Source organism: Agrobacterium sp. RC10-4-1 (assembly GCF_014138475.1).
In the GTDB taxonomy this organism is placed as follows: domain Bacteria; phylum Pseudomonadota; class Alphaproteobacteria; order Rhizobiales; family Rhizobiaceae; genus Agrobacterium; species Agrobacterium pusense.
The window spans coordinates 114805-226046 of sequence record NZ_JACJIT010000008.1 but is presented as its reverse complement, the minus strand read 5'-3'; the positions used below and the strand labels follow the sequence as shown (position 1 = coordinate 226046).

The following is a 111242-nucleotide window of genomic DNA, read 5'->3' as shown; positions in this document are numbered from 1 at the left end:
TGCACGGTTCGAGCGCCGTACGTCAGGATACGATCGACCAGATTCTCAAGGCGGCGCAGGAGATCGGGTTTTATGGTCTGGGCACCATCAAGGACCGAAGGCGCGAGGCCTTGCCACATTACAGGCTGGGCTTCCTGCTGCAGCAATCCCACCGGCCGCTTTACCGCCTTTGGGGAGAAGGGATCGTCACTGCCGCACATCAGAGGCTGGAAAGCGTCATCGAGCCGGACGTGGTTTTTGAGGACGATCTTTCACCGGAGGCCGTTTCCGCCAATCTCCTGAAGATGGGGCAGTCCTGCAACGCAATTGCGGTTGTGACTGCCGATCACCCGCTGGTGAGCCAGGCCATTGATGAGTTGCGGAGCAAAGGTGTTCCCGTGGTGACCTATGTGTCCGATCTGTCAGCGGCGAGCCGGGCGGGTTTTGTCGGAACCGACAGCTGGAAACGCGGCCGGACGGCCGCTTGGTTCCTCAGTCAGACCGTGAAAGGCGAGGGAGTGGTCGTGCCCCTGATCGGCAGCAACCGTTATCAGTGCCAGGATGTTTCAGATGCCAGTTTTCGCTCCTACATGCGCGAGAACACGCCGGAACTACAGGTAGCGGAAACACTGCTGACCCATGAAGAGCCGGAAAATGCCTATGCCGTCATTCGGGACATCATTGCTGCCGAACCAGGGCTCAGGGGGATATATGTCAATGGCGGCGGCATATCGGGCGTCTTGCGGGCGCTCAGGGAGCTGCCTGCGGAGAAACAGCGCGGCATAAAGATCGTCTGCAACGATATCGGCCCGGAAACGCGCAAGGGCTTGAATGAGGGGCTGATTACCGCTTCGCTGCCACTGCCCCTCGACAGGATGCCACAACAATTGATTGACGTGATGTTGCGACGCATCGAGAACGCGGATTCGTCTTCCGTCGAACAGCGGATCGTGCCTTTTGAAATCCTGACGCCCGAAAGCATCTGGACATGATCGCAGGGTAGTGGGAATTCAAAATTCTCTAACTGCGTGAAATTACCGATTGGGAAAAGCCAATCCACACCAAGGCCGGTGGTGCGCGCGCCTGTTACGATACGTGGTGAAGAATGGCAGCGGTCGGTGGCACGGTGCGAGAACGCGGACGCTTTTCGTAGTCGGCTTTTTATGGGCAACCATGCTTACCGCAGAACCGAAGAGAGAAACTCGCGGGTCCGCTCTTCTTTCGGCTCTCCAAAAATTTCCTCCGGCTTTCCCTGTTCGCAGATGCGCCCCTTGTCGAAGAAGCAGACCCTGTCCGATACCTCACGGGCAAAGCGCATTTCGTGGGTGACAAGCAGCATCGTCAGATCGTGCTCATGCGCGAGATCGCGGATGACGGAGAGCACTTCGCCCACCAGCTGCGGGTCCAGCGCCGAGGTCGGCTCATCGAAAAGCAATACACGCGGGCGCATGGCGAGCGAGCGGGCGATGGCGACACGCTGCTGTTGTCCGCCGGAAAGCTGAACCGGATAATGATCTTTCTTGTCCGCAAGCCCCACCATTTTCAATAGTTCGATCGCACGCGCCTCAGCCTCTCCACGGGCGATACCCAGAACACGCACCGGCGCCTCCACGATGTTGCGCAGCACAGTCATATGCGGAAAGAGATTGAAGCTCTGGAAAACCATGCCGACGTGGTTGCGGATCTGGCGCAGGTGTTTTTCCGAGGCCATGAAGGGGCCCTTGCCTCCCGGCTCATGGTAAGACATGTCAGCCAGCGTCAGTTTTCCCTCCTGGAAGGGTTCGAGTGTCATGAGAATGCGCAGGACCGTCGACTTGCCGGAGCCGGAAGGGCCGATGAGGGTGACTTTTTCACCCTTCGCCACGCTGAAATTGAACTGGTCGAGCACCGTCAGAATGCCGAAGCGTTTCGTGACATCCGAAAATTCGATCAGTGGCTGATTGGTGGTGTTGGTCATCGCAAGGGTATTCCTGCTTTTGGGAGCGCCCTTTGCAGGCGGCTGAGGCCTGCCGAGCAGATTATGGTCAGAAGGAGGAAGATCAGGCCGACAAGCGTCAGCGGCACCAGATATTCGAAGGTGCGTTCGCCGATCATGTTGGCAAGCCCCATCATCTCAAGAACCGTGACGACCGATAGCACCGGCGTTTCCTTGATCATGGCAACGAGATAGTTGCCCATGGCTGGAACGATGCGCGGAATGGCCTGGGGAATGATGATATCACGATAGGTTTGCATGCGCGTCAGGTTAAGCGCGGTCGCCGCTTCCCATTGGCCATGATGTATCGCCTCTATGCCGCCGCGATAGACCTCGGAAGTATAGGCCGCATATTGCAGGCCGAGCGCCAGCGCGCCGGTCAGAAACGCGGGCAAGACAATGCCGAAATCCGGAAGCACGTAATAAAGAAAGAACAGCTGCACCAGAAGCGGCGTATCGCGCAGGAATTCGACCACCAGCGCAGTCGGCCAGGAAATCATCTTTACCCGGCTGCGGCGCAGCAGCGCAAAGACAAGTCCCAGAACCAGCGCAATGGCAAAACCGGCGGCGGCTGCCTTCAGCGTCACGGTCAGGCCGATCAGAATGATGGGCAGGATGGAGGTCGTGTAGGTGAGCCAGGTGGTCGTGTCCCATTCGTAACCATACATCATGAGAAGATATCCTTACGAATGGCGCGTGCGCGGGAAGACATTGCCGCGCCGCACGAAGCGTTCGATCACCCGGATGACGACCATCAGGATCAGCGACATCGCGAAATAACAAAGCAGCGTGACCGAATAGATGCTGGCGCTGTCCAGCGTCAGGTTGCGGATCGACTGCGCAGCGAAGGTGAGATCGGCAATCGAGATCAACGAGACAAGCGAGGAAAGCTTCAGCGTCTCGATGGCCAGATTCCCGAAAGCCGGCATCATTTCGACGATCGCCTGTGGCAAGGAAATGCGAAAAAGCGTCTGCATGCGTGTGAAGTTCAGCGCGCGTGCGGCTTCCAGCTGTTGCACCGAGACGGAGGACAGCGCGCCGCGAACGATTTCCGCGCCGTAGCCGCCAGCATGGGCGGCAAGCACCAGCACCCCCGTCGTGATCGGATCGAAGCTCAACCCGACCAGCGGCAGCGCATAATAGAACCAGAATAGCTGCACCAGCAGCGAGGTGCCGCGAAACACTTCCGTATAACAGAGCGCGATTGCCGACAGGATCGGTCCGCCCTCGACGCGCAGAATGCCGAAGAAAAAAGCGAGTACCGTACCGACAACAAGCGCTGCGAGCGTAATTGTCATCGTGACGACGGCGCCTTGCCACAACATCGGCAGATAGGCAGTCATGTCCATCTGGAGATTTCCCGAATTCCCGAGGAACGGCGCCCGGTTATGCCCGGGCGCCGGCTGGCATTATTTGCCGGCGCAGAGATCGGCGACCTTCTTTTCGGCCGCTGCCGCGATACTCTGTTCGGAGAGACCGTATTTGGCGAGGATTTTCTTGTAGTCGTCGGTCTTGCGGAATTCGACCAGGGCAGCGTTGAAGGCGTCACGCAACTCCTTGTCTTCCGGGCGGAAAGCGAAACCGCCGTAGTTGCGCACCGGCGCATCCTTCACGACCGGATCGGTGAAAGGCTTTACCTGCTCGACGTTCGCCTGACCTTTGGCGAGTTCCGAAACCGTCAACTCCGTGGCCGCATAGGCGTCGGCGCGGCTCTGCACGGTTGGGATGGCATCGGCATTGGCTGGGATGAAGACGATCTGTTCTTCCTTGACGCCAACGGCGCGCAGGAAGTCGACATTGTTCGCGCCCGACACGACGGCCACCTTCAATGAAGGGTCCTTTGCGATATCGGCATAGGTGGTCAGCTTTTTCGGATTACCTTTCTTCACCAGCAGGCCTTCGCCATAGGATGAGTTCGGCTCGGTGAAGGCCACCTGTTTGCAGCGCTCGGGCGAGATATTCTGTTCTGCGGCCGCAAAATCGAAGCGACGGGCCTTGAGGCCGGGGATCAGCGTGCCAAAGGGCGTCACCGTCCAGTTGACCTCTTCGATGCCCATCGATTTCAGAACCGCATTGGCCACATCCGGGCCGATGCCAGCGGAGGTGCCATCCGGCTGCATGTAGGAATAGGGCACTTCATTAGCCGTGGCGGCGCGAATGTAGCCCTGGCTTTTGACTTCTTCGACGGTGAGCGCGCTGGCTGACGTCACGCCGATGGTAAGGGCGAGGGCGGAAAGGCCGGCGAAGTTGGTGATCTTCATGTTCTAACTCCTCTGGTTGGGTTGCGTGGCCCGTTTTCGGATCTCACGGTGTTCTGGTGGCTAGGTATTCTCCGTGACCGTGGCGATGACGGAAAGGCAGTCTCCAGCCTTGATGAGGCCGGGTACGTGGCGCGCGGCAAGCAGCCCTGACATGGAGGCGCGGTAATCGACCGGTGCGAGGCCGGTTTTCCCGATGGGATAAACCCGTGCGATTGTCTCACCAACCGTGACCGCGTCTCCCAGATCGCGGACAAAGGCGACGAGACCGTCATCTTCAGCAAAGGTGAAGCAGTCGCTGGAGGGCATATCCAGCCAACGGCTTGGCGCGGCAACGGGCGAACCGGCCAATATGCCTGCATGTCGCAGCAGATTGATGGTGCCCCTGCGGGCGATATCGATCGATTTCGCGCTCGCCGTGCCGGCGCCGCCGAGTTCGGTGGTGACAAAGACCTTGCCCATTTCCTCGACGGTCGTGTCCAGCATGCCGACGGCGTCGATTTCCAGCATCTTCATCGAATAGGGGGCAGCAAAAGCGGCCACGGCATCAAAGCAACGGCTTTCCTGAGTTTTGTCGGGCAATTCGTGCGCCGCTGCATAGGGCAGGAAATCAAGCGTCCTGCCGCCGGAATGAAAATCGAGAACGATATCCGCGAGCGGTATCAGATGACGGGTGACGTAGTCGGCAATCTTCTCCGTCACGGTACCATCAGGGCGACCGGGAAAGCTGCGGTTGAGGTTTCCCCGGTCGATGGGTGAGGTGCGTGTACCTGCGCGAAAGGCCGGGTAGTTGAGCGCTGGGACAATGATGATGCGGCCTTTCACTTCCGCCGGCTCGAGCGTCTGGGCGAGTTCGAAAAGCGCCGCCGGCCCCTCATACTCATCGCCGTGATTAGCGCCGGTCAAAAGGGCGGTCGGCCCCTCACCATTGGCGATAACGCAGATCGGGATCATCACCGAGCCCCAGGCACTGTCATCGCGGCTGTAGGGCAGCCGCAGATGACCGTGTTGCACGCCCCTCGCGTCAAAATCGACGGAGGGCGTGATCGGGGAGGGGCGAAGCGCGGTCTTCAACATCGTCTCAGCCCTTCACGAAGAGTTGCCGCGGTACATTGGAAAGGCATTCGACACCGGTGTCGGTAATCGCGATGCTCTCGGTGATTTCGAGCCCCATGTCTTCCAGCCACAGGCCGGTCATGAAATGGAACGTCATGCCGGGTTTCAGCTCCGTGCGGTCGCCGGGGCGAAGGCTCATGGTGCGCTCGCCCCAATCAGGCGGATAAGAAAGTCCGATCGGATAGCCGGTGCGGTTGTCCTTGATGATCCCGTATTTCTTCAGCACGGCAAAAAAGGCATTGGCGATGTCTTCGCAGGTATTGCCGGGCTTGGCTGCGGAAAGACCGGCCTCCATGCCCTCGAGCGTTGCTTTCTCTGCGTCAAGGAATGCCTGTGTCGGTTTGCCGAGAAAGACCGTGCGTGACAGCGGGCAATGATAACGACGGTACGCGCCGGCGATTTCGAAGAAGGTGCCTTCGCCTGAGCGCATTGGCTTGTCGTCCCACGTCAGGTGCGGGGCGGAAGCGTCGGCACCGGAAGGAAGTAGCGGCACAATGGCGGGGTAATCGCCGCCGAATTCTGCGGTGCCACGAATGCCGGCATCGTATATCTCTGCCACGAGATCGCACTTGCGCATGCCCGGTTCAACGACGTCAACGATACGCTTATGCATCAGTTCGACGATCTTGCCCGCCTTGCGCATATAGTCGAGTTCGGTCGGGCTTTTGACAGCACGCTGCCAGTTCACGAGGCCGGCGGCATCCTTGAAACGTGCGTTTGGCAGATGTTTGTTCAGTGATGCGAAAGCTGCTGCCGAGAAGTAATAATTGTCCATTTCGACACCGACCGTCAGGCCTGACCAGCCCCGTTCCTCGATGATCTGCGACAACAGGTCCATCGGGTGCCGTTCGGTCGATTGAACATAGTGATCGGGATAGCCGATGATATTGTCATGGGCGAGGTACGCCGTGCGCCTGGCGCCATTGGCATCCTGTTTGCGACCGTACCAGATCGGCTCACCATCAGGTGGAACGAGCACAGATTGGTGGACGTAGAAGGACCAGCCGTCATAACCTGTCAGCCAATGCATGTTGGACGGGTCGGTGACGACAAGCAGGTCGATACCGGCACTTTCCATGGCTTTCCGGGTTTTAGCCAGGCGCGCGGCATATTCCTCGCGCGTAAAGTTCAGCGTTACACTCACGCTGCGTCTCCCATTTTTACGCTGTTTTCGATGATTTGGCCGCTGCCTGCGTCTTTGGCGCGGGCAAAGGCGAGATTGGCGATGGCTGTGTCCTGCACGCCGGTGCCGGTCAGATCGGCAAAGGTGATGTCTTCGTTCGAGAGGCGGCCCTGTGACTTGCCGGCGATCACCTCTCCAAGCTCGGCGAATGGCTGATCCCGCTCGACGTAACCCGCGGCAATCGCGTGATGCAATTCGCCGAGAATGCGGGTCTGCGTAAGCCTGTCCGCGACATAGCGCACTCTGGCGAATACGGCCGGATCGATCTCGTTCTTGTGTTCGGCATCCGATCCCATCGCGGTCAGATGCTGTCCTTGTTCCAGCCAGTCGGCGCGCAGGATTGGCTTTTCGGCCGGTGTCGTGGTGACGATGATGTCAGCGTTTCGCACCGCTGCCTGTGGATCAGCCACGGCGGAAACTTCGATGCCGTGCTCCCTGGCAAAATCGCTAGCGAGCTTTTCAGCCTTGTCATGGTTTCGTGCCCAGATTCGCGCAGTTTTAATCGACCGCACCAGCGTCAAAGCCTCGAGCTGCAGACGCGCCTGCATGCCCGCCCCGAAAATCGTTGCGACGGACGCGTCCTTTCGTGCCATGTGCCGCGCCGCAACTGCACCGGCCGCAGCGGTGCGCACATCGGTGAGATAACCGTTGTCGAGAAGCAGGGCCTCCACCAGCCCGGTCCTCGCGCTGAAGAGGATCATCAGGCCATTGAGGCTCGGTAGCCCAAGCGTCGGATTGTCGAAGAAGCCGGGGCTGACCTTGATGGCAAAGCCGTCGAAACCCGGCACATAGGCAGTCTTAACATCCACTTCGCCGCGAAATTCGGGAATATCGAGCCGGAGGATCGGCGGCATGGCGACAGCTTTGGTGGCAAGGGCGCCCAAGGCCTGCTCCACGCAGTTGACCGCGGAAAGGTCGAGCTTAACGATGGCGCGCAGGTCTTTTTCGGTCAGGATGGTGATGCGGCTCATGCGGTTCCCCTGTCGATGATGGTCTTGTGGAGCGCCGGATCGATGTTTTCGCCCGATACGATGATCGCGGTCGGGCCGCTGATGTTGACCTTGCCCGACAGGACGGCGGCGAAGCCAACGGCGCCCGCGCCTTCCACTGTCAGTCCTTCCTCGTGCGCCGCATGGCGGATGCCTGCTGCGATCTCGTCTTCGGAAACCAGCGCGATGTCATCAAGCAATGCCTGGCAAAGCGCAAAGGTCACAAGGTTCGCCAGTCCAATCCCGCCGCCGAGCGAATCCGCCAGCGTTTCTTCCTCCTGGACCGAGACGGGGCGACCGGCTTTAACCGACGCATGCATGGCCGCACCCCGCTCCATGGAAATACCGATGACCCGCGCCCTCGGCTTCAACGCTTTCACCGCAACGGCGATACCGCCCGCAAGGCCTCCGCCTGATAGCGGAACGAGAATTGTCGCCAGTTCAGGCATGTCCTCGACAACCTCGAGACCAATCGTGCCTTGGCCCGCCACGACGTCGCTATGATCGAACGGAGGTATAGCGGTCAGGCCATGGCTTCTGGTCAGGCGCTCCACTTCCTCCTGCGCGTCATCCTGTGATCTGCCGACGATCCGGATGTCGGCGCCAAGCGCGCGGATTGCCTCCACCTTGTTTGTCGGCACTAGCGCCGACATGCAGATGGTGGCGGGAATGCCGAGTTTGGCTGCAGCGTAGGCCACGGCCCGGCCATGATTGCCTGTCGAGGCGGTGACGAGGCCACGTTTGCGCGCCTCATCGTCAAGCGAGAATATGGCATTCATCGCGCCGCGCAGTTTGAAGGCGCCGATAGGCTGAAGGGTTTCAAGCTTCAGATGAACGGGATGGCCACAGCGTTCGGACAGATTGTCCGAGCGGACCAGCGGGGTTCGCTCCACCTGTCCGGCAAGCCGCGCGGCCGCCTGCTCTATCGCGGCCAGCGAGACCGGAAGCGGGCTTTTTTCGGCGGATATGGACGGGTTTTCGCTCTTCATGATTGTCATGTTGTGAGCGAAGTAAAACCATGTCAATTATTATATTGTAATGATTCAATGATTTTCGATCGACAGCCTCAGCCGATCGAGCCGATATCGTAGACGGGCGGCAGTTGTTCGAAGGTCTGCCGCACCGTGGTCAGAGCTTTGATAAGGGTTGCATGATTGAGGCGGCCGCCGAGGCATATGCGGATGCCGCCGCCATGGCCGGGTCCGGCAATGAATGGTTCTGATGGGGTTACCGCGACATTCTGGTTCGTCAGCGCACGTACAAGGCCGTCCTCAGTCCAGCGTGGCGGAACCTTCAGCCAGGCACAAAAGGACAGGGAGTGGGTCGAGGCGATATGGTGGCTCAATATGTCCGCGGCAATTTTCTGCCGCATGCGTGCTTCGGCGCGCTGGACGTCAAGCAGCCGCCTTGCGGTGCCGTTTTCCACCCAGCGCGTGGCGATTTCTGCCATGAGATAGGTTCCGCTCCAGCTCGATACACGCAGGATGGAGGCGGCGCGGATGGAATAGGCGGGTGGCACGACGAGATAACCAACGCGCAGCCCGGTCAGCACCGTCTTGGTGAAGCTGGTGACGAAAAAGCCCAGATCGGGCAGCATTTCGGTGATGGATGGCAAATCATCCTCGATGATCGGGCGATAAACTTCGTCTTCGATGACAAAGACGCCGTAGCGTTCGGCAATTGTCGCAATCTCCCGTCTGCGCTCCGCGCCCGATACATGCCCCGTGGGATTGTTGAGGGTGGGAATAAGCACCAGCGCCCTGACGCCGCCTGATGCACACGCGGCCTCCAGCGCGTCCGGTAAAACGCCCTCTTCATCGGTCGGCAGGCCCTTGAGACTGAAGCCGAGGATGTTCGACAGGCCGATAATGCCGTGGTCCGTGAGGTTCTCGCAGAGAACCACGTCGTTCGATCGAATGATGCAGCTCAGGGCAAGGAAAATGCCGTGGGCTGCGCCGTTAGTAACGAGGATACGTTCCGCACCGGCGGTCACGCCCATCATGGTGAGCCAGGTTCGGGCGGTTTCCCGGTGGCTGTCGAGGCCGGCCACCGGCCGGCAGGGGCGCATGAAACCCGAATTGTCACCATCGGCCAATTCACGAAGGATGGCGCGTGAGGCGTTTTCATGCTCGTCGAGATAGACGCCGCGGATAATGGAGAGATCGAGGACCTCAGTCGGGCTGTGGTCGAGCATCATGCGGCCCGCCCGGTCCGTCACCCGTGTCTTCACGAAGGTGCCTCGGCCGATTTCGCCGCTGAGATAGCCCAGCCGCTCGGCCTCCTTATAGGAGAGGCTAACGGTCTGGACGGAAAGGCCGAGTTCACGCGCGAGGTCGCGATGGGTCGGCATGCGATCCATCGGCTTCAGAACGCCGGCGTCGATATCGGCGATGATGCGTTCGGTCAGTGCCGAATGTTTCGTTTCGCCCTTCTGCTTGGCGAGAACTGGCCGCCATGCCACCGGTTTCGTTGCGGGAACCGGATCGAGGCTGAGCGGATTGGCTTGACGGCGCATGAAATTGTCTCGTTTTAGACGAAGATGATTTCATGACATTATGCACGGTTCGGTGAAAAGATGAAGCCTTATGCAGCGTAGATGACAATTGCATCCAAAACAGGCGCAATCGTCATCTCCCTGCTGTCCAGACGAGCAGTTCCCGGTCCGGTAAAAGCCTCGCTGGTGATCAGATTTTTTCGCCAGCCTGGACCAGATCATCCATGACGCTGCGGACGGCGGCTTCGGCGATGGCGATGATCTCGTCCACCTCCGCCTTCGTCGTCACGAGCGGCGGTGCAAAGCCCAGAATATCGCCATGCGGCATGGCCCGCGCAATAAGGCCGCCATTGCGTGCTGCCTTCGAAACGCGTGCACCAACCGCAAGCCCCGGTGCAAAACGTGTCTTCTTTTCCCGGTCCGCCACGAATTCGATGGCGCCCATCAGGCCCACGCCACGCACCTCGCCGACGATTGGAAGCTGTGCGAACCTTGCCTTCAACTGCTCCTGAAAATAGTTGCCGACGGCCCGTGCATTGCCCGGCAGGTCTTCCTTTTCCACGATATCAAGCACGGCGTTTGCCGCAGCCGCACCGATGGGATGTCCGGAATAGGTGTAGCCGTGCGAGAAGGCGCCGACGCGATCAGCGCCGTCCTCCATCACCTTGTAGACTTTCTCTCCTACGATCGCGCCGGAGAGCGGGAAATAGGCTGATGTCAGCCCTTTGGCGACGGTGATCAGATCCGGCTCGATGCCGTAATGTTGTGAGCCGAACATGGAGCCTGTACGCCCGAAGCCGGTAATCACCTCATCGGCGATCAACAGGACATCGTATTTTCTGAGAACATCCTGTATCGCCGACCAGTAGCCTTCCGGCGGCGGCGTGATACCCCCCGTGCCAAGCACCGGTTCAGCAATAAAGGCACCGATTGTGTCGGGGCCTTCGCGCAGAATGAGCTCTTCCAGTTCGTCGGCGCGCCGTTTTGAAAATTCCTGTTCGGTTTCACCGGCTTCAGCGCCCCAATAATGGTGGGGGACGCCGGTATGCAGCACGCCAGCGCGCGGCAGGTCCATGTGGTCATGATAAAAGCTCATGCCGGTCATGGAACCGGAAACGACGCTGCAGCCGTGATATCCCCGCTCGCGGGAAATGATCTTCTTCTTCTCCGGCTTGCCGCGCAGATTGTTGTAATACCAGACGAGCTTGGCCTGGGTCTCGTTGGCGTCCGAGCCGGACATGCCGTAAAACACCTTGCTCATCTTGCCGGGAGCCATCTTCACCAGCCGGTCGGACAGGATCGCCAGTTCGTCCGTCGTGTGGGCGGCGTAGGAATGATAATAGGCGAGCCGATAGGCCTGACGGGAAATGGCTTCCGCCACCTCGGTGCGACCGTAACCGACATTGACGCAATAAAGACCGGCAAAGCCATCGATCAACTGCTTGCCGTGGGCGTCCTGAATGCGGATGCCCTTGCCGGTTTCAACGATGGTCGGTTCCCCGAGCTTGCCGCTGGCGAAGTCCTTCAGCTGCGTGAAGGGGTGCAGAACCGCATTTCGATCCATTTCCGCGATATTGTTGATGTCGATGGTCATAGGCGGGTTCCTTTCAGGCAGCCAGATTGCCGAAGCAGACATATTTGGGTTCAAGATATTCCATCAGGCCGTGGCGCGAGCCTTCGCGGCCGAGGCCGGATTGTTTCCAGCCGCCGAAGGGAATTGGCGCACCGGTGAATTTCGGCGTATTGACGGCAACCATGCCGTATTCCAGCTGGTCGGTCAGGCGCATCGCCCGGCCCAGATCGTTGGTGTAGACATAGGCCGCAAGCCCCATCTCGGTAGCATTGGCGCGGCGGACGACCTCATTCTCGTCATCGAAGGGAAGGATGGCGGCCACAGGCCCGAAGGTTTCCTCACGTGCGATCAGCATGTCGTCAGTCACATCAGCCAGCACGGTTGGCGTTACGAAATTGCCGCCGAGGGGACTGTCTTGCCCGCCGCAGACGAGGCGCGCGCCAGCGGAGAGCGCCTGTGCGATCTGCTGACGGCACTTTTCGGCGACCGATGGCCGTGTCATCGGCCCAATGTCGATGCCCGGTTCAAGGCCGTGGCCAACGGTCAGTCTGGAAGTTGCGTCGGCAAACCGATCGATGAAGCGGTCATAGAGCGCTCGCTGAACATAGATGCGATTTGCCGCCAGGCAGTCCTGGCCAGATGTAGCGAATTTGGCGCTGATGCACCCCGCCACCGCTTGAGAAAGATCAGAATCCCCAAATACGATGAAGGGTGCATGACCACCCAGCTCCAGCGACGCTTTCTTGACGGTTGCCGCCGACTGGGTAAGGAGCAGCCGCCCGACCTCCGTCGAGCCAGTGAAGGAGAACGCCCGCACATCGGTATGCTCCAGAAGACGACGCGCCAGAGGCGCGGCTTCACCGGGCAGTACCTGCAATACGCCGGCCGGCATGCCTGCCTCCTCCGCAAGTTTTACCAGAGCCAGCGCCGAGAGCGGAGTTTCGGGTGCCGGCTTGACGATCATGGTGCAACCGGCGGCAAGGGCCGCTCCTGCCTTGCGGGCTATCATGGCTGACGGGAAGTTCCATGGCGTGATCGCTGCCGTTACGCCGATCGGCTGCATCCGTACGGAGAGATTGCCACCTTTCAGGTGGCTCGGTATTGTCTCGCCATAGGATCGCTCGCCTTCGCTCGCGAACCAGTCGAGAAAATTGGCCGCGTAGGAAATTTCCCCCAGCGATTCTTCCAGCGGCTTGCCCTGCTCGGCGCTTATGATAGTGGCGAGATCGCGCGCATTGTCGCGCATCAGTCTGCCCCAGCTCCGCAGGATGTCGCCGCGTTCTACCGGCAGCGTCTCACGCCAGTGAAGGAAAGCTGCGCTGGCGGCCTCTATGGCGGAATCGACATCATCGAGAGAGCAGGCGGTCACATCCACGAGATGGCCGCCGCCTGCTGGGTCGATAACGCTCAGCCTCTCGCTGCGCTCCACCCATACCCCGCCCAAAAAGGCGCGATGTTCAATCAGATCGGGCCGGCGAAGGTTCTTCAACGCGGCGCTGGCAATACCTTTCATGAATATGCTCCATTTTCATTTGCGTGGAGCTTAGCGTCGCTGCATGATCGATCTCCGGCATTTATTTCCTGCTTGACGCAGAAATAATGCTAATTTTACCCGAGTACGCAGGAATTCTGCATGACCAATATTGATCGAGCCGACAGGGCGCTGCTTGACGCCGTGCAAAAGAACAACCGTCTGACGTCGGAGGAGCTGGCGCGGATCGTCAATCTCTCGCCGACGGCCTGCCAGAGGCGGCTCAAGCGATTACGGGAGGAGGGAGTGATCGAGGCGGATGTGGCGATCGTCTCGCCCAAAGCCGTGGGACGGGGCATCACCATGATCGTCCTCGTGTCGCTGGAACGGGAGCGCGCGGACATCGTCGATCGCTTCAAGGCGGCGATCCGTGCGACGCGCGAAGTCATGATCGGCTATTATGTTACCGGTGATGCCGATTTCATTCTGGTAATCACGGCAAAGGACATGGAGGACTACGAGGCCTTCACCCGCCGCTTCTTTTATGAAAACCACGACATTAAAGGGTTCAAGACAATGGTCGTCATGGACCGCGTGAAGGCCGGATTCGCCTTTCCTATCGAAGACTGACCGGCCAGAGGCCTGCCAACATGTCTGTGTCGGGACTTCCGCCTTTTGTACGGTCGTTCTAGTTCTGGACGGGCTGCAAGACCCTGCCCAAGCAGCGGGGAAAGGAAGGAGGCCCGGATATCCGTGCGATGACAGATCCGGAGCCTCCGGGAGCTGGTAGTTCATGTAAGCCCTGCGCAGGCAGATCATGCGCTCGCAATTTGGAACATTGTCGAGCGCTATTGCGTGATTTCGGGTTCCACGAGTTTGGCAAGCTTGCGCAGTGACTCCTGCCAGCCGAGATAACACGCATCAGCCGGAATGATATCCGGCACGCCCTCCTGTTCGATATTCACTTCGGTGCCGGATGCGACTGCCTTCATGCTCACCGTGACTTTCATTTCGCCAGGCAGGTTGGGATCGTCGAAGCGGTCCGTGTAGACAAGGCGCTCTCCGGGCACGAGTTCAACATAGGTCCCGCCAAAGGAATGACTGTCGCCCGTCGTGAAATTTCGGAAAGACATCCGGTGATTGCCGCCGACCTTCGCATTCAGTTCATGAACGGTACAGGTGAACCCGAATGGCGGGAGCCAGCTTGAAATCGCATCCGGTTCGATGAAAGCGCGATAAAGCTTTTCGGGTTTCGTTGCGAAGACGCGATGTAGACGAATGACGCTTGGCATGGTTTCCTCCTGTTGATGCGTTGTCATTCAACGTGGTCGATCATTGTCGGGCTGAACAGCAGCCGGATATAGCGGTGAAGATGGTCGAGGCTTTCGACGGCTTGCTGCGGATTCCCGCTCGCTTTTGCCAGAATGAAGGCGCCCTGGATGACGGCTTGAATGTGCAGGGCAAGACTTTCCGCCGTAAATGTCTCTGTTATCCTGTATTGATCCAGGGCTGCTTCGATATCGCTGACAAGTGTTTCGGCGTGGCCTGAAATGCTGGTCCAGCACGCTTGCCGGATCGCCTCGCTGGTCTCGTAAACCTCCTGCGCCATGGTGCCGACAAAGCAGGTAAAATCCGGCAAGTCGCCCTGTATCAACTGCTTGCGGAAGGCGACGTAGTTCAGCAGTCGCTCCAGTGGATCAGCGGCATCATGATAGGACGCGGTTTCGAACACGGCACCGGTTACCTCCGACCAGTGCTGGGCAGCCGCGACCGCCATTTCCTCCTTGCTGGAGAAATGGTGAAAGAATGCACCTTTGGACAGCTCGGCCTTGGCGCAGACGTCGTCAACTGTCGTCGCGGCGTAACCTTTCGTCCGGATGACGGTAAATGCCGCCTCCAGCAGGCCCGGCCTGGTCAATGGGTTCTGTTTCCTTGCCACATCAAATCTCCCTTGCTTGATAAAATACAGACTAGTCGGTATTTAATCAAGCGGAATTTTACTGGTGTGTTGTCCGGTGACTTCCCGGTCCAAAATCGTTGGGCAGGATGGCGCATAACAGAAGGCGCGCGCTCGATCCCGCGAGGGAGCGCGCCGCTCCCGCGCCGTCATTAAAATGCGCAGATCCGGGCAGCTCTACTCCAGCGCCACCATGTAGGCTGGTAACTGTTCTTCGAAAAATTTCGAGAAAGTTGCGATGCGGGGCGGCAGGGCCTGATAGGGCGGATAATAGAGCGTCAGCCAGAGTTCCGGCGGCGACCAGCCGGGCAGGACATGGACGAGGCGGCCGCTGTGGATATGCTGTGCGATGTTGAAGCCCGGCAGCAAGGCGACCCCTGCGCCATCCGCAGCCATATCGGCCAGAACCTCGCCGCTATTGGCGCTGAAGGCACGACCTGCCGCTATCGTGATACTTGACCCGCCATCTGACAGAACCCAATTCTCCCGACGGCTCTCGCCGCTGTAGGCAAGGCAATCGTCAGGCGTCAGTTCAGCGGGGTGTTTCATCTGCGCGAACCGGCTGCCCGGAGCCGCCACCAATATGCGCGGTACAGCCCTGATCTTGCGCCATATGGTGAATTTGTCCGATGGGGCGGACGAGATACGGATCGCCAGATCGTAGTCATCATCCACGATATTGACCAGGCCATCCGATAACGAAATCTCGAAGCACATTTTCGGATAGAGTTCCCGGAAGCCCGACAGGATCGGCGGCAGCACCGTTTTGCCGAGCCATGTCGGCGCGCTGATCCTCAGGCGTCCCTCGTCGGCCTTGTGGGCGTTGCGAACATCGCGCCGGGCGTTCTCCAAAGCCTCGACCGCCGGCTGAATCTGTGCGGCGAAGACGGCCCCGTCCGTCGTGAGCGATACCTGACGGGTGGTCCGGACGAATAATTGCACGCCGAGATCATCTTCAAGTGCTGCAATCGCACGGGTGACGGCCGCTGCCGTCATGCCGAGTTCACGGGCCACCTGCGCGAAGTTGCGCTTTTCGGCCGCCATCAGGAAGGTTTTGAGAGCTTTGTGATCGTTCATCTCTATTATTTCAAAAATCGCAATTCATTCGAGAAAAATATTGCAATTCCGCGATGCAATCAAGCGGGTTACATCTTTCTCCATCGAAACGGGCATACCAACAGCGAAAGGCGCCGACGATGATCAAGGATATCAAGGGCCTGCACCACGTTACCTCGATGGCGTCGGATGCGCGGCAGAACAACAGCTTCTTCACCGATACGCTCGGCCTGCGCCGGGTCAAGAAAACCGTTAACTTCGACGAGCCAAGCGTCTATCACCTTTATTACGGTGACGAAAAGGGAACCCCGGGCACCGTCATGACGTATTTTCCCTTCGCCAACATGATGGCCGGCCGTCCGGGCGTCGGCGAAGTGGGCGAGACACAGTTTTCCGTCCCCAAGGGTTCGCTCGGCTTCTGGAAAGATCGTCTCATTACGAAAGGTGCCGCCGGCCTTCAGGCCGATACGGTCTTCGGTGCACAGCGCCTGCGTTTTACCGGTCCGGATGGCGATGGACTCGCGATGATCGAAACGGATAACGATGCTCGCGCTCCATGGCTTGCCGAGGGCATCTCCGAAGACAACGCCATACGCGGCTTCACCGGTGCGCGCTTCAATCTGAATGATACGGCCGCGACCGAGGAACTGCTTCGCTTCATGGGATATGAGCGCGCCGATGCAGAAGGCGATGTAACCCGCTTCGTCATTCCCGGCGGCAACGGCGCCGATACGATTGATCTCGCCACACTGCCAAAGACGCCCTTTGCCCGTCCGGGAGCCGGTTCGGTTCATCACATCGCTTTCGCGGTTGAAAACCGTCAAAAGCAGCTGGACGTGCGCAAGGCGCTGATGGACACCGGCTATCAGGTCACCCCTGTCATCGACCGCGATTACTTTTGGGCGATCTATTTCCGCACGCCGGGCGGCATCCTGTTCGAAATCGCCACCAACGAACCCGGTTTCGATCGCGACGAGGATACCGCGCATCTGGGCGAAGCGCTCAAGCTGCCAAGCCGTTATGAGCCTTTCCGCAATCAGATCGAGGCGAACCTGGCTCCCCTTGCGGCATAAATCGGGTCGTTGATCCGCATCCACTGAAGAAATCATATCCACGCTTTCAAGGCGGCTGCCCCTGCCGGGCAGCTGACCGGCGAAGCCTTGTCAATTTCACCGCCGTCGATCGGCAATCACCACCTGAACGGAGAACCACCATGTCGAAGCTTGAAGTCCTTACTCCCGCCAACAGCCAGATCATCTTCATCGACCAGCAGCCGCAGATGGCTTTCGGTGTGCAGTCGATCGATCGCCAGACCCTGAAGAATAATGTCGTCGGCCTCGCCAAGGCTGCAAAGATTTTCAACATTCCGACGACAATCACCACGGTTGAAACGGAAAGCTTCTCCGGCAACACCTTCCCGGAACTGCTGGCAGTATTCCCGGAAAACGACATTCTCGAGCGTACCTCGATGAATTCCTGGGATGACCAGAATGTCCGCGATGCCCTGGCGAAGAATGCCGCCAACGGTCGCAAGAAGATTGTTGTTTCCGGCCTCTGGACGGAAGTGTGCAACACCACCTTCGCTCTTTCGGCGTTGCATGATGTCGCCGATTACGAAATCTACATGGTGGCGGATGCATCTGGCGGCACCTCTGTCGATGCGCATAAATATGCCATGGACCGCATGGTGCAGGCGGGCGTCATCCCCGTCACCTGGCAGCAGGTGCTGCTGGAATGGCAGCGCGACTGGGCGCGCAAGGAAACCTATGACGCCGTCACCTCGCTGGTGAAGGAACATTCAGGCGCTTACGGCATGGGCATCGATTATGCGGTCACGCATGTTCATGGCGGCGCAGAGCGCGTCAAGCACGGCAAGCGCATCGGCCCCAACCCCGCGAAATAAGCTTTCAACCCTGACGCGCCGGCGGGATCAATATCCCGGCCGGCGCGGCTTCATCCATCCAAAGGAGGTTTCCATGAAAGTCTATCTTCTGTCGCTTGGCGCCGGCCTGCTCGTCGGCATCGTTTACAGCCTGCTCAATGTGCGTTCGCCCGCGCCGCCCGTCATTGCCTTGGTCGGTCTGCTGGGCATCCTGGTCGGAGAACAGATCATCCCTTTCGCAAGAACGATCATCGACAGGGAACCGGCCGCCGTTTCGTGGTTCAACCAGATCAAGCCGCACATGTTCGGCCATATGCCCAGGGGTGGTGTCGAAACGGTAGATATTGCCAAGGGCAACGCACCCATCGAGAGGGAGAGAAGCTGATGCCGACACGACGCACTTTCCTCGGCGCGGCATCCAGTCTCGCCTTTCCGAATCTGTTTTCACCGGCTAAGGCCGCTGATCCCATCAAGAGCGGAGCTTCGTCCATGCATCCAGATACCATCCTTCACAATGGCCGCGTCACGACACTTGATCGTGGCAATCCGAATGCAACGGCAGTCGCCATCAAGGATGGTCTGTTTCTCGAGGTGGGAAGCGATACCGAGGTCATGGCCCTTGCCGGGCCGGAAACGAAGATCATCGACCTCAGGGGCAAGCGGGTTCTGCCGGGCCTGATCGACAACCACACCCACGTCGTGCGTGGGGGCCTGAACTTCAATATGGAACTGCGCTGGGACGGCGTGCGCTCGCTTGCCGATGCCATGGACATGCTGAAACGCCAGGTCGCGATAACGCCAGCCCCGCAATGGGTGCGCGTCGTCGGTGGTTTCACAGAGCACCAATTCGTCGAAAAGCGCCTGCCGACCATCGAGGAGATCAATGCGGTCGCGCCGGATACGCCGGTCTTCCTTCTGCATCTTTACGACAGGGCGCTGCTTAACGGCGCCGCGCTGCGTGCCGTCGGTTATACCAAGGACACGCCGAACCCGCCCGGTGGCGAAATCACCCGTGATGCCAACGGCAATCCCACCGGCCTGCTGCTCGCCAAGCCGAATGCCGGCATTCTCTATTCGACGCTTGCCAAAGGGCCGAAACTGCCGCTCGACTATCAGGTCAATTCCACCCGCCATTTCATGCGCGAGCTGAACCGGCTGGGTGTAACCGGCGTCATCGATGCCGGCGGCGGCTTCCAGAATTATCCGGATGATTACGAGGTGATCCAGAAGCTGTCGGATGAGAACCAGATGACCGTTCGGCTGGCCTACAACCTCTTCACGCAGAAGCCGAAACAGGAAAAGGAAGACTTCCTCAACTGGACGCAATCGGTCAAATACAAGCAGGGCAACGATTATTTCCGGCACAATGGTGCGGGTGAAATGCTGGTCTTTTCCGCGGCCGATTTCGAGGATTTCCGTCAGCCGCGGCCCGATATGCCGCCGGAGATGGAAGGCGAACTTGAAGATGTTGTCCGGATTCTCGCGGAAAACCGCTGGCCCTGGCGTCTGCATGCAACCTATGACGAGACCATTTCGCGGGCGCTGGATGTCTTCGAAAAGGTCAATCGTGATATCCCGCTCGAAGGGCTTAACTGGTTCTTCGACCATGCAGAAACCATTTCTGACCGCTCCATCGACCGTATCGCCGCGCTTGGCGGTGGCATCGCCACCCAGCACCGCATGGCCTATCAGGGCGAATATTTCGTCGAGCGTTATGGCCAGGGCGTGGCCGAAGCCACACCACCGATCCGGCGCATGCTCGATAAGGGTGTGAACGTTTCGGCTGGGACGGACGCAACGCGCGTCGCCTCCTACAATCCGTGGGTGTCGCTCTTCTGGATGGTGACCGGCAAGACCGTTGGCGGCATGCAGCTTTACCCGCGCGCCAATTGCCTAGACCGCGAAACGGCGCTGCGCATGTGGACGGAAAAAGTCACCTGGTTCTCGAATGAAGAAGGCAAGAAGGGCCGCATCGAGAAAGGCCAGTTCGCCGATCTCGTGGTGCCGGACAAGGACTTCTTCTCCTGTGCGGAGGATGAAATCTCCTTCCTTACCTCGGAACTGACGATGGTGGGTGGCAAGGTCGTCTATGGCGCCGGTGACTTCAAGGCACTGGACGAGAGCAATATTCCGCCGGCCATGCCAGACTGGTCGCCAGTGCGCAAGTTCGGCGGCTACGCCGCCTGGGGTGAACCGGATGGCGCCGGCGCCCGCTCGCTGCGCCGCACGGCCATCTCCACCTGCGGCTGCGCCAGCGATTGCGGTGTGCATGGTCACGACCATGCCGGTGCCTGGACATCGAAGCTGCCGATTGCCGATCTCAAAGGCTTCTTCGGTGCCCTGGGCTGCTCCTGCTGGGCGGTATAAGCTTCATCGGCAAAAGAAGCCCACTCACGGGCGGCGCATGTGCCGCCCGTGGGATACGACCAATAACCGATAAAAGAATATTACAAATTACGCAATTATATCGAAACTATTGATGCAATTGTTGGCGGTAATCCTTTGCGCCAATATCGCTCCATCAGATGAACGCCAGCGCCGCTCGAACCGAACGGCCAGTAGGAGCACATTATGACTGAGCCGTCTTCAACCCTTCGCCCTCGGGGCTTCCTTGCGGATATCGTTGCCGCACCCGCCACAAAAACCCTTGCGCTTCTGGCGCTTTGCTCGGCCTATATTCAGGGACCGCTGACGAAGATTTTCGACTTTCCAGGGGCGATTGCCGAGATGAACCATTTTGGCCTTCAGCCGGCGGCCGCATTCGCCGTCGTCGTCATCCTGTTCGAACTCACCGCCTCCGCTCTGGTCATGTCGGGCTTCCTGCGCTGGGCCGGAGCTCTGGCACTGGCGGGCTTCACTCTTGTCGCCACCTTCATCGCTCTCCGCTTCTGGGAAATGGCGCCGGGCATGGACCGCATGATGGCCACCAATGCCTTCTTTGAACATCTAGGTCTCGCTGGCGCATTTGTTGTCGTCGCTGCAATCGATCTCACGAAAGGAACGGGCAAATGAGCGCCGCAAAATCCTCCGCAAGCAGTTTTGCTCCGCTTGCACAACCGGTCTTCGCCGTCCTCTGGGCCGCGACGGTGCTGGGCAATACCGGCAGCTTCATGCGTGATGTCGCGAGTTCATGGTTGATGACCGATCTTTCGGCCTCTCCGGCGGCTGTGGCCATGGTGCAGGCCGCTGGAACCCTGCCGATCTTTCTTCTGGCGATCCCGGCCGGCGTGCTGACCGATATTCTCGACCGCCGCAAGTTCCTGATCGCAGTTCAGCTGTTGCTGGCCTCTGTCAGCGTCACACTCATGGTTCTTGCGCACACCGGCCTTTTGTCCGTCAGCGCCCTGATCGGTCTCACCTTCCTCGGCGGTATCGGTGCGGCGCTGATGGGACCGACCTGGCAGGCCATCGTGCCGGAGCTGGTGAAGCGCGAGGATATCAAGAGCGCCGTGGCTCTGAACTCGCTCGGCATCAATATCGCCCGTTCCATCGGTCCGGCTGCTGGCGGCATCCTGCTTGCGGCCTTCGGCGCGGCCTTTACCTATGGCGCCGATGTCGCCAGTTACTTCGTCGTCATCGCCGCCCTTTTGTGGTGGCCACGGGTAAAGAACGCTGATGATGCGCTGGCCGAAGGTTTCCTCGGCGCTTTCCGGGCGGGCCTTCGTTACACCCGTGCCAGCAAGCCGCTTCATGTCGTGCTGCTGCGGGCCGCGATCTTCTTCGCTTTCGCCAGCGCCGTCTGGGCGCTGCTGCCCCTGGTTGCCCGGCAATTGCTCGGCGGAGACGCCAGCTTCTACGGTATCCTGCTCGGTGCTGTCGGCGCTGGCGCCATCGGCGGCGCGCTGGTCATGCCGAAGCTGCGCGAACGTTTCGATGCAGATGCCCTGCTTCTCGGTGCCGCCGTCATTACCGCACTCGTCATGGCCGCGCTTTCGCTCGCACCGCCGAAGTGGCTTGCCATCATCGTCCTGCTGTTCCTCGGCGGCGCATGGATCACGGCTCTAACGACGCTGAACGGGGCCGCCCAGGCAGTTCTGCCAAACTGGGTGCGTGGCCGTGGCCTTGCTGTCTATCTCACCGTCTTCAACGGCGCGATGACAGCCGGCAGCCTTGGCTGGGGTGCTGTTGGTGAAGCCACAGGTGTGCCGGGTGCATTGCTGATCGGTGCTGCGGGACTGCTGGTTGCGGGCCTTGTCATGCACCGCCTGAAACTGCCTGCGGGTGATGCGGATATGGTGCCATCAAACCATTGGCCGGAACCGCTCGTTGCCGAGCCGGTGGCCCATGATCGCGGCCCGGTTCTGATCCTGATCGAATATAACGTCGAAAAGCATCACCGCTCCGCTTTCCTGCATGCACTCGACGAGCTTTCCCAGGAGCGTCGCCGCGATGGAGCCTATGGCTGGGGTGTCACGGAAGACTCCGCCGATCCGCAGAAGATCGTCGAATGGTTCATGGTGGAATCCTGGGCGGAACATCTTCGCCAGCACAAGCGGGTTTCCAATGCCGATGCAGATCTGCAGGGCAAGGTGCTGGCTTATCATTCCGGGCTGGAAAAGCCTGTCGTGCGCCACTTCCTGACGATCAACCGTCCGGGCAAGGCATAAACAGAAGGGGCCGAAAGGCCCCTTTTTGTTCCTACCGTTGCACCGGCTGCTATCGCGCAATCCGCTCGAGCACGCGGCTCAATGCATCTTTCAAGGCCTTTGAACCGCCTTTGCCATCGAAGTCTTTGAGCACCTGTTCGTTGAGGCCGCCTTTGGTGGCGAATTCACGGCTGATATCGTTAAAATCCGCCTTGCTTCCGGCCAACACCGCCACCTCGGAGAGGCCGCCAAAGAGGGGCGCAAGATAGGCACGCGCCTTTTCTTCCGGCAGTCCGTTTTCGGCCAACCATTCCGTAGCTGTCTGCATGATGCCGAAATAAGTAGCCATCAGAGCGCTTCCGGCGGCCAGAAGGTCGTATTCGGCCTTGGTCTCGCATTCCACCGCATTGCCGAGCACGTTGAAGATTGCTGCCGTATCCCTATCCGCGGGATAAATGGCGGTGACGCCTTTGCGGCGGGCGACGAAGGGCAGCGGGATCGCCTGGGTGAGATGTACATCCGCATCGATCCAGTCGAGAAGGGTTTCCCGGCTGGTCGCAGCCACGACGCTGATGACTTTCTGTTCGTCCCTGAACCGTAGCGGCCGGATGACCTCCTCGGCGATCTGGGGACGGATTGCCAGCATGACGGTATCGCAGCCATCGACGATCGCCTGATTGTCGCTTGAGACGATCACCTGCGAAAAATCGGCAGCCAGTTCAGCCGAAACATCCGCGCTGCGCTGGGACACCATGACATGTGGTACGGCGGCGGGTCTGGCAAGCAGGCCGCGTACCATCGCGTCGGTGATGGCGCCTGTTCCGATAAAACCGATTTTTTGGGGCAGGGACATGAATACTCCACTGTGGCGGCTGGATCGAGAGATGGTCGGTCCTTCCAGTTTGGCGCGATGCTAGATTTTCCACCGGTAAATGTCGACAGGCGGTCGGGCCATCTGTGACGCCACGGCACTTAGGTCGGCCGATGCTCGCGAAAAGCGGCAGCGAGCGTTCGCAACGCCTCACGCGATCTGCTGTCCGTCAGGGTCGAGAACATGATGATTTCGGTGGAAGGCAGGGAAGGCAGCCCAAAACGCTGGCTCACCTCCACGGTGCCGGGTGGGGCAAGACGGGAGGAGAAGGCGGAAATCGCAAGTCCCGCCGAAACGGCCGCGGTTACCATGGACGATGTGCCGCCGAGGAAGACCTCCGTCCAGGCTATGCCAGCCCCGTCCAGGGCGCGGGTGGCTATATCACGCACGCCACAGGCGGGAGACAGTGCCGCAAGCCGCAACGGTTCACCCTGACGATGTTCGAATTGCGGGGCTGCATACCAGCCGAAATGCTCCGGTCCGAGAACCTCGCCGTCGCGCCGGTCGTCCTCGCGTCTGATGATGGCCGCATCGATTTCCCCACGGTCGAACGCGTCGAGCAGGGAGCGCGAATGGTCCATCCGCACTTCAATCGTCAGGCCCGGATCATGGTCGTTGAGGCGGGCCAGAAGGGTTGGCACCTCCGGTCCTGCCACGTGGGCGGCAATGCCGAGGCCAAAACGACGGCGCGGTGAGGAAAGGCCTGCCAATGCGCGATCGTGTGCGGCGAGAAACTCGCGGGCGGGCGCCAAAAACACTGCACCCTGCGCGGATAGCCGCACCGAACGCGGTGTGCGTTCGAGCAGCCGCTGGCCTAGCCTGTCTTCCAGTCGCTTGAGCTTGACGCTGATCGCGCCCTGGGTGGTGCCGAGCGCTTCGGCCGCGCGGGTGAAGCTCTGCATATCGGCGATGGTAACGAAGGCTTCGACGGCCTCCACATCCAGCGTGCTCATGTCGACTATTCCAATTCGTTGTCTCTGAAATAGCCAATCATCCAATTCAGTTATGGTCAAGCTTTGTCTAGCCTGTCGCCTCCGTAGATCGGTTTCACAGTTGCGAGCCGAGCCAAGAAAGGCTGAAGAATGACCCTTGTTATTACCGAACAAACGGGTAGCAGAAGCGCCATGGCGCTCGCTGCCGTTTGTCTCTCCGCTCTTATGTTCGGACTGGAAATCTCCAGCGTTCCGGCGATCCTGCCGACACTGGAACAGGTACTGCACGCGGATTTCCGGCAACTCCAGTGGATCATGAACGCCTATACCATCGGCGTGACCATGGTGCTGATGGCAACCGGTGCGCTGGCCGACCGCTTCGGCCGCAAACGTGTCTTTATTGCCAGTATTGCTGCCTTTGCCCTGTCTTCCCTTGCCTGCGGAATGACGCAGAATGTTCCGGTGCTGATCGGCGCGCGCTTCTTTCAGGGCTTGAGCGGCGGAGCGATGCTGGTGTGCCAGATCGCCATTCTGTCGCACCAGTTCCGTACGGCGCGGGAGCGCGGCATGGCCTTCGGCTGGTGGGGCATCATCTCGGGCGTTGGGCTCGGTTTCGGCCCGATCATCGGTGGTGCCATTGTTGCGCTGTGGAGCTGGGAATGGGTTTTCCTCGTTCACGTAGCGCTCGCCATCGTGACGTGGCTGCTTGCTTCGGGCGGTGTGAGAGAATCGCGTGACCCCGAGGCGGCACGTCTGGATATCGCCGGCATGGCCACGCTTTCGCTGTCCGTTTTTTGCCTTGCCTTTTTCATCACACAGGGACCCGAGCTTGGTTTTGCGAGCCCGGCGGCGCTTCTGATCCTTGGCGCCTCGGCTGCGAGCTTCATCGCCTTCCTGATTGCCGAAAAGCTTAGTTCAAGACCGATGTTCGACTTCTCAGTGTTCCGCATCCGGCCTTTTTCCGGGGCGATCATCGGTTCGGCCGCGATGAATATCAGCTTCTGGCCGTTCATGATCTATCTGCCGATCTGGTTTCAGGCTGGCCTCGGTTATGACAGCGTCACCGCCGGGCTCGGCCTGCTTGCCTATACGCTGCCAGCCTTGGTGGTCCCGCCTCTGGCGGAACGCCTGTCGCTGCGCTACCAACCCCGCCTCGTCATTCCGGCAGGACTGTTCACTATCGGCCTCGGCTTCATGCTGATGAAGCTGGGGAGCGGTATCGAAGAGGCGAACTGGCTTACAATGCTGCCCGGCTGCATCCTCGCCGGAATGGGGCTCGGACTTACCAATACCCCCGTTACCAACACGACCACGGGCGCGGTTTCGCCCGCCCGTTCGGGCATGGCTTCGGGCATCGACATGAGCGCACGCATGATCTCGCTTGCCATCAACATTCCGATCATGGGCTTTATTCTGGTCGAGGGCGTGGGGGCGTCGCTTCGGGCGAACCTGCCGATCGGGGCGGATGTGTCTCATGTGCAGTCGCTGGCGGAAAAGATCGCCGCGGGAACTGCTGGCGCCTCGGCGCAGGGCGTTTCGGAAGAGCTTGTCCACCGGGCGCTTGCGGATGGGTTCGGCCTGGTCATGCTTTATGCCGGCATCAGTGTATGGCTACTCGCCGCCATCAGCTTCATGATCTTCGGGCCGGCGCGAAAGCCTGCCCATGACTAGGGTGGAGTTCAGGATGCCTCCCGGAAAATGACGGTCACGATCGTTCCGCCCTCCGGACGCGCCTTTATCTGCAGATCGCTGTCATGCGCCTGTGCGATTGCGCGGGCAATGGACAGGCCGAGACCTGTCCCGCCGGTCTTGCGCGCGCGTGACGGTTCCATCCGCCAGAAGAGTTCGATGCCGTGCGCCTCGACGCCGGCGGGGAAGCCCGGCCCTTTATCCTCGATCGAGACGAAGGCGCGCCCGTCCTGAAGCCCGGTCGAACAACGCATAAACCCGCCGCTCGCCGCGTAGCGGCGCACATTGTCCATCAGGATAAGCAGCAGCTGCCGAAGGCGTTGACGGTCGCCGCAAACTGATGCTGCCTCCAGCGACATCTCGAGATCAATGCCTGCTTCGTTCATGAGCGGCCGCGCCGCCTCCGCCACGGCCGCGCATTCGGCGGCAAGATCAAGTGGCTCGGTATCTTTGACGAGGCTGTTGGTTTCGGCCAGAGAAAGCGTGCGCAAATCATCCACGAGACGTGCCAGCCCCTCCACATGGACGATGAGGTGGCGAATGGCTTCCTTGTCGAGGGGAAAGAGATCATCGGCAATGCCGTGCAAACGGCCCTGCAGGATCGTGAGCGGGGTGCGCAGTTCATGGGCTACCGCCATCGTGTTGAACTTCAACCGGTGCTCCATCATCTGAAGTTCCCGGATCAAGCTCTCGAAACTGTCGACGAGAAATGCGACCTCTGCGATGTGGCTCCCCCTGATCTCTGCTCCTCCGCTGAAGTTGCCGGTCGCCATGCGCCGCGCTGCATCGGCAAGTTCGCCGAGAGGTGCCGCAATGCGCCGAGAGATGAAGTAACCAAGCAAGCTGCAGAGAAAGACACCGAGCAATCCGAAAATGAACACGGATTTGATAAGCTCGTTATCGGCCTCGTCCTCGAGGCCCGGCAAAACTCTGACAAGGGCCTCAAGCTGACGCTGGTCCGGCATCACACCCCGGTCTATATCCGAGAAGGCCTTGGAGGCATCCGGCGATAGCTGGGCGATCATGCGCTCCTGAATATTGTCCGCATACCAGGAAACGCCGAAATAGACCAACGCAACCGCAAAGATAAGCATTGTAGTGATCGTGATCGCCGTCATCGTCCGCAGGCGGAGCCGCCAAGGCTTCATGGTTTTTGCTCCCCTGCCAGCCGATAACCGATGCTGCGCACCGAGACGAGATAACCGCAGGCGCCATGGTCCGTCAGTTTTTTGCGCAGATTGGCGATGTGTGTGTCGATGGTGCGCGCCAGCGCATCGCTTTCCGGCAGGCAGGCGTCAAGAATATCGGCACGCTGAAAGGCGTGGGTGGGACGACGCGCCATATGGGCGAGGATCCTGAACTCGCTCAGCGTGAGCGGCAGAACGGCCCGCTGACCGTCGTTGCAGACGGCTGCGACATAGGCTTCGGTGTCCACCTCAATGGGCCCGAAACGTAAAACTCCGCCAGAGCCCGGTTGCCGCGTGCGTTTCAGCACGGCATTCACCCGCGCGATCAATTCATGCGGATTGAAAGGTTTGACGATGTAGTCGTCAGCGCCGAGGCGAAGGCCCGTCAGCTTGTCCATGTCCTCGGCGAGAGATGTGACCATGATGACAGGCGTCTCCCGTTCCCGCCGAATGCGGTTCAAAACCTCGATGCCGTCGAATTTCGGCAGGCGAATGTCGAGGAGAACCAGATCAGGTCTCAACATGGAGAAATGGGTCAGCGCCGTTTCTCCGTCGCTGGCTCTGACGGTTCTGTATCCTTCGCGAACGAGATAGGCGTCCAGGATCTGAATAATATCCGGGTCGTCTTCGACGATTAGAATTAGTCCTTTGTCCATACTCAATCCGCAAATTTACTGGTGTCGGCCGTGGCAGCGCCGGGACGCTAAGCGGATGCGGAACATCGGGCAAGAGCCGCTGTGCCTGAATGAATCCCACCGGCACTCCTTTCCATACACTCTTGTGTCTTTCTCCGCAGAGCCTTGACATTTCTGCGGAAGAGAACTGGCCATGCACCAGTCTCTCACCCATAAAACCCACCCCAAAAAGCGGCGTTTGACCCAACGGTCGAAATTTCGTGTCAACTTTATTTATGTCGTTCGTCAGGCATTTGCGCGTGCCTCCGGCAGTCCCTTTGTGCTGGCTCTTCTGGTCGCCCTTGCGATGATGATTGTCTTTACGATCAGGCCGGATATCGATCTTGAAGTAAGCCGGCAATTCTGGGCGGAAGGTTTCACACTCGGCGAGGACGAGTTCCTGATTTCCGTCCGTGATCTGAACCGCAGGCTTCCCTGGGTCTTGCTGTCCGGACTTGTGTGCATGCTTGTCGTAATGCCCTTCTCGCGCGGCTTGCCACGGCTTCTTCCACCACACAGACTGCTGCTTATTATCGTCTTTTTTGCTCTGGGACCGGGCGCTGCGGTGCATGCCCTGAAAAACCTGTTCGGCAGGGCAAGGCCGCGGCATCTCGCAGAGTTCGGGGGAGAGCTGGTTTATACACCGGTTCTTTCCCTCGGTGGCAGCTGCACCCGAAACTGCTCTTTTCCTTCCGGTGAAAGCGCTTCCGCAATCGCCCTTCCGGCCTTCATCATTCTCCTGCCAGAGAAATTGCGCCTGATCGGCACCGCAATATTGACGCCGTTCATCGTGATTTTCTCCCTGAACAGGGTGGCGATGGGAGCTCATTTCCTCTCGGATGTCCTGATTGCATGGCCTTTGATGTTTGCGGTATTTCTTCTGGTCAATCGGCCGTTCATCAACAATCGGCGTGCGATCGACGCGACTTTTTCGCGCAAGAGCGATGGTGCGCGGCGCTCCGCCGAAACAAGACCGTTTGCCGAACAATAACGCCCGTCGGGCATCCGACCGCTAATATCAAAAGGGCAGCGGAAACCGCTGCCCCTTCCGTTTCTTCTGCGCAGATGATGGCAGCCTTATTTCACCTTTGCGACGACAAGCTTGCCGTCGGCGCGTTCGGCGATGAACTCGATATTGGCGCCTTCCTTGAGCTTTTCGAGCATCGCATCGTCCTTGACGCGGAACACCATGGTCATGGCTGGCATGTCGAGGTTCTTCAGTTCTTCATGGATGATGGTGACCTTCTTGGCGGCAGCATCGACTTTCTTGACTGTTCCCTTGGTGAATTCCTCTGCAAATGCGCTGAATGGAGCGGTGAGTAGAAGTGCGGCTGCGACGGTGATCTTAATGATGGTCTTCATGGTGAGATTCCTTCGGTCGTGGGTTACTTGGCGGACACTTTGAGATCGCCGCGCATGCCGGCCTCGTAATGTCCGGGTTTCAGGCAGGCGAATTCGAACATGCCGTCATTGGTGAATTTCCAGATGATTTCGCCGCTTTCTCCCGGCGCGAGGGTGATAGCGTTCGGGTTGTCGTGTTCCATCTCCGGCGCCTTGGCCATTGCAGCCTTGTGCTCCAGATTGGCTTTCTGCTCGTCCATGATGAATTCATGGTCCAGCTCGCCGGCATTCTTGACAGCGAAGCGAACGGTCTTGCCCTTCTTGAATTCGAATTTGGCGGGTGTGAACAGCATCTTGCCATCGGGTGTCTCTTTCATCGTCACCTGAATGGTCTGGGTCACCTTTGCCTTGTCGCCCGGTTCGCCCACCGCCATCGCTTCATGGCCGCCGCCGTGGGTGCCGGATGCGAGCGCTGGCGTGGCAAGAGTGGTGAGAAGCAGTGCAATTTTCAGTCTGGTCATGTCATTGTTCCTTGGTTTGTAAGGGTGGGTCGTCTTCAGCCGTGTTTCATCGGATGCGGCGTGATCTGCGTTTTGGGGTCGGTATTTTTTGGGCTGTCCGGCAATTCGCCGGTCCATTCCCAGGCCTGCGTGCCGGGCGGATTTTCGTACCAGCCGGGGTCTGCGTAATCGCCCGCGGAAATGCCTTCGCGAACCTTCACGACAGAGAACATTCCGCCCATTTCGATCGGGCCGTGCGGGCCCCACCCCGTCATCATCGGAACGGTATTTTCGGGGATTTCCATTTCCATTGCGCCCATGTCGGCCATGCCGGCGGTGCCCATCGGCATATATTCAGGCCGGACCTTGCGGATCTTTTCGGTGACGCTTTTTTTGTCGACGCCGATGAAGGTGGGGACGTCATGTCCCATGGCGTTCATCGTATGGTGTGACTTGTGGCAATGGATCGCCCAGTCGCCGACATATTTGGCGTCGAATTCATAAGCCCGCATGGCGCCGACGGGAATATCGATGCTGACCTCCGGCCAGCGCGCCTCCGGCCGCACCCAGCCGCCATCCGTGCAGGTCACCTCGAAATCGTAACCGTGCATGTGGATCGGATGGTTGGTCATGGTCAGGTTACCGACGCGCACGCGCACCCGGTCGTCCCTGGAAACCACCAGCGGATCGATGCCCGGAAACACCCGGCTGTTCCATGCCCAAAGATTGAAATCCGTCATCGTCATGATTTTGGGGACGGAGGTGCCGGGATTGATGTCGAAGGCGTTGAGCAGGAACACAAAATCGCGGTCCACCGGCATGAAGGTGGGGTCCTTCGGATGGACAACAAAGAAGCCCATCATGCCCATCGCCATCTGCACCATCTCGTCCGAATGTGGGTGGTACATGAAGGTGCCCGACTTCAAGAGGTCGAACTCGTAGACGAAGGTCTTGCCGACGGGGATATGCGGCTGCGACAGTCCACCCACCCCGTCCATGCCCGATGGCAGGATCATGCCGTGCCAGTGGATCGTCGTATGTTCCGGCAGCTTGTTGGTAACAAAAATGCGCACCCGGTCGCCTTCCACGGCCTCGATGGTGGGGCCCGGTGACTGGCCGTTGTAACCCCATAGACGGGCAGTCATGCCCTCGGCCATTTCGCGTTCCACCGGCTCGGCGACAAGGTGGAATTCCTTGACGCCATTGTTCATCCGGAAGGGCAGGGTCCAGCCATTCAAGGTGACGACGGGATTATAATCGGGACCGGTGGTGGGCTTTACCGGCGCCTGCGTTGCCGCCGTTTCCATCACTGCCGCTTCCGGCAGGCTGCTGTTGGAGGTTTTCGCCCAGGCCGCCGAGGAGACCATCGCGGCGCTGACGCCCAGAAGTTGTCTTCTATTGAACATGGTCTTTCCCTTTCTCAATGTCCGCCACCACCGCCGCCGGAAGCGGCGGCAACCTCGGTCTCTCCGCCAGACGCGCCTGCGCCGCCGCCATAAATGGCATCGGCGAGGCCGGCTTCGGCGAGCCAGAAGTCGCGTTTGGCATTGATGGCCAGCAGGTTTGAATTGACCTTCTCGCGGCTGTCGGCCAGCAGCTCGAACGTGTTGGTGAGCATGCCGTTATAGGTCAGCAGCGACTCTTCCTCGATCTTGGTGCGCAGGGGCACCACGCTGTTGCGGTAATGCCGGGCGATATCGTAATTCGAGCGATAGGCCTGATAGGCCGAGCGGGCCTCCGAGCGGATATTGACCGCCTTTTCCGCCAGCAGATTGGCTGCACGCATATAAGCGAGCTCGGATTCCCGCATGCGCGCCTGGCCGGAATCGAAGATCGGAATGACGAATTCCAGTTCCGCGTTGCCGGTCGTCTGTTTGTGCTTTTCGCCGTCTTCCAGCTCGCGCTCGGTCTCGAAACCGGAGCGCAACTCGAGATCGGTGACGTAGCGGGTGGCTTCCGTGAGCTTGAAGGAGCGCGCGGTCGCCTCAAGATCGAGTTTTGCCATCTGCAGATCGACGCGGCGTTGCAGCGCCTCCGCCTCGATCATGTCACGCTTGGCGAGTGTTTTTGGAAGCTGCGGCAGGCGGTTGGGAATGGCGTATTCAATATCCGCTCCCCATAGACCCATCAGCCGCGTCAGTTCTTCCTTGGCAAGGCGGGCTTCAAGCCGCGCCTTGGCGATCTGGCCTGTCAACTCGGCATAAAACACCTGTTCGCGGGCCTGGCCTTCCTTATTGAGCGAACCCGCCTCGCCAAGCTTCTTGGCGAGTTCAGAGGCGGCGTCCGCCGCGGTCTGCGCCTGCGCCAGTTGGCCGACATTTTCGAGGGCGGCAACGGCGTTGATCCATGCCCGGCGCGTATCTGCCGCGAGTTGCAGCGTTTTCAGCGCGGCGGCAAGCTGCGCCTTGCGGAAGTTGGTATCGGCAATCGCCACGTTCTGCTTGAGGGTGGCGAGTGCCAGGATATTGGTGACGACCACGCCCTCGATTGACTTATAGGCCCTGAGGCCGGGGGTGCCGATCCCCGTCAGCCCGATGCCGACCCGCGGATTGACCAGCATGGTCGATTGCCAGGCGGTGGCAGCGGCTTCCCCCAGATCGGCATAGGCCGCCTGCAGGCCCTTGTTGTTCAGCAGCGCAACCTGTACGGCGGTTTCGGCATCAAGGACCTTGCTGGCCGCCATCAGCGTTTTGACGCGGGCTTGTGTTGCCTGCGCTTCGACCCGGTTCTGCACCCAGATGGCCTGTTTTCCGGTCGCTTCCGATGTCTTTGCCGAAACATTGATGAACCCAGCATCCGACGCCGCATATTGTGCGGCCGAGACACAGCCACTGAGAAAAAGCGGCATGGATAGAACGGCTGCCAGTTTTGCGCCGAGTTTGAATGCACGTGGTGTCATGATGCGTCTCCTTTTGGAGCCTGCGCATCGTTCTGGTCACGCCAGGGTTTGGGATCGACCGGCATGCGGGCCGTGTAAGCCGAGACCGGGCTTTGGTAGCGGAGGGGGGCGACGGCAAGCGTCGGGTTTACCGCGTCGTCATAGGAGGCGGCGTCATTCATCATCGATGTGGCTGTGCAGCCGCCCAGAAGCAGGGGCGCCGCAACCACAATATAAATTGGGTTCATGGGTCGTTTCCGAACAGGAGATGTAACGGCGTAGCGGCGTTACAGCCGCTCACGCACGGTCATTGCCCAAAGGCGGGCTTTGCCTGTTCAGATATTCGGGGGACGGTGAAGAAGCGGGGTCTGCCCCAGCGCCTTGCTGTCGTCGAGGAAGGAGCGGATGCCGCTGACGACGGGCGTGCCGACTGTGCCGTGATCGATCAGAACCGCCATGCCGAGACAGAAATCGCCGCAGCATTGTGGCTTCGCGGTTTTTTTGACACCACCGTCCTCGTCGGACATTCCCTGCAGGTCCTGGACGCCGTGGCGACCATGAGTGTCAGACATCATCGCCGAGCCGCCATGATCCATCATCTTGCCGTGATCCATCGTGGCGGATTGAGCGTGTTGCATTCCGCCGGCGTCGGGACCATGCATTGCGGCATTCACGGTGGAAACGCTGTAGCCGGCCAGTGATAGGATCATCACCAGTCTAAACATAAGGGCCAGCAATTTCGATGCTCGCAACGTTTCACGCATGGCCTTTAGAAAAGCCGCTGTCCCGTGATTTGTCAATGGATATGGTTCATAACCATTGATGAAAACCTTGACGTGAAGCTGATCGCCCATCCGATTTCATGCGAAAGACCACAACCTGATGCGGCCCTTTCGCTGACGATGCGGGTAATATCGGCCTCGGCGATGAATTCGGGAGGAGGCAGCGCAAAGCGGCTCCGTCGCAGAAAATGCGGGCTCGGAAATGGATCATGGTGTGCATGGCACTGTCATCCCCCGCGCCGCCGGCGGTCTATTCTTCCGTCGGGCGAAATCGAAGATGGATGAGCGGATAGGGCCGCCCCTGTCCGTCGAGATCGGAGCGTCCCGTCGGCTTGAAGCCCAGCCGGCGATAAAAGCCCAGTGCTTCGCCGTTTTGCTCGTTAACGTCGGTTGTCAGTGCCGGGTGAAGCGCAAGCGCACTTTCCACCAGGGCCTTGCCGATGCCTTTGCCGTGATGGTCCGGATCGATGAACAGCGCCTCCATATGGCCTTCATGCAGAAACATGAAACCCAGGGCGCGGTCTGTTTCGTCGACGGCAAGCGTCAACGGCGCCTGCGGCAAAAATGCCCTGACTTCGTCGCCGATCGCAACGCGATCCTGCGGAAGTAGAAAGCCATGGGTTGCGTCAACGGCCCTGCTCCATATGTCGAGGATGCGCGCCGCGTCGCCATTGGTGGAGGTGCGAAGTGATATCATTCCCGAGCTTTAGCAATTCGGACGGTTTCGCGCCATGGGCCTGCTCGATCTTTTCGTGGGCAAATATGTGGGGAATTGCCACCCTCGAAATGCGGCCTGTTTGTCCCGATCGATCCTGTCTGCCTTTCGCGTCGAAAAAAACTCTCAAGAAAAAAGTGCTTGCAAAACGCCATCGGGAAAAAATAGATAAAAACAAGTTCTATCTATTTATTCAAGGATTGTGAGTGACGTATGGATCAGATGGCACTGCGGACTAACGACAAACCGGCTGCTTTGAGCGATACTGAAACGAATTCCGCCGTTGAAGAGGCAAAAATTATCTATAATTTACCCTTCAACGATCTTTTGTTTCGAGCGCAGCAGGTGCACCGGCGTCATTTTGATGCCAATGCAATCCAGATGAGCCGGCTTCTTTCGATCAAAACGGGCGGCTGCCCCGAAGATTGCAGTTACTGCAGTCAGTCCGCCCGAAACCCGACCGGTCTGAAGGCTTCCAAACTCATGGAAGTCGAGCGGGTACTGGCGGAGGCGCGCAAGGCAAAAGAGGGTGGGGCGACGCGTTATTGCATGGGCGCGGCCTGGCGTAATCCCAAAGAGCGCGACATGGAGGCTGTTGTCGCCATGGTCGAAGGCGTGAAGGCGCTCGGCATGGAAACCTGCATGACGCTCGGCATGCTGACGCCGGAACAGTCCGAGCGGCTGGCCGATGCCGGGCTGGACTATTACAATCATAACGTTGATACGTCAGAGCGGTTTTATTCCGAGATCATTACGACCCGCACCTTCGAGGACCGGCTGGCGACGCTCGCCAATGTCCGCGATGCCGGCATCAAAGTCTGTGCCGGCGGCATTCTCGGCATGGGGGAGACGGTCGAGGACCGGATTTCAATGCTGGTGACACTCGCCAACCTTCCGGCTCCGCCGGAAAGCGTTCCGATCAACATGCTGATCCCGATCCCCGGCTCGAAACTGGCCAATGCCGATCCTGTCGATCCGATCGAATTCGTCCGCACCATCGCGCTTGCCCGCATCCTGATGCCGCGTTCGCATGTAAGGCTTTCCGCCGGGCGTACCGAGATGAGCGATGAGACGCAGGCGCTCTGTTTCCTGGCCGGCGCCAATTCCATCTTCATCGGCGAAACGCTGCTGACGGCGGATAATCCGGGGGAAGATCACGATACGGCGCTCTTCCGGCGGCTTGGCCTGAAGCCGATGGAATTGCCGCCTGTGGAAGCAGGAGGCTGCCGGTGAACCTTGCGGCGCTCTCCCCCTATGAGGCTAAGCTTGCCGGCCTCAGCCGCAAATCGCGGCTTCGTGCGCTTGCACCGCGCGAGGGTGTCGATTTCACTTCGAACGATTATCTCGGCCTTGCCGAAGCGCCGCGCCTGAAGGCGGCAATTGTTGATGCCATGGCAAGAGGCGTGCCGGTGGGCGCCGGTGGCTCGCGATTGCTGCGTGGCAATCACCCCGAACACGAGGCGTTGGAAGCGGAAGCGGCGGCGTTCTTCGGGGCCGAAAAAGCGATCTATTTCAGCAGTGGTTTTGCCGCCAATGTCGCACTTTTTTCCACCCTGCCAATGCGGGACGATCTTGTCCTACATGATGCCCTGATCCATGCCAGCGTGCATGATGGCATTGCGGCGGGAAAGGCCAAGGCGGTGGCTGTGCCGCATAATGAGGTCGAGGCATTCGAGCGGGAAATAATCCGCTGGCGGCAGGCGGGCGGTAAGGGGCGACCATGGATCGCTGTCGAAAGCCTTTATTCCATGGATGGCGATTGCGCGCCGCTCGCGGCGCTTGCCGATCTTGCCGAACGGCATGGTGGTTTTCTGGTTGTCGATGAAGCCCATGCCACCGGCGTCTTCGGCCCCGGTGGGCGTGGACTTGCTGCGGCACTGGAAGGCCGTGGCAATGTGGTGGCGCTTCACACCTGCGGCAAGGCGCTCGGGGCCTCCGGCGCGCTTTTGAGCCTGCCTGCGGTTCTTGCCGATTATCTCGTCAACCGCGCCCGCGGGTTCATCTATTCCACCGCCCCTTCGCCGCTGATGGCGGCGGCGGTGCGGGAAGCCCTGCGCGTCGTCGCGGACGAGCCCTGGCGGCGGTCGCGACTGGCAGAACTGGTCAGTTTTACCGGCGAGGAGTTACAGCGCCAACTCGGCGTGGCGCCAAGCGGTTCACAGATCCTTCCGGTGATGATCGGCGACAATGCACGCTCGCTGAAGATTGCCGCGCGGCTGCGGCAAGGCGGTTTCGATGTGCGGGCGATCCGCCCGCCGACGGTGCCGGAAGGCACGGCGCGGCTGCGCATCGCCATCACGCTCAATGTGGAGGAAAGCCAGATTGCCGCTATGATCGGGTTGCTTGCCCTCTCGTTGCGGGAGGACGCGGCGTGAGTCTCCGTTTTGTCATCTCTGGCACCGATACCGGCATCGGCAAGACGGTTTTTGCCGCAGCGCTTACCCATGCCCTCAAGGCTCATTACTGGAAGCCCGTGCAGTCAGGGCTTGAGGAAGAAACCGACAGCGAGACGGTGGCAAGGCTTGCCGGCGTCGCGCCTACGCGCATCCTGCCGGAAGCCTATCGGTTGAAGACGCCTGCCTCGCCGCATCTTTCGGCTCGTCTCGACAATTCCACGATCGATCCCGCATTTTTACAGCCGCCGCGGCTGGATGGACCGCTTGTCATCGAAGGCGCAGGCGGGCTTCTGGTGCCGCTGACGGAGAGCGTGCTCTTCGTCGATATCTTTGCCCGCTGGCAAATTCCGCTCATTCTGTGCGCCAGAACCGCGCTCGGCACCATCAACCACACGCTGTTGTCGCTCGAGGCGTTGCGGCAACGCGCCATTCCGGTGCAGGGCGTGGTTTTCATCGGTGAGGAAGACAAGGAAAACCAGCGCGTCATTTCGAATATAGGCGCGGTGCGTCCGCTCGGCCGGTTGCCACGCCTGGCGGATCTGACCAGCGACGCGCTGCATCAGGCCTTCGCCCAACACTTCAATCTCGCTGACTTTCTGGAGGCACCGGAATGAGCCGTTCCCCGGTCTGGCATCCCTTCACCCAGCATGGGCTGGAACCGCCGATGAAACATGTGGTCTCGGCGCAAGGGGCGTTTCTGGTGGATGAGGACGGCAATCGCCTGTTCGACGCCATTTCATCCTGGTGGGTCACCACCCACGGGCACCGGCATCCGGCAATCATGGCGGCCATCCGTGCCGCGACCGAAACCCTGGATCAGGTCATTTTCGCCGAGTTTTCCCATGAACCGGCCGAGACGTTAGCCCGGGGGTTGATTGAGCTTGCACCTGCCGGACTAAGCCATGTGTTTTATTCCGACAGCGGCTCGACGGCGGTGGAGGTGGCGCTGAAAATGGCGCTCGGTTATTTCCACAATCGCGGTGAAAAGCGCGACCGTATCGTGGTGATGGAGCATGGCTATCATGGCGATACGATCGGCACCATGTCGACAGGCGAACGCGGTGTGTTCAATGCCGCCTATGAGCCGCTGCTTTTCGGCGTCGACCGTCTGGCCTTCCCGGAGGCTGGTCGCGAGCAGCGCACACTGGATATGTTCGAGGTCTATTGCCGCTCGGGCCGCATTGCCGCCCTGCTGATCGAACCCCTGGTGCTCGGAGCCGGCGGCATGAAAGTCTATGGCGCCCATGTTCTTGCCGGGCTGAAACAGATAGCCGAACGCCACGGCTGCCTCGTCATCGCCGATGAGGTGATGACCGGTTGGGGCAGGACCGGAACCCTGTTTGCCTGCGAGCAGGCGGCAATTTCGCCGGATATTCTCTGCACCTCCAAGGGGCTCACAGGCGGTTCCCTGCCGCTGGCGGCAACGCTGTGCAGCGCAAAGATTTTCGATGCGCATTTTTCGACCGACCGTCGCAAAACCTTTTTCCATTCGAGTTCCTATACGGCCAATCCGATTGCCTGTGCCGCTGCCGTCGCCAATCTCCAGGTCTGGCGGGATGAACCGGTTCTCCAGCGTATCGGGCAGGTGCAACAGGCGCTGGGCGATAATATCAGGCGATTTGCAGATGATGGCCGTTTCGCCAATCTCCGGCACGCAGGCACCATCGCCGCGCTCGACCTCGTGGTGCCGGTCGGTGGCTATCTTTCCGAGGCCGGCCCGCGCATGCGCCAGCTGTTCCGCGAGCGCGGTTTCCTCATCCGCCCGCTCGGCAACGTACTTTACCTGATGCCGCCCTATTGTTCGACGCCTGACGACCTGACACGCGCCTTTGACGTCATCGGTGAGGTTGCCGGGATCGTTACTCAGGCTGCACCGGTAAATTCGCGCGCCGCCGGGAGCTAGGAATGGAGATGCCAGGACCGTTGCGAAAGTCATGACAATGCAGACACTCTCTTCCCGTATGGCTGGTTTCGGCCATGCCGTTCCTGCCCGTTGCGTCGGCAATGCCGAAATAGAGGCCAACCTCGGGTTGGAGGCCGGCTGGATCGAGCGGCGCACCGGCATTCGCTCCCGTTATTGGGCAGAGAAGGACGACACGCTGAGTGGCCTTGCGGAAAAGGCGGGCCGGATGGCGCTGGCGGATGCCAAGATCGATCCCGATAACATTGCGCTTACGCTGCTTGCCACCTCCACGCCGGACCATCTTCTGCCGCCTTCCGCGCCGCTGCTGGCACACAGGCTCGGTTTGACGCGCTCCGGTGCGATCGATCTTGCTGGCGCCTGTTCCGGTTTTCTTTATGCGCTCACCCTCGCGGATGGTTTTGTCCGTACCCATGGCCGCGCCGTCCTTGTTGTCGCGGCCAATATTCTCAGCCGTCGCATCAATCCGGCGGAAAGGGCGAGCGCCGTCCTGTTTGCCGATGCCGCCGGCGCGGTGGTGCTCACCCCTAGCCCTGAGGCGAAACGCGGGCTGTTGTCGGCCGATCTCGTTGCCGATGGAAGCGGTTACGATCTCATCCAGATTGCGGCAGGCGGCAGCAGCCGGCCCTTTTGCGCTGATATTTCCGCCGAAGATGCCCTGATGACGATGCGCGATGGCCGGGAGGTTTTCTCCCGCGCCGTGGCGCTGATGAGCGAGACCTCACAGCGCGTGCTGGAAGAGGCGGAACTGACCGCAGCCGATATCGGCCGTTTCGTACCGCATCAAGCCAATGCCCGCATGTTTGATGCCGTCTGTGGCAATCTTGGTATCGAGCGGGGAAAGACGGTTCGCACCATAGAAAGCTTCGGCAATTCGTCCGCCGCCACCATCCCGCTTTCGCTGTCCATGACCAACAGCGGACGACCTTTCGCGAGCGGCGAAAATCTGCTTCTGACGGCAGCCGGCGCGGGCATGACGGGCGGAGCGGTTGTTTATCGCATCTAACCCCGCGGCGGCCTTCAGCGCCAGAACACCAGCGCCATGCCGATAACGACAAGAGCGGCTCCCACCCACGCACCAGATGCGGGCCGCTCCCCGGTTCTGAGCCAGAGCAATGGCAGGATGATGACCGGCGTGGTGGCCGAAAGTGTGGAGACAATGCCGACCTTTCCGCCAGAAAGCGCAAACAGCAGCAGCGTCATGCCGAAGCCGAGCGCGATCGTGCCGGTCAGCGCCGTCTGGAGGAAAATGCTGCCCGTCAATGGCCCCTTGGGTTTTACGGCCTTGATGGGGAGCATTGTCAAGATCGTAAGGCAGATTGCGGCGGCGCCCACCCGCAGCATGGATGCGGCGATGGGATCGACACCTGCTGCCATCACGGGCCTCGCGATCAGCGAGCCAACGGCTTGGCTGAGAGCTGCGAGAAGGCCGACGAGGACGCCAAGCCAGAGCGGTCCCTTCACGCTTTCCCATGCGTGCAGCTGCGACTTGCGCTTGCCGAAAAGGATGGCCAGCAGAACGCCCGCAATGGTGAGGCCTATACCGCCTATGGCTGTCACGGAAAGCTGTTCCCCAAGAACAGCCCAGCCAAGCACGGCGGCGATGGGAGCATTGAGCGCAAACAGGATTCCCGAGCGGCGTGGCCCGAGCCGGTTGAGGCAGGTGAAAAGCAGCGTGTCGCCAACGAAGATGCCGATGAAGCCGGAAAGCAACAGCGCCCACAGCGCATCCGGTTGCAGGTCCCGCCAGGTTCCTGATGCGATGACGTAAAGACCGAGCACCGAGGCGACAAAAAGCTGCCTTGTCCTGTTGAAGGCAAGCGCGCCAAGATGCCCCGCCGGGCGGGCGGCGAGCAGCCCCGTTATCGCCCAGCAGGTTGCAGCGCCCACGGCGGCCAGTTCATAGAGTACCATCTCGTTCCACAGCTCCGCGGGCTTTTCTTATTAACCCGCCCCCATCATGCGCTCACGCGCCCACCGCAGGTTCTGCGTTTGCCCGCCATAACCATAGGTGTCGCCATCCACGGCGTGAACCAGCACATAGCTTGCTTCGTGCACGGGGCCAAGCAGCCTGTTCATCTCTTCATAAACACGGCGTACCCATTCGGTCGTCTCGTCCTTGATGTTTGTGTGATCGGTAATCGAAACCTCGACATAAAATGTGCCGACCTTCTGTTCGGCGACGCTCGATCCGGCGATGATCCAGTCGGCGGGATCGGCACTTTCGACGAGAACGGCGGTAACCGCCGGGTCTTTGTGCAGGATGTCCGCAGTCAACCGGGACAGGAGAGCGGCGATTTCCAGCTTCGGATCGTCAGCGTCTTGAGGTTTGGTGTAGCGGGTTTTGATCATGGGCATGGTGTTTCTCCTTGTTGCCGAAGACCACCTTGCGTAAATTTCATCATAATGAGAAGATAATGAATACTATTCTATTCATAGCGATTTTATATGATTGACCTTGAAAGCGTCCGCCTCTTCATTCTCGCCGTTGAACTGGGCAGCCTGACTAGGGCGGCCGAGGCTGCGGGAACCGTGCAGCCCGTCGTCAGCCAGAAGCTGAAGATGCTGGAGCAGCGTCTCGGCAGACGGTTGATCGACCGCTCGCCACGCCACCTTCGGCTGACGGAGGATGGGCAGGTGTTTCTGCCGAAGGCCCGCGAGCTGCTGGCCAAACATGAGGATGCGCTGAACTTCAGTGACGAGCCACCGCTGCACTTTGCACTGGCGGCCAGCGATCACGCGATCGGGACCCGCCTTTCGGCGGCGATAAGAGCAATGCGCGCGTCGCTGCCGGCTAATGCTGTGATTGATGTGACCTTGGGTTTTTCCCGGCAGGTGAAGGAAAACTTCGCTTCCGGACTGGCCGATGCCGCAATCATCCGTCGCAATGGCGGCGGGTCCGATGGCGAAGTGCTACGCACCGACAGGCTGGGATGGCGTGTGGCCCCGGACTGGCGACCGCGCACCAACAGCGCCGTTCCGCTTGTCTCTCTTGGGGCGGGGTGTGGTGTCCGGGATATTGCGATAGCCGAGCTCGGAAAGGCTGGCGTCGCCTGGCGCGATGCATTCACCGCTGGAAGCTGTTCTGCGCTTCTGGAAGGAGTGCTTGCCGGCGCAGGCATCGCAGCCCTCGGCGAGATCAGCGCGCGAGGCTTGCCGGATCGCGGCCCCGAGCTGGGCCTGCCACCGTTGCCAATCTCTGACATCGTGCTTCTTTCCCGCGCGCGCACACCGGCCCATGCCTCAGCCATCAGGGCGCTCGCCGCCGCGATATCGGCCGCTGGTGAGTAGCGTCGGAATGATATCCGCTACGAGACAAAAATCGAGGATGTAAAGGGAGTTAAGGTGTTGGCTGGGGAACCTGGATTCGAACCAAGATCGACGGAGTCAGAGTCCGCTGTTCTACCATTGAACTATTCCCCAAAAGCCTGAAACGCGTTGTCGCGTTCGCTTTGGTGGGTCGTCATATAGATGATTTATTCCGGGGCGCAAGTCGAAAAAATCGAAAAATGCGTTTTATCCTGCTTTTGCCTTTTGTCTCTGTGTCAGAGCCTTGCGCGGGTGGAACGCGGGGTGGAGAGCAGCAGGCTGGTCTCGCTGCCGGTAATCCCGGGCACGAGGCGGATGCGGCGGAGCACGGCGTCGAAATCGCTAAGTGTCGCGGCATTCAGTTCCACGATCAGATCCCAGCGGCCGTTGGTGGTGTGGATTTCGGAGATTTCCGGAAAACCGCCGAGCGTGCGGATGACGCGGTCCGTCACATGGCCTTCGATCTCGATCATCATGATGCCGCGGATTGCGGCTTCAACGGCGTCGGCGCGCAGGATAACGGTATAACCGATGATCGTACCGTCATTTTCCATTCTTTCGACGCGCGAGCGAACCGTCGCGCGCGAGGTTTCAGTCTCCACGGCCAGGTCGGAGATGCTGCGACGGCCATTATGCCGCAGAAGGGTGATGAGGCGTTCGTCAAGTTTGTCCATACCTGCCATTTCGATAAAATGATTTTACCAAAACGGTAGCTTATTTCGATAATATTGCCAATCTTTGATGTTCGTTCTGCCATGTCTCCGTGGTCTAGTGAAGTTATCGGTAGGAAAAATGAGGACGGGAATGGATATCAGGCTTGTTGGTGCGCCGTTGCAGATCGGGGCCGGGCAATTGGGATGCGAAATGGGGCCGAGCGCCTATCGCGTCGCGGGGCTTGCCCATGCCCTCGAAGAGCTGGGGCATCGGGTGGTGGATACGGGCAATGTGATGCCCGCGCCGCTTCGGGAATTTTGCCATCCGAATCCTGCCGTACACCATCTTTCCGAAACAGTGGCCTGGACAGAGGCGCTGACGGAAGCGGCCTATCGCGAAAGCGTGGACGCCGTGCCGATCTTCCTCGGCGGCGACCATGCGATTTCGGCGGGGACGGTTGCCGGCATGGCGCGCCGCGTGGCTGAGACGGGTCGGCCATTCTTCGTCCTCTGGCTCGATGCTCATACAGATTATCATACCCTTGAAACCACACGCAGCGGCAATCTGCATGGCACGCCGGTCGCCTATTTCAGCGGGCGTGACGGTTTTTCCGGTTATTTCCCGCCGCTTTCCCATGCTGTTCCGGAAGAGAATATCGGCATGATCGGCATCCGCAGCGTCGACCCTGCCGAGAGGGCCGCTCTGGAAAAAAGCGGCATCACCGTTCACGACATGCGTTCGATTGACGAGCATGGCGTTGCCGTGCTGCTGCGTGAATTCCTGGCGCGGGTTCAGGCGGCAAACGGGCTTTTGCATGTCAGCCTCGATGTCGATTTTCTGGAGCCGTCCATCGCGCCGGCTGTCGGCACCACGGTGCCGGGCGGCGCGACATTCCGCGAAGCCCATCTTGTCATGGAGATGCTGCATGACAGCGGGCTGGTCTGCAGCCTCGATCTCGTGGAACTCAATCCGTTTCTCGATGAGCGCGGCAGGACCGCGACGCTGATGGTGGATCTTGCCACCAGCCTGATGGGCAAGCGGGTCATGGACCGACCGACGCGGGCCGGCTGAAAGGGGTGATGTGATGACCGTGATACCAAACCTCAATATCGTGCCTTTCGTCAGCGTCGATCACATGATGAAGCTGGTGCTCAAGGTGGGCATCGACACGTTCCTGCGTGAGCTCGCCGATGTGGTGGAGGAGGATTTCCGTCGCTGGCAAAGCTTCGACAAGACCCCGCGCATCGCCTCCCATTCGAGGGAGGGTGTCATCGAGCTGATGCCGACCAGCGACGGCACGCTTTACGGCTTCAAATATGTCAACGGCCACCCGAAGAACATGAAGGAGGGCCGCCAGACCGTGACGGCCTTCGGCGTGCTTTCCGATGTCGGCAATGGTTATCCGCTGCTTCTGACCGAAATGACGATCCTGACCGCGCTGCGCACTGCCGCCACCTCCGCCGTTGCGGCGAAATATCTCGCCCGCCAAAACGCCCGTTCCATGGCCATTATCGGCAATGGCGCACAGAGCGAATTCCAGGCGCGGGCGTTCAAGGCCATTCTCGGCATCGATACGTTGCGGCTGTTTGACATCGACCGCTCCGCCAGCGAGAAATGCACCCGCAATCTCGCCGGGCGGGGTCTTGCCATCAAGATCTGCGACAGTGCGGAAGAAGCGGTGGAAGGCGCGGATATCGTCACGACGGTCACTGCCGACAAGCAATATGCGACGATCCTGACTGACAACATGGTCGGCCCCGGCATCCACATCAACGCTGTTGGCGGGGATTGTCCCGGCAAGACGGAATTGCACCGGGATATTCTGTTGCGATCCGACATTTTTGTCGAATATCCGCCGCAGACGCGTATTGAGGGCGAAATTCAGCAATTGCCGCCGGACTACCCCGTTACCGAGCTGTGGCGGGTCATAACGGGTGAACAGCAAGGCCGGGCAAACGACAGGCAGATCACACTGTTCGACAGCGTGGGTTTCGCGACTGAGGATTTTTCGGCGCTGCGTTATGTACGCTCAAAACTGCCGTCCACCGGGCTCTATACGGAGTTGGACCTGCTGGCGGACCCGGATGAGCCGCGGGATCTTTTCGGGATGCTGCTGCGCTGCGAGGCGGCTCTCGTCTAGGCCGGCTCCGGCCGGCAAGCATATCAGCCTTGCCGGCGACCCTTCCTTGCGGTCATGTGTTCCCGCCAGATGGTGAAAAGACCTGCTGCTATGACGATGGCCGCGCCGATCACCATATTGGAAGTCACGACCTCGCCATAGATGGTGACGCCGATGATGGAGACGAGCACGAGCTGGTAATAGGAAAAAGGCTGCACGGAAGCCGCATCCGACAGTTCGAAGGCTTTAATCAGGCAGTAATGGCCGCTCATGCCGGTAATGCACAGGGCCAGCATCCATCCCCAGTCATGGGGCGCCAGACTGACCCAATAAAACGGGCCAACCAGCGTCAGGGCGGCCGCGCCCGCCACGCCGGTATAAAAGAAGCTTGTCATGGCCGTATCGCTCCGGCTGCCGAGCCGCGTCAGCACACCATAAAGCGCCAGCATGAATGCGGCGACGAAGGTGATCAGCAGGCTCTTGTCGAAACCTTCGCCATCGGGTTTGAGAATAACGAGAACGCCGATGAAACCGACAAAAATAGCGCACCAACGCCGCCAGCCCACTTTTTCTCCCAGCAGCGGCACGGAAAGCGCCGCGACGATGAGCGGGGCGGAAGCGATGATGGAATGGCTGTGGGCAAGGCCGACGATTGCGAAGGAGAAAATCGAAAAGACGATCTGTACGGCAAGGAGGACACCACGGCTGATCTGCAGCCAGGGGCGATTGGCGATGGCGGCACCGCGAATGCCGCCTGAAGACTTTGCCGCCATCAGCAGAACGAAAACGGCAAAGGCCCAGTAGCGCAACATGGCGACGAAGACCGGTGGATAGGCGCTGCCCAGATGTTTCGATATGCCATCCTGCGCCGCAAAGATCGTGAAGGCGACAAGCGCATAAAGAAAACCGGTCTTGGCTGATGGCATGGAAAAACCGCTGTCCGGAGTTTGCCGGCAAAAAAAGGATTCGGCGTGAATGAGATGGATATGGCCATATGTTATGGCCGCACCTTGTCAGACAACCTTATTTTCCGAATAGCAGCCATGCAAGCCCGGAAGCAGCCTGTTGTGGATTTGAGCGCCGCGGATCAATGTGGGATCTGGACGATGTGCCCGATATGCTCGCTGGCGAGGCCTTGGGAAAGGCACGGCTGTCCGCCGTCGACAATTGCGCGGCGGACAGAGAGTTCGGCAAGACGGGCGGCGCTACGGCCGCTACCTCAGGCGATCGTCACGACCGTTTTCGACGTTGCGGATTTCAGCGCCGCATCGGCGAGCTTCAGCGCGATCAAACCGTCCTTGATGGAAGGAGAGGGCGCGGTGTTATTTTCAATGCTGTCAATGAAAGCAGTGATTTCCGCAGCATAGGCTGCCGTGTAACGCGTCATGAAGAAATCATGCAGCGGTGGCCGGGTGTAACCATCCGCATTGGCGATTTCGATGGAAACCGGGCGCTGGTTTTCGGCCGCTGCCGAACCGAGCGAACCGTGTACCTCGATGCGCTGGTCGTAACCATAGGTCGCGCGGCGAGAGTTTGAAATAATCGCCTGCCTGCCGCTTTTCGTCGTCAGAATGATGCTGGCGCTGTCGAAATCACCGAGTGTGCCGATCTCCGGATTGACCAGAACGGAACCGGTGGCGAACACGCTTTCCACTTCCTCACCGAGCAGGAAACGGGCCATGTCGAAATCATGAATGGTCATGTCGCGGAAAATGCCGCCGGAAACCTTGATATATTCGGCCGGGGGCGGGCCGGGATCGCGACTGGTGATTGTCACCATTTCGACCTTGCCGATGCGGCCGTCGTCGATCGCCTTGTGAACAGCCTGAAAATGCGGGTCGAAACGCCGGTTGAAACCGAGCATGACCTTCGCACCGGTCTCTTCCACCACCTTGGCGCAGGCTTCCGCGCGGGCAACATCGAGATCAACGGGCTTTTCGCAGAAGATCGCCTTGCCGGCGCGGGCGAAACGCTCGATCAGATCCGCATGGGTGTTGGTCGGCGTGCAGATGATGACCGCGTCGATCGTTTCGTCGGCCAGAACCTCCTCGATCGTGCTGACCTTGCAGTCGGCCTCCCGCGCGATTGCTTCCGCAGCGCCGGCCATGGCGTCCACGACAGCCACCAGCTGCGCGCGGCTGTCGGTGGTGATCGCCTTTGCATGGACCTTGCCGATCCGTCCGGCGCCAAGCAGGGTCAATTTCGTAACCATTTTTCCTCCGGTTCCTTCACACGTCCGCCCGTCACTCCCGGACAGGCAGAATATGAATGCAAACAATGTTTCGATATAGAATATATGTTCCATTTTGCTAGATCGACAGGCATGGCGTGTCAAGCGATTTGACGTCGCACAGGGCAGCCGAAATCACGGCTCCGGAGGGTGTCGGGGAGATGCCGTTCGGCTTAAAATGCGCCGTTACAAGCTGGGCAGCAGGCGCAGCCCATCAGGCGGCAACGGGCGCCGATGCGGGATTTTGCGGAAGAGCGTAAACTTCGACCGGGGTTTCGAGGCCGCGCAACAGCCAAGGGCCCAGACTTTCGAACCCGGTCCCGTTGCCAGCCATGCGCACGAATTCTTCGGAGAAGAGAACGTTGCGCCCTGTTTCCTTGGTCAGCGTCTCAAGCCGCGATGCGATGTTGACGGCGGGTCCGATGACGGTGAAATCGAGCCGGGTTTTCGAGCCGATATTGCCGTACATGACATCGCCGACGTGAACGCCGATGCCATAACCCAAGGGGTCATGGCCTTTTTGCCGGTTGATCTCGTTGAGTGCGATCAGGCTCCGTTGCGCCCTGGCAATGGCCTTCAGGAGGTTTCCGCAAGCATCCGGGTTGCTGAGCGGGAAGATCGCCAGCAACCCGTCGCCCATGAATTTCAGGATTTCCCCGCCAAATTCCTCGATCGGATCACACATGGCGTCGAAATAACCGTTCAGAAGCTCGATCACATCGTCACGCGGCCATAGATCGGAAATATGGGTGAAATTGCGCAGGTCGCAGATCAGGATTGCTGCTCCCACCGTCATGCCGCTGCCGCGTGTCGTGGCGCCGTTCAGGATTTTTTCGCCCGCATGTGGTCCCACATAGGTTTCCAGAAGGGTGCGTGTCATCCTGTTCTTCAGGCGTATCTCGCTCACCAGCGCGAGCGCGGGCAGGAGGTTTTTCAGCGCGACGATCTCTTCGTCGGAAAAGCCGCCGGGGCGATCGCTGGAAAACGATGCGACGTGGCGTTTGCCGAACGTGTGCTCGATAGGCCAGGCGCAATAATCCGTCAGCCCTTCCGACCGCAGCTCCTCATAGATCGTGTAACCTGTTTCGTTGATGGCGTCGACGTTCAGGCGATGACGGATTTCGCTGGCGCCCTGGTGAATGTCCCTGATCGGGCTGTTAAGATATTCGGGGGTGTTTTCCGAGCCGTAGCCATAAGTGACGATCTCGGCTTCGGACATGCCGGCTTTCCATAAAATCCGCGCGCCCAGCCATTGCGGATGGCGGATACGGAAAGCCAGAACGCCGCGCGCCACCGAAATTCCGCTTGCCCGCAAGCGGTTGCAAAGCTCCACGAAGATTTCGTCGATGAAGCGTTCGTCCTTGGTGCCGGTGACCAGCCAGTCGAGAGTCTCGGTTTTCTCCGCCGGCCACAATTCAGCCAATGCTGAAGAAACCCGTTCTTCGGTGTCGAGCGTAAATGTCATGGCAGGATTCCGGAGGTTGTTGCTGCTCTCGGCGGGCGGGATACATGTCGAATGTCGCTGAACGTCCCCGCTCGCGAATTGCATGTGGTGCCGGATAACGAAAATGTTAAGGGAGCGGATGCGGAAAATGTTCCGAAAGAACCGGCAGCCTCCGGGCTGCGTGCGCCGCCTCGATGTTCCCGGGAGCATCTTCCCGGCGGCGCTGAGATTTTTCGTGATCGATAGGAAAGATCAGATAACGGTTTCGACCGGAATATGCAGCGCGGCGGCAACACGCCGGATGCGCAGGGGATCGCTGTCCGTGCCGTCTTCCAGGGCACGTATTTCGCTCGTGGTGAGGCCACAGGTCACGGCAAGCTGCTCGATCGTATAGCCGGCAAGATTACGCGCTGCCAGGACCTTTTTGGCGAAAGGAGCATCGGTTTCGTGATCGGAATCGGGTTGTGAAACTGAAATTGTCATTATTGCATCTCCCTGATGATGGACACTTAAATGCGGGCGGCAGAGAAAAGTTGCCGGGCCGAATGCGACCGCGTTGCCGGAGAAGAAATCGGTGTTGCAACGCAGCGAGGAACATAGCCGCTTCGTTGACCTACGCAATAGTTAAATTTTGTTAAGATTCGTGATCGCCGAATTGACGAGGCACGTTTCCATGCGAAAGCGGCTGCGAAACGGTCCTTTTTACCTTCCGGATCGTCTGCAAGGGGCCGCTACAGCATGCCCCAGGCGCGGAAACGGCCACGACCGGTAACCTCCCGCAATTCCAGCTGGTTGGCGAGGCCGATTGCGCCCTGTGGCGTGGTGCCGAGTTCCTTCACGATCATGGCTGCCGAGACCACGGGGCGGGAGACGACCAGCTCGACGAGTTCGGGCAATCGCGAAGAGGAACGGCGGCCGGCCAACTTGCGCATCATCCGCTCCCGCGCATGGCTCAGCCGGTCGTGTTCCTTCATGCTGGCCAGCGCCGCCTCATAAAAACTCTCGAGAAGTGCGAGGATGCGCTGTGTCTGGTTCCTGGCGTGCCGCCGCTCCCTTGGGATGGCACGAAGACCGGCGCTCAGGGCCGGCAGGTGATCGGGCGTGACGGCGCCATCGCGCAGAAAAGCCGAGGCCAGAAGCCGCCCAAGCCAGGGGCTGCGCTGGAGCACCTCTATCATGTTCCAGGAATCAAGCAGGATGGCGGTGCGCAGAATTGCCGGCAGTTCCTCCGTCCGCGACTGCACGTCCCACCATTCTTTCAGCCGTTCGTCTTCGTCCCAGTCAGGCTCGTTGATGAGCGCATGGCTTTCCTCCCTGTGCATCGACGGAAGCGCGTTTCCCGTGGTGATCGCATCGAGCGTGGCCGCGCTTCGCGCCAGAAGGGCGTCGAGTTCGGAAAAAGCGCCGTCCAGCGATGTCTCAGCCTCATGTGCCTCCTCACCCGCAGGCTGATCGACGGTCTGCCGTGCGGGCAGCATCTCTTCGGCGGCGGGTGACGCCCTGCCGCGCAGCCGGGAAAGACCCGGTGCAGTGAAAGCCCAGCCGGCCGCATTGGCAAAGATCAGCCGCCGCGAGCGGAGGATTCGGTGTGCCGCCGTCATTTCATGGCTTGGCGCACGCACATCCATATGGGCGTCATGCAACACGAGGTCTTCCATGTGCACGAGTTCGCCGTCCACCCACATGGAGGAGATGGCGTCGGTGAAATCCTGCCTTTCGATGAAGCCCTGTTTCATCGGCGATCTGCTTATCCGCTCGTCCAGCCGCGCCAGCGCTTCGCCCGCGCGGGCGGCGGCGATGAGGAGCTTTTCGAGCTGGATGTCGGATATGTCGTAAATCATTGATATATTTTAGTTTGAGCTGGCGCGGCTTACAAGTCGGTTCAAGGTCGTCCAGTTTCCTTCGATGGTTTCTGCCCAGCAATCGTGATAAAAACGGGTGGCGAAAATGCCGGGGAGGAGGACGTCTTTCAGACGCCACGGCTGCTTTTTCGGCAATATTGCAACGCGGTATAAACTTGCGCATCGCAGCATGGCGGGTATATACCCTCGACAGGAGCGACAAATTATCACACCTTCCGTTCGCCCTTCCATCTCCAGACGAAGATGAATTGGAGTCAACCCGTGAATATTATGGCAAATGGTCCCGCCGCCGCGCCGGACCAGAAAACCCGTTTGAAATCCATTATCGGCGGATCGGCGGGTAATCTCGTCGAATGGTACGACTGGTATGTCTATTCGGCTTTCACCCTTTATTTCGCGCCGGTGTTCTTCCCCTCGGGCAATCAGACGGCCGAACTCTTGAGTGCCGCTGCCGTTTTTGCCGTCGGATTTCTGATGCGGCCCATCGGGGCCTGGTTCATGGGCACCTATGCAGACCGCAAGGGCCGCAAGGCGGGTCTGACCCTGTCCGTCACCTTGATGTGTCTCGGTTCGCTGCTGATCGCGATTACGCCCGGCCACGAAACGATTGGCATTGCCGCCCCCGCCATTCTGGTATTTGCAAGGCTGCTGCAGGGCATCAGCGTCGGCGGCGAATATGGCGCAAGCGCGACGTACCTCAGCGAAATGGCCGGCAAGAACCGCCGTGGTTTCTTCTCCAGCTTCCAGTATGTGACGCTGATTTCCGGCCAGCTCCTTGCGCTTGCCGTTCTTCTGGTATTGCAGCGGGTTTTGACCCCAGAGCAGCTCGGTTCCTGGGGCTGGCGAATTCCCTTCTTCATCGGCGGCCTTCTGGCCATCGCGGTATTTTATATCCGACGGGGCCTCGCCGAGACCCAGTCGTTCGAAAACGCCAAGACCGGCGCCGCCGACAAGCCGAAATCCAGCGGATGGGCGCTTTTCAAGCATTATCCGAAGGAAGCGCTGATGGTCATGGCGTTGACGTCGGGCGGCACGCTCGCCTTTTACGCCTATACCACCTATCTGCAGAAGTTCCTCGTCAACACCTCGGGCTTCAGCAAGGAAAGCGCCACGGAAATTACCACGGCGGCGCTTTTTGTCTTCATGCTGTGTCAGCCGCTTGCCGGTGCGCTGTCGGACAAGATCGGCCGTAAACCGCTGATGGTGGGCTTCGGCATTCTGGGAACGCTGTTCACCTATGTCATTTTCAGCACGCTTTCGACCACAACCGATCCGATCATGGCTTTCGGCCTCGTGCTGATCGGCCTGCTGATCGTCACCGGCTATACCTCGATCAATGCGGTGGTGAAGGCGGAAATGTTCCCGGCCCATATTCGCGCGCTCGGCGTGGCGTTACCTTATGCGCTGGCAAACACCATATTCGGCGGAACGGCGGAATTCGTAGCCCTGAAGTTCAAGCAGATCGGCCACGAGAACTGGTTCTTCTGGTATGTGACGATCATGATCGCGTTGTCGCTGGTGGTTTACGTGAAGATGCGCGACACGCGCGACCACAGCCATATCCACGAAGACTGATCGGCTTACACCAAAAACCAGCAAAGCCCCGTCCTCCCGGCGGGGCTTTTTCTTTTTTGCGTTCAGGCGGCTTCGCTGGGAATGATCACGCGGGCTTCAAAACCGTCCTGCTGACCTTCTGCGGGAGAGGAAAGCACCAGTTTTCCGCCGGTCTGTTCCACCAGGCTTTTGACGATAGCCAGACCGAGCCCGGTGCCGTCAGCCGTAGACTGGCCTCTGGTGAAACGTGTCGTCAGCTTGGGCAATAACACCGGATCGACGGTCGGCCCGGCATTTACGACGCGGATCGCGCCGTCTGTTTCCGCAATCACCTGCACGGGGCTTTTCGGTGGGCTGTGAATCAGCGCATTTTCGAGAAGGTTGCGGATGATGATACCGAAGGCATCCGGACCGATCCTGCCGGACAGGGCGCCTTCACAGCGATTGGTGAAGCGGATGCGAGACGCCCCTATCGCCGTCCTGCTCATATCGTCGATAACGAGTTCGAGCACGGGGATGAGATCGCTTGTCTTATCCGTGAGCCCGATCCTGGCTTCAGCCCGGGACATCTGAAGCAGTTTCTCGGCGAGGTGGGCGAGGTGCTGCAGGGATTTTTCGATGTTTTCAACGCGTGGCGCAAGCTCCGGGGGAATATCGGCGTGCAGCCGCTGCGCCTGCGCCAGCGCGCCGGCAATCGGGGTTCGCAATTCGTGGGCGCTATTGGCGGTGAATTCCCGCTCCGCCTCGATTGTCGAGCGCAGCCGCCCAAGCAGCAGGTTGACCGATCGCGCAATGGGGTGCAGTTCGGGCGGGAAGGGCTGAGTTGCAAGCGGCGCGAGATTGCCGCCGTCCTTCTTGCCGATTTCGTCGCGTAAGGTTTGCACCGGCTGAAGCGTTCGCCGCACGACGAGGATGACCGCAAAAATGCTGGCAGGAATGAGAATGAGCACGGGCAACACCAGCGCGGTGCCTGCCTCCACGATTGCCTCGCGGCGATTTGCGAATGCATCGGCGACCTGCAGGAAATAGTTGCCGTCGGGTGAGGCGACCGTGAAGATGCGCTGCGACGATGTTTCTGAAAAACCGGGGTCGAGAGAGACTTCGAAAGGCTCCGTCGAACTGTCATGCGAATGCAGCACGACCTGGCCTTCTCGGTCGCGAACCTGATAGGTCAGATATTCCGCTCCCTCTGCCGACTGGTTGAGCTTCTGCGCGGCCGGCGCGGTATTGTTCTCACGCAGGTCGTCGAGCAGAAGCGGCAGCAGTCTTTCCGCGGTTTCCTCGAGACCGGCATCGAAAATCTCAGCGAACTCGTCCTGCATCACCATGACGCCCAACCCGCAGGCGAGAAGCCATGATATGGCGACAACGCTGGTCAGCGCCATCACGAGTTTGCGGGTCATGCTGGTCGGTCTGGCCATCTGTATCTACCTGGGGTTCGTCTATTTGATCGTGTAGCCAACGCCACGCACCGTCTCGACGCGGTCATGGCCGATTTTCTTGCGCAGCCGGCTGATATAGACTTCGACCGTGTTGCTCTCTATTTCCGCGCCGAATTCGTACAGGGTGTCGTGCAGCTGCGCTTTCGAGACGACTGCGCCGGGATGCTCGACCAGTTTCTCCAGCACGGCCCATTCGCGGGCGCTGAGCGTCTGCGCCGTGCCATCGACCGTGATGTTGCGCGCTACCTGGTTGATCTCGATGCCGGGCAGGCGGATGACGGGGGCGGAACGCCCCTCGTAACGACGCGAGACCGCCAGCATGCGTGCTGAAAGTTCGTTGAGATCGAAAGGCTTGACCAGATAATCGTCCGCGCCGGCATTGAGCCCGGCAATCCGGTCGGAGACCTGGTCATGCGCCGTCAGAATTATGACCGGCGTGGCGTCGTCGCGCTTGCGCAGGCTTTGCAGAAGGGTGATGCCCTCGCCGTCAGGCAGTCGCATGTCGAGCAGGATCAGGCCGTAACCCATCGTCAGCGTCGCCGCCATGGCGTCGCCCAGCGTCTTGAACCAGTCGACAGCGTGACCCGCCGCGGCCACATGGTCCCGCAGCGCCTCCCCTAGCACATGATCGTCTTCAACAAGCAGAACCCGCAAGACAGCTCCCTCTATCGCGTCGTCTTGCGTATCTTGTTCTCCGGATAAGCGTCAAGCACTGTCTGTTCAGCTCGTCCGGCGTTGGGTACAGCCGCTGAAGACATCGAGCGAGGGATCGTAGACCGAGGTGGAGACGTTCATCATTCCAAGGATGCTGTGGAAATAATTGTCGTGCGAGCGCCCGCCCTCTGCCGCGCTTTTCGCAAGGCAGGCCTTGTCCAGTCCCATGGATTTGGCAAAATCGTCATCGAACCACACGAGAAACGGCACATGGGTCTGCTGGTCGGGCGCGAGGAGATAGGGCGCGCCATGCAGGTAGACGCCGTTTTCGCCAAGCGACTCGCCGTGGTCCGAGGCGTAGATCATGCCTGTTGCCAGCTTGTCGGAACGCGCCTTCAGCTTGTCGATCACGGTAGAGAGGAAGTGGTCGGTATAAAGAAGCGTGTTGTCGTAGGAGTTGACGATTTCGGCGTCGCTGCAATTGCCAAGCTCGGCGGTGCGGCAGTCTGGCGTGAACTTGCGGAACTCGTCGGTGTAACGCAGGTAGTAGGTCGGACCATGGCTGCCCATCTGGTGCAGCACGATGACACTATCCTTCTTGACGTTATCGAGCCAGGCGTCGAGCTTGTCGAAAAAGATGTCGTCGCGGCATTCCCCGCCGGTGCAGAAGCGGCTGTCATTGGTGGAAGGCAGGTCGAAATAGGGGATACGGTCGGCGACGTCCTTGCTACCGGTATTATTGTCCAGCCAGGTCGCGCTGACCCCTGCATGGACGAGGACATCCATGACATTTTCATTCGCAAGCGCCTTCTTGTGGCTATATTGCGAGCGTGTGAATTGCGAGAACATGCAGGGAATGGAAATCGCCGTCGCGGTGCCACAGCTCGTTGTGCTGGGGAAATAGACCACATCGCGCTTCTTGAGCTCCGGATTGGTTTCCCGCCCGTAGCCATTCAGCGAAAAATTCGCCGCGCGGGCAGTTTCGCCCGCAACGATGACGGTAATGCGTGGCTTATGCACGTTACCCAATGCGGGCAGGACTTTGGCGTCCTTGCCGATTGGGCTGACCTGAATATCGACTTCCTTGCCGGCCTGCGTGAAATAATGCACCGTCGACATGATCGGTGACAACGGATTGACGCTCTTGACGATATCCTTGTGCTGGCGAATGGCGGTGGTGAAGGTCTTGGAGTTGGCGAAGCTGATGATGCCGGTTATGGCAAGGCAGACCAGGATGCTGATCGTGTTCCACAGAAGCTTGTCGAGGATCGGCCGGTGCCGGATGCGGACAGCGACGACGACGAGAGACGGCACCAGCCCGTAAATCGCCATATGCCAGAGAAAGCCGGGCGTGATCAGATTGCCCGCTTCCGCCTGCGTCGTCTCCATGGCGTTGCGGATCATGTCGCTGTCGATGACGATACCGTAGCGATCCATGAACCAGGACGCCGCCGCCGCCGCGAAGATCAGGACGATCAGAAACGGCCTGAGGAGATATTTGGCGGAGAAAATCGTGATGAGCGCGCCGAAAAAGGCGATCATGGCAACATAGAGCGCGACGATGGCGACCGGATAGGCGGAAAGATAGGTATGAACCTTCGACCAGAATGTCCGGTTCGTGAAAAACAGAAGATAAGCCGCCGTTAGCAGGCTCAGCGCCACGCTGCCGATTTCCGGACGATAAGTTGTTGTTCCCGTCGCTTTCGCGGTAAAAAGAGCCACTGCCAGATCCACCAAATTTTCGATAGGCCGGCGGCGATGACAAGCGAGCGCAAACGCCCCTTTCCGGTTTGCCGCATGGGCCGGTCAATGGCGCATGCAGGATTTTGCTGACATCAACCTGAAAGCTTGTCATGAAAGTGTCATGTTGCATGGCATTGCCTCCATAGTGTGTGTGGCGCTGTTGCCGCGGAGAGAGCATCAGTTGAGCCCGACAATGCCGGTTGCGGTGGTGCGCGTCGAAAATATCCGCGTTGCGCGGACCGGCAGCAGGCTGCCGGCGGGCAGGTTCTGGAAGGTCACGGTTGCCCCGGAAAGCACAGTCAGGCAAAGATGTCCGCCATTGCCCACATAGATCGCGCGTGTGGCGGAAGGAAGCGGCTTTGCATCGTCCGGAACGACGTCAAAAGCGTGGGAAGCCGGTGATTCGAGGCCGGCGGCGTAGTGGTCGTAAATCTCAGCCATTGCTGTCTCCCATAAATCGAAATCTGTCGCGATTATGCAGTGGGCCGGGGCGGCGGGGAGATGCGGGGAAGGAGATTTTTACCCGGTCACCGGAACGACGTCCGGCAGGCAGCCATCTGCCCGGCAATTCCGGGCATTGCGGCGCACCGTCGTCGCTCGATCAATGCCGCGCGACGGAGGGCGGCGGATTTTTCGTCCCCGGCGAATAAGGTGCGACACGGATATTTCCTTCCACGCGGCTCAATTGCGGGCGTGGAGAATGAAGGCCCTGACGGCGGGCGAGGCTTCGGTTTTCCGGTGGGCGATGGCGAGGTCCGACGTCGTGGCGCTTGCCGCAAGCGGCACATAGCGCACGCCGGGCAACCGCAGGCAATCAAGCGAGCGCGGCACCAGCGCAACGCCAAGGCCAATGGCCACCATGCTGACAATGGTCGTGTAGTCCCTGCCTTCCGGGCTGATTGCCGGCTGGAACCCGGCTTCGTTGCAGGCCTCGATGGTGTTGTAATGAAAGCCGACATCCGGCGGCTGCCGCGGCGTGATGAAGGTTTCACCGGAAAGATTTTTCAGATCGACCTGCGGGGCAAAAGCCAAAGGATGGTTTTCCGGCAGCGCTGCCATCAAGGGCTCCCGCAAAACCACGTGGGTTGTCACACCTTCCGGAACAGGGGCGGGCGGGCGGATAAAGGCGAAATCCAGATTGCCGTCGGCAATCCTGGCCAGTTGCAGCCGCATTTCCATCTCGATCAATTGCAGCTCCACATCGGGATGGGAGGCGCGGAAACTGGCGATCGACTGTATCATCAACCCGGAATAGGCGGCGGAGGCGACATAACCGATGGAGATGCGCCCGGTTTCGCCGCGGCCGACACGCTTCAGCGTTGCAAGCGTCGCCTCGGCATTCGACAGGATTTTCCGGGCATCCTCGTAAAGAAGCTGGCCTGGCATGGTGAGCTTCACCGACCGCCTTGTGCGATCAAGCAACGGCATGCCGACGATCTGTTCAAGCGCCATGATCTGCTGGCTCAAACCCGGCTGGGCAATGCCGAGGCGGGCAGCGGCGCGCTCGAAATTGCGCTCGTCTACCAGCGTGGTGAAATAGCGCAGATGCCGCAGCTCGAACGCGTCAGCCCGGTTCGCCGGTTTTCTGCCCATTGTCAGCGCCTTTTTTGGCAGGTTTTGAATAATTCCAAACTATTATGGAGAGAGATTTCATAATCAAAAATTATGAAAAAATCCAGTTTCACTTATTGGATCGAAATCCACACCTTGCGTAATAAGATGACTTTAATTCTCCAGTAAATGACCGCCTATGGTGGCTGCGGGTGACGAGGGATTTTGGCGTGCAGGGAAAAACCAAACACATTTCCATTCTGGCTGGTGGCTGTGCCGCCATTGCTTATGTGGCGTTCCTTGCCCCGGCTTCCGCCTTTGCTCAGGACGCCGGAACCACGGTGCTGCAGACCATCACCGTTGACGGCGCGAAAAATCAGGACCCCAAGGCGCCCGTGAAGGGTTATGTGGCAAAAACCAGCGCCAGCGCCACCAAGACAGGGCGATCCCTGATCGAGACGCCGCAATCGGTATCCGTCATCACCAGAGATCAGATGGATGCGCAGGATGTCCGCAATCTCGGCGAGGCGCTGAATTACGTCCCGGGGGTGGTTGCGCAGCCGTTCGGCGCCGATCCGCGTTTCGATGCGCCGCGCATTCGCGGCTTTCAGGGGAATCAGCTGCAGTTCCTCAATGGTCTGCGGCTGATGCGGACGGCCGGTGCGCCTTCTTTTGAGGTCTACGGTCTGGAGCGCGTGGAGGTCATTCGCGGGCCCGCTTCCGTGCTCTACGGGCAGGGCAATCCCGGCGGCCTTATCAATCTCAGCAGCAAACGGCCGACCTTCGAACGGTTCGGTGAAGTCGGTGCGCAGATCGGCAGCTTCGATTATTATCAGTCGATGTTCGATATTGGCGGCCCGGTGGCGGATAGCGACAGTTTCGCCTATCGCCTGACCGGCCTTGCGCGCAACGCCCATGCCCAGACGGACAATTTGCAGAACGACCGTTATTTCATCGCGCCGGCTCTCACATGGCAGCCGGACGAGGATACGAAGCTGACTGTTCTTGCCTCCTATCAGCACGACAATCCGAGTTCGCCCTCCGGCCTGCCGCCGGCGCTGACCTATTTCAGACCCGGCCATATGCTGGACCGCAGCTTTTATGTCGGTGATCCGTCCTTCGATACATCAAACCGCAAGTTCACCAATATCGGTTATGAATTCGAACACCGCTTCGATGAGACCTTCACCTTCCGTCAGAATGCGCGTTATTCCAATTTCGACTGGTCCTACCGCGCGCTCGGCATGTCTTCGACCAGCGGCGGCATGATAGGCAATCTCATCCGTCGCAATGCGACGTTCCAGGACGAGCTGCTGAACACCTTCAACATCGACAACAGCCTCCAGGCGGATTTTTCCACGGGGCCGATCGATCATACCCTGCTTGTCGGGCTGGATTACCGCTATTTCGACAATAACGTCAAAACCGAGTTCTGGGCCGCAACGCCGCTCAATCCCGTCAATCCTGTTTATGGCGGGCCGATCAGCCTTACCTCGCGCACGCTTTATGCCGATGTGAAGACCGATATTTCCCAGATCGGCCTTTATGCGCAGGACGAGATGGCGATCGAGAACTGGCGCATCATTGCCGGCCTGCGGCAGGACTGGGCAAGCACCAGCGGCACGACCTTCAATGGCACCACCTATCGCACGCTCGACAAGGATGACCACAAGCTGACCGGTCGTGTCGGCGTCAGCTATCTGTTTGATGGCGGAATCGCGCCCTATGTCAGCTATGCAACCTCCTTCGAGCCGGTGCCGCAGCCGGCCGTCGGTGATGCGCCAAAACCGACCACCGGTGAACAATGGGAAGCGGGTGTCAAATACCAGCCGGAAGGTTTCGACGGTTTCTTTTCGGCGGCGATCTACGATCTGAAACAGAAGAACGTCACAACGACGGTTGGTGGCGTGACGCAGCAGATGGATGAGGCGCACGTGAAAGGCCTAGAGCTTGAAGGCGTTGCAAGCCTTGTCGACGGGCTCGACCTGCGCGCGGCCTATACCTACATGGACAGCGAGGTCTCCGGCCGTGTGAATAATGGGAACGAGCTTGATAGCACCCCCCGGCACGCCGCCAGCCTCTGGCTCGATTACACGTTCCCGGAAGATACCGCGCTCGAAGGTTTCGGCATCGGCGGCGGTGTTCGTTACGTTGGAAAACGTTATGGCGATGCCGCCAATACCTTTGAGATGAAGGGGCTCGCCCTGCTCGATCTCGGCGTGCATTACGAGAAGAACGGCTACCGCGCCTCGCTTATGGTGCAAAACTTGACTGATAAAGAATATATTTCTAGTTGCTCCACTTTCGGATGCTATTACGGTGACGGAAGAACGGTCATGGGCAAGCTGACCTATCGTTGGTAACGCCACATCTAAGTGAAGCAGCAGGGGCATGACGCGCAAGGATCGATGGATGTCTCCCGTTTGGGGACGGCGGGAGTTTTTGGCCCTGCTCGCTGCTGCGGCCTTTGCTGGCGCGACGCGGGCACAGTCGACCCCGCGCATTGCCGCCATTGACTGGGCGATGCTCGAAACAGCCGTGGCCCTTGGCGTCGTGCCGGTGGCGGCGACCGAGCTTATCCAGTTCCGGGCGGGTGCGGTGGAGCCCGAAATCCCGGAAACCGTCGCCGATCTCGGCCTGCGCGGCGCTCCGAATTTCGAGCTCCTGCAACTGACCCGACCCGATCTCATTCTGATCTCGCCCTTCTACACCCGCTACACCGGCAGGCTTGAAGCTATCGCGCCGGTCTTCTCGTTGCCCTTTTACGTAAAGGGCGAGCCGCCTTTCGCAAAGGCGCTGGCGGCAGTCACGGCGCTTGGTGAAAAGCTCGGGCGGGCCGAAGAGGCGCGCAGGGTTCTGGGTGAAACGGAAGCGGCGCTGCACGCCATGCGGACTCGCCTCGCCGGATTTGCGGCGCGGCCGACCTATGTGATCAATATCGGCGACGCGCGGCATTTTCGCGCTTTCGGTGCGGACAGCATGTTCGGGGATGTTCTTGGCCGGCTGGGGCTCGCCAATGCCTGGGTGGATCGTTCGCAATTCACTTTCTCGGCTCCGGTCCCGATTGAAAACCTCGCGGCCTCGCCGGACGCCCGCATCGTCGTCGTCTCCGATATTCCGGTCGAGGCACGGGAAACGTTGCGCAACAGCGCAATCTGGCGGGCACTGCCTGCCGTGCGGGCAAACCGTGTTGTGACGCTTGCCAATGTCGCCCCCTATGGCGGCATCACCGCCGGCATGCGTTTTGCGCGGCTTCTGACCGAAGCGCTTTCGGTGCGGGGGGAAGCCCTGTGACGGCGCGCCCTCTCCAGATTGTCCTGGGGCTGCTGTTCGCTCTCGCCTGCGGGCTCTCCCTGCATGCAGGGCTGCTCCGGCTGCCGTTCAGCGCATGGCCCAGTCCACCGTTCGATGCTGCCAACCTGTCGATGGATCAGGTGATTTTCGCCTTCAGCCTGATGCCCCGCGTGGCGGTTTCCGTTCTGGCGGGCGCGATGCTCGGTCTGTCCGGGGCGCTTTTCCAGCAATTGCTGCGCAATCCGATTGCCGATCCTTCGACGCTCGGCATCTCGGCCGGCGCGCAACTGGCAATCGTCATCGCCACCCTGTTTTTTCCGTCTGTTCTGGACGGCAACCGCGCCCTGGTGGCGCTTGCCGGGGCCGCTGCGGCCGCGGGTATTGTCTTCCTGCTTGGCTGGCGGCGCTCCTTCGAGCCGGTGACCATGGTGGTGTCAGGATTGCTGGTCGGCATCACCGCCGCTTCCGTTTCCGCGGCGCTGACGCTCGCGCAGGGCGAATATCTGATGTCTCTGGTGGTCTGGAACGGCGGCTCGCTTAGCCAGCAGGACTGGTCGAACGCCCTGTCTCTCACCTGCCAGCTTCTGGCAGGGCTCGTTCTGACCGGCCTGCTGATAAGGCCTTTGACGATTCTCGGTCTCGGCGATTCTGGTGCTCGATCGCTCGGCGTATCGCTGTTTTCGATCAGGCTCGCGGTTGCGGCCGTCGCGGTCATGCTGGCCGCCTTCGTTGCTTCTGCGGTCGGTCTCGTCAGCTTTATCGGTCTTGCCGCACCGGCACTCACCCGGGCGCTGGGCGTGCGGCGCTCGTCTTCCGTTCTGTTCGCTTCGCCGCTGCTCGGCGGTCTGCTTCTATGGTTCTGCGATAGTCTGGTCCAGCTTCTGGCAAGCACGACGGCGGAAGTTTTTCCAACGGGCGCGGTGACGGCCATGATCGGCGGTCCGCTGCTTCTGTGGCTCCTGCCGAAAATCCGGCCCACAGACGTGCAGCGCGGTGAAGGCGTCGAGCTTGCGACAAGACGCCGGCCTACGTCCCTGCTGCCTGCACTGGCCATCATGGCGGTGCTGGTGTTTGCCGCACTCGCCGTCGGCAAGGGACCGGATGGCTGGGAAATGCTGAAGGCGGACGATCTGCAAAGCCTGTTGCCGTTCCGCTGGCCCCGGCTGCTGGCCGCCATGGCCGCTGGCGGTCTTCTCGCGATGGCGGGTGCTCTTTTGCAGCGACTGACAGGCAACCCGATGGCGAGCCCGGAGGTGATCGGCGTCAGCGGCGGTGCGGGCCTCGGTTTTGCCGTCGCCATCACCATTTTTCCGGCAGCAGGCCTGCTGGAACTGTTTTGCGGCGCCGGCATCGGCTCGGCGGTCGTCATGATCCTTGTGCTCTTCTTCGCCGTGCGCAGGCACCTCCCGCCGGAAAAGATACTGCTCGCGGGCATTGCCGTCAGTTCGCTCTGCTCGGCGGTGCTTTCGGCGCTGCTTGCCATTGGCGACCAGCGGGCATGGCAGATTCTCGCCTGGCTCAGCGGCTCGGGTTCGACGGCAACGCCGGCTTCGGCGATCTTTCTCGCCGTTCTTTCCATCGTGCTTCTGGCGGGAGCGTTATCGGTCACGCGCTGGCTGACGATCCTGCCGCTAGGGCGGGATGTGCCGCTCTCCCTCGGCCTGCCGCTCGGCGCTGCGCGAACCGCCGTCATCGCCGTGGCCGGCATTGCCACCGGTGCCGCCTCGCTGCTGGTTGGTCCCTTGAGTTTCGTCGGGTTGATGGCGCCCCATATTGCGCTGCGCTCTGGTTTCACAACGCCACGTGACCATCTCTTCGCCTCCTTCCTGTTCGGCGCGGTGCTGATGGCGCTTTCCGATCTTGGCGCGCGGACGGTGACCTTTCCCTATGAACTGCCGCTCGGACTTTTTGCGGCGCTTGCCGGCGCGCCCTATCTGATCTGGCTTTCAGGCAGGCGATGATGAATTTTTTGAAAGATGCATGGAGATGAGAAGCATGGGTCAGGCAGTGCCTGCGGCCGATTACGATGATATGCCGCTTTTTTCTCTGGATGGCGTCACCATGGAAGTGCCGGGCAGGACATTGCTGCAGCCGCTGACGGCCAGTTTTGCAACCGGCAAGACCATCGGCCTGATCGGCCATAACGGTTCGGGAAAATCCACGCTGCTGAAGATTCTCGCACGGATACAGGAGCCGACGGCGGGCCGGGTGTCCTTCGAAGGGAAGGCGCTTGCCGCCTGGGGCAATCGGGAATTTGCGCGAAAGCTCGCCTATCTGCCGCAATACACGCCGGCCGCTTCCGGCATGCTGGCCAAGGAACTGGTTGCACTTGGCCGTTATCCCTGGCACGGCGCGCTGGGCCAGTTTACGAAGGCGGATCAGGAAAAAGTGGACGAGGCGATCGAGCTTACCGATACCGTTGCCTTCCGCGACCGGCTGGTGGATACGCTTTCGGGTGGCGAGCGTCAGCGCGTCTGGCTTGCCATGCTGGTGGCCCAGAATGCCGAAAGCCTGCTTCTCGATGAACCCATCTCCGCACTTGACCTGGCGCACCAGATCGAGGTGCTTTCGCTGGTGCAGAGACTGTCGCGTGAAAAAGGCCTTGGCGTCATCGTCGTGCTGCACGACGTCAACATGGCGGCACGCTTCTGCGACGAGATCGTCGCGCTGCATTCCGGCCGGTTGATTGCCCGGGGAACGCCGGAAGAGATCATGACGCCGGAGACGCTGGAGCGCATCTATGGCGTGCGAATGGACGTGATGACCCACGCCGCCACCGGCCTTCCCGTGGCCCTGCCGCTCTGATGTTGTTGCTACAGAACCACGCCCGCCAACGCTTGCTGTTGATGGTGATTCCGCACGCATTTCCCGCCCTAACAATGTCTTAATGGCATCCTACCGCCATCAGACATTGTTAACCGTTCGGCTTTCATCGCCTCCAATTAAGTTGTTTTGGATCGATTTCAGGGAACAAACGTTAACAGTGCGGAATTCAATATCCGGAGAGGGCAAGAAGGGCTGCTGCGGGTAGGAATAAAACAGGAGATAATCAGATGAAAAAGGCTGTTGCCGTAACTTTTGCCGCATTGACGATGGGCCTTGGCGGAACCGCATCCGCACTCGCTGCCGACCTTGCACGATACGAGCCGGCTCCGCAGGAGCAGGACGATCGCAACGGCGTCAAGATCGGTTACCTCACCTGCGATATCGGCGGCGGCGTCGGTTACGTTCTCGGCTCGGCCAAGGAACTGGATTGCACCTTCCAGTCCACGATCGGCGCACGTCGTACCGACCACTATAGCGGCGCTATCCGCAAGATGGGCGTTGACCTTGGTTTCACCACGCAGGGCCGTCTGGTCTGGGCCGTTTTCGCCCCGACAGCCGGTTACCACCGCGGTTCGCTCGGCGGCCTCTATCAGGGCGCAACGGCTGAAGTCACCGTCGGTCTCGGCGTTGGCACGAACGTTCTCGTCGGCGGTACTTCCGGCTCGATCCAGCTGCAGACAGTGAGCGTGACCGGCCAGGTTGGCCTCAACCTCGCCGCCACCGGCACCTCGGTGACGCTGACGGCCATGAACTGATCCGGCTGATGCCCGGAGGCTAGAGCCGGGCATTAGGTCGCATGACAAAACACGCCCTCTTCGTTGTCAGACGCAGAGGGCGTTGTATTATCAGGGGTATGATGTCCCCGATCAAAAAAGTCGCGGCCGCGGTCGCATTCATCCTCCTCCCGGCGTCGGGCGCTTTCTCCGAAGGCGATGCTGCGCATGGCGAGAAGGTTTTCAGCCGCTGCTCCACCTGCCACAGCATCGACGCGCCGCGCACCCGCATGGGGCCACATCTGATGGGCGTGGTCGGAAGACCCATCGCATCTATCGCTGACTACAGCCACTATTCACAGGCGCTGAAGGATGCTGGAGCGGCAGGCAGGGTTTGGTCGGAGGAGGAGTTGCAGAAATTTCTGTCCAGTCCGAAGAAGGCGCTCCCGGGAAATGCAATGCGCTTTTTCGGCCTCTGGAGCGAGAGTGATATCGCCGATCTCATCGCTTATCTGAAAACCCGTCCGCTGCCGCAATAACGTCAGAGCGGTGCTTCCGATAAAATATCTTCCGCTTCTTCCGTCGTCATCGACATAACCTTCGACCCGATTTCGAAACCAAAACCATTGCGGGCAAATGCCGAAAACTCCTTTGCCTTGCGCTTCTCATTAAGCTCGACCCGACGGTAAGGGCCAAAAGCGCGTTTTCGCGCAAAATTGATGGCTGCGACCAGATCGTTGGTTTCCTGAAGGGCGACGGCTGCGGTCTCCCGGTCTATCCCCTTAAGCTGAAGCTTTTGCGCCAGCCCCCGTTTCGATTTGCCGCTGCGCTGCCCGCTTCGCACGGTGATTTCCGCAAAGGCCGTATCGTCAAGCGCATTGATCTCATAAGCGAAACGCACCGCGAAATCGCCAAGCGCCTTTATCTGCGCGACGCCGATATCCTCGAATTTTTCCCGTGCCTTGCGCATGATGGCGTCGCGCAGCTGCTTTTCCGTCATCATGCGCTGTTCCAGCCGGTATAGAGCGGAATTGCGTGCCCAGGAGAGCATGCGGCTGGTTGGTTCAACGGCCGGCGCTTTGCCGTCGAACTCCATATCGTCAGTCAGGAAGAGGTTGGAATCGTCACTCATGGGCCAATTATAGCGCTCTGAAGCGATCTTGCCACTTCCTGCCAGACCAGCGTTTTTGGATTTCAGGGTGTCTGTGCACCGGTTGCGGCGACATAGACCGAATAGAGCGATTTTGTCGCGGTGATGAACAGGCGGTTCTTTTTCGGCCCGCCGAAGGTGAGGTTCGCCACTGTCTGCGGCACCTTGATCTTGCCGATGAGCGTGCCGTCAGGCGCAAAGCAGTGCACGCCATCGCCGGCGCTCGTCCACAGATTGCCGGCGGTGTCGAGGCGAAAGCCATCTGGCAGGCCATTGTCGATACTGCAGAATTCCCGGCCGTTGGCGAGTTTTACGCCATCCACGACGTCGAAGACGCGGATATGGCGGGGTCGGGTGACATCGTGGCTGTAGGAACTGTCGGCAATGTAGAGCTTCGTTTCGTCAGGCGAAAATGCGAGGCCGTTCGGCTGCACGAAGTCGTCGATGGCGATGTCGATCTTTCCGGTAGCGGGATCGAGCCGGTAGACATTGCGGGTCTTCTGCTCCGGCTCGGCCTTGTAGCCCTCGTAATCGGACAGAATGCCGTAGGTCGGGTCGGTGAACCAGACGCTGCCATCTGATTTCACCACCACGTCATTGGGCGAGTTCAGCCGCTTGCCGTCGTAGCTATCGGCAAGGACGGTGATCGAGCCGTCGACCTCGGTGCGGGTGACGCGGCGGCCCCCATGTTCGCAGGATACAAGACGTCCCTGCCGGTCGCGGGTGTTGCCGTTGGTGAAGTTGGAGGGCTGGCGATAAACCGAGATTCCGCCATCCGGCACCCAGCGAAGCATGCGCTCATTGGGAATATCGCTGAAAAGCAGGCAGTTCAGGTCGGCGAACCACACCGGTCCTTCGGCCCAGCGGCAGCCCGAATAAAGCTCTTCCAGCTCGGCATTGCCGACGATCAGGTGGCGGAAACGGTCGTCGTGAATTTCGTAAGGTGAAGTCTTGTCTGTGGTCATGAGCGTGGTCCGCTTTGGCTTGTCGTTCGGGGTCAGCGCGTGGCCTTCGGGCCACTCGCCAGAAGAATGACGGAGATGATGATGAGACCGGTGAGGATGAGGCGGATGCCCGCGCCGAAACCATAGGTATTCAGCATCGAGACCACCAGGAACATGAAGAGCGATGCGCCCCATATGCCGGGCACGTTGGAATCCCCTCCCGCCACCGCCGTGCCGCCGATGACAACGACGGCGATGGACATCAGCAGATATTCCGAGCCCATGTTGAGCGCCGCACCGCCGGAGAAGCTGGCGAGCAGATAACCCGCAATTGCTGCCAGTACCGCGCAGAGGACGTAGGTGACGAAGCGTGCGCCATCCACGGGAATCCCGGTCATGCGGGCAGCGAAGGTGCTCTGGCCGATGGCGGCAATCCAGCGTCCGTAGAAGGAGCGGTCCAGCAGCAGCCATGCAATGACGGAAAGCAGCAGGGCGACCAGGGCGACATTGGGAATGCCGAGAAAACTCGATGTGGCGAATGTGGCCAATGTTTCCGGCGGCTTGATGCGCAGGCCGCGGTTCGACCAGATGGCGATGGACTGCACGATGAAGCTCATGGAGAGCGTCGCGATGATCGGCGGGATGCGCAGGAGCTTGATCAGGGCATAATTGCCGATGCCGATGGCGATACCGATGAGGATGGCGATCAGCAATCCCGGCAGAATGAGGCTGTCCGATACATCCATGAACTTCAAGGCAAGCGTCCCCGACAGCGTCATCGTCGCGGGAACGCAGAGGTCGATATTTCCGGGCCCGAGCGTGATGACGAACATCTGGCCGATGCCGACGATGACAGAAAAGGCCGCGAAGGTGAGTGCTGCGTGCGACAGGCCGAATGAGCTTGCGCCGCCAGTGAAGAGCACGGTGATGATCCAAACCGCAATGGTTGCGGCAAAGGACCAGATCCACGGTTTTCTGGTGAGGGAAGAGAGCCCGTTCATTGATTTTTCTCCCGCTTTTCGAGACGGTTGAGCAGGATGCGCAATGCCAGCACAATGATGAGGATTGCACCTTGCGCGCCAATCTGCCAGTCCGGCGAAATCCGCATGAAGGAGAGGAAGGAGCCTGCAAGCGTCAGCGTCAGCGCGCCGATGACGGCACCGATGGGCGATACTCTTCCGCCGACGAATTCGCCGCCGCCGAGGATGACGCCGGCAATCGACAGCAGCGTGTAGCGCAGCGCGATATTGGCGTCGGCCGATGTCGTCAGGCCCACGAGGGCGATACCGGAGAGCACCGCGAAGAAACCGGCCAGCGCAAAGGTAGCGGCGCGGATGCCGATGACTGACCAGCCGGAACGCTCGACAGAGCGGAAATTTCCGCCGACGCCGCGCATCAACACGCCGAACGAGGAGCGCATGACGATGTAGTGGGCGATGACCGCAATCAGGATACTGGCGACGATCGCGATCGGCACGAAAGGCGGTTTCGCCGTCATCAGCGTGCGGATGAAGGCAGGCGCCTGGCCGCCGGGCGAGGGGAGAATGAGCACGGCGAGGCCGCCCCAGACGAAACCCATGCCGAGTGTGACGACGATGGAGGGCAGGGCGCGGATATGGATGATGGCGCCGAGCAGTGCATAAACCGCGATCGCCCCGGCAAAGATCGCAATACCGAGGAATGGCGTCGTTTGCAGGAAGGTCGCGGTGACGCAGGCGCAGAAACTGACGAAGGTGCCCATCGACAGGTCGAGATCGTTGACCGACATGATGAGCATCTGCGCAATGGTGGCGAGTGCAATCGGCACTGCCAGATTGAACAGCAGGTTCAAGCCGGTGTAGCTCATGGCACGCGGCTGCATGTAGAAGACCGCGGCGAGCAGGAAGGCGAGCGAGGCGGCGGGAATGATGAGGCGGAGTGCGTTTGCCGAAAGTTTCATGCGTGGTCTTCTCCGGCAAAGGAAGCGGCCAGCACATTCTGTTCAGTGATGTCCTCGCCCACCAGTTCGGCCTGAATGGCGCCGTCGCGGAAGACATAAACCCGGTCACAGAGACGGATTTCATCCATCTCGGTCGAGTACCAGATGAAGGTGCGGCCGTGAGAGGCTTCAGTTCTCAAGATATCGTAGACCTCCTGTTTGGTGCCGATATCGACGCCGCGCATCGGATCGTCCATCAAAACGGTGCCGGCGGTGGTGGCGAGCGCACGGGCAAAAAGCACTTTCTGCTGGTTGCCGCCGGAGAGAGACAGGATCTTGTTGCCCATGTCGGGCGTGCGAATTTCGATGCGCTTTTTCCACTGCGCGCCCAGTTCGCTCTCCTTGCTCCTGTCCACAATGCCCGCGGATGAAATATCCCGCAGCGACGCGATGGAGAGGTTCTTCAGGATGCTCCACAGCGGGAAGGTGCCGTTGAGGCCGCGGTCGCCCGCGACGAAAGCGATATCGGTCTTGCGCGTCGGCAGCCAGCTGCTGTTGCGGGCAAGATAGAGGTCGAGAAGCGCTTCGGTCTGGCCATGTCCGCCGAGGCCGGCAAGGCCGATGATCTCTCCGCGGAAAGCCTCGAAGGCAAGGCCTTCGCCCCGGCGCGCCGGCATGGAAAGCACCTTTTCGCCCGCCTTGCGGCTCTCACCCTTTTGCCTGTCCTGCGGCTTGACGACGCTGCCCATGGCCTCCACCAGCGTCCGCGTGGTGAATTCGGCGGCGGGCCGGTTGGCCACCACGCGGCCATCCTTCATGACAACGATGCGGGTGGCGGTTGAAAGAATTTCACCGAGAATATGCGAGATCAACAGAACGGAGCCGCCGGTGCGCACAAAACGCCGGACATAATCCATCAACTGTTCGGCAAGGCCCGCGTCTAACGAGGATGTCGGCTCGTCGAGAATGACCAGCCTCGGGGCTTCAGGCGTGCGGCAGAAATTGATGGCGATTTCCACCATCTGCCTCTCTGCAATCGAAAGCTCGGCAATCGTCAGTTCGCAATCGATGCCGTGGCCGGGAAAAATCTCGTCGAGCGTCTGGCGGATCATGGAAAGAGCGCGCCCGCGCCAGTTCCGCCCGTTCATGGCAGCATGCATGATGCGGACGTTTTCGCTGATTGTCAGATTGGGGCAGAGCGAGAGTTCCTGAAAGACGCAGCGCACGCCGCTCGCACGCGCAGCGGCTATGCCGTGGCGGTTCTGGTTCCCACGATAGGAAATGGAGCCTTCATGCGGTGTGAGCCCGCCATTGATGACATTGACGATGGTGGATTTGCCTGCGCCGTTGTGGCCAACGAGCCCGAGGCATTCCCCGGCGCGGATGACGAGATCGGCCCCATCCAGCGCCCTGACCGCGCCGAACACGACCTTCACGCCGCGCGCGGCGACGACTTCTTCCGCCTCGATGATGTCATTCATGAGCAATTACGCCAGTGATCTGAAATTGAATGTAGGCATCACTGCGGCGCTTCCTTCGAAAGCGCCGCAGGATCAGGTAGGAACCGCGGGTTACTTCGCCGCGGAAATCACCTTCTGGGCATCCTCAAGCGAATATTCCACATTCGCCACGCCACCCTTCTGGGTGTTCTTGAGGTTGTCCTCGAGATTGGCCTGGTCGATGCGCAGGAAGGGCACCGTCAGGTCCTTCTTCACATCCTTGCCGTCGAGAATTTGCTGCGCCACCCAGAAAGCCAGCGTCGAAACACCGGGTGCGATGGAGACGGACATGGTCTCATAGCCGCTCGCATCCTTCTGCTGTTTCCACCATTGCAGCTCGTCTTCGCGGTTGCCCATGACGATGGTCGGCGTCGGGCGCTTGGCGGCGGCAAAAGCCTGGGCCGCACCGTAACCGTCACCACCCTGCGTTACGACGGCCGCGATCTCGGGAAGGCTTGGCAAAATGCCGGCAACGGCGCGCTGGGCGACATCCTGTGCCCAGTCGCCATTGACCGAACCAACGATCTTGAATTGCGGGTTCTTGGCGACGGCGTCGACAATACCAGCATGGATTTCGTCATCCACGGAAACACCGGCTAGGCCGCGAATTTCGAGCAGGTTGCCGCCCTTCGGCATGGCCTTGGCAAGGTAGTCGATCTGGCTTGCGCCCATGGCCTTGAAGTCGACCGCAATGCGCCATGCACAAGGCTCGGTGACGATGCCGTCGAAGGATACGACGGTGATGCCCGCATCGCAGGCTTCCTTAACCGCGCCGTTGAGTGCAGTCGGCGAAGCGGCGTTGATGACGATGGCGTCGTAACCCTGCAGGATCAGGTTCTGGATCTGCGCCGCCTGTTCGGTCGCCTGGTTTTCGGCTGTCGTGAAGGCGTCAGCTGCGGCCACCTGCTTGTCGGCAACCGCCTGCTTGGTGATCTTGTCCCAGCTGGTCAGCATCGCCTGACGCCAGGAATTGCCTGCGTAATTGTTAGAAAGCGCAATCTTTTTTGCCGACGTATCGGCATGAGCGGTGATCGGCAGCGCTGCACATGCGACAGCGGCCGATGCCAGAAGCATCTTCCTGAAAGCCATTTGATTTCCTCCCTCGTGGCTTGCCCTTTTCGAGCCCGGAATTCTCGCACGCCGCAAATCTCCTCGGCGGCAGGCGGAATTCCTTTGCACTGGAGCTCCTTTCCCCAGTAGAAGCGAGAATGACCAAGAAGATTTGGCTTGTATAGGCGGATCGCGGCAATCTTCCTGCGGATTTCCGCATAAAGCTTGCGGGAACCCGCAGGACGAAAGGCCACTGCCGGGCGCAGAATGAAGGATGCGGACCCGATGGGTTAAATCTTCGCCGCAGGGATTGGAGGCAGACGCTTGGGAGGGCGTCCGCACATGCTGGATACGCCGAAAAGCGCTCTTTTTCATCACTATATGGGCATTTCGAGGCTGCTCGCCGGGCAGCTGGAGTTTAACGCCATCATTCAGGCGGTCGCAACCGAGATCAGCCATATCATCCCGCATGATCACATGGATGTCTGCATCAAGCAGCTGGATGACAAGTATCACATTGCCTATGAGAGCGGTCTGGTCAGCGCCTGGAGCCGACAGCCGCCCGCACTTCTCACCGGAAGCCCGATCCGGTCGCTGTTGTCGGGCTCGGTCGAATATCTTTTAAGCGGCGACGCCTGTTCCGATCCGCGCTTTCATTTCGAAGGGTCATTTTCCAGCCCCATCATCGAACTTGGCCTGCACAGCCGCCTGCATGTCCCCATGAAGGTGCATGGCGACATCATCGGTGCGCTCAGTTGCTCCTCGCACCAGTCGAACGCCTATACGATGGAAGATGTCACCAATGCCCGCGCCGTTGCGGATTTGCTGGCGCCCTATTTCTACGCCATTCGTGCCGCTGAACAGGCCAAGCGCTCGGCCATCGAGGAGGCGCGCGCCAATGCCCGCGAAGAAGGCCTGCGCCTCGGCGCGCTGCAATTGACGGAAGCGTTGGAGGCCGAGCGGCAGCGCATCGGCATGGACCTGCATGACCAGACCCTGGCCGACCTGACGCGGCTTGCGCGGCGTATCGAGCGCATGAGCCACACTCCCGATATTTCCGGCGAGATGCTGGAGCCGGTGGTGCGCAGCCTGCAGCATTGCATGCAGGATCTACGCGAGATCATCGAGGAGGCGAAACCCTCGATCCTGCAATTGTTCGGCGTCGTTGAAGCCATCGAGACCTATGTGGACCGCTCCGTGCGCGACAGCGGATGCGCTATCGACTGGTCAGTGAAGGACGAGACGGAGGGGCTGGTTGAAAGGCTGGACAAGACGGTGGCCATATCGCTCTTCCGCATCGTGCAGGAGGCAGTGAACAATGCCATTCGCCATGCCCAGCCCGAAACGATTGCCGTGAGACTGGCCGCAATCGACGGCGGGTTGCGGGTGACCGTGAGCGATGACGGCAATGGCGGCGGTGACAGTGGTGCCCCCGGCGGTCTAGGCATGGGCAACATGAAGACGCGGGCGCGGCTGATCTCTGCCCGGTTCGACAGAGGCGGCAACCGTGATGGGGCGGGTACCTGCATCACCGTCACCCTGCCTGCGGGCGCTTTCAATTTTCGGGAGGAGATGTGACATGGACGTGCTCATCGTTGAGGATGATGCCCTGCACCGGGCCTATCTGAACGAGGCGGTAAGAGCCGCCCTGCCGGAATGCGACAAGGTGCTGGAGGCGGCAAACGGCAGAACCGGCGAAAAGCTGGCGCGGGAAAATCGCGCCGCCCATATCGTCATGGACTTGCAGATGAACGAGCGCAACGGCATCGAGGCGGCCCGCACCATCTGGAAGGAAAGGCCGGATACCCGCATCCTGTTCTGGTCCAATTATTCCGACGAGGCCTATGTACGTGGCGTTTCCCGCATCGTGCCTGAGGGTGCCGCCTATGGCTATGTGCTGAAATCCGCCTCCGATGATCGCCTGCGGCTGGCCCTTCGCAGCATCTTCATCGAGGCGCAATGTGTGATCGACCGGGAAGTGCGCGGCCTGCAGGAGAAGAGCCTCGGCAAGGCGCATGGCTTTACCGATTCCGAATATGAAATTCTTGTCGATGTCGCGCTTGGACTTACCGATAAGGCGATTGCGCGCCGGCGGAACCTGTCGCTGCGCAGCGTGCAGAACCGTCTGCAAAGTCTCTACGAGAAGCTGAACGTGCATCAGGCGGCCGGCGATGACGAGGCGGAAGGCCGGTATAATCTTAGAACCCGCGCCGTTACCGTCGCATTCCTGCGCAAGCTTTTGAATTACAGCGCGCTGGAAAAGGCCGAACGCGAACTGGCGGAATGGGTGGGAGGCCGCTGACCTGTCAGGGTAAAAAGGCCAGCAGACGTCGTTCATCCGCCCTGAGGCCGGAGACGGGTTTTGCCCCGACCTTCAAGATGCGGCTGAGCTTTTTCTGGGCCTTTTCCTCCGTGGCGATATCGAGAACAGCGGGGTGCACATAGCTCTTGCGGCAGATGGCAGGCGTATTGGAAAGCTCGGTCGCCGCAGCCTGGCACATGCCTTTTATGCTCGGTTTTTCACCGGCTGCCACATGCTCCATGGCGTTGCAGAAGGCCGCGAGCGTTCCGCCCCAGGTGCGGAAGGTCTTGGCGGAAATGCCCTGGCCGCCGATGCGTGAGAGATATGCGTTGAGATCGCTGGAATCGACGGAGTGAACCCGGTTTTCACTATCCTGCCAGACGAAGAGTTCCTTGCCGGGAAGATCGGCAATCTCCTCCAGGATTTTCTGTAGCCGCGGGTGTCGCAATTGCCTTTTCACCTTCTGCCCGCCTTTGGCGGCGAAGCGCAGTTCAATGGTTTCACCGAAGGAAACGTGGCGCTTGAGCAGTGTCGTTGCGCCATAGGTGCCGTTACTCTCAAGATAGGAGCGATTTCCGACGCGCAAATAGGCGGCATCAAGCAACAGAGTGAGGGCTGCAAGCGTCATTTCCTGCCCATGGTCCTGTTTGCCGACGTCGGCCATGGCGCGACGGCGGATGGCAGGGAGCGCCCTTCCGAAGCTTTTGAGCTGGAAGAACTTCGTTTCTCCCCTGAGCGTATGCCAGTCGGGATGATAGCGATATTGTTTTCGCCCGCGTGCATCAAACCCGGTGGCCTGCAGATGCCCCGACGGGTCGATGCAGATCCACACATCCTTATACGCGGGCGGTACACCGAGCGATTTGATGCGCTTCAGCTCATCACTATCGCAGAGGAGTTCGCCGCCCGGCAGCCGGTAACAGAAACCGCGTCCGCGTTTTTCGCGGGAAATACCCGGTTCCTGATCACTGACATAGGCAAGTCCGATTTTGGCAAGAAGGCGGGTTGGCGGCTGTGGCATTGTTTTTCCCGGCAGGTTTCACGCTGCGGCAAACGAAAAACAGGCCGCCTTCGTTCCGGCGGCCTGCTGTTCCTGTCATGGCTTTCTCAGGTGGCCTTGGCGATCCGTAAAATTTGCGAGTTGCCGCCGCCGCGTTCTTCAGTCACGGCATAAACAGCGCCATCCGGACCCACTTTCACATCACGAATGCGCGCTTCCAGCGGCAATCGGCTTTCCGTCGCAACCCTGTCGCCGTCTATGTGCAGAATGACGAGGCCCTGACTTACCAGACCGCCGACGATGAAGGCTCCCTTCCACTCGGGAATCCCGTCACCGTCGTAAAAGGCCATGCCGGACGGGCCGATGACGGGATCCCAATAATAAACCGGCTGTTCCATGCCTTCCTTGGCTGTTGCACCCTCGCCAACCGCCCGGCCGCTATATTCCACCCCGTAGGTAATCACCGGCCAGCCATAGTTAAGGCCGGCTTTCGGCAGGTTCAGCTCGTCGCCGCCCTTCGGCCCATGCTCGACGGTCCAGAGCCGGCCCTGACCATCCAAAGCCGCGGCTTGAAGATTGCGGTGGCCGTAGCTCCAGATTTCCGGAAGAGCATTCTGCTGTCCGGCGAAGGGATTTCCCTCGAAGGCCTTGCCATCGGCATCAATCCGGAAGACTTTTCCGAGACCGCTCGACAGATCCTGCGCCTGCACGCGCGGCGTGGCATCCGAACGCTCCCCGACGGTGACGTAAAGTTCGTTGTCCGGTCCGAAAACCAGCCGTGATCCGAAATGCTTGTCGCCATCATAGGTCGGCATCTGGCGGAAGATCACCGAGACGTCTTCCAGTTTCGCCGCTCCACCGTCTTCTGTCAGTTTGGCCGATGCGACGGAGGTGCCGTTACCGCCCTCACGCGGCTCGGAAAAGGAGAAGAAGATTTTACGGGAGGTTTCGAAATCGGGCGCCAGCGCTATGTCGAGAAGCCCGCCCTGTCCATCGGAAGCCACCTCCGGCACGCCTTCTATCGCCGGCCCGGCCTTGCCGTCAGCGACGATATGCAGGGCGCCCTCCTTGGCAGCGACGATCATGCGACCATCGGGCAGGAATTCCATGGACCACAGATGCGGCAGACCATCGGCGACGACGGTTTTTTCGATGCTCGGCTGGGCAGCAGCCTGCGGCGCGCGCGTCTGGCCCTCAAAAGCCGGTTTCTGATCCGGCGCATTCGGCCGTTTCGTTTCGGCAGCCGGGGCGGTCTGTGCGTTGGCTGCGCCGGCCAAAGGAACGGCAAGCATCGCGCACAGGATCGTCGAATTCAGAAATCGGTTGTTGTGGAACATGGGTCTCCCTTCCGTCGTTTAGGTCACGCAGGAAACCATTTGGGGAGGATTTCGTTTCCTTCGACAGTTTCAAGAAAACTTGATCATTGCGTGTGCAGGCGTCACGCTCTTTTCTCATCCATGCGAATTCATAGGGAACCGCGAGCCGTGCGCTGCGTTTGGCCTCTGTTATACGGAGGGCGCCATGCAAATCATCGACAACAAGACCATAGACGCGAACAGAACCAAGCCGATCCTCAACGTGGCGGAGTTCTGCCGCCGTTATCGGCTCGACAAGGCTGAGGAAGTCAGGCTCAGAAAGCTGTTCGGTGAGTTCGCCTCGCGGCATGAGCTTCTGATGAACGCGCAGCGAAAGCCGAACTTCCGCTGATCATTCATCCTCGTCGTGGGATTTTCCGAAGATCATGAAGACATCATAGCGGGTGTTCTTACCCAGTATCTGATGTGAGGGCCTGCGAACACCCGGCATCGGGTCGGCGCGGAGCGGCCACTTCAGAACCACCCGCTTCGTCGCATTCTCCAGCGCAGCCTCCATCAGCTCAACCTGGTCCGGGTCGGCGCCGACCAGTTCTCTCAGCACCCGCATCTCTTTTTTCACCAACGCCGTGTTTTGGCGCGGCGGATGCATGGGGTCGACAATCACCACCTCCGGTGACAGCTCTTTCAGCAGATGCCGGGAGTCGCCGTGGAGCAATGTCATGCGCGCCGCCGCGTCGGCATAAGCGCCGCCCGCTTCCAGTGCACGACGAATGCCGTCAGCGAGGTGTGCGTGCATTTCCGGCGAGCGCTCGATGAGGGTGACGTCAGCCCCGAGCGATGCGAGCAGGAAGGCGTCTCGCCCGAGGCCAGCCGTGGCATCGACGATTTTTGGCGTGCGGCCCTTGGTGAAACCTGCGGCCTTGGGCAGTGCCTGTCCGCGCCCCTCGCCGGAACGAAAACGGTGCCCCACCGCGCCGCCGACGAAATCCACCACGAAACTATCGTCTTGTTCCTTCATATCGACCTCAGAACGGAGAGGGCACGGTATAGATGACATCCCGGCCGTCCGGATGACGGAATGCCACTTCCTGCGCATGCAGCATCAGGCGGGGCGCGGCGGAGAGCGCCTCACCTTCGGCATAAAATTCATCGCCGAGAATGGGATGGCCAAGCGCCTTCATATGTACCCGCAATTGATGGGTGCGCCCGGTGAGGGGAGTGAGCGCCAGCCGCGTCGCTGGAAGCGGCAGTCGTTGCAGCACCTGCCACAGGCTCTGCGCGGACTTGCCATTTTCGTGGTCGACCCGGTGGCGGGGCTTGTTTTCGGGATCGATGGCGAGCGGCAGGTCCACTTCTCCGGCCTCTCCCTCAACCTCTCCCCAGACAATGGCAACATAGGATTTGCGCGTCTGGCGGTTTTCAAACTGCGACGCAATCGCCGCATGCGCCCTGCGGTTCAGCGACATCAGCACGATGCCCGAGGTGTCCTTGTCCAGCCGGTTGATCATCAGCGCTTTCGGGAACTGCTTCTGCACACGCGTCATGAGGCTGTCGGAAAGCGCCGGATCGCGCCCCGGCACCGATAACAGCCCGCTCGGCTTATCAAGCACCAGCAGATCGTCATCGCGGTGCACGATGGTGAGCCAAGGGTCGAGTGGCGGATTATAGATAGGGTTGGAAAGCTCGGATGACATGTCGCTTCCTTAGCACGAATTGCGCATTCGGACAGGCGCTAGAGCATTTCCAGGAAAGGTGGCCCCGGTTTTCCGACCGGAAATGCGCCAAAATAAAGAGTTAGAGTGTTTCCGCGATTCGAAGAAAAGCGAAAACTCTAGTCGGGAATATGGAGATTGACGCGTCCGCTGGTCAGGTCGCTAAGGAGCCGGGTCAGTCGTTCGGTTTCCTCGGCCGGAACCGAGAGCACCATATCCGCGCCGGTGCCGGTAAAGTCCTCCCTCTCAAGCCGCAGGTTCGGCGTGGCGGAAAGGCGTGATTTCACCAGTGCCAGGTCTGAGAAAGGGCAACTCAGCGTGGCGCTGACATAAGCGATGACCGGTGACGTCTCGCCGAGGCGAAGACAGGCCGCCGCCGTGCCGCCATAAGCGCGCATCAGCCCGCCGCTGCCGAGCAGAATGCCGCCAAACCAGCGGATGACGAGAACCGCGACATTGTCGAGTGCCTGACCGTCGATAGCCTGAAGGATCGGTTTACCGGCCGTTCCCGAGGGTTCGCCGTCATCGCTAAAACGATAGGTCTGACCGCTTCGCCAGGCCCAGCAATTATGGTTTGCATCGGGATCGGAATGTGCCGCGAGGAATGTCTTCGCATCCTCTTCACCCGTCACCGGCGCGGCAAAGGCGATGAAGCGGCTTTTCTTGATATCCTGCGAAAAGGTGACGGGGCGGTCGAGCGTGAACATGGGCGCTTCAATATCGCATATATTCGCCTGCGGAAATCGCTATAAGGCTTTCAACGGTGAAGATGGCAATGGAGAGGGTTTTGGGCGAGGCGAGGCAGGTCGCAATTATCGGCGGCGGACCGGCGGGGCTGATGGCGGCAGAGATGCTCTCGGCTGCAGGCCATGCCGTGACGGTGTTCGAGGCGATGCCGACCGTGGCGCGCAAATTGCTGATGGCCGGAAAATCCGGTCTCAACATCACCCACGCCGAAGACTACGACAGTTTCCGCCACCGGTTCGGCGATGCGGAACCGAGGCTGCGCGCCGCTCTCGATGATTTCACGCCGGATATGCTGCGCGACTGGGCGCAGGGGCTGGGGCAGGAAACTTTCGCCGGCACTTCGGGCCGGGTGTTTCCCACCGTCATGAAGGCTTCGCCGTTGCTCCGGGCATGGCTCGCCCGGCTGGAGGCGCAGGGTGTCACCATCAGGACGCGGCATCGCTGGACGGGTTTTTCCGGCGAGCACCTGGTTTTCGCGACACCGGAGGGCGAGATCATCATCAAGGCCGATGCCGTTCTTCTGGCGCTCGGTGGCGCAAGCTGGCCGCGTCTCGGTTCGGACGCCGTATGGGTTCCGGCGCTGGCGGAGAGAGGCGTGGCGCTTTCCCCGTTCCGCCCCGCCAATTGCGGTTTCGACGTTGACTGGAGCGATGTCTTCCGCTCGCGTTTTGCGGGGGAAGCGGTGAAATCCACCATCACCATTTCGCCAGCCGGAGCCTTTCAGGGCGAATTCGTCATCACGAAGCACGGCATTGAGGGCAGCGTGATCTATGCCCATTCCGCCGCGCTGCGCGACCGGCTGGACGAGGCGGGCAAAGCGTCGCTCGCAATCGATCTTGCGCCGGGACGTACGGTGGAACGCCTCAGCGGCGATCTGGCGAAACTCGGACGGAAAGAGAGCTTTGTAAACCGCATGCGCAAGGCGGCCGGCTTATCGGCCGTGAAGGTCGGGCTTCTGCGGGAAATATTTCCCGATATCGCGGGCATGCCGGATGAATTCGTCGCCGCGAGAATAAAACATGCGGAGATTCCGCTTCTGCGGACGAGGCCGATTGCCGAGGCAATTTCGTCCGCCGGCGGTATCGCGTGGAGCGGCCTTGATGAAAACTACATGCTGGAAAAGCTCCCCGGCATATTTGCTGCCGGGGAAATGCTGGATTGGGAAGCGCCTACCGGCGGTTATCTCCTGACCGCCTGTTTCGCCACCGGCAAGGCGGCCGCAAAGGGCATGGCCGCGTGGCTCGAAGGTTCAGCCTGACAAACGTTCAGCCATGCCTGCTTCCTCACCATGTGCGGTTCGGACGAGGCAGCGCATGATGGCATCGGTGGTGATCGCACCAAGCGCCTTGCCGTTTTCTCCGACGACCGTGGCGCTGCTGACATTTTCCCGGACCAGCGCGCGCAGGCCCTCTTCAACCGTCATATCCGCATCGAGCTGAAGGCGGGACTGGCCGGCAAATTCCGGCTGCACCACGGCGCCAAGGCGAATGACGCGGCCGCGATTGACCTCTTCCACGAAGGCCTCGATATAACTATCCGCCGGCGACATGACGATTTCGGCGGCCGTTCCCTGCTGGATGATTTCGCCGTCGCGCAGAATGGCGATCTTGTCACCCAGCCGCAGCGCTTCGTCGAGATCGTGGGTGATGAAGACCACGGTCTTCTTCAGCTCCTTTTGAAGCTCCAGCAGCACCGTCTGCATGTCGACGCGGATGAGCGGATCGAGGGCAGAATAGGCCTCGTCCATGAGCAGGATTTCGGCATTGTTGGTGAGCGCCCGGGCGAGACCCACACGTTGCTGCATACCGCCGGAGAGCTGGTTGGGGTAATGGTTGGAGAAGCCCTCCAGGCCGACCCGCCTGATCCAGACCTCTGCCCTTTCTTCGCGCTCGCGCTTGTCGACGCCCTGCACCTCAAGGCCGTAGACGACATTCTGCAGCACGTTGCGGTGGGGCAGGAGACCGAATTTCTGGAACACCATCGCCGTCTTGTGGCGGCGGAATTCCAGAAGATCCGCTTCGTTGAGGCTGCACACGTCTGTGCCGCCATAGAGGATTTCGCCGGCGGTCGGGTCGATCAGCCGGTTGACATGGCGGATCAGCGTGGATTTGCCGGAGCCGGAAAGGCCCATGATAACGGTTATCTGCCCGCCCGGCATGGTGATGTTGATGTCACGCAGGCCGAGCACATGGCCGTGCTTGGCGTTGAGTTCCGATTTGGACATGCCGGCTTTGACGGCTTCGACATGATCCCCCGCTTTGGAGCCAAAAATCTTGTAAAGACTGCGAATTTCGATCGATTGACTAGCCATGCGCCACTTCCCGGTGTTTTTGCAGGCGAAGGCCATAGGCCTGGCTGATGCGGTCGAAAATGATGGCGATGCCGACGATGGCAAGCCCGTTGAACACGCCGAGCGTGAAATATTGGTTGGCGATGGCCTTCAGCACCGGCTGGCCGAGGCCCTGCACGCCGATCATGGAGGCGATGACGACCATGGCAAGCGCCATCATGATGGTCTGGTTGATGCCGGCCATGATGGTGGGCAGCGCGAGCGGCAGCTGAACTTTAAAAAGTTTCTGGCGTTTGGAGGAGCCGAAGGCATCGGCCGCCTCCAGAACGTCACGGTCGACCATGCGGATGCCGAGATTGGTGAGCCGGATCATCGGCGGAATGGCATAGATGACGACGGCGATGACACCTGGGACACGGCCGATGCCGAGCAGCATGACGACGGGAATAAGATAGACGAAACTCGGCATCGTCTGCATCACATCGAGAACGGGGTTGATCACGTTCTGCAGGCGGTTGGACCGTGCCATGGCGATGCCGATGGGCAGGCCGACGATGATGGACAGCACGGCGCAGACGAAGATCATCGAAACCGTCTTCATCGTGTCTTCCCACATGCCGAACCAGCCGATGGCGAAGAGAATGCCGCAACAGAGCGAAACAATGGTGGCGCTGCGGCTGCCGAACCAGGCAAGAGCGCCGACAATAAGAATAACGACCGGCCAGGGGGCGCCGATCAAAAGCCTTTCCGCCCAGATGAGGAAGCTCTGGAGTGGGGTGAACAACCCCTCGATTGCGCCGCCATAGGTTCGGGTAAAGGCCCGGAACCCCTCGTCGATGACTTTTTTCAGCGCGCGCAGAGCATCGTCATTCATGGTCGGAAATTTGAAAAGCCATTCCATATCCTGTTCTCCATGACGAACCGGAGGCGGGGATCGATGTCCTCCGCACTCCGGGAGTAAAATCGCCAGAGCGCCGCGCGGCCAACTGGACGCATGGGCGGAACGCTCTGTTGAACCGGCGCATCGTTATCAGCCAAAGCCGGGTAGCCGATGCGGTTCGGCGTCGCCGCGGGAGACGCCGGTTGCCGGGCAGATATGTCAGGACGCGCTTTTTAAAGGGCGGCCTTGACCTTTTCCGCGACCTCGGGCGAGACCCAGCCCTTCCACAGGGCTTCGTTTTCCTTCAGGAACTGCTTGGCGCCGTCTTCACCGGTGGCTTGGTTATCCGTCATCCAGGCGATCAGCTTGTTGACGGTGGCGTTGGTCCAGGCGCGCTTGTTGAGATAATCCATTGCCGGACCGGCACGATCGGCAAAGGATTTGCTGACCAGCGTCTGTACGTCATCGATCGGCCAGGCGTTCGGCTTCGGATCGGCGCAATCGGCAACGGATGTACAGCGTTTCCATTCGGCCGCGTCATAGTCGGTGCCGAATCCGAGCTTTACCATCTCGTATTTGCCGAGCAGCGAGGTGGGCGCCCAGTAATATCCGACCCAAGGCTGCTTGGCTTCGTAAGCTTTAGCAATTGAGCCATCGAGGCCGGCAGCGGAGCCGGTGTCGACGAGGGTGAAGCCTGCTTTTTCACCGCCGAAAGCCTTGAACAGCTGCGCCGTGACGACGGTGCCGCCCCAGCCCTGCGGGCCGTTGAACACAGCACCCTTGGACTTGTCTTCAGGCGATGGGAAGAGCTCGGGATGCTTGAAAAGATCAGGAATGGTTTTGAGATCGGGGTTGGCGTCAGCGACGTATTTCGGAATCCACCAGCCCTGAACAGCGCCATCGGAAAGGATTTTTGCGGCCGCGACCACTTTGCCGCCTTCCAGACCCTGCTTGACGATTTCCGGCTGCAGGCTGACCCAGGCCTCAGGTGCGATATCCGGCTGGCCTTTTTCGGCCATGGAGGTCAGTGTCGGCACCGTATCGCCGGTAACGATTTCGGCGGAGCAGCCATAGCCTTTTTCGAGAATGAATTTGTCCAGGTTGGCGGCAACTTCAGCGGATTGCCAGTTCATGCTGGCGATTGTTACGTTTCCACAGTCGGCGGCATAGGCTGCGCTGCCTGAAAAGGCGAAGCCGGCGGAAAGAATTGTGGCACCCAAAAGTATTTTCATTGTTGTTCCCTCTGGTCGCGGTGTGGCGATGACCCGGGCGCTGACGGCACCGCGACCGCCAGCACCCTTATTGAGGCTTAATAAATCCTTTGTCGCCATCCCGTTTGCGGCAATTTCTGGCGTATTGAGGATGCCATTCGCCGGACGAAGGCGCGATCGCAGGGCCATATTAGCGAAAATTCCGGAATTAAGATATTGAAACATATAGTTGTTTAGCGGCTCATCAGCGATATTTCACAAGCGAGGGAACTTTTTCATTTTTTTGAAAAGTCTGGGAACAATCAGGCGAAGTTTCTGTTCTCTTGGACTTTTATCCCGTTCTGTATTACGGGAGATTTCTTCTCGATTTTTGTGGTGATTTTGAATGACCAATCTTCGTGCTGCCCCGGTATGGCCCATCGGCGGCGGTGAAACGGGTGAGCTTGTGCGCCGCTTCGACTGGTCGAAGACATCGCTTGGTTCGATTTGCGACTGGCCGCAAAATCTGAGGCAAAAAGCCAATTCCGTCGTCAATTCACCTATTCCGCAGGTGCTGATGTGGGGCCGCGATCATGTGATGATCTACAATGACGGTTATGCGGAGATCGCCGGTAATTACCATCCGCAGGCGCTGGGCGGCACGGTGCCCGGCATCTGGCCGGAAATCTGGGACTGGAACAGCCGCATTCTCGAAGCCGGTTTTCGCGGTGAAGTGTTGGCATATCGCGACCAGCCAATGACGCTGATGCGACATGGCATACCGGAAGAGGTGATCTTCGACCTGTTTTACACGCCGATCTATAATGAAGGTGGCACGGTTGATGGCGTATTGTGCACCGTGCTCGAAAATACCGACAAGGTGAAGGCCGTTGAGGCTATGGAGCAGAGCCGCAAGGAATTGAGCCGGCTCACCAATGCCCTGCCCATTCTGGTCGGATATGTCGATCGCGATTACATCTATAAATTTGCCAATGACGGTTATCTCGAATGGTTCGGCCGAAGCGGTGAAGACGTCATCGGCCGCAGCGTTCCCGAGATTGTCGGCGAAGCATTTTTCGACGCGCGCAAGGCCTATCTCGACCGGGCGCTTGCCGGTGAGAAGATCGTTTCGGATACCGTCATCAGCAGACCGGATGGCACCAAGCGCGCCGCTGAAATCAGGTATGTTCCGCGCTACATTGCCGACGGCTCCGTCGACGGCATCTATGTCCTGATCATCGATATCGAAGAGCGGAAGCGCTCGGAGCAGGAAATCCTCATCAGCAACAACCGTTTCCGCGCGGCGGTGGAGGCCGTGCACGGTGTGCTGTGGACCAACAGTGCCGAAGGCAGGATGCTGGGTGAGCAGCCGGCATGGGCGGCGTTGACGGGCCAGACGCCCGAAGAATATCAGGGCTTTGGCTGGGCGGACGCCGTTCATCCGGAAGACAGGCAGGGTTCAGTCGATAGCTGGAACAAGGCGGTCGCGGAAAAATCGACCTATATCTGGGAACATCGCGTACGCAGACATGACGGTGTCTATCGTACTTTCGCGATCCGCGGCGTGCCGATTTTCGACAAGTCAGGTGCTATTGCCGAATGGGTCGGCGTTCACACCGATATCACCGAGCAGCGGTGTGCCGAAGACACCCTCAAGGAACATGCGAGCAACCTTGAGCGTGAAATTCGCCATCGCATCCGGGCGGAAGAGCAGCTCCGGCAACTGAATGAAGGGCTGGAAGCCCGGGTCGAAGCTGAAATGGCGGAGCGCCGTCAGACCGAAAAGGCCCTTCAGCAGGCGCAGAAAATGGAATCCATCGGTCAGCTGACCGGTGGTGTGGCGCATGATTTCAACAATCTACTGCAGGTGATCGCCGGCAATCTGCAATTGCTGTCGAAAGATGTGATCGGCAATGAACGTGCGGAGCGCCGGCTGGAGAATGCGCTCGCGGGCGTCCAACGTGGCGCGAAGCTCGCGAGCCAGCTTCTGGCCTTCGGCCGCCGCCAGGCGCTTGAGCCGCGGGTCATCAATATTGCCCGTTTCGTAACCGGCATGGATGACCTGCTTCGCCGCTCGCTTGGTGAGGCGATCGAGGTGGAGGTCATCACGTCAGGTGGCCTCTGGAACACCTATGCCGACCCCAACCAGGTGGAAAACGCGCTTCTCAATCTCGCGATCAACGCGCGCGATGCCATGGAAGGGCACGGAAAGCTCACCATCGAGGTAGCCAATGCGGTTCTCGACCGCGATTACGCCCGCAAACATTCCGAGGTCACGGCCGGGCAATATGTGATGCTCGCGGTCACCGATACGGGTTCGGGCATGTCGCCGGAGATACTCGAAAAGGTCTTCGAACCGTTCTTCTCGACCAAGCCCGAGGGCAAGGGCACGGGCCTTGGCCTTTCCATGGTCTATGGTTTCGCCAAACAGTCCAGCGGGCATGTGAACATCTATAGCGAGGTGGGGCAGGGCACCACGGTGAAAATGTATCTGCCGCGTTCCGCAGCCGATGAGGACAGGGAGGTCGTGGTGCATAACGGCCCTGTCGAAGGTGGGACGGAGACGATCCTCGTGGTTGAGGACGATGAAGAAGTGCGCGGTACGGTCGTCGAAACTCTGAGCGATCTCGGTTACAGGGTGCTGACCGCACGCGACGCACAGGCGGGTTTGACGGTGGTGGAAAGCGGCATTCCGATCGATGTCATCTTCACCGACGTGGTGATGCCAGGCCCCTTGAAAAGCCGGGAAATGGCGCGTCGCGCACAGGAGCGGTTGCCCAATCTCGCCGTTCTTTTCACCTCGGGTTACACCGAAAATTCCATCGTGCATGGCGGCAAGCTGGATGCAGGTGTGGAACTGCTATCCAAACCCTATACGCGTGAAGCGCTTGCGCGGCGCATCCGCCACGTCATAGCCAACCGCAAGCAGGTTTCGCTGTCGAGGGCGCGGCCTGGTTCTTCGAAAATCCCCGAACCCGCCATGGCGGTCGACAACCGGGAGCGGTCAATCCGGGTTCTTCTGGTCGAGGATGACGAGCTGATCCGGATGAATTCCATGGAGATGCTTTCGGAGAGCGGCTTTGCCGTTGTTGAGGCTGGCAACGCGGCGCAGGCGCTGAAGGTTATCGAGTCGGAGCAGATCGACGTTCTCGTTACAGATATCGGCCTGCCGGACATGAAGGGCGGTGAACTGGCGGTGGAGGCCTTGCGCCGCAGGCCGGGTCTTGCCATCGTCTTTGCGACGGGCGACAGCCATCTGCCGGAGGGGGCGCCGGAAAGCGCAGTCCTGCTCACCAAGCCCTACGATGAACAGCAGATCATTGCCGCCGTAGAAAAGGCCCATACGGCCAGGCCGGTGGCGGCCGAATAGGCCGCCTTGATGCCGGCTCAGTAACCGCGGTCCATGTCGACGGTTTCCGGCAGCTTGCCGGTTTCCCGCCATGTGCGGACGTTGCCGGCCACGATCCGCGCCGAACTCTCCCGGCTTGTCGGCGCGGAAATATGCGGCAGGACGGTAACTTTGGGGTGCTGCCAAAATGGCGAAGCCGCAGGGAGTGGCTCCTGTTCGAAGACATCGAGTACGGCATGCGAGAGCTTGCCGGAATCGAGTGCCGCTATCAACGCATCGGCGACGATGACGGCGCCGCGGGCGAAATTGATGACTGCCGCGCCCTGTTTCATTGCGGCGAGACGGCGGGCATCGAGAAGACCGCGCGTCGCATCGGTAAGCGGCACAAGGCAGATGAGAATGTCGCTTTTTTCCAGCAATGCCTGCAGCCCTGCATCGCCGGTCAACGTTTCCACGCCTTCGATTGTTTTGGCCGAACGACTCCATCCTGCGACGTTGAAGCCGGCATGGATAAGACGCTCCGCCGCGGCCGCGCCGAGTGCTCCGAGCCCCAGGAGACCGATGGTCATCTCGCCGGGGTGGCGGTAATCCAGTTCCTGCCAGAGCGCCTTTCGCTGATTTTCGCGATAGGCGGGCATGTCACGCTGCAGATAATAGGTCCATGCCAGCACCGCTTCGGCCATGACGCGGGAAAGTTCCGGGTCCTTCAGCCGAACGATGGGGGGAGCCTTGCTGCCCAGTTCCAGCACCAGCCGCTCCACGCCCGCCCACAGGCTGTGGATCCATGAGAGGCCCGGAAGAGCGGCGATATCGGCCGGATCGGGATTGGCGACAATGGCAAATTCCACTGCCCGCCGCTGCTCATCCGTCAATTCGGAAAAGGAGAGGATCTCCTCCTCCGGCATGGCGGCGCGCAGCGCCTGTTTCCAAACGGCCTCCGTCTCTGCATTCATCCGTGAAACAAAGGCGATTGGTGAAGACATGGCATTGGTCCTGCTTGCGATTTTTGCGTGACGCCATCAATGCGCAATTTCGGCGGGTAATGCCATGGGTGGAATGGGGGAATTTGTAATTCTTCCGCCATGCCGGACTAGATCCGGTATCCAGCCGCCGCGCGTCTGCGCGGCGCCAAGACTTCTTTCAGCTCAAGGACTTGGGCTGGCTGGACTCCGGCTCGGGGGCCGGAGTGACGGAGTGTGGATGCAACCGGCCTGTTAAATCTCTGCCACTACGCATCTTCTTTCACCGGCGGCTTTGCATCGCCGTAATAGGCCGAGAACGACTCGTGGTAATGCTCCGAACCGCCAGGTCCGGCATAACGCTGCAGTTCCGTCATGTCGGTCTTGTTGAGCACGATGCCGAGCGTCTTGTTGGCGATCTGCGGTTCGTTGGCCATCAGGTTCTGCACCATCTGGATCGGTGTCTTGCCCCATTCGGTGACGAAGACGAAGCCGTCCACCTGCGGCGCAAAGGCCTTGGCGTCGATGACGGGCACAACGGGTGCAAGGTCAACGATGATGTAGTCGCAGGCCTCGCGAGCCGAGTCGATAAACTTGCGCATGCCGGAAGAGGAGAGCAATTCGCTTGAATGGGCGAACTGGTTGCTGGTCGAAACCGGCAGAATGCCCATCTTGGTGCGCGTGTCCACTTTCACCGCCTGCGTCCATGGCACCTCGTCAAGCACGACCTCCACCAGACCGGCGGATTGGCGCGTGGTCAGCATGCGGCTGAGACCCGGATTGCGGATGTCGGCATCCACCACAAGCGTGCGCTTGCCGGTGGAGGCGATCAGGCCGGCGAGGTTGAGGGCAACGACCGACTTGCCCTCATTCGGCAGGCAGGAAATGACGCCGATGACCCGGCACTGGCGCTCCTGAATGACGACATCCGCCGTCAGTTTCACGTTGCGCAGCGTTTCCGCAAAACTGGAGCGCGGACTGTCAACGGCGAGGCGCAGCATTTTCTGGAACGAGACCTGTCCGCTGTCCTCAAGCGTGGCGTTTTCGCCGCCGGGGGTTGCGGCGCTGTTTCCGGTCTTGGCGTTTTCCACACCCCTTTCGCCGATGAAGGGAAGGTAGCCGAGAAAGCGCATGCGCAGGTTATCACGCACATCGTTGCCGGTGTGGAAGAAGCGGTCGCGGAATTCGAGAAGTGCCGCAATGCCCCCACCCAGCATCAGGCCCAATACGACCGAAAGCGCCATTGTCATGGTCTTTTTCGGGCTGGAAGGCGATGTGGGAAGACCGGCCTCGGAGATGATGCGGGCTTTGGCGATCGGCAGCGACTGCTTCTGCGAAGCCTCTTCGAAGCGTCCGAGATAGGACTGGTAGAGGGTGCGCAGGGCCGTCGCCCGCTGCTCGAGCTCGCGCAGCTGCACCATGGTGATGTTGGCTTCCGAATTACGGCCAGCCACCTTGTCGATACTGTCGCGCAACGACTGTACGCGCGAATTTGCGACGTCGTATTCGTTCTTGAAGCTGCCGGTCAGCTGCTGCAGTTCCTGGAAGATCTGCTGCGCCACTTCTTTCTTCTCGGCGTCCAGCGCGGCTGCCTGCGGATGGTCTGCTCCGAACTGCTGCACAATGCCCCGCTGCCGGTCGGAAATGGTGATGTAGCGCTTGCGCAGATCCTGAATAACGGAATTGTCGGTATCACGGGCCGAGACGACGGCGTTGTCGACGGCCGTTTCCGGGCCGCGGTCGATGATGGATTTATACTGATTGTAACGGGCGGAGGCCGTCGCGGCATCCGCCTGTGCCGCAATCAGCTGGCCATTGAGATCGGCAAGCTGGCCTTCCGACATCAGTTCGCCGCGCGAGGACACGATATTGTTGTCGGACCTGAATTTCTGCACCGCAAGCTCTGCCGCCTGGGCGCGCTGGTTAAGGTCGGTCAGGCGTTCCTGCAACCAGACAGAGGCCCGCTCGCTGGCGTCGAAATTGGCGTTCAGCTGCTCGGTGAGATAGGCCTGCGCGTAGGTCTTTGCGATGTGTGCGGCCAGCTGGCGGTCAGTCGAACGTGTGGAGATTGCGATGACGGAACTGCGACCGACCCGCTCCACAGTCAGCGACTGCTGCAGCACGGCAGCGGCCTTTTCGCGGCGTCCGGCGCGGATTGCGGCTTCGGAGACCGGCGGATCGCCCGGCAGGACGAGATCGAGGATACCGCGCACGGAGGATTTGACGAGCTCGACCGGCGACATCGGCGGATTGACGATGGTGTCGTTCTCGTCAAGCTTGGCCTTGTCCACCACGGTCAGGGCCATTTCCTTGGATTTGAGGATTTCCACGGCGCTGGCAATGCGGTTGTCGACGATCTGGGCAGCGGGCACAGGCGATTCCTCTTCCGCATAACGGGAGAGGCTTTCATCGAGCAGCACCTGCGTCATCGCCGTATAAACGGGGGTCGCAAGCACCAGGTAAAGTCCGGCCAAAACTACGGCGGCAATGACGGAGGCGGCAATGACGTTGGCACGGCGCACCACGGCGGCCCACAGGCGGTCGAGGTCGATGAACGTGTCGGAATCCTTGCCGGATTCCGGAAAACCGATATTGGATTTAAAGGTCTTGTGGTGCATGGACCTACCTTGTGAATTAAAAATGGTACGCGGGAAGCCGAGCAACTCTCGCCTTCCCGCCTCCCGTTATTGGTGCGCCGGCCGCCTCCCCCGGCGGCGCGATGAAAGTCAGGCCGCCTGCACGCGGCTTTCGTGGTTTGCCACCAGTTCTTTCACCGAAGCGAGAACCTGCGCTTCCATGTCGGCGCGCAGCAGCGAGAAGGCGACGTTGGCGGCGATGAAGCCCTGCTTGCTGCCACAGTCAAAGGTGCGGCCGCTATATTTCTGCGCATGGAAGGCCTGCTTTTCGGCGAGCCGCTTCATGCCGTCGGTCAGCTGGATTTCGTTGCCCGCGCCGCGCTCCTGCCTGGCGAGAATATCGAAGATTTCCGGCTGCAGAATATAACGGCCATTCAGGTAATAATTCGAAGGCGCCCTGGATGGTTCCGGCTTTTCGACCATTTCGGTCACGGCGAAGCCGTGATTGACCTTCTGGCCGACGCCGACGACGCCATAGGACGAAACTTCTTCCGGCAGGCATTCCTCGACACCGAGAATATTGCCGCCGACTTCATCGTAAAGTTCCATCAGTCCGGCAATGCAGCCGCGCGCGCCATAGGAGACCATGTCAGGCAGCAGCAGCGCAAAAGGCTCCTTGCCGACCAGCTCACGCGCACACCAGACGGCATGGCCGAGGCCGAGCGGCACCTGCTGGCGGGTATAGCTGACGGTGCCGGCAACCGGCAGCATCTTTTCCAGCTGCAGCACCTGCACGGTCTTGCCGGAGCGGGTAAGCGTGTTGATGAGTTCAGGCGCGCTGTCGAAATAGTCTTCGATGGCGGTCTTGTTGCGGCTCGTGACGAAAATAATGTGCTCAATGCCGGCCTGCATGGCTTCATCCACGGCATATTGAACGACCGGCCGGTCAACGATCGTCAGCATTTCCTTTGGCATCGCCTTGGTGGCGGGCAAAAACCGCGTGCCGTTGCCGGCTACCGGAATGACGGCTTTTCTGACAGTTCTCTTCAGGTCCATCGCGTTCTCCTTCATCAAGGTTTGATCTGTCCCCAGTCCCCGCGCAGACATGGTCCGCGCGCAAATTTTATGAAATCTGCCTTTTCACCCCTGTATTCGCCGCGGGCGCAAACACGGCGTCCCGCAGCCTCCTCAGCCGCACTGCAATCGGCATTCTCAGGTGCCCCAGCACGGCAGGATCTCGGATTGTGGTCTTCAAGGCGCCGATTACCGAGCGGCGCTTGATGTTTTCCACCAAAGTCAAAAAATTATGCGCCAGCCGCAGGCTGCGGGCTCTCGCCTGCTGCGCGTCCATGGCGGCCGGCAGCAAGGTGTAGTGGCTCAGGAATTCTTCGTCCGCCCGCATCATCGCTTCGACGTGATGAAGTTCGAGGACGCGGGAAATCGAACCTTCGCGGATATTGTAGATGTAACCCGGCTTCGGTTCGATGACGCAGAGGCCGCCAGCGGCAAGCGCCGAGGCGAGAAGAATATAGTCTTCGCCGATGCGGATATCCTCACGGAAGCGCAGTGCTTCGCTATTAAGGAAATCGCGCCGGAACATCGGTTTCATGTAGCCGAAGTTAAAGGTGGAGCGGAACAGGATGTTGGAGGAAATGAAGTCCTCCAGCGTGAGAACAGGCCGTTCCTCCAGAAACTCTTCGGGAAACATCGTCTCCATCGGCCGGCCATCGGTGTAGACGACATCGAGATTATCGACAGCGATGTCAGCGTTGGCGGCTTCCGCCCGGCACATCATGCAGGCGGAGCGCTCCGGGTGGATGACATCGTCGGAGTCGAGCACGGCGATCCAGCGCCCCGTCGCGGCCTCGATGCCGGCGTTGCGGGCGCCGCCCGGACCGCGGTTTTCTTCGAGCGCAAGCAGCCGCACGCGCGGATCGATTGCGGCGATCGCTTCAACGTAGGGAATGGTATCGTCGGCGGAGCGGTCGTCAACGACGATCACTTCCAGCGTCACCCCCTGCTGATCGAGCGCACTTTGGATGGCGGCCTCAATCGTATCGGCGGCATTATAGGCGGCGATGACGAAGCTGATGTCTGGCGAAGAGGTGAGGTTTTCCATCAGGTCGCCTCCACGGCACCATATTGGCGGATTTCGCGCACACCGAAGGCGCCGCTCATCGAACCCATATGCAGTGCGCCTCGCAACGCATAACGGTTGCGGCGTACGGCATTGAAACCGCTCAAGGCGGCAAAAAGAGCGCAATAAAGCACTTTCGAACCAGCTTTCACCACCTGGACGACGCGGCGTGCACCGGGTTTCTTTTCAGCCAGCACCCGTCCATGGGTCTGGCCGGAACGGAACCGGCGCTTGGCAAGCCATAGAAAGCTTGCCCGATTTTCCGGAACCGGCTCCGACAAGACAGCGTCTTCCGCAAAGACGATACGGCCGCCAGCGGCGTGGAGATGCGAGAAGAAATGTGTGTCTTCGCCGCCGCTCTGGCCAAGCGCCAGCGCGAAGCGCCGGCCCTTTACCGATGGCGCTTCCATCCTGAGCAGCGTGTTGCATGTATAACCGGTGATGATCTCGCCATTGACCCAGACGGGAACGGTCGAGTGGAAATCTCCGCGTTTCATCCAGCCCGGCGCGTTGTCCCGGTAAACCGCAGTGACGGGGCCGAGAACGGTTTCTGCACCGGTCTCGTCTGCCTTTTCCAGAAGCGCGGCCAGCCAGTGTGGCGGCGCCGTTTCGTCGTCATCGATAAAGGCGAGATAATCTGCCTTGCATTCCGACAGGCAGGCATTGCGGGCAATCGAAATATTAGATTTCGGGCAATGCACATAGGTGATCTCGAAGGGGGCGGTTTCGCGCAGGCGATCGACGCTTGCCTTTGCGCTGGGCTCCTCGTCATTATCGGCGACAATCAGCCTAACTTTCACGCCTTCAGGCACATCCAGCTCGAAGAGTGACAGAAGTGTGGCAACAAGCGCCGGGCGTCTGTAGGTGCAGATGCCGATATCGACGGTCTTGAGATATTGTGTGCCGGTGACGGTGTTGTCGGTCATGAGACAGCCTTTCTTCCCCGGAATTTCAGGAGTTCCAGCCAGAAGCCGGTGGACCAGGCCAGATGCATCACCATTGCCGAAAAAGCGGCGAGCGGGCCGTATGGATTTTTCTGACCTATTGCCATCCACAAGCCATAACCCACACATGCGGCAATCCAGAGGCCGAGCGGAATAAGGGCTGCCCAATGCACCAGCGACAGCAGCGCGAAGATGAAGACCGGCAGCACGGCGAGCGGAATCATCTGGCGGATTTTCGGGATTGAGCGATGTTTCAACAGGTTCTTCGCCCGGCCGCGGCCATAGGCGAGATATTGCTTGAAGAGCGGCATGACGCTGGCGCGCGGATAATAGGTCATGCGGGTCTTGTCGGTCATCCAGATGCGGAACCCGGATTTGCGCAGCCGGAAATCCAGCTCCGCATCCTCATTGTGGCTGAAGCTCTCATCATAACCGCCGACCGCATCGAAAGCGGCAATCCGCATCAGCGCGTGGTGGCCGTGATCGATCCAGTGGCCTTTTGCGCCTTCGCGGTGCTTGGAACCGCCATTGCCGAGCTTGGAATTCTGGGCAATGGCAGTCGCCTTCTGGAACAGGCCGTGGCCGACCGTATCCATGGCGACGACGACGGAGTCCGCACCCGTCCGTTCGGCGTCCTCGATCAGCCGCTGGCAATAATCATCGGGATAATCGCCGTGGGCGTCGATCCGGATGAGATAATCGAAATCCTCGCCGAAGGTGGCGACGGCAAGGTTGATGCCGGCGCTCTGGATACGCTTCGGATTGGCGAGAAGCGTCACGCGGTCATCCGCCGCCGCAAAGGCGGAAACGATATCGCGGGTTCCATCCGTGCTGCCGCCATCGGCAACCACGATGCGGAACAGGCGCCCCTGCATCGCGCCGGTGAATTTGACGAGCAGCCCCTCGATCGTCTTCGCCTCATTGAGGCAGGGTATGACGATCAGCGTTCTGATGCCGGGATGACCTGGACCTTCCATAATTTGCCCCCTACGCACTACACGGGTGAAAACTGCGCTTCACGGGCGTGGCCGGAAGCAGATTTGGCGAGTGAGGACAATTGCTGCACCAGCAGACGGCAATCGTCGCGGTCGGTCAGCCATTGTTTCCTGTCTGTTGCCGACAGGGTGTGGAAGGCATCCGCATAGGTTTGCGGGGTCATCCGGTTGAAGAGGGCGGCAAGATCGTCAACGCCCGCCTGTTGCAGGACGAAGCCGATATTGCGTTTTTCAATGAAGCGAGCCGTTTCCGTGCCAGCAACTGCAATCGGCAGAGTGCCGTAAAGGCAGCCCTCGTAAAGCCGGTTGGGCAGCAGCCAGCTGGAATTCTGGCCTTCTTCGAAAAAGTCGATGGCCCAGGTAAGTTGCACCTCGTTATAGATCGCGGCCAGGTCCTCGGGGTTTTTGTAAGGTCCGTTGAAATGCACATGTGGAGCAGCCGCCACGAAGCCATCGAAATCAGCAAACTCCGAATAGGCCGGCCGGCCACGCAGGATGATTTCGACCCTGCCTTCCATGCGGCGAGCGAACTCAGCGAGAATTTCAAGCGATTTGCGGCAGCGAAGCGCGCCGAACCAGCCGATTTTCCATGGCTCGCCGGGCGCGGGCGCCCGTGGTCTTGGCGTGGCGGCAATGGTGTCGTCGAGCGCCAGCACCTTGTTTTCCTGCAACAGGACAGGAAGGTCGAGGCCCGACACGGGCTTGAAATAATGCTCCACGAATGCCGGGGAACTTGTCACCAGAAGCTTTGCGTCGCGTGCGAAATAACGCTGCGCGGCATTCAGCATCTGTCCGGGCTTGCCTTTGTTGAGCAGCAGGCGATGAATATCGAGACATTCGTAAACCAGCGCCGGGCGGCCGGAATAGATCGACATGGCGCGCTTTGCCAGAGCCAGCATTTCGAGGTTCCTGGCGAGAACGACGTCGGGTGCCGGAATTCCGTTCAAGACTTTGCCGAGCGAAAGGCTGGCTTTCGCCACTGCCGCCATGCGCTGCAGAAATTGCCCGTCGGCGGTTTCCCCGAGCACGACGGGTACGACGCCTTCGATCTCCGCCAGCCGGTTCTGTCCGCGCCGGAAACCGGCCAGCGTGACCCGCGCCCCGCCTGCAAGCAGCGTCAGCACCCGCCGACGAATGGCGGGGTCTGACAGATCATGCGCGAGGTAGAGAATATGGATCATGCAGGGTTCCGGTCGGTTCGCGGGTCAAAGACGCCGCAGCACAGGATTTGGTTCAAAAAAATCGGTCAATTCAGAGCGCAGGCGATGCTTTCCGGGAACTGGCATTTATCGCCGAGCGCGGTGAAGGCGAAGCGGTCAACGACCATCTGCGATGGCCCGGCATAGGCAAACTTGCCCATCCAGTCCTTCAGCGTATCGGTGCCCCACAGGCTGAAGAAAATCTTCTGGGCGTTCTGCGGAATTTTCGTCGCGTCCGTCACCTCATGAACGAGCTTGCCGTTGACGTAATAACGCAGGCGCTGCGGTTCCCAGACGAAGGCATAGTCGTTGAAGCCGGAATCGGCCCCGCCTTCCACCGGCACCAGCTTCTCATTGCCGCCCTTGGCGGACACATATTGATTGAGCTGCACCTGACCGGTATTTTTGCCAAGAACCTCAAAGTCGATTTCGTCGTGCGGTTTTTTGTCGGTCGGGCCGATATAGGTGAAGAATGCGGAGTTCAGGCCGGGGCCGGTGGCGGCCTTCATGCGCGCTTCATAGGTGCCGTAACGATAACGGCCCTTGGTCTGGATTTCACCGCAGGCGAAGTTGCGGTCGCCGGCCTTGGCTTCCTCGAAGCCCAGCGTCAGCTGGCCGTTCTCCACCGTTGCCAGCTTTTTCGACCAGGTGCAGTTCTGGTGCGCGCCATTGTTCCAGCCGTCAGAAACGTACCAGAAGCTTCTGTCCATCTGGTCGAAATTCTCCATGAAGGACGTGCCATTGCCCTCTTGGGCGTTAACGGGGGCCGTGAATGCCGTTGCAGTGAGGGCGGCGGCAAGAAGAATGCGTGTCTGAACGCGGGTGACAAATGTTGTCATTGGTTCACCTCTGTCGTTGCGAATAAAGTGTTTCGGATGTGGGTGGGCCTATCGTGGAAGCCCGTTTGGCCGCGAATTCGGCCTTTGCCTTGCCTTTGCCGCTGCGGCTTCCGGTCAATACGGCATAGACGGCCGGCAGGTATTTGCGGGTCTGGGCATTGCTGATCACCAAAATGACGAAGGCGCAAAGCGTCGCGCTGATGTAGAAAGCGGGATAGAAATCCGGCCCGCCCTTGTTCCAGACCATCCACATGATGACCAGCAGCGGATAATGGGCGCAGAATATCCAGAAGCTGAGACTGCCGGTCTCGGCAAGCCTCTGACCAAGCCGGCTGCGGATCAAGATCGATGAAGACACCCAGAAGCCGAGCGCGCCGAAGACCGCGAGCAGATTGCGCGACATATTCAGCCAGAATGTGAATTCAGGGCCAGTAAAATAGAGACCTGTGGCGAGAATGGCCGACGCGGCAAATGTCAACAGCATGATCGGCAGGGCATAAGGATCAAGTGCCTTGACGTCGACCCGGTGCAGCGCAAGCGCGATGCCGAGCGAAAAGCTGAAGAGGATGGATTTTTTCTGGACAATGAAGATCTTCAGGTCCGGCATGGCCGTGACGATCAGCAGGATTACGAGCGTCGGCAGCGCAAAGCGGCGCATCAGAAATGCGAGCACCGGCGACAGCAGAATGCAGACAAAAAGGTCGCGCAGGAAATAAAGCGGCACATTCACCGGCAGCTCTTCCAGCGCCGTACCATGGCTGAGTATTTCGCGCGGGCTGGCGTTCCATAGGTCGGGAAAATATCCGACGCCAACCTCGAACAGCTGGATCAGCAGCACGGCGGCAAACAGTGCGCCATTCCACAAGAGGAATGGCAGCAGCACGGTTTTCGTCTTGGAGCGGATCGTCGCCGGATAATCGAAAGCGCTCATGCCGCGGCGAAACAGCAGATAACCGGAAATGGCGCTGAGACAGGGCACGCCGATGCGAAACAGCGCGTCGCCCAGGAAAACCCGCAGCCAGTCGAAAAAGCCGTAAAGGCCAAGAAAGGGGCTGGTTTCGGCATTGTGCGGCACATGCACGAACACGATTCCTGAAATCAGCAATATGCGCATCAAGTTGATACGGGAGGATAGGTTCTGATCGACAGTCACATCAGTCACCCCTATTGGGCGGCGTCTCCCCACGCCGCGTTGCAACCAGAGCGAACTTAAGCCCGCACTGGGAAGTCTGGTTTCGACTTTGGGATAAAATGTGGCGACGCGGGAAAAACACAAGATTAGATTTTGCGGGTGAATGTCTGGCGTCAGCGCAGTTTCTATCGCGTGAAAAAATTAAACGATTGAAATAAATGAATTTTATCTAAACTCACGCTTCATTAAAAATCTCTGAAGCGTGCGAATTTGTCATTTGCCGTGATGTTGCGCTGCAAAAAGAGCGCCGAACCCACCTTGCCACGGCGAGAAAAATCACCGTGGCAAGGCCCCTTAACGGCAGAAATGAGGCGCATTTTTCTGTGATATTTCTAACCTTGGGTTGCGGTATTCGGCATACGCCGTGATTTGACCATGCCCAGGATTTTTCCCAGCAGGGCACGTTCAGTCAGCAGGATCAGTATTGCATAGATGGCGCCGCCCACGGCAGCACCGATAAGAACCTGAAGGGTGGCATTGGGAACGCGATCGGCGAGAAGGTGAAGCAGATAGCGCACCGCAACGGCCATCACGAAAGCGGCGATCATCGGCCGACTGCTGACATAAAGGCCCCGGAAGAAAGGCGTGTCGCTGGCCTTGAACACGGCCCAGGAGTAAGCGACCAGTGTGACCGCGTTGACGATGCAAAGCCAGACCATGGCGTCGATCAGCGTGCCATAAAGTGCGGCGAGCCACACTGCCACCGTGGTGACGATGGCGCGGATCGTCGCCGACCAGAACAGTACGCGGCCGTAACCAGCACCCTTCAGATAAGGGATGAAGGTGCTGCACGGTGTGAGAATGGCCTTGGACAGGGCGAGGAGCCCGAGGACAGGCCAGGCATAGGCCCAGTTTTGCCCGAAGATGACAAGCATGGCCGGCTCGGCCACGGCCCAGAGACCGAACATCATGGGCGCGAGCAGTACGGTCAGCACCTGCGTGCTGAACATCAACGCATCACGACGGCGCTGCGGATCGTCCATCATGCGGCTGAAGGCGGGAAACAGAACCCCCATGACGGCGGATAAAACCACCTGGTTGGGAATGCTGGCGAAACGGTTGGAGGCGGAATAGGCGCCGGCATCCGCCAGACCCAGGTGACGGGCAATGACCACCATCGGCGATTGGAAGGTGACAAAATTGGCGATTTCCGAGCCCATCAGCCCCGAACTGAAGCCGAGAAGCGGCACCAGCCGGCGTGGCTTCATGACAAAACGCGGGCAATAGCGGGAAACGGCATAAAGCCCGACGAGACGGATGAGAGCTGCGGCAAAAAGCTGGATGATAAGTGCCCAGACGCCGAACCCCATGAAGGCGAGCGCGACCGCGACAATCGCTGCGGTGCTCTCCGAGGCCATGCTCCAGAGCGCATCCTTGCTGAAGTTCATCCGTCGCGCCAGCAGCGAATAGGCGACATCGCCGGCAAGCTGCAATGGAATGAGGAAGGCCATGATGCGCAGCAGGTATGCGCTTTCCACCGCCCCCAGCAGTCCGCCGAAAAATTCCGCCCAGATGTAGAGGACGGCTGCCATGGTGCAGGAGATCGCCAGATTAGCCCAGAAGACGGTATGGATCGTTTCCATATCCTCTTCCTTCTCAACGATGAGAGCGGAGGTGAGCCCCGCGCCGGCAATCATGGTCAGGAACTGTACAACCGTTAGTCCTACCGCTACCACCCCGAATTCCTCCGGGGAAAGCAGCCTTGCAAGAATAGGGACCGTGACAAATTTAAGCCCGAATGTCCCTGTTTTTGATAAAACGCTCCAGCCGACATTCGTGGTGATGGTCTTTACATTTGGCGCTGGGGGCATACAAGCATCCTGTTTCTGGAGGCCGGCGGGAGGAAGCCGGTTGGGAGTTGCCGATACCATCGGGGCCGCTTTTAGGATCGGGCCCGACACTTCTTGATCAACGCAAGGGGCGAAACAATGGCAAGATTTACTGTCGTCATTCCCTACTATCAAAAGCAGCACGGTGTCCTGGGACGTGCACTCGCATCGGTTTTTGCGCAGACCTACCAAGACTTCGATCTTGTCATCGTCGATGACGAATCGCCATACCCGATCGATCAGGAACTTGCGGAACTTTCGCAGGAACAGAAAGACCGGATTCTTGTCATTAAGCAGGCCAATGCCGGCCCGGGCGGCGCCCGCAACACCGGTCTGGACAATGTGCCTGACGGCACCGACTACGTTGCCTTTCTTGATTCCGACGATATCTGGACGCCCGATCATCTGCGGAATGCGGCCTTTGCGCTCACGACCTATGGCGGCGAGTGCTACTGGGCGTCCATGCAGGCAAGTGACGAATTTTATTATCATTTCGCCATTTCCGAGCTGGAGAAGAATGAGGGTGCGGCACGGCTTTCGGAGAAGCCGCTGGTGATCGAACTGCCGGATCTCGCAAGCGTCATGCTGCGGAACTGGAGCTTCCTGCATCTCTCCTGCATGGTGATCGGTCGTCCTCTTTTCGAGAAGATCCGCTTCGATCCGGCGCTCAGACTGGCGGCGGAAGACGTGCTGTTTTTCTGCGATTCCATCCTTGCATCGAAGCGGACACTGCTCTGTGACGACGCCGGCGCGATGCGCGGCATGGGCGTCAATATCTTCCACAGCATCGACAATACCTCGCCGGAATTCCTGCGCCAGCAGTTCAATACCTGGGTGGCGCTCGATACGCTGGAGGGACGTTTTTCTCGCCGGCCGGCCGATGTGGCGTCCATTGCTTCCTATAAAAACACCGCGCGCAAACAGGCTCTCTGGAGCCAGGCTGGCAACCTGAAACGGCGCAAGGCTCCCGAATTCGGTTTGCTCCTGAAATGGGCAATGCGCGATCCGGCACTGCTGCGCGCCGCTTTCGAACTCGGCGCCGGAAAAATCGTCCGCTCCAGATGAGCGAATTTTCGCCCGCAACAATTTATATGTTTTTCACCCAGGAGTGACCTCATGAAACCTTACCACTGGGAATCTCATCACGGAAATTTCGGTGACGATCTCAACCTGTGGCTGTGGGACTTTCTGCTTCCGGGCCTGCGCGATGTGCATGACGATGTCATGCTCGTGGGCGTCGGAACGGTGCTCAACGTCGTTCTTTTGCCCGCCAAGCAGCGCAAGCTGGTGATTGGCAGCGGCTATGGTTATGGCGCGGTGCCGGATACCAGCACCGAGTTCTGGGATATCCGCTGTGTGCGCGGCGAAAAAACTGCCGCCAAGTTGGGGCTCGCTCCCGAAAAAGGCATTGTCGATCCCGCCGTGATGGTCACCGAGATGCCTGATTTCAAAGGGCTGCCGAAGCTCCACAAGAAGACTTTCGTCCCCCATTGGGAATCGGCGGAATTCGGCATGTGGGAAACCGTCTGTGAACCGGCAGGACTTACCTATCTCGACCCGCGCGGCGAGGCAAAAGCGGTCATCCGCGCCATTGCCCAATCGGAATTCATCGTGGCTGAATCCATGCATGGTGCAATCCTTGCCGATGCCTTCCGCGTGCCGTGGGTCGCCGTCAGCACTTCACCATCGATCAACAGCTTCAAATGGAGCGATTGGGCGGGCAGCGTCGGAGTCGAATATCAGCCGCGCTATGTACCGGTTTCAACCCGCGCCGAAGCGGCGAAAAAGGGCTCACGCTTCTGGGGTATGAGCTTCCCCCCACCGCCCGCCCCCGTTGTCACCGCCGATTCCGTCTCTGCGCTTGAGGGCCGGGCGCATGAGGGCGATGTAATGGTGCGTCCGCAGGAAACGCAATCCCGCTCGTTGCGGAAGCTCGCCAAGCAGGTGCTGGCCGCACCTTCCACACTGGCGCTCTGGCAGGCAAGCCGAGCGGAACCGCGTCTTAGCCCGGATGGCAGACTGGAAGAACGCAAGGAGCGTTTCGCCGCCGTTCTGGAAACGGTGAAGCGGGATTATCTCTAGAGGTGAGGAGCGGATGCCGCAGAGAATTTTCTGCGGCTTTTGCTTGAGGACACCGTTGCCGCATCGCCATGCTTGGGTCTGTCCCGAGCATCTGCGACTGAACGCTTAGAGGATAAGCAAATCCCCGGGGACAAGCCCGGGGAAGACGGCAGAGATTTGTCGTGAGTTGTCTTTTCCCTTAGGAAACCGGCGTGCCGTCCAGCAGATAACGCACGTCCCGCACCGGCGCCGCTTTGCGGAAGCGGGCGGTCTTGTCGCTCCAGATACCGCGTGTAATGGCGGGCAGGGCGGGCAGACGCGCAAGGGCGTGGCTCAGCGCTCCGATCACACCCTTCTGTTTTTTTGTATCGAGAAAATGGCGAAGCTCGAATTTGGCGCGGATGTGTTTCTCGTGCTCGCGCAGGATCGCCGTTTCCTCTGCCGAGAGCCGGCAACCGGCGAGAATTGCCCTGTCTGCTTCGTAGAGAAGACGGAGATCTTCGGTTCGGTGGCGGCCACTCAGCGAGTTGCCGCGAACGATCGCACCGTAACCGCAATGACGGATGACCTTGTAGCGCGCGCCGGCCGCCAGCGCGCGCACGTAAAGTTCGTAATCCTCGCCAAGTCGCAGAGCCTCGTCATAACGCAGCGCATGTTTGTCGAGAAAGGCGCGGCGTATCACCGGTTTCAGGAAGCCGGTTTCCCCGCGCTCCACACCCGGCCTGGAAATATTGCCTTCGACGAATTCCGTCAGCGACAAAAACCGCGCCTGGGGCTCGAAGCGGGCCGGCTGCATGGAGGACGCGCCTGGAACGGATTGCTGAATGAAGGCGATATTATCGGCCACGAGGTCCCAGTCGTCATCGGCCAGCATGGCGGCGAAACGGCCGCGGAAGAAAAAATCGTCCGCATCGAGAATGCTGATGAGGGGAGCGGAGGAAATCGAGATGGCATGATTGCGCGCAGCCGATGGCCCGCGGTTGACGTCGAATCGCACCACCCGCAGGCGGCCCGTGCCGTCATCCGCCGCATGCGCCACGTCGCTCGTTGTATCGGTGGAACCATCGTCGATCACCACGACTTCGCCGACCTCTGGCTCCGCAAGGGCGGAACGAATGGCGATATCGATGGTATCAGATGCATTCTTTGCAGCGATGATGACGCAAATGGGCTGTGAACCGCTCACCATGGGGTGTCCTTCTGCTTTGACGAACCTTCAGGATTTGGCCAGCAGAAAGTGTCAGCGATATGGATGCAAGCGATTTTTTGCGATGCAATAAAAGCGGATGCGAAAAAACTTACATATCCGTCAGCTTCGCCCCATGCGGCGGTGCGCTTTTTGCGGTGTCTGCCGCAATTGTTTCAGCGCTGAGGTCCCGGGAAAAGGTCTCCCGCATCCGGCGTTTTTCACGGGCGACCAGAACCAAAATCGCCACGAAGTAACCGACTTGCAGAATGACTGCGCAAATGAGGGTCTGAATGAACGCCGTATAGAAGGAGCCGTGGATGAAATATGTCGCAACCGCAAAAGCAAGCAAAGCACCGATCATGCTGAAAAAAACACGAGGTGCATACATGTTGCTCTCCTCCCGAGAACGATTTCTCCATTTTTGACTGCGCTGCGGCATTTTTCTTCTTTGCAGGAAATATACGATGAGACCGGTGCTGTTTCAACACACATATACTTCTTCTACCTCCCGCGGCATGAAATTTCGGTAATCTTGATTGGTAAATTCCTCAGTAACTGCCGATTCGCATCGATGACGTCGGCCAGACAACAGTGATGCCTGCTTCCGATAAGTCTAAAACCGCCTCCGGTGCGGGCCTTGCGGAGCATCCGGCCGGCTCTGCAGACTTCGTTAACCATCTCGCCTTTAAAAAGTCGGTATTGATTCCTCGAAGAGCAGGGTGCCCGCGTGACGACGAGTTCAGAAGTAATCGCCTTTCCGGCAAAGAACCGCATTGCCGACGTAAAACGATGTGCAACCATGCTCGACCGGCTGCATGGTGTGGAGGCGAATGATTTCTGGCGCAGGGAGTGCCGTGAACTGGCCGCCCGTCTGACGGCGCTTGGCTATGAGGACGCCGCCATGCGCCGCGAGGTCATGGAATTTCAAAACGCCGTGCAGGCTGAATTGTGGGCGGTGGATGCCGCGCCCGAGGCACGCCGCGACAGCCATTGATGGTTCTTTTTCTTCATTAAAAAAGCCGGCGGATTATAAACCAGCCGGCTTTTTTATTGGTTCCGGACGCCTTAGGAGGCGCCAGCGGCGCCGCGCGTGCGGGCAACGCCATCCAGTGCGGGCTTGTATTTGGGATCGAGTCGCGCCGCATGCGCATAGGACTTGGCCGCCTTGGCCATCTCACCGCGTCGCTCATAGACCAGCGCCTGGTTGGCCCAGGATTCCGCCACATTCCCGTCAAGCGAAATGGCGTGGTTGAAATCCGCGAAGGCGTTTTCGTCGTCATTGAGCGCGACGTAGGAAAGGCCGCGACCGTTATAGGGCTCCGGTGACGTCGATGACAACGAGATTGCCTTGGAGAAGTCCTCGATGGCCTGGGCATGCTGGTTACGCAGCTGGTAGATCAGGCCGCGATTGTGCCAGGCGCGACCGTCTGTGGTTTCCAGCTCGATGGCGCGGGAGAAATCGTTGAAGGCTTCGTTGACGCGTCCGGACTGCCGGTAAAGATTGCCGCGACCGATCAGCGCCACATCGTAGCTCGGATTGATCTGCAGGGCGGCGTTGTAGTCCTGAAGGGCCTGCTGCTGCTGGCCGCTATTGCGGTAAACCAGCGCGCGGTTGGCATAGGCCTGGTAAAAGCGCGGGTTGAGCTGCAGCGCCTTGTTGAAATCTTCGATGGCGCGGCGCGAATCGCCGGCGCGGCCGTAGGCCGAGCCGCGGACGTTGTAACCCTCAGGATCCTGCGGATTGGCGTTGATGACCGAGGTGAGCGAGGCGATGTTTTCCTGCGAGCCCTGTGCGCGGTCGATCCTGAACACATCTTCCGTCTGGTTGGATGTCGCGCAGCCGGAAAGACCGGCAAGCACGGCGCAGACGACCAGAGAAGCGCGGAACCCTCTGTTGTTTTTTAATGGCAACCGGCGCGTGGAGGCATCGGCGTTTTTCACAACACAGGTGTCGACAGCGATCATTCGGTGTGGGTTCCCTCGCAGGCCGGTCTCACGGTCGTTTTCAAGAGCGTTCTCCGGCCACAAACACAAAGAGCGGCGGCGAATTGATCGCCCCCGCCCAACAAGCATTCAAAAACGTCCAAAAGACGGCCTATTAACGGCCTGCGCGGGGGCCAGCAACCAGACCTTCGCGCTGTGCACGCTTGCGTGCCAGCTTGCGAACGCGGCGAACGGCTTCAGCCTTTTCGCGAGCGCGCTTCTGGGAGGGCTTTTCGTAATAATCACGCATCTTCATTTCACGGAAAATGCCTTCGCGCTGCATCTTTTTCTTCAGGGCGCGGAGCGCCTGATCAACGTTATTGTCGCGGACTAGTACCTGCACGTTAAACCCGTTCCTTTAGTTTGGTTATCTTGCTGTGTGAATAAAGGCATTCGCACGCAAACAAAAAGTGGTTCATCCGGCTGTTGAGCCGGGCGATTGGTGACGTGCAATAACAGATCATTTGCAGCAAGTCCAGCCGGTAGCGCATATTCAGCCACAAAATGCGCGCCGTCCCGCAATCTTTCGGCCATGTCGAAACAAAACCATTGCCGCGTCGCAAAATGGATATTGCCTCCCATCCCGATTTGCCATGTGTATGATACGGGCCGGGGCTATGTTCCAGGCCTCTGGCCGGTTCTCGAGGAGCAGATTGCGAATGCGCAAATATTCCGTTTTTGCCGTGGCGCGTGAGGCGCTCAGGGGTCATAAGGGCTGGGATGCGCAATGGGCCTCACCTGAGCCGCGCAAGGACTATGATGTCATCATCATTGGCGGGGGCGGCCACGGTCTCGGAGCGGCATATTATCTTGCCAAGGAACACGGCATTACCAATGTCGCGGTTCTGGAAAAAGGCTGGCTCGGCGGCGGCAATACCGGCCGCAACACCACCATCATCCGCTCCAATTATCTCTATGAAGAGAGCATGGATATTTACGAGCATTCCCTGAAGCTATGGGAAGGCTTGAGCCAGGATCTCAATTATAACGTCATGTATTCTGCGCGCGGCGTGATGATGCTGTCGCACAATATCCATGACCGGCAGTCCTTCAGCCGTCATATCAATGCCAACCGTCTTTATGGCATCGACAATGAGTGGCTGACGCCGGAGCAGGCAAAGGCGTACTGTCCGCCGCTCGACATATCCGGCAATGCGCGTTACCCGATCAATGGCGCAGCCCTTCAGCGCCGCGGCGGCACGGCTCGCCATGACGCCGTGGCCTGGGGCTATGCGCGTGCGGCCTCCGACCGCGGCGTGCACATCATCCAGAATTGCGAGGTTACGGGCATTCGCCGCGGGCCGGACGGAGCGGTGACGGGTGTGGAGACCAATCGCGGTTTCATCGGTGCGAAGAAAATCGGCGTTTCTGCCGCCGGTCATTCCTCGGTCATCATGAAAATGGCTGACGTGCGCGTTCCCCTCAATTCAAACCCGCTGCAGGCGCTGGTGTCGGAGCCGCTGAAGCCGATCTTCCCCTGCGTCGTCATGTCCAACACGGTGCACGCCTATATTTCGCAATCCGACAAGGGTGAGCTGGTCATCGGTGCGGGTACGGACCAGTATAATTCCTATTCGCAGACCGGTGGTCTCCAGATCATCACCCACACGCTGGACGCCATCTGCGAGCTGTTTCCGATCTTCCGCCGTGTGAAGATGATGCGTCAGTGGGGTGGCATCACCGATAACACGCCTGATCGTTCCGCCATCCAGAGCGTGACGCCCGTGCCAAACCTCTTCGTCAATTGCGGCTGGGGCACGGGCGGCTTCAAGGCGACGCCGGGTTCGGCCAATCTCTTCGCGCATCTCATCGCCCGCGGTGAACCGCATCGTCTGGCGGCCGGGCTGACGCTTGACCGGTTCCGCACCGGCCGCCTGATTGATGAGGCTGCCGCTGCCGCGGTGGCGCATTGATGCTGGCGGCGGCCATGCTTGCGATCAATATATCAGGCGCGGCCGAGGCCGTGCCCGCCGGTAGCGTTATTCCCGGGGCTGAGGATTTTCGCAGCCAGAAGATTGCGAAGATGCAGGGTGAGAAAGACTGGCCCTTCACGGCGGAAAAAGGCCTGCTTTTGTGTGCTCCCAGCCTCGCAGACAAGATGGTTTATTTTGTCGGAGAGAATGAGGATGGCGAGCAGGATTATCCCTTCGCGATCGACACCGACATGATGGCGGTCGCCATCGTCAATATGGGCCGGGCCTCGGCGTTGCGCCCCTTCGATAATTTTGAGCAGCTTTTAAAGCGGCTTTCCCCTTTTGTAGCCATGGGGAAGCGGCTGTGTGACCAACCCGCCGGAACAGCGCTTCCGGAAAATTCTCTCTAGGTGGAGCGACGATGCTTCTGATCCATTGCCCCTATTGCGGGGAAGACCGTTCCGAACTGGAATTCCGCTGGGCGGGCGAAGCCCATATCGCCCGGCCGGAAAACATCGCCGATATTTCCGACGAGGCCTTTGCGGAATATTTCTTCATCCGCGACAACGACAAGGGCCTCGTTTTCGAGCGCTGGCGTCACATTCACGGCTGCGGCCGCTTTTTCAACGCCGCCCGCGATTCGGTGAGCGACAGATTCCTGACGACCTACAAGGCGGGTGAACCGAAACCCGATATTGAAACGGTCCTTTCGGCAGAAAAGGGAGCCGGGCAATGAGCGGCGATTATCGTATCAAGGGCGCAGGCCGTCTCACGCCGGCGAGAACCGCGCGCTTTACCTTTGACGGCAAGATCTATCCGGCGCTGGAGGGCGACACCGTCGCGTCAGCCCTTCTGGCCAATGGCGTGCATCTGATCGGCCGCTCGTTCAAATACCACCGTCCGCGTGGTTTCCTGTCCGCCGGGCCGGAGGAGCCGAATGCGCTGATAGACGTGTCGCGCGACAGCCTGCGCAAGCAGCCCAACGTGCGCGCCACGGTGCAGGAAGTCTTCGACGGCGCGATTATCGCCTCGCAGAACCGTTTCCCGTCACTGTCCTTCGATCTGAGCGCCATCAACGATCTTCTGTCGCCGATGTTCGCGGCCGGTTTCTACTACAAGACGTTCATGTGGCCGAAGGCCGCCTGGCACAAGATTTACGAACCGCTGATCCGCCGCGCCGCCGGCCTCGGCAAGGCGCCGAGCGAGCCGGATGCGGATCATTATTCCGGACGTTATGCCCATTGCGACGTGCTGGTGGCCGGCGCTGGTGTCGCCGGTCTCACAGCTGCGCTTTCTGCCGCGAAAACTGGCGCCAGCGTCATTCTGGTGGATGAGAATGCGGACGTCGGCGGAGCCCTGCGTTTCGATGCCGGCGCGGTCATCGACGGCCTGCCCGGTTATGAATGGGCGCAGAAGGTTTTTGCCGAGCTGAAGTCCCTGCCCAATGTGCGGGTTCTGACGCGCACGACCGCCTTTGGTTACTACAACCACAATTTTGTCGCGCTCGCCGAACGCGTCACCGATCATCTCGCGACGCCGGCCAAACATCAGCCGCGCGAGCGCCTTTGGCAGGTCCGCGCCAAAAAGGTCGTGCTGGCGGCCGGTGCGATCGAGCGCCACATGGTCTTCGCCAACAATGACCGGCCTGGCATCATGCTGGCTTCGGCCGCCCGCACCTATCTGAACCATTACGGCGTCGCCGTGGGCCACAATGTCGGTGTCTACACCGCTCATGATTCCGCCTATGAGACTGCCTTTGATCTGAAGAAGGCCGGGGTGAAGATCGCCGCCATCGTCGATTGCCGCGAAAATCCGGACCAGCGTCTGCTGGACGAGGCCCGGGCGCTCGGCATCGAGGTGCTGGCGGGTCACAGCGTTTACAACACCGCCGGCCGCCTGCGCGTATCTTCCATGACGGTCGGCCGCAATGGCGGGTCGAACAAGCGCAAGATCGCCATCGACGCGCTTGTTGTCTCCGCTGGCTGGACGCCTTCAGTGCATCTGTTCTCGCAATCGCGCGGCAAGCTGAAGTTTGACGCGGCTAACCAGCGTTTCCTGCCTGACATCCATGTGCAGAACTGCGTCTCCCTCGGCGCCTGCAATGGCACGGATGATCTTTCGGCGCTGATCGCCGAGGCCGCGGCTGCGGGTGGCGGCGCGGTGGCGTTTTCCGGCGAAAACGCCCGGGCCTGGACAGGCGGCATGATTGGTGCGGCGGAGGGTGCAGGCGAGGGCACCGGCGTCAAGGCTTTCATCGATTTCCAGCACGATGTCTGCGCCAAGGATATTCGCCTTGCCGTGCGCGAGGGCATGCATTCGGTCGAGCATATCAAGCGCTTCACCACCAATGGCATGGCGTCCGACCAGGGCAAGATGTCGAACATGCATGGCCTTGCCATTGCATCGGAAGCGCTCGGCCGGGATTTGCCCAAAGTCGGTCTCACCACCTTCCGCCAGCCCTATACGCCGGTTACCTTCGGCACGCTTATCAATCATTCGCGCGGCGCGCTGTTTGATCCCGCGCGCAAGACGCCGATGCACGACGAAGAGCTGGCGGCTGGTGCGGTATTCGAGGATGTCGGCAACTGGAAGCGTGCCTGGTTCTTCCCGCGGGCTGGCGAGGACATGCATGAAGCGATCAACCGTGAATGCAAGACGGTTCGTGAGAGCGTTGGCGTGTTTGATGCCTCCACCCTCGGCAAAATCGAGGTAGTTGGCCCGGATGCGGCGAAGTTCCTGAACCTCATCTACACCAATGCCTGGGATACGTTGAAACCCGGCCGCTGCCGTTATGGCATCATGACCCGCGAAGACGGCTTCGTTTACGATGACGGCGTTGTTGGGCGCCTGGCCGAAGACCGTTTCCACGTGACGACGACGACGGGCGGCGCGCCGCGCGTTCTCCAGCACATGGAGGACTATCTCCAGACCGAATTCCCCGATCTCAATGTCTGGCTGACATCGGCAACCGAACAATGGGCCGTGATTGCCGTGCAGGGGCCGAAGGCGCGCGAGGTTATCGCGCCTTTCGTCGAGGGTATCGACCTTTCGCCGGAGGCCTTCCCGCATATGGCGGTGGCGGAAGGCAAGTTCTGCGGCGTGCCGACGCGGCTTTTCCGCGTTTCCTTCACCGGCGAACTCGGTTTCGAAATCAATGTGCCTGCCGATTACGGCGCAGCAGTCTGGTCTGCAATCCGGGAGAGGGCGGAAGCCGTCGGCGGCTGCCTCTATGGTACCGAGACAATGCATATCCTGCGTGCCGAAAAGGGCTATATCATCGTCGGGCAGGATACGGACGGCACCGTGACGCCCGATGATGCCGGGCTTGCCTGGGCTGTCTCCAAAAAGAAAACGGATTTCGTCGGTATTCGCGGTCTGAAACGCCCCGATCTAACGCGCTCCGGCCGCAAACAGCTTGTCGGCCTGAAGACGAAGGACCGGCTGACCGTTCCGGACGAGGGCGGTCAGATCGTTGCCGATCCGAACCAGCCAAAGCCAATGACCATGCTCGGCCACGTCACTTCAGCCTATTGGTCGGAAAATCTCGGCCATTCCATTGCTTTCGCCTTGGTGGCGGATGGCAGGGCGCGCATGGGCGAAACGCTCTATATTCCGCTTGCCGATAAAACCATTGCCGTCGAAGTGACCGACATGGTCTTCCTCGACAAGGAAGGAGCCCGTCTCAATGGCTGATATGCTGCACGCAAAACGCAAATCCGTGCTTGAGGATTTTCACGGCGGTTCGCCCTTTGTATCGCTGAAGCCTGCGGCTTCTGCCTCGCGGTTTTCGCTGCGGGCACGCGAGAGCGCCGTGCCGGCGCTGTCCGAAGCGCTCGGTCTTGCCCTGCCGACCAGCCCGAAAAGCTCGGTCACCTCTGGTCTGCGATCCGCTCTGTGGCTCGGCCCGGATGAATGGCTGGTGATCGATCAGGGCGAAAGCGATCTCATGGTGGCGCTTGCCGGCGTTTCCGGCCTGTTTTCGGCAACTGATATTTCCCACCGCAACACCGCCATCATCGTTTCCGGCGCTGGCGCGGAAGCAGCTCTCAATGCCGGCTGCCCGCAGGACCTTTCTCTTGCAAGGTTCCCGGTAGGTGGCTGCTCACGCACTATTTTCGGCAAGGCGGAAGTGGTCCTGCTGCGCACGGGGGATGACACATTCCGGGTGGAGTGCTGGCGCTCATTCGCGACCTATGTCGGCGGGCTGCTGCAGGAGGCGGCTGAGGACGTGGCGGTTTAACTCTCTGTCCAACCCCGCCATTCCACCCATCGCCCATGGAAATCGGCGCGGCCGATTTCCTGCTTTTCGCCGCCCGGCCAGATTTGAAGCGTCATTGCAGCACCGCCGGGCGTCGCATCCGCTTCCATTTGCAGCCGGGCAAGCGGGGCGTCCGGCGTGGCGCGGGCGCCGGCCTCGGCAATCACAGTCTCGCCGGCCTGTTTCAGGTCATCGGGCAGATATTGCCATGCGACGGAATGATAGATGACATGGGCAGCGCCCGGATATTGCGTGGCAAGGCGGCGTTGCAGCCAGTCGACAGCGTCGGCCTTCTCGACATGCAGAGCGTGTTCCATCGCTATGCGCAGGGCGGCGGCCGTTCGTTCGAGCCTGTCCGTCTGGTCGGCCCAGACATAGGACATCAGCCGCAGACGATCTTCCGCGGATGACGGATCGAGTGGGTTGATATCGCAGCCGGCGCGCTCGATAACGTCGATCCGCTCATGGGCGGGGGTGTCGCCGCGCCACTCCGGTGACAGGAAAACATCGGATTGTTCACCCCAGACGAGATCGCCGAGGCGATATCGGTAACGGTCAAATTGCAGGTTGAGGCCAGCGCTGGCTCCGACTTCGGAAAGCACCAGCGGCTTGCCCGTCATTTTCGCAATCGAAAGAAAGCCAGGCAGCAGAACGGCAGAACGGCGAACCTCGTTGGTCTGCGGCGGTGATTGCAACCTTTCGAGGATGAAGGCGGAATGAAAACGCAGGGCGTTTGCACATGCCTGCCAGAGCGCTTCTTCGTTTTCCGGCGGAATATCGGCGAGCGGCGCGATCTTTTCCTCTATGGCAAGCGCATGCAGGGCGCCGGCCAGCCGTAGCGGTACGGAATCTCCGGATGGGCCGACATCGCCGGACCAGGACAAAATTCGCTCGCCGACCTCTGTCTGGCGGTCGAGCCTTGTTGCCATGGCGCGGCAAAGCCGTGCCGTGAAGGGAGAGCCGAGGCTGTCGCAGGCTCTTGCCTGAACGAGAAACGCATTCCTCACGGCTTCGTCATGCATGCGGTCTCTCCCTCGTGGGTTTCAGGCGTCCTCCGGCCTGTCCTCCGGATTAAACTGGCTGATGGTGGTCCAGCGCGCGGTTAGCGCCGGCTTTTTTTCGTTTTCGATTTCCACCGTCACATCGTAGGTGGTCATCAGCATGGAGGCTCCGCGAAAGCGCGTCTCAGCCAGGGTGAAACGGCCGCGCACGCGAGCACCGCTTTTGACCGGAGCGACGAAACGAATGGCGTCAAAGCCGTAATTGATGCCCATGGTCTGCTCGCGAATGCGCGGCAGGGCGTCGTAATTCAGGGCCGAAAGCAGAGACAGCGTCAGGAACCCATGTGCAATGGTGCCGCCAAAGGGACTTTCCGCTTTGGCGCGTTCCGGGTCTGTGTGGATGAACTGGTCATCCAGTGTTGCTTTTGCGAAGCTGTCGATCATCGTCTGGTCTACCGTGATCCAGTCGGAAACGCCCATTTCTGTGCCAACGTGGTTTTTCATCTCGGCCAGCGCAATTTCTTTTGTCATGTTACCTCGTCCGCATTGTCTCCCGCGACTTATACGGCTCGTGACGCGACGGGATCAACCGCGCAGATAAAACACCACCGAACGGGCTGGAAGGAAGGCGGGGTTACCGAAATCCGTGCCGATGGCGGACCAGCCATCGCCCGGCAGGGTGAAAGGCACGATCTCACGGCTGCGGTTTATCAGCACGGCAAGTTCAGCGTCGGCACCAGTTTCCCGGTCGAGGGTGGAAAGCACCATGGCAAAAGCCTGCGCAATTGGCCTTTCCCAGTCTGCCGTCGTCATCGGCTCGCCGGCGGGGGCGAGCCATGTCACATCGCCATGGCCTGAGAAGAAGCCTGTCCCCGAAAACACATCGAAACGTTTGCGCAATGAAGCGAGAAAGGCCGTATGGTCGATCAATTCGCGGGAAAGCGATGACCAGTCGACCCAGCTTATCTCATTGTCCTGGCAATAGGCGTTGTTGTTGCCTTGCTGGCTGCGGCCGCCCTC

Annotated in this window: 107 protein-coding genes and 1 tRNA gene (2 of these 108 only partly in view); 38 read left to right on the top strand and 70 right to left on the bottom strand. The window is 59.8% G+C overall.

Features of this window, described 5'->3' with window-relative positions; all coding sequences use genetic code 11:
* On the top strand, window positions 1-971 hold the 3' portion of the coding sequence (locus FHW77_RS21510; RefSeq protein WP_044459530.1) for a LacI family DNA-binding transcriptional regulator. It extends 70 nt beyond the left edge of the window; 971 of the gene's 1041 nt are visible here — the last part of the coding sequence; its start codon lies beyond the left edge, outside the window; it ends in the stop codon at window positions 969-971.
* Window positions 972-1156: 185 nt separating this feature from the next.
* On the opposite strand, the gene ehuA is transcribed toward FHW77_RS21510, so the two are convergent.
* From ehuA to FHW77_RS21455, 11 genes are all read right to left on the bottom strand, one after another.
* Window positions 1157-1936: an ectoine/hydroxyectoine ABC transporter ATP-binding protein EhuA gene (gene ehuA, locus FHW77_RS21505; RefSeq protein ID WP_006699965.1), complete on the bottom strand. Its 780-nt coding sequence runs from the start codon at window positions 1934-1936 to the stop codon at window positions 1157-1159.
* Entirely contained in the window at window positions 1933-2625 is a 693-nt protein-coding gene (ehuD, locus tag FHW77_RS21500; RefSeq protein WP_022563363.1) for an ectoine/hydroxyectoine ABC transporter permease subunit EhuD, read from the bottom strand. Before ehuD ends, ehuA begins: the two co-directional genes overlap by 4 nt.
* 12 nt (window positions 2626-2637) lie before the next feature.
* On the bottom strand, window positions 2638-3303 hold the full coding sequence (ehuC, locus tag FHW77_RS21495) for an ectoine/hydroxyectoine ABC transporter permease subunit EhuC (protein WP_044459529.1): 666 nt from the start codon (window positions 3301-3303) through the stop codon (window positions 2638-2640).
* 60 nt (window positions 3304-3363) lie between these two features.
* Window positions 3364-4215: an ectoine/hydroxyectoine ABC transporter substrate-binding protein EhuB gene (gene ehuB / locus FHW77_RS21490; protein WP_044459528.1), complete on the bottom strand. Its 852-nt coding sequence runs from the start codon at window positions 4213-4215 to the stop codon at window positions 3364-3366.
* A gap of 60 nt (window positions 4216-4275) precedes the next feature.
* A complete protein-coding gene (gene doeB, locus FHW77_RS21485) occupies window positions 4276-5289 on the bottom strand; it encodes a N(2)-acetyl-L-2,4-diaminobutanoate deacetylase DoeB (RefSeq protein ID WP_044459527.1) in 1014 nt (337 codons plus the stop codon).
* 4 nt (window positions 5290-5293) lie between these two features.
* A complete protein-coding gene (doeA, locus tag FHW77_RS21480; protein ID WP_044459526.1) occupies window positions 5294-6472 on the bottom strand; it encodes an ectoine hydrolase DoeA in 1179 nt (392 codons plus the stop codon).
* Window positions 6469-7482, bottom strand: a complete 1014-nt coding sequence (gene eutC / locus FHW77_RS21475) for an ectoine utilization protein EutC (RefSeq protein ID WP_113344257.1) — start codon at window positions 7480-7482, stop codon at window positions 6469-6471. The genes doeA and eutC overlap by 4 nt, the downstream gene beginning before the upstream one ends.
* Window positions 7479-8498, bottom strand: a complete 1020-nt coding sequence (eutB, locus tag FHW77_RS21470; RefSeq protein ID WP_044459524.1) for a hydroxyectoine utilization dehydratase EutB — start codon at window positions 8496-8498, stop codon at window positions 7479-7481. The genes eutC and eutB overlap by 4 nt, the downstream gene beginning before the upstream one ends.
* A 68-nt stretch (window positions 8499-8566) precedes the next feature.
* Window positions 8567-10015: a MocR-like ectoine utilization transcription factor EhuR gene (gene ehuR, locus FHW77_RS21465; protein WP_044459523.1), complete on the bottom strand. Its 1449-nt coding sequence runs from the start codon at window positions 10013-10015 to the stop codon at window positions 8567-8569.
* Between the two features lie 169 nt (window positions 10016-10184).
* Window positions 10185-11588 carry an aspartate aminotransferase family protein gene (locus tag FHW77_RS21460; RefSeq protein WP_044459522.1) on the bottom strand — a complete coding sequence of 468 codons (1404 nt, stop codon included), beginning with the start codon at window positions 11586-11588 and terminating at the stop codon, window positions 10185-10187.
* Between the two features lie 13 nt (window positions 11589-11601).
* Complete coding sequence (locus FHW77_RS21455; RefSeq protein ID WP_044459521.1) at window positions 11602-13080, bottom strand: NAD-dependent succinate-semialdehyde dehydrogenase; 1479 nt, start codon at window positions 13078-13080, stop codon at window positions 11602-11604.
* Window positions 13081-13200: 120 nt separating this feature from the next.
* Here FHW77_RS21455 and FHW77_RS21450 point away from each other — a divergent pair, with 120 nt between their 5' ends.
* Entirely contained in the window at window positions 13201-13668 is a 468-nt protein-coding gene (locus FHW77_RS21450; protein ID WP_108081749.1) for an Lrp/AsnC family transcriptional regulator, read from the top strand.
* 218 nt (window positions 13669-13886) lie between these two features.
* Here the strand turns inward: FHW77_RS21450 and FHW77_RS21445 are convergent, their stop codons facing one another.
* From FHW77_RS21445 to FHW77_RS21435, 3 genes are all read right to left on the bottom strand, one after another.
* A complete protein-coding gene (locus tag FHW77_RS21445; RefSeq protein WP_004437482.1) occupies window positions 13887-14330 on the bottom strand; it encodes an SRPBCC family protein in 444 nt (147 codons plus the stop codon).
* Window positions 14331-14353: 23 nt separating this feature from the next.
* The gene (locus FHW77_RS21440; RefSeq protein WP_044459519.1) at window positions 14354-14977 is read right to left on the bottom strand and encodes a TetR/AcrR family transcriptional regulator; all 624 of its coding nucleotides are present in this window, start codon (window positions 14975-14977) and stop codon (window positions 14354-14356) included.
* Between the two features lie 195 nt (window positions 14978-15172).
* Window positions 15173-16072: a LysR family transcriptional regulator gene (locus FHW77_RS21435; RefSeq protein WP_044459518.1), complete on the bottom strand. Its 900-nt coding sequence runs from the start codon at window positions 16070-16072 to the stop codon at window positions 15173-15175.
* Window positions 16073-16191: 119 nt separating this feature from the next.
* Here FHW77_RS21435 and FHW77_RS21430 point away from each other — a divergent pair, with 119 nt between their 5' ends.
* The 6 genes from FHW77_RS21430 to FHW77_RS21405 all read left to right on the top strand — a co-directional run bounded on the left by FHW77_RS21430 (window position 16192) and on the right by FHW77_RS21405 (window position 22540).
* Window positions 16192-17124: a ring-cleaving dioxygenase gene (locus FHW77_RS21430; protein WP_044459517.1), complete on the top strand. Its 933-nt coding sequence runs from the start codon at window positions 16192-16194 to the stop codon at window positions 17122-17124.
* 140 nt (window positions 17125-17264) lie between these two features.
* Window positions 17265-17954, top strand: coding sequence for a hydrolase (locus tag FHW77_RS21425; RefSeq protein WP_004437494.1), 690 nt, complete (start codon window positions 17265-17267; stop codon window positions 17952-17954).
* 73 nt (window positions 17955-18027) lie between these two features.
* Window positions 18028-18318, top strand: coding sequence for a XapX domain-containing protein (locus FHW77_RS21420; protein ID WP_006699976.1), 291 nt, complete (start codon window positions 18028-18030; stop codon window positions 18316-18318).
* Window positions 18318-20300, top strand: coding sequence for an amidohydrolase (locus tag FHW77_RS21415; protein WP_004437500.1), 1983 nt, complete (start codon window positions 18318-18320; stop codon window positions 20298-20300). The genes FHW77_RS21420 and FHW77_RS21415 overlap by 1 nt, the downstream gene beginning before the upstream one ends.
* A 204-nt stretch (window positions 20301-20504) precedes the next feature.
* A complete protein-coding gene (locus FHW77_RS21410) occupies window positions 20505-20945 on the top strand; it encodes a DoxX family protein (protein ID WP_044459516.1) in 441 nt (146 codons plus the stop codon).
* Window positions 20942-22540, top strand: coding sequence for an MFS transporter (locus FHW77_RS21405; protein WP_006700134.1), 1599 nt, complete (start codon window positions 20942-20944; stop codon window positions 22538-22540). Before FHW77_RS21410 ends, FHW77_RS21405 begins: the two co-directional genes overlap by 4 nt.
* A gap of 49 nt (window positions 22541-22589) precedes the next feature.
* On the opposite strand, the gene FHW77_RS21400 is transcribed toward FHW77_RS21405, so the two are convergent.
* On the bottom strand, window positions 22590-23372 hold the full coding sequence (locus FHW77_RS21400; protein ID WP_044459515.1) for a pyrroline-5-carboxylate reductase: 783 nt from the start codon (window positions 23370-23372) through the stop codon (window positions 22590-22592).
* Window positions 23373-23491: 119 nt separating this feature from the next.
* Complete coding sequence (locus tag FHW77_RS21395; protein ID WP_044459514.1) at window positions 23492-24343, bottom strand: LysR family transcriptional regulator; 852 nt, start codon at window positions 24341-24343, stop codon at window positions 23492-23494.
* A gap of 171 nt (window positions 24344-24514) precedes the next feature.
* On the opposite strand from FHW77_RS21395, the gene FHW77_RS21390 reads away from it, so the two are divergent.
* Window positions 24515-25993, top strand: a complete 1479-nt coding sequence (locus tag FHW77_RS21390) for an MFS transporter (RefSeq protein WP_374709507.1) — start codon at window positions 24515-24517, stop codon at window positions 25991-25993.
* A gap of 8 nt (window positions 25994-26001) precedes the next feature.
* Here FHW77_RS21390 and FHW77_RS21385 read toward each other — a convergent pair whose 3' ends face one another.
* Complete coding sequence (locus FHW77_RS21385) at window positions 26002-27159, bottom strand: ATP-binding protein (RefSeq protein ID WP_044459513.1); 1158 nt, start codon at window positions 27157-27159, stop codon at window positions 26002-26004.
* On the bottom strand, window positions 27156-27854 hold the full coding sequence (locus FHW77_RS21380) for a response regulator (protein ID WP_004437520.1): 699 nt from the start codon (window positions 27852-27854) through the stop codon (window positions 27156-27158). The genes FHW77_RS21385 and FHW77_RS21380 overlap by 4 nt, the downstream gene beginning before the upstream one ends.
* 172 nt (window positions 27855-28026) lie before the next feature.
* On the opposite strand from FHW77_RS21380, the gene FHW77_RS21375 reads away from it, so the two are divergent.
* Window positions 28027-28863, top strand: coding sequence for a phosphatase PAP2 family protein (locus tag FHW77_RS21375; RefSeq protein ID WP_044459512.1), 837 nt, complete (start codon window positions 28027-28029; stop codon window positions 28861-28863).
* Between the two features lie 86 nt (window positions 28864-28949).
* Here FHW77_RS21375 and FHW77_RS21370 read toward each other — a convergent pair whose 3' ends face one another.
* From FHW77_RS21370 to FHW77_RS21340, 7 genes are all read right to left on the bottom strand, one after another.
* Window positions 28950-29234 (bottom strand): copper-binding protein, encoded by a 285-nt coding sequence (locus FHW77_RS21370; RefSeq protein ID WP_044459511.1) that lies wholly within the window; start codon window positions 29232-29234, stop codon window positions 28950-28952.
* A 23-nt stretch (window positions 29235-29257) separates the two neighbouring features.
* Window positions 29258-29734 carry a cupredoxin domain-containing protein gene (locus tag FHW77_RS21365; protein ID WP_004437529.1) on the bottom strand — a complete coding sequence of 159 codons (477 nt, stop codon included), beginning with the start codon at window positions 29732-29734 and terminating at the stop codon, window positions 29258-29260.
* A 35-nt stretch (window positions 29735-29769) separates the two neighbouring features.
* Entirely contained in the window at window positions 29770-31119 is a 1350-nt protein-coding gene (locus FHW77_RS21360; RefSeq protein ID WP_044459509.1) for a multicopper oxidase family protein, read from the bottom strand.
* 14 nt (window positions 31120-31133) lie between these two features.
* Window positions 31134-32612, bottom strand: coding sequence for a TolC family protein (locus FHW77_RS21355; protein WP_044459508.1), 1479 nt, complete (start codon window positions 32610-32612; stop codon window positions 31134-31136).
* On the bottom strand, window positions 32609-32839 hold the full coding sequence (locus FHW77_RS21350) for a hypothetical protein (protein WP_035207482.1): 231 nt from the start codon (window positions 32837-32839) through the stop codon (window positions 32609-32611). Before FHW77_RS21350 ends, FHW77_RS21355 begins: the two co-directional genes overlap by 4 nt.
* A gap of 87 nt (window positions 32840-32926) precedes the next feature.
* Window positions 32927-33355, bottom strand: a complete 429-nt coding sequence (locus tag FHW77_RS21345) for a hypothetical protein (RefSeq protein WP_034500252.1) — start codon at window positions 33353-33355, stop codon at window positions 32927-32929.
* A gap of 268 nt (window positions 33356-33623) precedes the next feature.
* A complete protein-coding gene (locus FHW77_RS21340) occupies window positions 33624-34070 on the bottom strand; it encodes an acetyltransferase (protein ID WP_044459507.1) in 447 nt (148 codons plus the stop codon).
* A 240-nt stretch (window positions 34071-34310) separates the two neighbouring features.
* On the opposite strand from FHW77_RS21340, the gene bioB reads away from it, so the two are divergent.
* Genes bioB through bioZ form a run of 5 tightly spaced genes read left to right on the top strand, consistent with a single transcriptional unit; the run spans window position 34311 to window position 39411 of the window.
* Window positions 34311-35321: a biotin synthase BioB gene (bioB, locus tag FHW77_RS21335; protein WP_376779255.1), complete on the top strand. Its 1011-nt coding sequence runs from the start codon at window positions 34311-34313 to the stop codon at window positions 35319-35321.
* Window positions 35318-36463 (top strand): 8-amino-7-oxononanoate synthase, encoded by a 1146-nt coding sequence (locus FHW77_RS21330; protein WP_044459505.1) that lies wholly within the window; start codon window positions 35318-35320, stop codon window positions 36461-36463. Before bioB ends, FHW77_RS21330 begins: the two co-directional genes overlap by 4 nt.
* Entirely contained in the window at window positions 36460-37098 is a 639-nt protein-coding gene (gene bioD / locus FHW77_RS21325) for a dethiobiotin synthase (protein ID WP_044459504.1), read from the top strand. The genes FHW77_RS21330 and bioD overlap by 4 nt, the downstream gene beginning before the upstream one ends.
* Window positions 37095-38387: an adenosylmethionine--8-amino-7-oxononanoate transaminase gene (locus tag FHW77_RS21320; protein WP_044459503.1), complete on the top strand. Its 1293-nt coding sequence runs from the start codon at window positions 37095-37097 to the stop codon at window positions 38385-38387. The genes bioD and FHW77_RS21320 overlap by 4 nt, the downstream gene beginning before the upstream one ends.
* A gap of 37 nt (window positions 38388-38424) precedes the next feature.
* The gene (gene bioZ / locus FHW77_RS21315) at window positions 38425-39411 is read left to right on the top strand and encodes a 3-oxopimeloyl-[acyl-carrier-protein] synthase BioZ (RefSeq protein ID WP_044459605.1); all 987 of its coding nucleotides are present in this window, start codon (window positions 38425-38427) and stop codon (window positions 39409-39411) included.
* Between the two features lie 14 nt (window positions 39412-39425).
* Here the strand turns inward: bioZ and FHW77_RS21310 are convergent, their stop codons facing one another.
* Entirely contained in the window at window positions 39426-40319 is an 894-nt protein-coding gene (locus tag FHW77_RS21310; protein ID WP_044459502.1) for a DMT family transporter, read from the bottom strand.
* A 30-nt stretch (window positions 40320-40349) separates the two neighbouring features.
* Entirely contained in the window at window positions 40350-40763 is a 414-nt protein-coding gene (locus FHW77_RS21305) for a tautomerase family protein (RefSeq protein ID WP_004437564.1), read from the bottom strand.
* 90 nt (window positions 40764-40853) lie between these two features.
* Here FHW77_RS21305 and FHW77_RS21300 point away from each other — a divergent pair, with 90 nt between their 5' ends.
* On the top strand, window positions 40854-41696 hold the full coding sequence (locus tag FHW77_RS21300; RefSeq protein ID WP_044459501.1) for a LysR family transcriptional regulator: 843 nt from the start codon (window positions 40854-40856) through the stop codon (window positions 41694-41696).
* A 58-nt stretch (window positions 41697-41754) separates the two neighbouring features.
* Here the strand turns inward: FHW77_RS21300 and FHW77_RS21295 are convergent.
* Together FHW77_RS21295 and FHW77_RS21290 are read right to left on the bottom strand one after the other, a co-directional pair.
* Window positions 41755-41828: transfer RNA gene (locus FHW77_RS21295), tRNA-Gln, on the bottom strand.
* Window positions 41829-41950: 122 nt separating this feature from the next.
* Window positions 41951-42388 carry an Lrp/AsnC family transcriptional regulator gene (locus FHW77_RS21290; RefSeq protein ID WP_006698144.1) on the bottom strand — a complete coding sequence of 146 codons (438 nt, stop codon included), beginning with the start codon at window positions 42386-42388 and terminating at the stop codon, window positions 41951-41953.
* 130 nt (window positions 42389-42518) lie between these two features.
* Between FHW77_RS21290 and rocF the strand changes: the two genes are divergently transcribed.
* Together rocF and ocd are read left to right on the top strand one after the other, a co-directional pair.
* Window positions 42519-43439, top strand: coding sequence for an arginase (gene rocF / locus FHW77_RS21285; protein ID WP_044459500.1), 921 nt, complete (start codon window positions 42519-42521; stop codon window positions 43437-43439).
* 13 nt (window positions 43440-43452) lie between these two features.
* Window positions 43453-44508 (top strand): ornithine cyclodeaminase, encoded by a 1056-nt coding sequence (gene ocd, locus FHW77_RS21280; RefSeq protein WP_044459499.1) that lies wholly within the window; start codon window positions 43453-43455, stop codon window positions 44506-44508.
* A gap of 23 nt (window positions 44509-44531) precedes the next feature.
* Here the strand turns inward: ocd and FHW77_RS21275 are convergent, their stop codons facing one another.
* From FHW77_RS21275 to FHW77_RS21255, 5 genes are all read right to left on the bottom strand, one after another.
* Complete coding sequence (locus FHW77_RS21275; protein ID WP_044459498.1) at window positions 44532-45413, bottom strand: DMT family transporter; 882 nt, start codon at window positions 45411-45413, stop codon at window positions 44532-44534.
* A gap of 293 nt (window positions 45414-45706) precedes the next feature.
* Entirely contained in the window at window positions 45707-46699 is a 993-nt protein-coding gene (gene iolG, locus FHW77_RS21270; RefSeq protein WP_182590684.1) for an inositol 2-dehydrogenase, read from the bottom strand.
* 232 nt (window positions 46700-46931) lie between these two features.
* Window positions 46932-48182 (bottom strand): adenylate/guanylate cyclase domain-containing protein, encoded by a 1251-nt coding sequence (locus tag FHW77_RS21265; protein WP_044459496.1) that lies wholly within the window; start codon window positions 48180-48182, stop codon window positions 46932-46934.
* 231 nt (window positions 48183-48413) lie between these two features.
* Complete coding sequence (locus FHW77_RS21260) at window positions 48414-48644, bottom strand: helix-turn-helix domain-containing protein (RefSeq protein ID WP_004437583.1); 231 nt, start codon at window positions 48642-48644, stop codon at window positions 48414-48416.
* Window positions 48645-48892: 248 nt separating this feature from the next.
* Entirely contained in the window at window positions 48893-50002 is a 1110-nt protein-coding gene (locus tag FHW77_RS21255) for an RHE_PE00001 family protein (protein ID WP_044459495.1), read from the bottom strand.
* 291 nt (window positions 50003-50293) lie between these two features.
* Here FHW77_RS21255 and FHW77_RS21250 point away from each other — a divergent pair, with 291 nt between their 5' ends.
* On the top strand, window positions 50294-51598 hold the full coding sequence (locus FHW77_RS21250; protein WP_044459494.1) for an MFS transporter: 1305 nt from the start codon (window positions 50294-50296) through the stop codon (window positions 51596-51598).
* Window positions 51599-51660: 62 nt separating this feature from the next.
* On the opposite strand, the gene FHW77_RS21245 is transcribed toward FHW77_RS21250, so the two are convergent.
* The 5 genes from FHW77_RS21245 to FHW77_RS21225 all read right to left on the bottom strand — a co-directional run bounded on the left by FHW77_RS21245 (window position 51661) and on the right by FHW77_RS21225 (window position 57009).
* Window positions 51661-52998 carry a sensor histidine kinase gene (locus FHW77_RS21245; RefSeq protein WP_006698137.1) on the bottom strand — a complete coding sequence of 446 codons (1338 nt, stop codon included), beginning with the start codon at window positions 52996-52998 and terminating at the stop codon, window positions 51661-51663.
* Window positions 52999-53019: 21 nt separating this feature from the next.
* A complete protein-coding gene (locus tag FHW77_RS21240; RefSeq protein ID WP_004437591.1) occupies window positions 53020-53673 on the bottom strand; it encodes a response regulator transcription factor in 654 nt (217 codons plus the stop codon).
* A 66-nt stretch (window positions 53674-53739) separates the two neighbouring features.
* Window positions 53740-55407 (bottom strand): phosphoethanolamine transferase, encoded by a 1668-nt coding sequence (locus FHW77_RS21235; protein ID WP_044459493.1) that lies wholly within the window; start codon window positions 55405-55407, stop codon window positions 53740-53742.
* Window positions 55408-55593: 186 nt separating this feature from the next.
* Window positions 55594-55857: a spike base protein, RCAP_Rcc01079 family gene (locus FHW77_RS21230; protein ID WP_035207506.1), complete on the bottom strand. Its 264-nt coding sequence runs from the start codon at window positions 55855-55857 to the stop codon at window positions 55594-55596.
* A gap of 240 nt (window positions 55858-56097) precedes the next feature.
* Window positions 56098-57009 (bottom strand): LysR family transcriptional regulator, encoded by a 912-nt coding sequence (locus FHW77_RS21225; protein ID WP_004437596.1) that lies wholly within the window; start codon window positions 57007-57009, stop codon window positions 56098-56100.
* Between the two features lie 188 nt (window positions 57010-57197).
* Between FHW77_RS21225 and FHW77_RS21220 the strand changes: the two genes are divergently transcribed.
* The 6 genes from FHW77_RS21220 (at window position 57198) to FHW77_RS21195 (ending at window position 64339) form a co-directional block, all read left to right on the top strand.
* A complete protein-coding gene (locus FHW77_RS21220; RefSeq protein ID WP_182590683.1) occupies window positions 57198-59330 on the top strand; it encodes a TonB-dependent siderophore receptor in 2133 nt (710 codons plus the stop codon).
* Between the two features lie 28 nt (window positions 59331-59358).
* Complete coding sequence (locus FHW77_RS21215) at window positions 59359-60261, top strand: iron-siderophore ABC transporter substrate-binding protein (protein WP_044459491.1); 903 nt, start codon at window positions 59359-59361, stop codon at window positions 60259-60261.
* Window positions 60258-62222, top strand: a complete 1965-nt coding sequence (fhuB, locus tag FHW77_RS21210) for a Fe(3+)-hydroxamate ABC transporter permease FhuB (RefSeq protein WP_044459490.1) — start codon at window positions 60258-60260, stop codon at window positions 62220-62222. Before FHW77_RS21215 ends, fhuB begins: the two co-directional genes overlap by 4 nt.
* A gap of 34 nt (window positions 62223-62256) precedes the next feature.
* A complete protein-coding gene (locus FHW77_RS21205) occupies window positions 62257-63066 on the top strand; it encodes an ATP-binding cassette domain-containing protein (protein WP_044459604.1) in 810 nt (269 codons plus the stop codon).
* A 248-nt stretch (window positions 63067-63314) separates the two neighbouring features.
* Window positions 63315-63842: a DUF992 domain-containing protein gene (locus FHW77_RS21200; protein WP_004437608.1), complete on the top strand. Its 528-nt coding sequence runs from the start codon at window positions 63315-63317 to the stop codon at window positions 63840-63842.
* A gap of 98 nt (window positions 63843-63940) precedes the next feature.
* The gene (locus FHW77_RS21195) at window positions 63941-64339 is read left to right on the top strand and encodes a c-type cytochrome (RefSeq protein WP_044459488.1); all 399 of its coding nucleotides are present in this window, start codon (window positions 63941-63943) and stop codon (window positions 64337-64339) included.
* A gap of 2 nt (window positions 64340-64341) precedes the next feature.
* Here the strand turns inward: FHW77_RS21195 and recX are convergent, their stop codons facing one another.
* From recX to FHW77_RS21165, 6 genes are all read right to left on the bottom strand, one after another.
* Window positions 64342-64932, bottom strand: coding sequence for a recombination regulator RecX (gene recX, locus FHW77_RS21190; RefSeq protein WP_044459487.1), 591 nt, complete (start codon window positions 64930-64932; stop codon window positions 64342-64344).
* A 62-nt stretch (window positions 64933-64994) separates the two neighbouring features.
* Window positions 64995-65915 carry an SMP-30/gluconolactonase/LRE family protein gene (locus tag FHW77_RS21185; protein ID WP_044459486.1) on the bottom strand — a complete coding sequence of 307 codons (921 nt, stop codon included), beginning with the start codon at window positions 65913-65915 and terminating at the stop codon, window positions 64995-64997.
* 32 nt (window positions 65916-65947) lie between these two features.
* On the bottom strand, window positions 65948-66895 hold the full coding sequence (locus tag FHW77_RS21180) for an ABC transporter permease (RefSeq protein ID WP_004437622.1): 948 nt from the start codon (window positions 66893-66895) through the stop codon (window positions 65948-65950).
* Complete coding sequence (locus FHW77_RS21175) at window positions 66892-67833, bottom strand: ABC transporter permease (protein WP_044459485.1); 942 nt, start codon at window positions 67831-67833, stop codon at window positions 66892-66894. Before FHW77_RS21175 ends, FHW77_RS21180 begins: the two co-directional genes overlap by 4 nt.
* Window positions 67830-69293: an ATP-binding cassette domain-containing protein gene (locus tag FHW77_RS21170; RefSeq protein ID WP_044459484.1), complete on the bottom strand. Its 1464-nt coding sequence runs from the start codon at window positions 69291-69293 to the stop codon at window positions 67830-67832. The genes FHW77_RS21175 and FHW77_RS21170 overlap by 4 nt, the downstream gene beginning before the upstream one ends.
* 90 nt (window positions 69294-69383) lie before the next feature.
* Window positions 69384-70400, bottom strand: a complete 1017-nt coding sequence (locus FHW77_RS21165) for an ABC transporter substrate-binding protein (RefSeq protein ID WP_004437634.1) — start codon at window positions 70398-70400, stop codon at window positions 69384-69386.
* A gap of 303 nt (window positions 70401-70703) precedes the next feature.
* Between FHW77_RS21165 and FHW77_RS21160 the strand changes: the two genes are divergently transcribed.
* Both FHW77_RS21160 and FHW77_RS21155 read left to right on the top strand, forming a co-directional pair.
* Window positions 70704-71939 (top strand): GAF domain-containing sensor histidine kinase, encoded by a 1236-nt coding sequence (locus tag FHW77_RS21160; protein ID WP_004437637.1) that lies wholly within the window; start codon window positions 70704-70706, stop codon window positions 71937-71939.
* A 1-nt stretch (window position 71940) separates the two neighbouring features.
* Window positions 71941-72663 (top strand): response regulator transcription factor, encoded by a 723-nt coding sequence (locus tag FHW77_RS21155; protein ID WP_004437639.1) that lies wholly within the window; start codon window positions 71941-71943, stop codon window positions 72661-72663.
* A gap of 4 nt (window positions 72664-72667) precedes the next feature.
* On the opposite strand, the gene FHW77_RS21150 is transcribed toward FHW77_RS21155, so the two are convergent.
* Entirely contained in the window at window positions 72668-73684 is a 1017-nt protein-coding gene (locus tag FHW77_RS21150; protein WP_004437641.1) for a DNA topoisomerase IB, read from the bottom strand.
* Between the two features lie 86 nt (window positions 73685-73770).
* The gene (locus FHW77_RS21145; RefSeq protein WP_044459482.1) at window positions 73771-75000 is read right to left on the bottom strand and encodes a PQQ-dependent sugar dehydrogenase; all 1230 of its coding nucleotides are present in this window, start codon (window positions 74998-75000) and stop codon (window positions 73771-73773) included.
* 184 nt (window positions 75001-75184) lie between these two features.
* Between FHW77_RS21145 and FHW77_RS21140 the strand changes: the two genes are divergently transcribed.
* The gene (locus FHW77_RS21140; protein WP_004437649.1) at window positions 75185-75370 is read left to right on the top strand and encodes a hypothetical protein; all 186 of its coding nucleotides are present in this window, start codon (window positions 75185-75187) and stop codon (window positions 75368-75370) included.
* On the opposite strand, the gene FHW77_RS21135 is transcribed toward FHW77_RS21140, so the two are convergent.
* From FHW77_RS21135 to FHW77_RS21125, 3 genes are all read right to left on the bottom strand, one after another.
* On the bottom strand, window positions 75371-75997 hold the full coding sequence (locus FHW77_RS21135; RefSeq protein ID WP_044459481.1) for a class I SAM-dependent methyltransferase: 627 nt from the start codon (window positions 75995-75997) through the stop codon (window positions 75371-75373).
* Window positions 75998-76004: 7 nt separating this feature from the next.
* The gene (locus FHW77_RS21130; RefSeq protein ID WP_112555354.1) at window positions 76005-76673 is read right to left on the bottom strand and encodes a pseudouridine synthase; all 669 of its coding nucleotides are present in this window, start codon (window positions 76671-76673) and stop codon (window positions 76005-76007) included.
* A gap of 137 nt (window positions 76674-76810) precedes the next feature.
* Window positions 76811-77398 (bottom strand): IMPACT family protein, encoded by a 588-nt coding sequence (locus FHW77_RS21125; protein WP_044459479.1) that lies wholly within the window; start codon window positions 77396-77398, stop codon window positions 76811-76813.
* 68 nt (window positions 77399-77466) lie between these two features.
* Here FHW77_RS21125 and FHW77_RS21120 point away from each other — a divergent pair, with 68 nt between their 5' ends.
* On the top strand, window positions 77467-78696 hold the full coding sequence (locus FHW77_RS21120; RefSeq protein WP_044459478.1) for a TIGR03862 family flavoprotein: 1230 nt from the start codon (window positions 77467-77469) through the stop codon (window positions 78694-78696).
* Here the strand turns inward: FHW77_RS21120 and FHW77_RS21115 are convergent.
* From FHW77_RS21115 to FHW77_RS21105, 3 genes are all read right to left on the bottom strand, one after another.
* The gene (locus FHW77_RS21115; protein WP_004437660.1) at window positions 78688-79749 is read right to left on the bottom strand and encodes a quaternary amine ABC transporter ATP-binding protein; all 1062 of its coding nucleotides are present in this window, start codon (window positions 79747-79749) and stop codon (window positions 78688-78690) included. The genes FHW77_RS21120 and FHW77_RS21115 overlap by 9 nt on opposite strands.
* On the bottom strand, window positions 79742-80629 hold the full coding sequence (locus FHW77_RS21110) for an ABC transporter permease (protein WP_006698119.1): 888 nt from the start codon (window positions 80627-80629) through the stop codon (window positions 79742-79744). The genes FHW77_RS21115 and FHW77_RS21110 overlap by 8 nt, the downstream gene beginning before the upstream one ends.
* Window positions 80630-80841: 212 nt before the next feature.
* Complete coding sequence (locus FHW77_RS21105) at window positions 80842-81840, bottom strand: ABC transporter substrate-binding protein (protein WP_044459477.1); 999 nt, start codon at window positions 81838-81840, stop codon at window positions 80842-80844.
* 364 nt (window positions 81841-82204) lie between these two features.
* Between FHW77_RS21105 and FHW77_RS21100 the strand changes: the two genes are divergently transcribed.
* On the top strand, window positions 82205-85168 hold the full coding sequence (locus FHW77_RS21100) for a hybrid sensor histidine kinase/response regulator (protein WP_044459476.1): 2964 nt from the start codon (window positions 82205-82207) through the stop codon (window positions 85166-85168).
* Window positions 85169-85185: 17 nt separating this feature from the next.
* Here the strand turns inward: FHW77_RS21100 and FHW77_RS21095 are convergent, their stop codons facing one another.
* From FHW77_RS21095 to FHW77_RS21050, 10 genes are all read right to left on the bottom strand, one after another.
* Window positions 85186-86130 (bottom strand): 2-hydroxyacid dehydrogenase, encoded by a 945-nt coding sequence (locus tag FHW77_RS21095; protein ID WP_044459475.1) that lies wholly within the window; start codon window positions 86128-86130, stop codon window positions 85186-85188.
* A gap of 245 nt (window positions 86131-86375) precedes the next feature.
* Window positions 86376-88724 carry a polysaccharide biosynthesis tyrosine autokinase gene (locus tag FHW77_RS21090; protein ID WP_004437674.1) on the bottom strand — a complete coding sequence of 783 codons (2349 nt, stop codon included), beginning with the start codon at window positions 88722-88724 and terminating at the stop codon, window positions 86376-86378.
* A 108-nt stretch (window positions 88725-88832) separates the two neighbouring features.
* Window positions 88833-89738 carry a UTP--glucose-1-phosphate uridylyltransferase gene (locus FHW77_RS21085; protein ID WP_044459474.1) on the bottom strand — a complete coding sequence of 302 codons (906 nt, stop codon included), beginning with the start codon at window positions 89736-89738 and terminating at the stop codon, window positions 88833-88835.
* A gap of 67 nt (window positions 89739-89805) precedes the next feature.
* Window positions 89806-90801: a glycosyltransferase family 2 protein gene (locus tag FHW77_RS21080; RefSeq protein ID WP_044459473.1), complete on the bottom strand. Its 996-nt coding sequence runs from the start codon at window positions 90799-90801 to the stop codon at window positions 89806-89808.
* Window positions 90801-91745 (bottom strand): glycosyltransferase family 2 protein, encoded by a 945-nt coding sequence (locus tag FHW77_RS21075; protein WP_006698114.1) that lies wholly within the window; start codon window positions 91743-91745, stop codon window positions 90801-90803. Before FHW77_RS21075 ends, FHW77_RS21080 begins: the two co-directional genes overlap by 1 nt.
* Window positions 91742-92740, bottom strand: coding sequence for a glycosyltransferase family 2 protein (locus tag FHW77_RS21070; RefSeq protein ID WP_044459472.1), 999 nt, complete (start codon window positions 92738-92740; stop codon window positions 91742-91744). The genes FHW77_RS21075 and FHW77_RS21070 overlap by 4 nt, the downstream gene beginning before the upstream one ends.
* A 17-nt stretch (window positions 92741-92757) precedes the next feature.
* The gene (locus tag FHW77_RS21065) at window positions 92758-93939 is read right to left on the bottom strand and encodes a glycosyltransferase family protein (RefSeq protein WP_044459471.1); all 1182 of its coding nucleotides are present in this window, start codon (window positions 93937-93939) and stop codon (window positions 92758-92760) included.
* Window positions 93940-94004: 65 nt separating this feature from the next.
* Complete coding sequence (exoK, locus tag FHW77_RS21060; protein WP_044459470.1) at window positions 94005-94796, bottom strand: endo-1,3-1,4-beta-glycanase ExoK; 792 nt, start codon at window positions 94794-94796, stop codon at window positions 94005-94007.
* 4 nt (window positions 94797-94800) lie between these two features.
* Window positions 94801-95949, bottom strand: a complete 1149-nt coding sequence (locus tag FHW77_RS21055) for an acyltransferase family protein (RefSeq protein WP_022563429.1) — start codon at window positions 95947-95949, stop codon at window positions 94801-94803.
* A 371-nt stretch (window positions 95950-96320) separates the two neighbouring features.
* Window positions 96321-97799, bottom strand: coding sequence for a lipopolysaccharide biosynthesis protein (locus FHW77_RS21050; protein ID WP_044459469.1), 1479 nt, complete (start codon window positions 97797-97799; stop codon window positions 96321-96323).
* A gap of 117 nt (window positions 97800-97916) precedes the next feature.
* Here FHW77_RS21050 and FHW77_RS21045 point away from each other — a divergent pair, with 117 nt between their 5' ends.
* Both FHW77_RS21045 and FHW77_RS21040 read left to right on the top strand, forming a co-directional pair.
* A complete protein-coding gene (locus tag FHW77_RS21045; protein WP_004437703.1) occupies window positions 97917-98882 on the top strand; it encodes a glycosyltransferase family A protein in 966 nt (321 codons plus the stop codon).
* Window positions 98883-98933: 51 nt separating this feature from the next.
* Window positions 98934-99899, top strand: a complete 966-nt coding sequence (locus FHW77_RS21040; protein ID WP_182590682.1) for a polysaccharide pyruvyl transferase family protein — start codon at window positions 98934-98936, stop codon at window positions 99897-99899.
* Window positions 99900-100077: 178 nt separating this feature from the next.
* On the opposite strand, the gene FHW77_RS21035 is transcribed toward FHW77_RS21040, so the two are convergent.
* Window positions 100078-101067, bottom strand: coding sequence for a glycosyltransferase family 2 protein (locus tag FHW77_RS21035; protein WP_044459468.1), 990 nt, complete (start codon window positions 101065-101067; stop codon window positions 100078-100080).
* A 109-nt stretch (window positions 101068-101176) separates the two neighbouring features.
* Entirely contained in the window at window positions 101177-101455 is a 279-nt protein-coding gene (locus FHW77_RS21030; protein ID WP_004437712.1) for an exopolysaccharide production repressor protein, read from the bottom strand.
* 339 nt (window positions 101456-101794) lie between these two features.
* Between FHW77_RS21030 and FHW77_RS21025 the strand changes: the two genes are divergently transcribed.
* Window positions 101795-102061, top strand: a complete 267-nt coding sequence (locus tag FHW77_RS21025; protein ID WP_004437715.1) for a DUF6074 family protein — start codon at window positions 101795-101797, stop codon at window positions 102059-102061.
* Window positions 102062-102132: 71 nt separating this feature from the next.
* Here the strand turns inward: FHW77_RS21025 and FHW77_RS21020 are convergent, their stop codons facing one another.
* Both FHW77_RS21020 and rpsU read right to left on the bottom strand, forming a co-directional pair.
* Window positions 102133-103032: a tetratricopeptide repeat protein gene (locus FHW77_RS21020; protein WP_006698105.1), complete on the bottom strand. Its 900-nt coding sequence runs from the start codon at window positions 103030-103032 to the stop codon at window positions 102133-102135.
* A gap of 133 nt (window positions 103033-103165) precedes the next feature.
* Window positions 103166-103393, bottom strand: coding sequence for a 30S ribosomal protein S21 (rpsU, locus tag FHW77_RS21015; protein WP_003508541.1), 228 nt, complete (start codon window positions 103391-103393; stop codon window positions 103166-103168).
* 316 nt (window positions 103394-103709) lie between these two features.
* Here rpsU and FHW77_RS21010 point away from each other — a divergent pair, with 316 nt between their 5' ends.
* From FHW77_RS21010 to FHW77_RS20990, 5 genes are read left to right on the top strand one after another with little or no spacing between them, the layout of a single operon-like run.
* On the top strand, window positions 103710-104963 hold the full coding sequence (locus tag FHW77_RS21010; RefSeq protein ID WP_044459467.1) for a sarcosine oxidase subunit beta family protein: 1254 nt from the start codon (window positions 103710-103712) through the stop codon (window positions 104961-104963).
* Complete coding sequence (locus tag FHW77_RS21005; RefSeq protein WP_044459466.1) at window positions 104963-105373, top strand: hypothetical protein; 411 nt, start codon at window positions 104963-104965, stop codon at window positions 105371-105373. The genes FHW77_RS21010 and FHW77_RS21005 overlap by 1 nt, the downstream gene beginning before the upstream one ends.
* Window positions 105374-105384: 11 nt before the next feature.
* Complete coding sequence (locus FHW77_RS21000) at window positions 105385-105699, top strand: sarcosine oxidase subunit delta (protein ID WP_035207567.1); 315 nt, start codon at window positions 105385-105387, stop codon at window positions 105697-105699.
* On the top strand, window positions 105696-108656 hold the full coding sequence (locus tag FHW77_RS20995) for a sarcosine oxidase subunit alpha (protein WP_044459465.1): 2961 nt from the start codon (window positions 105696-105698) through the stop codon (window positions 108654-108656). The genes FHW77_RS21000 and FHW77_RS20995 overlap by 4 nt, the downstream gene beginning before the upstream one ends.
* Window positions 108649-109203 (top strand): sarcosine oxidase subunit gamma, encoded by a 555-nt coding sequence (locus tag FHW77_RS20990; protein WP_044459464.1) that lies wholly within the window; start codon window positions 108649-108651, stop codon window positions 109201-109203. Before FHW77_RS20995 ends, FHW77_RS20990 begins: the two co-directional genes overlap by 8 nt.
* On the opposite strand, the gene FHW77_RS20985 is transcribed toward FHW77_RS20990, so the two are convergent.
* The 3 genes in view from FHW77_RS20985 to glgX are tightly spaced (at most 54 nt apart) and all read right to left on the bottom strand, a layout consistent with a single transcriptional unit that may run on beyond the window.
* Window positions 109200-110243 (bottom strand): DUF2332 domain-containing protein, encoded by a 1044-nt coding sequence (locus tag FHW77_RS20985; protein WP_044459463.1) that lies wholly within the window; start codon window positions 110241-110243, stop codon window positions 109200-109202. The genes FHW77_RS20990 and FHW77_RS20985 overlap by 4 nt on opposite strands.
* A gap of 21 nt (window positions 110244-110264) precedes the next feature.
* The gene (locus tag FHW77_RS20980; RefSeq protein ID WP_004437750.1) at window positions 110265-110753 is read right to left on the bottom strand and encodes a MaoC family dehydratase; all 489 of its coding nucleotides are present in this window, start codon (window positions 110751-110753) and stop codon (window positions 110265-110267) included.
* A 54-nt stretch (window positions 110754-110807) separates the two neighbouring features.
* Window positions 110808-111242, bottom strand: the 3' end of a protein-coding gene (glgX, locus tag FHW77_RS20975) for a glycogen debranching protein GlgX (RefSeq protein WP_044459462.1). It continues 1521 nt past the right edge of the window; only the last 435 of its 1956 coding nucleotides appear in the window; its start codon lies off the right edge, out of view — the gene reads right to left on this strand; its stop codon occupies window positions 110808-110810.

What these genes read in the sequence shown, in the direction of transcription:
- ehuA (WP_006699965.1), bottom strand. Translation starts at nt 1,936, where the DNA reads ATGACCAACACCACCAATCAGCCACTGATCGAATTTTCGGATGTCACG.
- ehuD (WP_022563363.1), bottom strand. Translation starts at nt 2,625, where the DNA reads ATGATGTATGGTTACGAATGGGACACGACCACCTGGCTCACCTACACG.
- ehuC (WP_044459529.1), bottom strand. Translation starts at nt 3,303, where the DNA reads ATGGACATGACTGCCTATCTGCCGATGTTGTGGCAAGGCGCCGTCGTC.
- ehuB (WP_044459528.1), bottom strand. Translation starts at nt 4,215, where the DNA reads ATGAAGATCACCAACTTCGCCGGCCTTTCCGCCCTCGCCCTTACCATC.
- doeB (WP_044459527.1), bottom strand. Translation starts at nt 5,289, where the DNA reads ATGTTGAAGACCGCGCTTCGCCCCTCCCCGATCACGCCCTCCGTCGAT.
- eutC (WP_113344257.1), bottom strand. Translation starts at nt 7,482, where the DNA reads ATGAGCCGCATCACCATCCTGACCGAAAAAGACCTGCGCGCCATCGTT.
- eutB (WP_044459524.1), bottom strand. Translation starts at nt 8,498, where the DNA reads ATGACAATCATGAAGAGCGAAAACCCGTCCATATCCGCCGAAAAAAGC.
- ehuR (WP_044459523.1), bottom strand. Translation starts at nt 10,015, where the DNA reads ATGCGCCGTCAAGCCAATCCGCTCAGCCTCGATCCGGTTCCCGCAACG.
- FHW77_RS21460 (WP_044459522.1), bottom strand. Translation starts at nt 11,588, where the DNA reads ATGACCATCGACATCAACAATATCGCGGAAATGGATCGAAATGCGGTT.
- FHW77_RS21455 (WP_044459521.1), bottom strand. Translation starts at nt 13,080, where the DNA reads ATGAAAGGTATTGCCAGCGCCGCGTTGAAGAACCTTCGCCGGCCCGAT.
- FHW77_RS21450 (WP_108081749.1), top strand. Translation starts at nt 13,201, where the DNA reads ATGACCAATATTGATCGAGCCGACAGGGCGCTGCTTGACGCCGTGCAA.
- FHW77_RS21445 (WP_004437482.1), bottom strand. Translation starts at nt 14,330, where the DNA reads ATGCCAAGCGTCATTCGTCTACATCGCGTCTTCGCAACGAAACCCGAA.
- FHW77_RS21435 (WP_044459518.1), bottom strand. Translation starts at nt 16,072, where the DNA reads ATGAACGATCACAAAGCTCTCAAAACCTTCCTGATGGCGGCCGAAAAG.
- FHW77_RS21430 (WP_044459517.1), top strand. Translation starts at nt 16,192, where the DNA reads ATGATCAAGGATATCAAGGGCCTGCACCACGTTACCTCGATGGCGTCG.
- FHW77_RS21425 (WP_004437494.1), top strand. Translation starts at nt 17,265, where the DNA reads ATGTCGAAGCTTGAAGTCCTTACTCCCGCCAACAGCCAGATCATCTTC.
- FHW77_RS21420 (WP_006699976.1), top strand. Translation starts at nt 18,028, where the DNA reads ATGAAAGTCTATCTTCTGTCGCTTGGCGCCGGCCTGCTCGTCGGCATC.
- FHW77_RS21415 (WP_004437500.1), top strand. Translation starts at nt 18,318, where the DNA reads ATGCCGACACGACGCACTTTCCTCGGCGCGGCATCCAGTCTCGCCTTT.
- FHW77_RS21410 (WP_044459516.1), top strand. Translation starts at nt 20,505, where the DNA reads ATGACTGAGCCGTCTTCAACCCTTCGCCCTCGGGGCTTCCTTGCGGAT.
- FHW77_RS21405 (WP_006700134.1), top strand. Translation starts at nt 20,942, where the DNA reads ATGAGCGCCGCAAAATCCTCCGCAAGCAGTTTTGCTCCGCTTGCACAA.
- FHW77_RS21400 (WP_044459515.1), bottom strand. Translation starts at nt 23,372, where the DNA reads ATGTCCCTGCCCCAAAAAATCGGTTTTATCGGAACAGGCGCCATCACC.
- FHW77_RS21395 (WP_044459514.1), bottom strand. Translation starts at nt 24,343, where the DNA reads ATGAGCACGCTGGATGTGGAGGCCGTCGAAGCCTTCGTTACCATCGCC.
- FHW77_RS21390 (WP_374709507.1), top strand. Translation starts at nt 24,515, where the DNA reads ATGGCGCTCGCTGCCGTTTGTCTCTCCGCTCTTATGTTCGGACTGGAA.
- FHW77_RS21385 (WP_044459513.1), bottom strand. Translation starts at nt 27,159, where the DNA reads ATGAAGCCTTGGCGGCTCCGCCTGCGGACGATGACGGCGATCACGATC.
- FHW77_RS21380 (WP_004437520.1), bottom strand. Translation starts at nt 27,854, where the DNA reads ATGGACAAAGGACTAATTCTAATCGTCGAAGACGACCCGGATATTATT.
- FHW77_RS21375 (WP_044459512.1), top strand. Translation starts at nt 28,027, where the DNA reads ATGCACCAGTCTCTCACCCATAAAACCCACCCCAAAAAGCGGCGTTTG.
- FHW77_RS21370 (WP_044459511.1), bottom strand. Translation starts at nt 29,234, where the DNA reads ATGAAGACCATCATTAAGATCACCGTCGCAGCCGCACTTCTACTCACC.
- FHW77_RS21365 (WP_004437529.1), bottom strand. Translation starts at nt 29,734, where the DNA reads ATGACCAGACTGAAAATTGCACTGCTTCTCACCACTCTTGCCACGCCA.
- FHW77_RS21360 (WP_044459509.1), bottom strand. Translation starts at nt 31,119, where the DNA reads ATGTTCAATAGAAGACAACTTCTGGGCGTCAGCGCCGCGATGGTCTCC.
- FHW77_RS21355 (WP_044459508.1), bottom strand. Translation starts at nt 32,612, where the DNA reads ATGACACCACGTGCATTCAAACTCGGCGCAAAACTGGCAGCCGTTCTA.
- FHW77_RS21350 (WP_035207482.1), bottom strand. Translation starts at nt 32,839, where the DNA reads ATGAACCCAATTTATATTGTGGTTGCGGCGCCCCTGCTTCTGGGCGGC.
- FHW77_RS21345 (WP_034500252.1), bottom strand. Translation starts at nt 33,355, where the DNA reads ATGCGTGAAACGTTGCGAGCATCGAAATTGCTGGCCCTTATGTTTAGA.
- FHW77_RS21340 (WP_044459507.1), bottom strand. Translation starts at nt 34,070, where the DNA reads ATGATATCACTTCGCACCTCCACCAATGGCGACGCGGCGCGCATCCTC.
- bioB (WP_376779255.1), top strand. Translation starts at nt 34,311, where the DNA reads ATGGCACTGCGGACTAACGACAAACCGGCTGCTTTGAGCGATACTGAA.
- FHW77_RS21320 (WP_044459503.1), top strand. Translation starts at nt 37,095, where the DNA reads ATGAGCCGTTCCCCGGTCTGGCATCCCTTCACCCAGCATGGGCTGGAA.
- bioZ (WP_044459605.1), top strand. Translation starts at nt 38,425, where the DNA reads ATGCAGACACTCTCTTCCCGTATGGCTGGTTTCGGCCATGCCGTTCCT.
- FHW77_RS21310 (WP_044459502.1), bottom strand. Translation starts at nt 40,319, where the DNA reads ATGGTACTCTATGAACTGGCCGCCGTGGGCGCTGCAACCTGCTGGGCG.
- FHW77_RS21305 (WP_004437564.1), bottom strand. Translation starts at nt 40,763, where the DNA reads ATGCCCATGATCAAAACCCGCTACACCAAACCTCAAGACGCTGACGAT.
- FHW77_RS21300 (WP_044459501.1), top strand. Translation starts at nt 40,854, where the DNA reads ATGATTGACCTTGAAAGCGTCCGCCTCTTCATTCTCGCCGTTGAACTG.
- FHW77_RS21290 (WP_006698144.1), bottom strand. Translation starts at nt 42,388, where the DNA reads ATGGACAAACTTGACGAACGCCTCATCACCCTTCTGCGGCATAATGGC.
- rocF (WP_044459500.1), top strand. Translation starts at nt 42,519, where the DNA reads ATGGATATCAGGCTTGTTGGTGCGCCGTTGCAGATCGGGGCCGGGCAA.
- ocd (WP_044459499.1), top strand. Translation starts at nt 43,453, where the DNA reads ATGACCGTGATACCAAACCTCAATATCGTGCCTTTCGTCAGCGTCGAT.
- FHW77_RS21275 (WP_044459498.1), bottom strand. Translation starts at nt 45,413, where the DNA reads ATGCCATCAGCCAAGACCGGTTTTCTTTATGCGCTTGTCGCCTTCACG.
- iolG (WP_182590684.1), bottom strand. Translation starts at nt 46,699, where the DNA reads ATGGTTACGAAATTGACCCTGCTTGGCGCCGGACGGATCGGCAAGGTC.
- FHW77_RS21265 (WP_044459496.1), bottom strand. Translation starts at nt 48,182, where the DNA reads ATGACATTTACGCTCGACACCGAAGAACGGGTTTCTTCAGCATTGGCT.
- FHW77_RS21260 (WP_004437583.1), bottom strand. Translation starts at nt 48,644, where the DNA reads ATGACAATTTCAGTTTCACAACCCGATTCCGATCACGAAACCGATGCT.
- FHW77_RS21255 (WP_044459495.1), bottom strand. Translation starts at nt 50,002, where the DNA reads ATGATTTACGACATATCCGACATCCAGCTCGAAAAGCTCCTCATCGCC.
- FHW77_RS21250 (WP_044459494.1), top strand. Translation starts at nt 50,294, where the DNA reads ATGGCAAATGGTCCCGCCGCCGCGCCGGACCAGAAAACCCGTTTGAAA.
- FHW77_RS21245 (WP_006698137.1), bottom strand. Translation starts at nt 52,998, where the DNA reads ATGGCCAGACCGACCAGCATGACCCGCAAACTCGTGATGGCGCTGACC.
- FHW77_RS21230 (WP_035207506.1), bottom strand. Translation starts at nt 55,857, where the DNA reads ATGGCTGAGATTTACGACCACTACGCCGCCGGCCTCGAATCACCGGCT.
- FHW77_RS21225 (WP_004437596.1), bottom strand. Translation starts at nt 57,009, where the DNA reads ATGGGCAGAAAACCGGCGAACCGGGCTGACGCGTTCGAGCTGCGGCAT.
- FHW77_RS21215 (WP_044459491.1), top strand. Translation starts at nt 59,359, where the DNA reads ATGACGCGCAAGGATCGATGGATGTCTCCCGTTTGGGGACGGCGGGAG.
- FHW77_RS21205 (WP_044459604.1), top strand. Translation starts at nt 62,257, where the DNA reads ATGGGTCAGGCAGTGCCTGCGGCCGATTACGATGATATGCCGCTTTTT.
- FHW77_RS21200 (WP_004437608.1), top strand. Translation starts at nt 63,315, where the DNA reads ATGAAAAAGGCTGTTGCCGTAACTTTTGCCGCATTGACGATGGGCCTT.
- FHW77_RS21195 (WP_044459488.1), top strand. Translation starts at nt 63,941, where the DNA reads ATGATGTCCCCGATCAAAAAAGTCGCGGCCGCGGTCGCATTCATCCTC.
- recX (WP_044459487.1), bottom strand. Translation starts at nt 64,932, where the DNA reads ATGAGTGACGATTCCAACCTCTTCCTGACTGACGATATGGAGTTCGAC.
- FHW77_RS21185 (WP_044459486.1), bottom strand. Translation starts at nt 65,915, where the DNA reads ATGACCACAGACAAGACTTCACCTTACGAAATTCACGACGACCGTTTC.
- FHW77_RS21180 (WP_004437622.1), bottom strand. Translation starts at nt 66,895, where the DNA reads ATGAACGGGCTCTCTTCCCTCACCAGAAAACCGTGGATCTGGTCCTTT.
- FHW77_RS21175 (WP_044459485.1), bottom strand. Translation starts at nt 67,833, where the DNA reads ATGAAACTTTCGGCAAACGCACTCCGCCTCATCATTCCCGCCGCCTCG.
- FHW77_RS21170 (WP_044459484.1), bottom strand. Translation starts at nt 69,293, where the DNA reads ATGAATGACATCATCGAGGCGGAAGAAGTCGTCGCCGCGCGCGGCGTG.
- FHW77_RS21165 (WP_004437634.1), bottom strand. Translation starts at nt 70,400, where the DNA reads ATGGCTTTCAGGAAGATGCTTCTGGCATCGGCCGCTGTCGCATGTGCA.
- FHW77_RS21160 (WP_004437637.1), top strand. Translation starts at nt 70,704, where the DNA reads ATGCTGGATACGCCGAAAAGCGCTCTTTTTCATCACTATATGGGCATT.
- FHW77_RS21155 (WP_004437639.1), top strand. Translation starts at nt 71,941, where the DNA reads ATGGACGTGCTCATCGTTGAGGATGATGCCCTGCACCGGGCCTATCTG.
- FHW77_RS21150 (WP_004437641.1), bottom strand. Translation starts at nt 73,684, where the DNA reads ATGCCACAGCCGCCAACCCGCCTTCTTGCCAAAATCGGACTTGCCTAT.
- FHW77_RS21145 (WP_044459482.1), bottom strand. Translation starts at nt 75,000, where the DNA reads ATGTTCCACAACAACCGATTTCTGAATTCGACGATCCTGTGCGCGATG.
- FHW77_RS21140 (WP_004437649.1), top strand. Translation starts at nt 75,185, where the DNA reads ATGCAAATCATCGACAACAAGACCATAGACGCGAACAGAACCAAGCCG.
- FHW77_RS21135 (WP_044459481.1), bottom strand. Translation starts at nt 75,997, where the DNA reads ATGAAGGAACAAGACGATAGTTTCGTGGTGGATTTCGTCGGCGGCGCG.
- FHW77_RS21130 (WP_112555354.1), bottom strand. Translation starts at nt 76,673, where the DNA reads ATGTCATCCGAGCTTTCCAACCCTATCTATAATCCGCCACTCGACCCT.
- FHW77_RS21125 (WP_044459479.1), bottom strand. Translation starts at nt 77,398, where the DNA reads ATGTTCACGCTCGACCGCCCCGTCACCTTTTCGCAGGATATCAAGAAA.
- FHW77_RS21120 (WP_044459478.1), top strand. Translation starts at nt 77,467, where the DNA reads ATGGAGAGGGTTTTGGGCGAGGCGAGGCAGGTCGCAATTATCGGCGGC.
- FHW77_RS21115 (WP_004437660.1), bottom strand. Translation starts at nt 79,749, where the DNA reads ATGGCTAGTCAATCGATCGAAATTCGCAGTCTTTACAAGATTTTTGGC.
- FHW77_RS21110 (WP_006698119.1), bottom strand. Translation starts at nt 80,629, where the DNA reads ATGGAATGGCTTTTCAAATTTCCGACCATGAATGACGATGCTCTGCGC.
- FHW77_RS21105 (WP_044459477.1), bottom strand. Translation starts at nt 81,840, where the DNA reads ATGAAAATACTTTTGGGTGCCACAATTCTTTCCGCCGGCTTCGCCTTT.
- FHW77_RS21100 (WP_044459476.1), top strand. Translation starts at nt 82,205, where the DNA reads ATGACCAATCTTCGTGCTGCCCCGGTATGGCCCATCGGCGGCGGTGAA.
- FHW77_RS21095 (WP_044459475.1), bottom strand. Translation starts at nt 86,130, where the DNA reads ATGTCTTCACCAATCGCCTTTGTTTCACGGATGAATGCAGAGACGGAG.
- FHW77_RS21090 (WP_004437674.1), bottom strand. Translation starts at nt 88,724, where the DNA reads ATGCACCACAAGACCTTTAAATCCAATATCGGTTTTCCGGAATCCGGC.
- FHW77_RS21085 (WP_044459474.1), bottom strand. Translation starts at nt 89,738, where the DNA reads ATGGACCTGAAGAGAACTGTCAGAAAAGCCGTCATTCCGGTAGCCGGC.
- FHW77_RS21080 (WP_044459473.1), bottom strand. Translation starts at nt 90,801, where the DNA reads ATGGAAAACCTCACCTCTTCGCCAGACATCAGCTTCGTCATCGCCGCC.
- FHW77_RS21075 (WP_006698114.1), bottom strand. Translation starts at nt 91,745, where the DNA reads ATGACCGACAACACCGTCACCGGCACACAATATCTCAAGACCGTCGAT.
- FHW77_RS21070 (WP_044459472.1), bottom strand. Translation starts at nt 92,740, where the DNA reads ATGGAAGGTCCAGGTCATCCCGGCATCAGAACGCTGATCGTCATACCC.
- FHW77_RS21065 (WP_044459471.1), bottom strand. Translation starts at nt 93,939, where the DNA reads ATGATCCATATTCTCTACCTCGCGCATGATCTGTCAGACCCCGCCATT.
- exoK (WP_044459470.1), bottom strand. Translation starts at nt 94,796, where the DNA reads ATGACAACATTTGTCACCCGCGTTCAGACACGCATTCTTCTTGCCGCC.
- FHW77_RS21050 (WP_044459469.1), bottom strand. Translation starts at nt 97,799, where the DNA reads ATGCCCCCAGCGCCAAATGTAAAGACCATCACCACGAATGTCGGCTGG.
- FHW77_RS21045 (WP_004437703.1), top strand. Translation starts at nt 97,917, where the DNA reads ATGGCAAGATTTACTGTCGTCATTCCCTACTATCAAAAGCAGCACGGT.
- FHW77_RS21040 (WP_182590682.1), top strand. Translation starts at nt 98,934, where the DNA reads ATGAAACCTTACCACTGGGAATCTCATCACGGAAATTTCGGTGACGAT.
- FHW77_RS21035 (WP_044459468.1), bottom strand. Translation starts at nt 101,067, where the DNA reads ATGGTGAGCGGTTCACAGCCCATTTGCGTCATCATCGCTGCAAAGAAT.
- FHW77_RS21030 (WP_004437712.1), bottom strand. Translation starts at nt 101,455, where the DNA reads ATGTATGCACCTCGTGTTTTTTTCAGCATGATCGGTGCTTTGCTTGCT.
- FHW77_RS21020 (WP_006698105.1), bottom strand. Translation starts at nt 103,032, where the DNA reads ATGATCGCTGTCGACACCTGTGTTGTGAAAAACGCCGATGCCTCCACG.
- FHW77_RS21010 (WP_044459467.1), top strand. Translation starts at nt 103,710, where the DNA reads ATGCGCAAATATTCCGTTTTTGCCGTGGCGCGTGAGGCGCTCAGGGGT.
- FHW77_RS21005 (WP_044459466.1), top strand. Translation starts at nt 104,963, where the DNA reads ATGCTGGCGGCGGCCATGCTTGCGATCAATATATCAGGCGCGGCCGAG.
- FHW77_RS21000 (WP_035207567.1), top strand. Translation starts at nt 105,385, where the DNA reads ATGCTTCTGATCCATTGCCCCTATTGCGGGGAAGACCGTTCCGAACTG.
- FHW77_RS20995 (WP_044459465.1), top strand. Translation starts at nt 105,696, where the DNA reads ATGAGCGGCGATTATCGTATCAAGGGCGCAGGCCGTCTCACGCCGGCG.
- FHW77_RS20990 (WP_044459464.1), top strand. Translation starts at nt 108,649, where the DNA reads ATGGCTGATATGCTGCACGCAAAACGCAAATCCGTGCTTGAGGATTTT.
- FHW77_RS20985 (WP_044459463.1), bottom strand. Translation starts at nt 110,243, where the DNA reads ATGCATGACGAAGCCGTGAGGAATGCGTTTCTCGTTCAGGCAAGAGCC.
- FHW77_RS20980 (WP_004437750.1), bottom strand. Translation starts at nt 110,753, where the DNA reads ATGACAAAAGAAATTGCGCTGGCCGAGATGAAAAACCACGTTGGCACA.